Source organism: Streptomyces sp. NPDC018029, from assembly GCF_044327655.1.
Lineage (GTDB): Bacteria > Actinomycetota > Actinomycetes > Streptomycetales > Streptomycetaceae > Streptomyces.
The window spans coordinates 173,015-287,138 of record NZ_JBIRFV010000002.1; the positions used below are offsets into that span (position 1 = coordinate 173,015).

100 protein-coding genes (1 of these 100 only partly in view) are annotated in these 114,124 nt (G+C 72.1%); 32 read left to right on the forward strand and 68 right to left on the reverse strand.

What is annotated here, in order from left to right; translation table 11 throughout:
• Together ACH4D5_RS05200 and ACH4D5_RS05205 are read right to left on the reverse strand one after the other, a co-directional pair.
• Positions 1–141, reverse strand: partial view of a response regulator transcription factor gene (locus ACH4D5_RS05200; RefSeq protein WP_398298772.1) — the beginning only. It extends 513 nt beyond the left edge of the window; the window shows 141 of its 654 coding nt (coding positions 1–141); its start codon is at positions 139–141; the stop codon falls past the left edge of the window.
• A 262-nt stretch (positions 142–403) separates the two neighbouring features.
• Positions 404–3,292, reverse strand: coding sequence for an AAA family ATPase (locus ACH4D5_RS05205; RefSeq protein ID WP_398298774.1), 2,889 nt, complete (start codon positions 3,290–3,292; stop codon positions 404–406).
• A 459-nt stretch (positions 3,293–3,751) separates the two neighbouring features.
• Here ACH4D5_RS05205 and ACH4D5_RS05210 point away from each other — a divergent pair, with 459 nt between their 5' ends.
• Entirely contained in the window at positions 3,752–5,179 is a 1,428-nt protein-coding gene (locus ACH4D5_RS05210) for a lipase maturation factor family protein (protein ID WP_398298776.1), read from the forward strand.
• Here ACH4D5_RS05210 and ACH4D5_RS05215 read toward each other — a convergent pair.
• The 8 genes from ACH4D5_RS05215 to ACH4D5_RS05250 are packed head-to-tail and all read right to left on the reverse strand — an operon-like array spanning position 5,167 to position 13,294.
• Entirely contained in the window at positions 5,167–6,024 is an 858-nt protein-coding gene (locus tag ACH4D5_RS05215) for an amidohydrolase family protein (protein WP_398298778.1), read from the reverse strand. The genes ACH4D5_RS05210 and ACH4D5_RS05215 overlap by 13 nt on opposite strands.
• Positions 6,021–6,335: an L-rhamnose mutarotase gene (locus tag ACH4D5_RS05220; protein WP_398298780.1), complete on the reverse strand. Its 315-nt coding sequence runs from the start codon at positions 6,333–6,335 to the stop codon at positions 6,021–6,023. Before ACH4D5_RS05220 ends, ACH4D5_RS05215 begins: the two co-directional genes overlap by 4 nt.
• A complete protein-coding gene (locus ACH4D5_RS05225; protein ID WP_398298782.1) occupies positions 6,332–7,390 on the reverse strand; it encodes an aldo/keto reductase in 1,059 nt (352 codons plus the stop codon). The genes ACH4D5_RS05220 and ACH4D5_RS05225 overlap by 4 nt, the downstream gene beginning before the upstream one ends.
• Positions 7,387–8,142, reverse strand: a complete 756-nt coding sequence (locus ACH4D5_RS05230; RefSeq protein ID WP_398298784.1) for an SDR family NAD(P)-dependent oxidoreductase — start codon at positions 8,140–8,142, stop codon at positions 7,387–7,389. The genes ACH4D5_RS05225 and ACH4D5_RS05230 overlap by 4 nt, the downstream gene beginning before the upstream one ends.
• The gene (locus ACH4D5_RS05235) at positions 8,139–9,524 is read right to left on the reverse strand and encodes an L-fuconate dehydratase (protein WP_398298786.1); all 1,386 of its coding nucleotides are present in this window, start codon (positions 9,522–9,524) and stop codon (positions 8,139–8,141) included. The genes ACH4D5_RS05230 and ACH4D5_RS05235 overlap by 4 nt, the downstream gene beginning before the upstream one ends.
• Positions 9,525–9,583: 59 nt before the next feature.
• Positions 9,584–10,621 carry an ABC transporter permease gene (locus tag ACH4D5_RS05240; RefSeq protein ID WP_398298788.1) on the reverse strand — a complete coding sequence of 346 codons (1,038 nt, stop codon included), beginning with the start codon at positions 10,619–10,621 and terminating at the stop codon, positions 9,584–9,586.
• A complete protein-coding gene (locus ACH4D5_RS05245; protein ID WP_398298790.1) occupies positions 10,614–12,215 on the reverse strand; it encodes a sugar ABC transporter ATP-binding protein in 1,602 nt (533 codons plus the stop codon). Before ACH4D5_RS05245 ends, ACH4D5_RS05240 begins: the two co-directional genes overlap by 8 nt.
• Positions 12,212–13,294, reverse strand: a complete 1,083-nt coding sequence (locus ACH4D5_RS05250) for a sugar ABC transporter substrate-binding protein (RefSeq protein ID WP_398298792.1) — start codon at positions 13,292–13,294, stop codon at positions 12,212–12,214. Before ACH4D5_RS05250 ends, ACH4D5_RS05245 begins: the two co-directional genes overlap by 4 nt.
• Positions 13,295–13,506: 212 nt before the next feature.
• On the opposite strand from ACH4D5_RS05250, the gene ACH4D5_RS05255 reads away from it, so the two are divergent.
• Positions 13,507–14,217, forward strand: a complete 711-nt coding sequence (locus tag ACH4D5_RS05255; RefSeq protein ID WP_398298794.1) for a FadR/GntR family transcriptional regulator — start codon at positions 13,507–13,509, stop codon at positions 14,215–14,217.
• Positions 14,218–14,261: 44 nt separating this feature from the next.
• Here ACH4D5_RS05255 and ACH4D5_RS05260 read toward each other — a convergent pair whose 3' ends face one another.
• Complete coding sequence (locus tag ACH4D5_RS05260) at positions 14,262–15,359, reverse strand: hypothetical protein (protein WP_398298796.1); 1,098 nt, start codon at positions 15,357–15,359, stop codon at positions 14,262–14,264.
• A 97-nt stretch (positions 15,360–15,456) separates the two neighbouring features.
• Here ACH4D5_RS05260 and ACH4D5_RS05265 point away from each other — a divergent pair, with 97 nt between their 5' ends.
• Positions 15,457–16,167, forward strand: coding sequence for a hypothetical protein (locus ACH4D5_RS05265; RefSeq protein WP_398299953.1), 711 nt, complete (start codon positions 15,457–15,459; stop codon positions 16,165–16,167).
• An 18-nt stretch (positions 16,168–16,185) separates the two neighbouring features.
• On the opposite strand, the gene ACH4D5_RS05270 is transcribed toward ACH4D5_RS05265, so the two are convergent.
• The 5 genes from ACH4D5_RS05270 to ACH4D5_RS05290 all read right to left on the reverse strand — a co-directional run bounded on the left by ACH4D5_RS05270 (position 16,186) and on the right by ACH4D5_RS05290 (position 23,879).
• Positions 16,186–19,203 carry an alpha-mannosidase gene (locus ACH4D5_RS05270; RefSeq protein WP_398298798.1) on the reverse strand — a complete coding sequence of 1,006 codons (3,018 nt, stop codon included), beginning with the start codon at positions 19,201–19,203 and terminating at the stop codon, positions 16,186–16,188.
• A 136-nt stretch (positions 19,204–19,339) separates the two neighbouring features.
• A complete protein-coding gene (locus ACH4D5_RS05275) occupies positions 19,340–20,593 on the reverse strand; it encodes a glycosyl hydrolase (RefSeq protein WP_398298800.1) in 1,254 nt (417 codons plus the stop codon).
• Between the two features lie 75 nt (positions 20,594–20,668).
• On the reverse strand, positions 20,669–21,490 hold the full coding sequence (locus ACH4D5_RS05280) for a carbohydrate ABC transporter permease (protein ID WP_398299955.1): 822 nt from the start codon (positions 21,488–21,490) through the stop codon (positions 20,669–20,671).
• A gap of 92 nt (positions 21,491–21,582) precedes the next feature.
• Positions 21,583–22,560, reverse strand: coding sequence for a carbohydrate ABC transporter permease (locus ACH4D5_RS05285; protein WP_398298802.1), 978 nt, complete (start codon positions 22,558–22,560; stop codon positions 21,583–21,585).
• A gap of 20 nt (positions 22,561–22,580) precedes the next feature.
• Positions 22,581–23,879 (reverse strand): extracellular solute-binding protein, encoded by a 1,299-nt coding sequence (locus ACH4D5_RS05290; protein ID WP_398298804.1) that lies wholly within the window; start codon positions 23,877–23,879, stop codon positions 22,581–22,583.
• Positions 23,880–24,147: 268 nt separating this feature from the next.
• On the opposite strand from ACH4D5_RS05290, the gene ACH4D5_RS05295 reads away from it, so the two are divergent.
• Positions 24,148–25,197, forward strand: coding sequence for a LacI family DNA-binding transcriptional regulator (locus ACH4D5_RS05295; protein WP_398298806.1), 1,050 nt, complete (start codon positions 24,148–24,150; stop codon positions 25,195–25,197).
• An 18-nt stretch (positions 25,198–25,215) separates the two neighbouring features.
• On the opposite strand, the gene ACH4D5_RS05300 is transcribed toward ACH4D5_RS05295, so the two are convergent.
• From ACH4D5_RS05300 to ACH4D5_RS05320, 5 genes are all read right to left on the reverse strand, one after another.
• A complete protein-coding gene (locus tag ACH4D5_RS05300) occupies positions 25,216–26,127 on the reverse strand; it encodes a nitroreductase/quinone reductase family protein (RefSeq protein WP_398298808.1) in 912 nt (303 codons plus the stop codon).
• A gap of 297 nt (positions 26,128–26,424) precedes the next feature.
• Entirely contained in the window at positions 26,425–27,531 is a 1,107-nt protein-coding gene (locus ACH4D5_RS05305; RefSeq protein WP_398298810.1) for a hypothetical protein, read from the reverse strand.
• 352 nt (positions 27,532–27,883) lie between these two features.
• Positions 27,884–28,057 (reverse strand): hypothetical protein, encoded by a 174-nt coding sequence (locus ACH4D5_RS05310; RefSeq protein ID WP_398298812.1) that lies wholly within the window; start codon positions 28,055–28,057, stop codon positions 27,884–27,886.
• 367 nt (positions 28,058–28,424) lie between these two features.
• A complete protein-coding gene (locus ACH4D5_RS05315) occupies positions 28,425–29,912 on the reverse strand; it encodes an SDR family NAD(P)-dependent oxidoreductase (RefSeq protein WP_398298814.1) in 1,488 nt (495 codons plus the stop codon).
• A 70-nt stretch (positions 29,913–29,982) separates the two neighbouring features.
• Positions 29,983–31,353, reverse strand: coding sequence for a wax ester/triacylglycerol synthase family O-acyltransferase (locus tag ACH4D5_RS05320; protein WP_398298815.1), 1,371 nt, complete (start codon positions 31,351–31,353; stop codon positions 29,983–29,985).
• Positions 31,354–31,893: 540 nt separating this feature from the next.
• Between ACH4D5_RS05320 and ACH4D5_RS05325 the strand changes: the two genes are divergently transcribed.
• The 4 genes from ACH4D5_RS05325 to ACH4D5_RS05340 all read left to right on the forward strand — a co-directional run bounded on the left by ACH4D5_RS05325 (position 31,894) and on the right by ACH4D5_RS05340 (position 38,212).
• Positions 31,894–32,121, forward strand: a complete 228-nt coding sequence (locus ACH4D5_RS05325; RefSeq protein ID WP_398299957.1) for a type A2 lantipeptide — start codon at positions 31,894–31,896, stop codon at positions 32,119–32,121.
• A 151-nt stretch (positions 32,122–32,272) separates the two neighbouring features.
• A complete protein-coding gene (locus tag ACH4D5_RS05330; protein WP_398298817.1) occupies positions 32,273–33,079 on the forward strand; it encodes an HlyD family efflux transporter periplasmic adaptor subunit in 807 nt (268 codons plus the stop codon).
• Positions 33,076–35,361 carry an NHLP family bacteriocin export ABC transporter peptidase/permease/ATPase subunit gene (locus ACH4D5_RS05335; RefSeq protein ID WP_398298819.1) on the forward strand — a complete coding sequence of 762 codons (2,286 nt, stop codon included), beginning with the start codon at positions 33,076–33,078 and terminating at the stop codon, positions 35,359–35,361. Before ACH4D5_RS05330 ends, ACH4D5_RS05335 begins: the two co-directional genes overlap by 4 nt.
• Before the next feature lies 1 nt (position 35,362).
• Positions 35,363–38,212 carry an NHLP bacteriocin export ABC transporter permease/ATPase subunit gene (locus tag ACH4D5_RS05340; RefSeq protein ID WP_398298821.1) on the forward strand — a complete coding sequence of 950 codons (2,850 nt, stop codon included), beginning with the start codon at positions 35,363–35,365 and terminating at the stop codon, positions 38,210–38,212.
• A gap of 6 nt (positions 38,213–38,218) precedes the next feature.
• Here the strand turns inward: ACH4D5_RS05340 and ACH4D5_RS05345 are convergent, their stop codons facing one another.
• Positions 38,219–38,626 carry a peptidase inhibitor family I36 protein gene (locus ACH4D5_RS05345; protein WP_398298822.1) on the reverse strand — a complete coding sequence of 136 codons (408 nt, stop codon included), beginning with the start codon at positions 38,624–38,626 and terminating at the stop codon, positions 38,219–38,221.
• A gap of 140 nt (positions 38,627–38,766) precedes the next feature.
• Positions 38,767–41,343, reverse strand: a complete 2,577-nt coding sequence (locus tag ACH4D5_RS05350) for a PA14 domain-containing protein (protein ID WP_398298823.1) — start codon at positions 41,341–41,343, stop codon at positions 38,767–38,769.
• Between the two features lie 229 nt (positions 41,344–41,572).
• On the opposite strand from ACH4D5_RS05350, the gene ACH4D5_RS05355 reads away from it, so the two are divergent.
• The 5 genes from ACH4D5_RS05355 (at position 41,573) to ACH4D5_RS05375 (ending at position 47,357) form a co-directional block, all read left to right on the forward strand.
• Positions 41,573–42,586, forward strand: a complete 1,014-nt coding sequence (locus tag ACH4D5_RS05355; RefSeq protein WP_398298824.1) for a LacI family DNA-binding transcriptional regulator — start codon at positions 41,573–41,575, stop codon at positions 42,584–42,586.
• Positions 42,587–42,730: 144 nt separating this feature from the next.
• On the forward strand, positions 42,731–43,813 hold the full coding sequence (locus ACH4D5_RS05360; RefSeq protein WP_398298825.1) for an ABC transporter substrate-binding protein: 1,083 nt from the start codon (positions 42,731–42,733) through the stop codon (positions 43,811–43,813).
• 1 nt (position 43,814) lies between these two features.
• Positions 43,815–45,329, forward strand: a complete 1,515-nt coding sequence (locus ACH4D5_RS05365) for a sugar ABC transporter ATP-binding protein (RefSeq protein WP_398298826.1) — start codon at positions 43,815–43,817, stop codon at positions 45,327–45,329.
• A gap of 40 nt (positions 45,330–45,369) precedes the next feature.
• Positions 45,370–46,332 (forward strand): ABC transporter permease, encoded by a 963-nt coding sequence (locus ACH4D5_RS05370; protein WP_398298828.1) that lies wholly within the window; start codon positions 45,370–45,372, stop codon positions 46,330–46,332.
• Entirely contained in the window at positions 46,329–47,357 is a 1,029-nt protein-coding gene (locus tag ACH4D5_RS05375) for an ABC transporter permease (protein WP_398298830.1), read from the forward strand. Before ACH4D5_RS05370 ends, ACH4D5_RS05375 begins: the two co-directional genes overlap by 4 nt.
• Positions 47,358–47,366: 9 nt before the next feature.
• On the opposite strand, the gene glgC is transcribed toward ACH4D5_RS05375, so the two are convergent.
• From glgC to ACH4D5_RS05390, 3 genes are read right to left on the reverse strand one after another with little or no spacing between them, the layout of a single operon-like run.
• Positions 47,367–48,587: a glucose-1-phosphate adenylyltransferase gene (glgC, locus tag ACH4D5_RS05380; RefSeq protein ID WP_398298832.1), complete on the reverse strand. Its 1,221-nt coding sequence runs from the start codon at positions 48,585–48,587 to the stop codon at positions 47,367–47,369.
• Between the two features lie 28 nt (positions 48,588–48,615).
• On the reverse strand, positions 48,616–49,782 hold the full coding sequence (gene glgA, locus ACH4D5_RS05385) for a glycogen synthase (RefSeq protein WP_398298834.1): 1,167 nt from the start codon (positions 49,780–49,782) through the stop codon (positions 48,616–48,618).
• Between the two features lie 48 nt (positions 49,783–49,830).
• Complete coding sequence (locus ACH4D5_RS05390; RefSeq protein WP_398298836.1) at positions 49,831–50,586, reverse strand: (2Fe-2S)-binding protein; 756 nt, start codon at positions 50,584–50,586, stop codon at positions 49,831–49,833.
• A 247-nt stretch (positions 50,587–50,833) separates the two neighbouring features.
• Between ACH4D5_RS05390 and ACH4D5_RS05395 the strand changes: the two genes are divergently transcribed.
• Positions 50,834–51,883 (forward strand): DMT family transporter, encoded by a 1,050-nt coding sequence (locus ACH4D5_RS05395; RefSeq protein ID WP_398298838.1) that lies wholly within the window; start codon positions 50,834–50,836, stop codon positions 51,881–51,883.
• Between the two features lie 24 nt (positions 51,884–51,907).
• Here ACH4D5_RS05395 and ACH4D5_RS05400 read toward each other — a convergent pair whose 3' ends face one another.
• The 4 genes from ACH4D5_RS05400 to panD all read right to left on the reverse strand — a co-directional run bounded on the left by ACH4D5_RS05400 (position 51,908) and on the right by panD (position 55,964).
• Positions 51,908–53,191 (reverse strand): transglycosylase family protein, encoded by a 1,284-nt coding sequence (locus ACH4D5_RS05400; protein WP_398298840.1) that lies wholly within the window; start codon positions 53,189–53,191, stop codon positions 51,908–51,910.
• A 133-nt stretch (positions 53,192–53,324) separates the two neighbouring features.
• A complete protein-coding gene (locus tag ACH4D5_RS05405) occupies positions 53,325–54,305 on the reverse strand; it encodes an acetylxylan esterase (protein ID WP_398298842.1) in 981 nt (326 codons plus the stop codon).
• A gap of 571 nt (positions 54,306–54,876) precedes the next feature.
• Positions 54,877–55,539 (reverse strand): aspartate/glutamate racemase family protein, encoded by a 663-nt coding sequence (locus ACH4D5_RS05410; RefSeq protein WP_398298844.1) that lies wholly within the window; start codon positions 55,537–55,539, stop codon positions 54,877–54,879.
• Positions 55,536–55,964: an aspartate 1-decarboxylase gene (panD, locus tag ACH4D5_RS05415; protein ID WP_398298846.1), complete on the reverse strand. Its 429-nt coding sequence runs from the start codon at positions 55,962–55,964 to the stop codon at positions 55,536–55,538. Before panD ends, ACH4D5_RS05410 begins: the two co-directional genes overlap by 4 nt.
• Positions 55,965–56,146: 182 nt before the next feature.
• Here panD and ACH4D5_RS05420 point away from each other — a divergent pair, with 182 nt between their 5' ends.
• A complete protein-coding gene (locus tag ACH4D5_RS05420; RefSeq protein WP_398298848.1) occupies positions 56,147–56,752 on the forward strand; it encodes a dihydrofolate reductase family protein in 606 nt (201 codons plus the stop codon).
• A 111-nt stretch (positions 56,753–56,863) separates the two neighbouring features.
• Here the strand turns inward: ACH4D5_RS05420 and htpG are convergent, their stop codons facing one another.
• The 3 genes from htpG to ACH4D5_RS05435 form a co-directional block, all read right to left on the reverse strand.
• The gene (gene htpG, locus ACH4D5_RS05425; RefSeq protein WP_398298850.1) at positions 56,864–58,738 is read right to left on the reverse strand and encodes a molecular chaperone HtpG; all 1,875 of its coding nucleotides are present in this window, start codon (positions 58,736–58,738) and stop codon (positions 56,864–56,866) included.
• Positions 58,739–58,858: 120 nt separating this feature from the next.
• Positions 58,859–60,034, reverse strand: a complete 1,176-nt coding sequence (locus tag ACH4D5_RS05430; protein WP_398298852.1) for a spore photoproduct lyase family protein — start codon at positions 60,032–60,034, stop codon at positions 58,859–58,861.
• A gap of 187 nt (positions 60,035–60,221) precedes the next feature.
• Complete coding sequence (locus tag ACH4D5_RS05435; RefSeq protein WP_398298854.1) at positions 60,222–61,859, reverse strand: amidase family protein; 1,638 nt, start codon at positions 61,857–61,859, stop codon at positions 60,222–60,224.
• Positions 61,860–62,050: 191 nt separating this feature from the next.
• Here ACH4D5_RS05435 and ACH4D5_RS05440 point away from each other — a divergent pair, with 191 nt between their 5' ends.
• Complete coding sequence (locus ACH4D5_RS05440; RefSeq protein WP_398298856.1) at positions 62,051–62,872, forward strand: VOC family protein; 822 nt, start codon at positions 62,051–62,053, stop codon at positions 62,870–62,872.
• Between the two features lie 77 nt (positions 62,873–62,949).
• On the opposite strand, the gene ACH4D5_RS05445 is transcribed toward ACH4D5_RS05440, so the two are convergent.
• Complete coding sequence (locus tag ACH4D5_RS05445; RefSeq protein ID WP_398298858.1) at positions 62,950–63,147, reverse strand: hypothetical protein; 198 nt, start codon at positions 63,145–63,147, stop codon at positions 62,950–62,952.
• 547 nt (positions 63,148–63,694) lie between these two features.
• Here ACH4D5_RS05445 and ACH4D5_RS05450 point away from each other — a divergent pair.
• The gene (locus ACH4D5_RS05450) at positions 63,695–64,834 is read left to right on the forward strand and encodes a Vms1/Ankzf1 family peptidyl-tRNA hydrolase (RefSeq protein WP_398298860.1); all 1,140 of its coding nucleotides are present in this window, start codon (positions 63,695–63,697) and stop codon (positions 64,832–64,834) included.
• A 190-nt stretch (positions 64,835–65,024) separates the two neighbouring features.
• The gene (locus tag ACH4D5_RS05455; protein WP_398299959.1) at positions 65,025–65,507 is read left to right on the forward strand and encodes an SPW repeat protein; all 483 of its coding nucleotides are present in this window, start codon (positions 65,025–65,027) and stop codon (positions 65,505–65,507) included.
• Between the two features lie 103 nt (positions 65,508–65,610).
• Here ACH4D5_RS05455 and ACH4D5_RS05460 read toward each other — a convergent pair whose 3' ends face one another.
• Positions 65,611–66,072, reverse strand: coding sequence for a DUF6098 family protein (locus ACH4D5_RS05460; RefSeq protein WP_398298862.1), 462 nt, complete (start codon positions 66,070–66,072; stop codon positions 65,611–65,613).
• A 64-nt stretch (positions 66,073–66,136) separates the two neighbouring features.
• Entirely contained in the window at positions 66,137–67,162 is a 1,026-nt protein-coding gene (locus ACH4D5_RS05465) for a DNA topoisomerase IB (protein WP_398298864.1), read from the reverse strand.
• A gap of 207 nt (positions 67,163–67,369) precedes the next feature.
• Between ACH4D5_RS05465 and ACH4D5_RS05470 the strand changes: the two genes are divergently transcribed.
• Positions 67,370–69,901 (forward strand): ATP-dependent Clp protease ATP-binding subunit, encoded by a 2,532-nt coding sequence (locus ACH4D5_RS05470; protein WP_398298866.1) that lies wholly within the window; start codon positions 67,370–67,372, stop codon positions 69,899–69,901.
• Positions 69,902–69,986: 85 nt separating this feature from the next.
• Here ACH4D5_RS05470 and ACH4D5_RS05475 read toward each other — a convergent pair whose 3' ends face one another.
• The 6 genes from ACH4D5_RS05475 to ACH4D5_RS05500 all read right to left on the reverse strand — a co-directional run bounded on the left by ACH4D5_RS05475 (position 69,987) and on the right by ACH4D5_RS05500 (position 75,041).
• Complete coding sequence (locus ACH4D5_RS05475) at positions 69,987–70,256, reverse strand: DUF6480 family protein (RefSeq protein WP_398298868.1); 270 nt, start codon at positions 70,254–70,256, stop codon at positions 69,987–69,989.
• Positions 70,257–70,293: 37 nt separating this feature from the next.
• Positions 70,294–71,247, reverse strand: coding sequence for a glycosyltransferase family 2 protein (locus tag ACH4D5_RS05480; protein WP_398298870.1), 954 nt, complete (start codon positions 71,245–71,247; stop codon positions 70,294–70,296).
• Between the two features lie 74 nt (positions 71,248–71,321).
• Positions 71,322–72,197, reverse strand: coding sequence for a glycosyltransferase family 2 protein (locus ACH4D5_RS05485; RefSeq protein ID WP_398298872.1), 876 nt, complete (start codon positions 72,195–72,197; stop codon positions 71,322–71,324).
• The gene (locus ACH4D5_RS05490) at positions 72,194–73,213 is read right to left on the reverse strand and encodes a glycosyltransferase family 9 protein (protein ID WP_398298874.1); all 1,020 of its coding nucleotides are present in this window, start codon (positions 73,211–73,213) and stop codon (positions 72,194–72,196) included. The genes ACH4D5_RS05485 and ACH4D5_RS05490 overlap by 4 nt, the downstream gene beginning before the upstream one ends.
• A complete protein-coding gene (locus ACH4D5_RS05495; RefSeq protein WP_398298876.1) occupies positions 73,197–74,171 on the reverse strand; it encodes an NAD-dependent epimerase/dehydratase family protein in 975 nt (324 codons plus the stop codon). The genes ACH4D5_RS05490 and ACH4D5_RS05495 overlap by 17 nt, the downstream gene beginning before the upstream one ends.
• Positions 74,172–74,294: 123 nt before the next feature.
• A complete protein-coding gene (locus tag ACH4D5_RS05500) occupies positions 74,295–75,041 on the reverse strand; it encodes an SDR family oxidoreductase (RefSeq protein WP_398298878.1) in 747 nt (248 codons plus the stop codon).
• A gap of 580 nt (positions 75,042–75,621) precedes the next feature.
• Here ACH4D5_RS05500 and ACH4D5_RS05505 point away from each other — a divergent pair.
• Entirely contained in the window at positions 75,622–76,905 is a 1,284-nt protein-coding gene (locus ACH4D5_RS05505; protein WP_398298880.1) for an MFS transporter, read from the forward strand.
• A gap of 19 nt (positions 76,906–76,924) precedes the next feature.
• Here ACH4D5_RS05505 and ACH4D5_RS05510 read toward each other — a convergent pair whose 3' ends face one another.
• The 17 genes from ACH4D5_RS05510 to ACH4D5_RS05590 form a co-directional block, all read right to left on the reverse strand.
• Positions 76,925–78,007, reverse strand: coding sequence for a glycosyltransferase family 9 protein (locus ACH4D5_RS05510; RefSeq protein ID WP_398298882.1), 1,083 nt, complete (start codon positions 78,005–78,007; stop codon positions 76,925–76,927).
• A 2-nt stretch (positions 78,008–78,009) separates the two neighbouring features.
• The gene (gene rfaE2 / locus ACH4D5_RS05515; protein WP_398298884.1) at positions 78,010–79,407 is read right to left on the reverse strand and encodes a D-glycero-beta-D-manno-heptose 1-phosphate adenylyltransferase; all 1,398 of its coding nucleotides are present in this window, start codon (positions 79,405–79,407) and stop codon (positions 78,010–78,012) included.
• On the reverse strand, positions 79,404–80,054 hold the full coding sequence (locus ACH4D5_RS05520; RefSeq protein ID WP_398298886.1) for an SIS domain-containing protein: 651 nt from the start codon (positions 80,052–80,054) through the stop codon (positions 79,404–79,406). The genes rfaE2 and ACH4D5_RS05520 overlap by 4 nt, the downstream gene beginning before the upstream one ends.
• Positions 80,055–80,202: 148 nt before the next feature.
• Positions 80,203–81,486: a glycosyltransferase gene (locus ACH4D5_RS05525; RefSeq protein ID WP_398298888.1), complete on the reverse strand. Its 1,284-nt coding sequence runs from the start codon at positions 81,484–81,486 to the stop codon at positions 80,203–80,205.
• On the reverse strand, positions 81,483–82,448 hold the full coding sequence (locus ACH4D5_RS05530) for a glycosyltransferase (protein ID WP_398298890.1): 966 nt from the start codon (positions 82,446–82,448) through the stop codon (positions 81,483–81,485). The genes ACH4D5_RS05525 and ACH4D5_RS05530 overlap by 4 nt, the downstream gene beginning before the upstream one ends.
• Entirely contained in the window at positions 82,445–83,656 is a 1,212-nt protein-coding gene (locus ACH4D5_RS05535; protein ID WP_398298892.1) for a glycosyltransferase family 9 protein, read from the reverse strand. The genes ACH4D5_RS05530 and ACH4D5_RS05535 overlap by 4 nt, the downstream gene beginning before the upstream one ends.
• Entirely contained in the window at positions 83,653–84,360 is a 708-nt protein-coding gene (locus tag ACH4D5_RS05540; RefSeq protein WP_398298894.1) for an HAD-IIIA family hydrolase, read from the reverse strand. Before ACH4D5_RS05540 ends, ACH4D5_RS05535 begins: the two co-directional genes overlap by 4 nt.
• Positions 84,357–85,451, reverse strand: coding sequence for a glycosyltransferase family 2 protein (locus tag ACH4D5_RS05545; RefSeq protein ID WP_398298896.1), 1,095 nt, complete (start codon positions 85,449–85,451; stop codon positions 84,357–84,359). Before ACH4D5_RS05545 ends, ACH4D5_RS05540 begins: the two co-directional genes overlap by 4 nt.
• On the reverse strand, positions 85,451–87,112 hold the full coding sequence (locus ACH4D5_RS05550) for a carbamoyltransferase (protein ID WP_398298898.1): 1,662 nt from the start codon (positions 87,110–87,112) through the stop codon (positions 85,451–85,453). The genes ACH4D5_RS05545 and ACH4D5_RS05550 overlap by 1 nt, the downstream gene beginning before the upstream one ends.
• A 161-nt stretch (positions 87,113–87,273) precedes the next feature.
• On the reverse strand, positions 87,274–88,236 hold the full coding sequence (locus ACH4D5_RS05555) for an NAD-dependent epimerase/dehydratase family protein (protein ID WP_398298900.1): 963 nt from the start codon (positions 88,234–88,236) through the stop codon (positions 87,274–87,276).
• 237 nt (positions 88,237–88,473) lie between these two features.
• Positions 88,474–88,890 (reverse strand): CBS domain-containing protein, encoded by a 417-nt coding sequence (locus tag ACH4D5_RS05560; RefSeq protein WP_398298902.1) that lies wholly within the window; start codon positions 88,888–88,890, stop codon positions 88,474–88,476.
• A 91-nt stretch (positions 88,891–88,981) separates the two neighbouring features.
• The gene (locus ACH4D5_RS05565) at positions 88,982–89,335 is read right to left on the reverse strand and encodes a DUF6479 family protein (RefSeq protein ID WP_398298903.1); all 354 of its coding nucleotides are present in this window, start codon (positions 89,333–89,335) and stop codon (positions 88,982–88,984) included.
• A 93-nt stretch (positions 89,336–89,428) separates the two neighbouring features.
• Positions 89,429–90,628 (reverse strand): metallophosphoesterase, encoded by a 1,200-nt coding sequence (locus ACH4D5_RS05570; RefSeq protein WP_398298905.1) that lies wholly within the window; start codon positions 90,626–90,628, stop codon positions 89,429–89,431.
• A 132-nt stretch (positions 90,629–90,760) separates the two neighbouring features.
• Entirely contained in the window at positions 90,761–92,662 is a 1,902-nt protein-coding gene (locus ACH4D5_RS05575; protein ID WP_398298907.1) for an ABC transporter ATP-binding protein, read from the reverse strand.
• 57 nt (positions 92,663–92,719) lie between these two features.
• Positions 92,720–93,577 carry a GNAT family N-acetyltransferase gene (locus tag ACH4D5_RS05580; protein ID WP_398298909.1) on the reverse strand — a complete coding sequence of 286 codons (858 nt, stop codon included), beginning with the start codon at positions 93,575–93,577 and terminating at the stop codon, positions 92,720–92,722.
• 72 nt (positions 93,578–93,649) lie between these two features.
• Positions 93,650–94,924, reverse strand: coding sequence for a CynX/NimT family MFS transporter (locus tag ACH4D5_RS05585; protein WP_398298911.1), 1,275 nt, complete (start codon positions 94,922–94,924; stop codon positions 93,650–93,652).
• Entirely contained in the window at positions 94,917–95,735 is an 819-nt protein-coding gene (locus tag ACH4D5_RS05590; RefSeq protein ID WP_398298913.1) for a FadR/GntR family transcriptional regulator, read from the reverse strand. Before ACH4D5_RS05590 ends, ACH4D5_RS05585 begins: the two co-directional genes overlap by 8 nt.
• A 188-nt stretch (positions 95,736–95,923) precedes the next feature.
• Here ACH4D5_RS05590 and ACH4D5_RS05595 point away from each other — a divergent pair, with 188 nt between their 5' ends.
• The gene (locus tag ACH4D5_RS05595; protein WP_398298915.1) at positions 95,924–96,814 is read left to right on the forward strand and encodes a glycoside hydrolase family 19 protein; all 891 of its coding nucleotides are present in this window, start codon (positions 95,924–95,926) and stop codon (positions 96,812–96,814) included.
• A gap of 66 nt (positions 96,815–96,880) precedes the next feature.
• Here ACH4D5_RS05595 and ACH4D5_RS05600 read toward each other — a convergent pair whose 3' ends face one another.
• Positions 96,881–97,429, reverse strand: coding sequence for a TetR/AcrR family transcriptional regulator (locus ACH4D5_RS05600; protein ID WP_398298917.1), 549 nt, complete (start codon positions 97,427–97,429; stop codon positions 96,881–96,883).
• Between the two features lie 157 nt (positions 97,430–97,586).
• Between ACH4D5_RS05600 and ACH4D5_RS05605 the strand changes: the two genes are divergently transcribed.
• The 3 genes from ACH4D5_RS05605 to ACH4D5_RS05615 all read left to right on the forward strand — a co-directional run bounded on the left by ACH4D5_RS05605 (position 97,587) and on the right by ACH4D5_RS05615 (position 100,234).
• Positions 97,587–98,108, forward strand: coding sequence for a DUF1348 family protein (locus ACH4D5_RS05605; protein ID WP_398298919.1), 522 nt, complete (start codon positions 97,587–97,589; stop codon positions 98,106–98,108).
• Between the two features lie 128 nt (positions 98,109–98,236).
• On the forward strand, positions 98,237–98,653 hold the full coding sequence (locus ACH4D5_RS05610; RefSeq protein WP_398298921.1) for a CBS domain-containing protein: 417 nt from the start codon (positions 98,237–98,239) through the stop codon (positions 98,651–98,653).
• Positions 98,654–98,836: 183 nt separating this feature from the next.
• A complete protein-coding gene (locus ACH4D5_RS05615) occupies positions 98,837–100,234 on the forward strand; it encodes an NADP-dependent succinic semialdehyde dehydrogenase (protein ID WP_398298923.1) in 1,398 nt (465 codons plus the stop codon).
• A gap of 46 nt (positions 100,235–100,280) precedes the next feature.
• On the opposite strand, the gene ACH4D5_RS05620 is transcribed toward ACH4D5_RS05615, so the two are convergent.
• A complete protein-coding gene (locus ACH4D5_RS05620) occupies positions 100,281–100,508 on the reverse strand; it encodes a DUF5133 domain-containing protein (protein ID WP_398298925.1) in 228 nt (75 codons plus the stop codon).
• 126 nt (positions 100,509–100,634) lie between these two features.
• On the opposite strand from ACH4D5_RS05620, the gene ACH4D5_RS05625 reads away from it, so the two are divergent.
• From ACH4D5_RS05625 to ACH4D5_RS05650, 6 genes are all read left to right on the forward strand, one after another.
• A complete protein-coding gene (locus ACH4D5_RS05625; protein ID WP_398298927.1) occupies positions 100,635–101,156 on the forward strand; it encodes a DUF6328 family protein in 522 nt (173 codons plus the stop codon).
• 230 nt (positions 101,157–101,386) lie between these two features.
• Positions 101,387–102,091: a HemK2/MTQ2 family protein methyltransferase gene (locus ACH4D5_RS05630; protein WP_398298929.1), complete on the forward strand. Its 705-nt coding sequence runs from the start codon at positions 101,387–101,389 to the stop codon at positions 102,089–102,091.
• The gene (locus tag ACH4D5_RS05635) at positions 102,075–102,326 is read left to right on the forward strand and encodes a CDGSH iron-sulfur domain-containing protein (protein ID WP_398298931.1); all 252 of its coding nucleotides are present in this window, start codon (positions 102,075–102,077) and stop codon (positions 102,324–102,326) included. The genes ACH4D5_RS05630 and ACH4D5_RS05635 overlap by 17 nt, the downstream gene beginning before the upstream one ends.
• The gene (locus ACH4D5_RS05640; protein ID WP_398298933.1) at positions 102,323–103,399 is read left to right on the forward strand and encodes an iron-containing redox enzyme family protein; all 1,077 of its coding nucleotides are present in this window, start codon (positions 102,323–102,325) and stop codon (positions 103,397–103,399) included. The genes ACH4D5_RS05635 and ACH4D5_RS05640 overlap by 4 nt, the downstream gene beginning before the upstream one ends.
• Positions 103,400–103,419: 20 nt before the next feature.
• Positions 103,420–103,986, forward strand: a complete 567-nt coding sequence (locus ACH4D5_RS05645; RefSeq protein ID WP_398298935.1) for a nitroreductase family protein — start codon at positions 103,420–103,422, stop codon at positions 103,984–103,986.
• Positions 103,979–104,272: a DUF6092 family protein gene (locus tag ACH4D5_RS05650; protein WP_398298937.1), complete on the forward strand. Its 294-nt coding sequence runs from the start codon at positions 103,979–103,981 to the stop codon at positions 104,270–104,272. The genes ACH4D5_RS05645 and ACH4D5_RS05650 overlap by 8 nt, the downstream gene beginning before the upstream one ends.
• 10 nt (positions 104,273–104,282) lie before the next feature.
• Here the strand turns inward: ACH4D5_RS05650 and ACH4D5_RS05655 are convergent, their stop codons facing one another.
• A complete protein-coding gene (locus ACH4D5_RS05655) occupies positions 104,283–105,407 on the reverse strand; it encodes an agmatinase family protein (protein WP_398298939.1) in 1,125 nt (374 codons plus the stop codon).
• A 325-nt stretch (positions 105,408–105,732) separates the two neighbouring features.
• On the opposite strand from ACH4D5_RS05655, the gene ACH4D5_RS05660 reads away from it, so the two are divergent.
• Positions 105,733–107,145 (forward strand): NAD(P)/FAD-dependent oxidoreductase, encoded by a 1,413-nt coding sequence (locus tag ACH4D5_RS05660; protein WP_398298941.1) that lies wholly within the window; start codon positions 105,733–105,735, stop codon positions 107,143–107,145.
• 27 nt (positions 107,146–107,172) lie between these two features.
• Here the strand turns inward: ACH4D5_RS05660 and ACH4D5_RS05665 are convergent, their stop codons facing one another.
• The 6 genes from ACH4D5_RS05665 to ACH4D5_RS05690 all read right to left on the reverse strand — a co-directional run bounded on the left by ACH4D5_RS05665 (position 107,173) and on the right by ACH4D5_RS05690 (position 112,830).
• A complete protein-coding gene (locus ACH4D5_RS05665; RefSeq protein WP_398298943.1) occupies positions 107,173–108,525 on the reverse strand; it encodes a hypothetical protein in 1,353 nt (450 codons plus the stop codon).
• 111 nt (positions 108,526–108,636) lie between these two features.
• Positions 108,637–110,001, reverse strand: coding sequence for an MFS transporter (locus ACH4D5_RS05670; protein WP_398298945.1), 1,365 nt, complete (start codon positions 109,999–110,001; stop codon positions 108,637–108,639).
• A 74-nt stretch (positions 110,002–110,075) separates the two neighbouring features.
• Positions 110,076–110,777, reverse strand: a complete 702-nt coding sequence (locus ACH4D5_RS05675) for a DUF6766 family protein (protein ID WP_398298947.1) — start codon at positions 110,775–110,777, stop codon at positions 110,076–110,078.
• An 83-nt stretch (positions 110,778–110,860) separates the two neighbouring features.
• Positions 110,861–111,265, reverse strand: coding sequence for a hypothetical protein (locus tag ACH4D5_RS05680; RefSeq protein ID WP_398298949.1), 405 nt, complete (start codon positions 111,263–111,265; stop codon positions 110,861–110,863).
• Positions 111,266–111,449: 184 nt separating this feature from the next.
• Positions 111,450–111,863 (reverse strand): hypothetical protein, encoded by a 414-nt coding sequence (locus ACH4D5_RS05685; protein WP_398298951.1) that lies wholly within the window; start codon positions 111,861–111,863, stop codon positions 111,450–111,452.
• A gap of 1 nt (position 111,864) precedes the next feature.
• On the reverse strand, positions 111,865–112,830 hold the full coding sequence (locus ACH4D5_RS05690) for an LLM class F420-dependent oxidoreductase (RefSeq protein ID WP_398298952.1): 966 nt from the start codon (positions 112,828–112,830) through the stop codon (positions 111,865–111,867).
• Positions 112,831–112,964: 134 nt separating this feature from the next.
• Between ACH4D5_RS05690 and ACH4D5_RS05695 the strand changes: the two genes are divergently transcribed.
• A complete protein-coding gene (locus ACH4D5_RS05695) occupies positions 112,965–114,101 on the forward strand; it encodes a glutamate--cysteine ligase (protein ID WP_398298954.1) in 1,137 nt (378 codons plus the stop codon).
• Positions 114,102–114,124: the final 23 nt, after the last annotated feature.

The window sequence follows — 114,124 nt, forward strand, 5'->3', positions numbered from 1 at the left end:
CACGTCGTAGTCGGCCACGGAGGTGCGTTCGAGGGCGTCCGCGCCGTCGGGGGCGACATCGACCGCCATGCCCTCGCGGCGCAGCACCCGCGCCACCGACTGCGCGAGCTCGGCGTGGTCCTCGACCACCAGGACCCTCATCGCGGGGGCCTCCTCATCGGGGAACTGATCATGAAGTCCACGGTGCCGGAACCGTCGTCACGCACCGGTCACAGCCCGGGCACGCCCGACGCGCCCGGGCTTCCTGTGAGCCGGTCACAGATCTTCGGACCGCGGTGTGACCGACCGCCGCGTAGAAACGGAACCGCACCACCGCGACTGTGCCAGGGCCTCGCGACACCTCGACAAGGAGATGCCGGCCGTGCTCACCAACGGGGAGACGGACATGACCGACGTCCGGTCGTCAGCCCACGTGCAGCCGGTCACAGGCGTCGTGCGACGCGGCCCCCTCGCGGCCCTCCTCCCCCGGTCCCGCGAGGGGGTTCAGCTTGGCCGCGAGGTCCGCCCGCCGCTGGACGGCGAGCTTGCGGTACGCCCGCGTCAGATGCTGCTCGACGGTGCTGATCGTGATGCAGAGCTTGTCGGCGATCTGGCGGTTGGTGTGGCCACGGACGGCGAGCGTGGCCACACGCAGTTCCGCGTTGCTGAGCTCCTCGGGATGTCGGCGGTTCCCGGAGGACCACGGCTGCTCGGCGGGGTGCGGACTGCCGGCGTCGGCCGCGGCCGGCATGCTGGGCACGGGCACTCCGCACTCACCCGCGAGCCGCTGCGCCTTCCTGGCCAGGGCGCGCGCCTGGCCGACCTTGCCGAGCTCGCGCTGCGCGCGGGCCAACTCGTCGGTGGCGCGGACCAGTTCGAGGCGGTGCCCGCGGTCCCGCAGGATGTCGATGGCCTCGCCGAGCAGCGGCGGCCGGTGTGCGGCGTTCAGCGTGGTGGCGAGCATCCGCAGCGAGACGGCTCGCGCGCAGTCGTTCTTCCGGTCGCTCAGGGCCAGTTGCTCCTCGGCCAGGGCCCGGGCGCGGTCGCGGTCGCCCAGCGACAGGTGGGCTTCGGCCGCGTCGGTGCGCCAGGGCACAAGCGCGGGCAGGTCGAAGTCCCAGCGCCGCATGAGGTCCCCGCAGGTGAGGAAGTCGTCGAGTGCGGCGTAGGGGCGTCCGGCCGCGAGGTAGTAGTGGCCGCGGGCGCGCAGGTAGAGCAGGCCGTCGGCGGTCTGGAACGCGGCGTCCGGTACCGGAATGCTGAGATGGGCGGCGGCCTCGTCGAGCCGGCCCATGACGGTCCTGGTGAACACGGCGGTGGCCACGGGCGAGACGACGGCCACGCCCCAGCCGTCCGCGGGGACCAGGGCGAGCGCGGAGCGCGCCGACTCCCGCGCGGCGACGAGTGCGCCCGTCCTGAGCTCGATGCGCGCCTTGGCCGCGGCGAGCAGCGCCTGCCACATGGGAGCGCGCCGCTCGACGGCCTCCTTGAGGAGCGTCTCGCACCAGAAACCCGCCGCGTCCAGGCGGTCGGCGAGGAGCAAGGAGTTGAGCGCGACCAGGAGCGGCGTCAGCGTGCCGTCGTCGAGGCGGGTGCTCTGCAGGATCTGCTCGGCCCGGACCACCACGTCGTCGCCCGGCCCGTCGAGGAGGGCCTTCACCAGGGTGGCGGCCCGCTGATGGGGGCTTCGCGCGAGCGCCGCCGCGTGCTGCGGACTCGTGTCCTCCGCCGTCGTGTGCTCCGGTGTGCCGCCCAGGCAGGCCCCGGCGGAGGCGGGGAGTCCCGGATAGGCGTACGTCATCCAGCGGCGCGGGCAGTCGTGCCGGTACCGGACGCCGGGGCCGGACCGTCCCGGCGACGCGGTGCTCTGCCGCTCGACGGCACGGAGCACGTCGAGGGCGCGCTCCGCCCGGCCGAACCAGAGCAGGTGGCCGACGAGTTCGTCGGCGTCCCGGGTGCCGAGGCGCCCGTCGAGCGCCGCGGCGGTGAGCTCGGGCAGGTGCTGGGCGACACCGGCCGGGTTGACGCGCCAGCCCGCCCGGGTGAGCGCGGCCCGGATCTCCAGGGCCTGGTCCGGGTCGGTGCCGCTGTCGCGGGCGATGCGCAGGCAGGTGAGGGCGAGGTCGATCTCGTCGTCGGCGAGGGCGCGCTCGGCCGCCTCGATCAGGGTGCGCCGCGCCCAGGGCGCGTCGGCCGTCTCCGCCGCGATGAGGTGCCGCACGACGACGGCCGAGGCCGCCCCGTGCTCGTGCAGCACCTGGGCGCAGCGGGCCTCGACGCGGGCCCGGTCGGCGGGCTCCAGGCTCCTGAGCACCGCGGCGCGCCCGGCGTCGTGGCGGAACCAGCCCGCGTCGAGGAGACCCGCCTCGTTCAGTGCCCGCAGGCTGCGCAGGAGCGACTCCCTGCTGGTGCCGAGAACCTCCACCAGTTCGGCGAGGGACATGTCGGCGCCCGCCACCGCGAGGGCCCAGGCGGTGCGCCGCGTGGCGAGGTCGCTGCGGTACAGGCAGGTCGCGACGGCCCGTACGAACGACTCACCCGGCACCAGACCTGCGGACGGTGTGGTTCCGGCGCCCGCGGCGCGGTGGTCCTCGATGAGCGCGCGGGTCAGCAGCGGGCTGCCGCCGCCGATGTGGTGGATCTCCGAGACGAGCTTGCGCGTCCGCCACCCGGGCTCACCGAATAGGGAGATCATTTCTGCGACTCCGGAGCGCCTGAGCGGGCCGAGCCTGATATTTCGGCAGCCCGGCAGACGCAGCAAATCGACGCGCAATCTCGCGTGTCCCGCCAGGAAGCCGCTGTTCTCGCCCAGCACGACCAGAATGCGGCTGACGGCCAGCCTGCGGGCGAGGAAGAGGAGGCATTCCAGGGAGTGTTCGTCGGCATGCCGCGCGTCGTCGATACTGAGCACCAGGGGCCTTTCCCTGGCTTTTTCGAGTAGAATCCCGCAGAGCTCGGGAATCTCGTTCATGGCCACGGCGGGCAGTTCCCCCGCTGCCCGCCGCGACTGGGCCGAGCCGGCGATGAGCTCCACGAGCCGGGCCGCGCGCCGGGCGTCCGCGGCGGGCAGATCGGCGCCGAGGAGCAGTTGCCCCATCACTCCGAGGGGCAGGTCGCTCTCCGCATCCGACGCTGTGGCCTGCAAGTGCAGTGCACCCGAGGCGTGGACGCGCGCCTCGAAAGCGCGCAGCAGCGCGGTCTTGCCACTGGCGACCGCGCCGCTGACCAGAATGACTCCGCCATGCCCGCTCGCACACGAGTCGAGCATGTGTTCCATGATCGAGAGTTCTTCACCGCGTTCCACCAAGTTCATGAGCCGACTTCTCCCCCGCGGCTGACGGCTGATCCGTGAGCGGCCGTAAGACCAGCTGGATCAATTCCATCGACTGAACCGGCCACCCGACGGACGACTCTGCCATATCTGAAAATCAACTACCAGCGTTATTTGACTCAATGCGACGCCATTACCGTCACGAATGCGCCACATCCCCGGCAATCGGACGCAGCCACTCCATATCATTCGGAAACTCTTGCGTATTTGCCTGATGACGGAACTCGGCGAATTTCGGGAAGGCTGCTGCCGACCGGACGAAAAGACCACCGTGGCGAATGGGACGGCAGCGACGAGAGGGCCGGGGAACGATTGGCCCGTTCCGCATGGCTCTCCCACCCGCCGTCTGACCGGTTCGGGTCGCCCCCGGCGGACCCGCAGACCGAGGGGAGGCACCCGCGCGGGACGGCCGAACCGCCTGGCCGACGGCACAATGGGCACGTGGAGTGGTTCACCGCGGACGCGTACTGGTTGAGCCGGCTGATCTTCCAGCGGGCCCTGGCCGCGCTGTATCTCGTGGCCTTCCTGGGAGCCGCCCTGCAGTTCCGGGCGCTCATCGGTGAGCGCGGAATGCTGCCGGTGCCGCGGTACGTCGCACAGGTGCCGTTCCGGCGGGCGCCGAGCCTCTTCCAGCTCCACTACTCGGACCGCTTCTTCGCGCTCTGTGCCTGGGCGGGCTGCGCGGTGGCGGTGGCGCTGCTGGCCGGTGCGGACGGGCTGCTGCCGCTGTGGGGCGCGATGCTGCTGTGGCTGGTGCCCTGGGCGCTGTACCTCTCCATCGTGAACGTGGGCCAGACCTGGTACGGCTTCGGCTGGGAGTCACTGCTCCTGGAGGTGGGGTTCCTCGCGGTCTTCCTCGGCAACGACCGGGTGGCGCCGCCCGTTCTGGTGCTCCTGCTCCTGCGGTGGGTGCTCTTCCGCGTGGAGTTCGGCGCCGGGCTGATCAAGATGCGCGGTGACGCGTGCTGGCGCAAGCTCACGTGTCTGTACTTCCACCACGAGACGCAGCCGATGCCCGGCCCGCTGAGCTGGTTCTTCCACCACCTGCCGAGGCCCGTGCACCGGGTGGAGGTCGCGGCCAACCACGTCACCCAACTAGCCGTACCGGTCTTGCTGTTCACGCCGCAGCCGGTGGCGACGGGTGCGGCCTCCCTCATGATCGTGACCCAGCTGTGGCTGGTCCTCTCGGGCAACTTCGCCTGGCTGAACTGGCTCACCATCGTGCTCGCGGTCTCCGCACTCGACCTGTCCGCCTGGCACACGGCACCCCCTGTCGGTGAGGCACCCCTCTGGTACGTGGTGGTGGTGACCGCGGTCTCCGCGCTGCTCCTGGCGCTGAGCTACCGCCCGGTGCGCAACCTGCTGTCCCGGCGGCAGGTCATGAACCGCTCGTTCGACCCGTTGCACCTCGTCAACGCGTACGGCGCGTTCGGCAGCGTCAGCCGCGTCCGCCAGGAGGTCGTCATCGAGGGCACGGCGGACGAGGTGCCGCGCGAGGACGGCGACTGGCGGGCGTACGAGTTCAAGGGAAAACCCGGTGACGTGCGCCGCTGGCCGCGCCAGTTCGCCCCGTACCACCTGCGGCTCGACTGGATGATGTGGTTCGCCGGGCTCTCCCCCGCGTACGCCCGCTCGTGGTTCGGGCCGCTCGTGGAGCGCCTCCTGGACGGTGACCGGGACACGCTGCGGCTGCTGCGGAGTTCGCCGTTCCCGCCCGACGCCCCGCCCGCGTACATCCGCGCCCGGCTCTACCGCTACCGGTACACGACCCGGCGCGAGCTGCGCGAGACGGGCGCCTGCTGGGAGCGTACGTACGTCCGTGAGTTCCTGTCGCCGACGCGGCTCGCCCCGCCCGCTCAGAGGCCGTAGACGCGCCGGGCCGTGCCACCGAACACCTCGACGCGCTCAGCCGGGTCCAAGTAGCCCGTCAACAGCCGTGCGGCGTCCAGGACTTCGCCGTAACCGGCAGCGAGCGTGCTGACGGGCCAGTCGGAGCCGAACATCAGCCGCCGCGGCCCGAACGCCTCGACCACGGTGTCCGCGAAGGGCCGCAAATCGTCGATGGTCCACGTCGCGTGGTCCGCCTCGGTGACCATGCCGGAGAGCTTACACACGGTGTTGGGACGCGCGGCGAGCGCACGGACCGCGGACGCCCAGGGTTCGACGGCCCCCGACACGATGGGCGGCTTGCCCAAGTGGTCCAGTACGAAGGTGAGTTCGGGCAGGTCGGCCGCCGCCTTGGCGCAGGCGGGCAGCTGATGCGGCAGGACGACGAGGTCGTAGGCGAGGCCGGCGGCGGCGACTGCCGCCAAACCCCTGCGGACGTCGGGGCGCAGCAGCCACTCCGGCTCGGGCTCGCCCTGCACCTGGTGGCGGATGCCCACCAGGTGCTGCCCGCCCGGAAGTTCGCGGAGCGCGGCCAGCGTGTCGGCCACGTCCGGACGGGTGAGGTCCGTCCACCCGACGACCCCCGCGACGAGTTCGTGGTCCGCCGCGAGTGCGAGCAGCTCCGGGGTCTCGTCCGGGACGGTCACGGTCTGGACGAGGACCGTGGCGCCGACCCCCGCCGCGCGGGCCTCGGGCGCGAGGTCGGCCAGGGTGAAGTTCCTGCGGAGCGGCGCGAGGGCGTCGCCGGTGATCCACTCCTGGTCGCGCACGGAGAGGTCCCAGACGTGGTGGTGGGCGTCGACGAGGAGCGGCCCGGTCCCGGTCACGGCAGCTCCCACACGACGGGCAGTCCGGCGTCGGCGCCCTCGGCGGAGTAGTCGTGGGCCACGTCGAGCAGTTCGGCCATCCGGGCCTGCCAGGCGATGTTGACCGGAAGGCGCTCCAGTTCGGCGAGCACGCGCCCGTAGTCCTCGCACTCCAGGAGGTGGAAGAGGTCGGTGCCGCTGCGCCAGATCGTCCAGGACGACACACCCGCGGCACGGATCGCGGCGGTGAGTTCGGCGGGCACCTCGCGGTGCGCGGCGTCGTAGGCGTCGACGCGGTCGGCGCGGACCTTGGTGTGCAGGGCGACTCTCACAGCCGGTGCCTTCCCCGTACGTCCCCCCGTATGTCTTCCGGCCCGGCTTCCCGTGTCTCTCCGGGGACCGGCACCTCCGGCGGCAGCAGCCCGGTCTCCCTCGCCTCCTGCCAGAAACCGGCGGGCACCTCGGCGGCGAACTGTTCGGCGGCGTCGGTGACCTGCTCGGGCGCGCGGACGCCGACGAGCACGCTGGCGACGGCCGGGTGGCCGGAGGGGAAGGCAAGCGCGGCGGCCCGGAGCGTGGTGCCGTGCCGTTCGGCGACCGCCCGCAGGGCCCGGGCGCGCGCCAGCAGTCCGGGCGGCGCCTCGGTGTAGTCGAAGCGTGCCCCGGGCCTGGGGTCGGCGAGCAGGCCGGAGTTGAAGACGCCGCCGATGACGACCGAGGTGCCGCGCTCGCTCGCCGCGGGCAGCAGTTCGGTGAGGGCCCGGTGGTCGAGGAGTGTGTAGCGGCCGGCGCAGAGCACGGCGTCGACGTCGGTCTCGCGGACGAAGCGGGTGAGCATCTCCGCCTGGTTCATGCCCGCGCCGATCGCGCCGACCACGCCTTCGGAGCGAAGCTTCTCCAGCGCCGGATAGCCCTCGCGGAAGGCCTCTTCGGCGTGGTCGTCGGGGTCGTGCAGGAAGACGACGTCGACGCGGTCGACGCCGAGCCGGTCGAGGCTGGAGTCGAGGGAGCGGCGCACGCCGTCCGCGCTGAAGTCCCAGATCCTGCGGTGCGTGCGCGGCACCGCGAAGCCGCCGTCGGCGAGGTCGTCGCCGGTCACCACATCGGCGGGCGCCAGGAGCCTGCCGACCTTCGTCGAGATGACGTACGAGGAGCGGTCCCGGCCGCGCAGCGCCTCGCCCAGCCTGCGCTCGGACAGGCCGAGGCCGTAGTGCGGGGCGGTGTCGAAGTAGCGGATGCCCACGTGCCAGGCGCGGTCGAGGGCGGTGGCCGCCTGTTCGTCGGTGACCGGCGCGTACAGGTTGCCGATACCGGCGGCGCCGAAGGACAGCTCGGTCACCTCGACGCCACTGCGTCCGAGGGTGCGCCGCCGCACCGGGCCGCTCACCGGTTCACCGGCCGGAGCCGCAGGCCCTGCATGCCGCCGTCGACGGCGAGCGCGGTGCCCGTGGTGGCTCCGGAGAGGGGGCTCGCCAAGTAGGCGATGGCGCCCGCGACCTCCTCCGCGGTGACGAGGCGGCCGGTGGGCTGGCGGGCCGCGAGCGCCGCCCGTTCGGCGGCCGGGTCGGGGGCGGCGTCCAGGAGCCGGCCGATCCACGGCGTGTCGACGGTGCCGGGGTTGACGCAGTTGACGCGCACCCCTTCGCGCACGTGGTCGGCGGCCATGGCGAGGGTGAGGGAGAGGACCGCTCCCTTCGACGCCGCGTACAGGGCGCGTTGCGGAAGGCCGGCGGTCGCGGCGATGGAGCAGGTGTTGACGATGGCCGCGCTCGTCGAGACGCGCAGGTGGGGCAGGGCGGCGCGGCTGGTGCGGACGACGCCGAGGACGTTGACGTCGAGGACGGTGTGCCACTGGGCGTCGTCGTTGTCCTCGACGGTGCCCTGCGCGCCGATGCCCGCGTTGTTGACCAGGACGTCGAGGCCGCCGAGGTCGGCCGCGGCAGAGGCGACGGCCTCCCGTACGGACGCGTCGTCGCTGACATCGGCGACGTACGCGCGAAGGGGCTCGTGCACCCCGCTCGGGTCGAGGTCGAGGACGGCCACGTCCGCTCCGCGCGCGGTGAGGAGTTCGGCGGTGGCCCGGCCGATGCCGGACGCCCCGCCGGTGACCAGGGCCTTGAGCCCCTGGAAGTCGGTCATGCGGCTGCTCCCTTGTCCTGTGCGAGGTGGTCAGGTGCGGGGCCGTCCTCCACGGGGCCGTCCTGTGCGAGGTCGGCGGCCCAGAACGTGCCGTCCGGATAGGTGAACTCGGCGACGGACTCGGCCCGCATGGTCGCCGAGAAGCCCGGTGCGGTCGGGGCCGTGTAGTGGCCCGCGCCGATCACCACCGGGTCGGTGAAGTGCTCGTGGAGGTGGTCGACGTACTCGATGACGCGGTTCTCGGTGGTGCCCGCGAGCGCCACGTAGTCGAACATCGACAGGTGTTGGACGAGTTCGCACAGGCCGACGCCGCCCGCGTGCGGGCAGACGGGCACGCCGAACTTGGCGGCGAGCAGCAGGATGGCGAGGTTCTCGTTGACCCCGCCGACCCGTGCCGCGTCTATCTGGAGGATGTCGATGGCGCCGGCCTGGAGGAGCTGTTTGAAGACGATGCGGTTCTGCACGTGTTCGCCGGTGGCGACCTTGACGGGGGCGACGGCCGTGCGGATCGCGGCGTGGCCGAGGACGTCGTCGGGGCTGGTGGGCTCCTCGACCCAGTAGGGGTCGAACTCGGCGAGGGCGCGCGTCCACCGGACGGCCTCGTCGACGTTCCAGCGCTGGTTGGCGTCGACGGCCAGGCGGATGTCGGGGCCGATGGCCTCGCGGGCGGTGCGGCAGCGGCGGATGTCGTCGGCGAGATCCGCGCCGACCTTCAGCTTGATCTGGGTGAAGCCGTCGGTGACGGCCTGCCGGGCGAGCCGGGTGAGCTTCTCGTCGCTGTAGCCGAGCCAGCCGGGCGACGTGGTGTAGCCGGGGAAGCCGTGCTCCTTGAGCCGGGCCGTGCGGTCCGCAGCGCCCGCGCGGCCGGACCGCAGCAGCCCCAGGGCCTCGTCCGGGGTGAGGGCGTCGGCGATGTAGCGGAAGTCGACCTGGGAGACGAGCCATTCGGGCGTGGCGTCGGCGAGCAGCTGCCACAGCGGCTTGCGGGCCCGCTTGGCCGCCAGGTCCCAGACGGCGTTGACGACGGCGCCGATGGCCATGTGCATCACGCCCTTCTCGGGGCCGAGCCAGCGCAGCTGGCTGTCGCCGACGAGGTCGCGGTTGAGCGTGCCGGGGTCGGCGCAGAGCTCGTCGACGGGGCGGCCGATCACGTGGTGGCGCAGGGAGTGGATCGCGGCGACCTGGACGTCGTTGCCGCGGCCGATGGTGAAGGTGAAGCCGTGCCCCGCCAGGCCGTCGCCCGCGTCGGTGCGCAGCACCACGTAGGCGGCGGAGTAGTCGGGGTCCGGGTTCATCGCGTCGGACCCGTCCAGTTCCCGTGAGGTCGGGAACCGTATGTCGTAGGTGTCGACCGCGGTGATGCGGCAGGTGGTCGGGGACACAGGAGGCCTTTCCGGAAGGGGCGGGTCGCGCAGGCAGGGGGCGGCGGACCGTTGCGGGGTCAGTCCTGTGCGCGGCCCGTGGTGACGCGCGCGATCATCAGGGCGACCAGGATGATTCCGCCGTAGATGGCCTGGATCCAGAAGGACGGCACCTGGGCGAGGGTGAGCAGGTTCTGTACGACACCGAGGAGCAGGACGCCGGTGAGGGCGCCGGACATGGTGCCCTTGCCGCCGTCGAGGCTGATGCCTCCGATGACGGCGGCGGCGAACACCGTGAAGATCATGTTCTGGCCCTGGTTGGCGTTGATGGCGCCCACGTAGCCGGTCTGCATGAGCCCGCCGATCGCGGCGAGTGCTCCCGCGACGACGAACACGCCGAGCATGACGCGTTCGACGCGGATGCCGGCGGCCCGCGCCGCTTCCGGGTTGCCGCCGATCGCGTACAGGGCGCGGCCCACGCGGTGGTACTTGAGCACGAAGCCCGCGATGCCGAAGGCGGCCGCCGCGAGCCACACCGACAGGGGGACGTGCAGGAAGGTGGAGGTGGCGAGGGTGTAGAAGGCCTCGGGCATGCCGAAGAGGGTCTTGCCCTCGGTGGCGCCGACGAGCAGGCCGCGCAGCACGATGAGCATGGCGAGCGTCACGATGAACGCGTTGAGCTTGAGCTTGACGACGAGGACGCCGTTGAAGGCGCCGATGGCCGCGCCGACGAGCAGGATGGCGAGGATGCCGACGGCGGCGGGCAGGTCCGTGCCGAATCCGGCCTGGGCGGCGGGCAGCACGAGGAGCGCGCCGACGGCGGGCGCGATGCCGACGACCGACTCCAGGGACAGGTCGAACTTGCCGGTGATGAGGACGAGCGACTCGGCGAGGACGACCATCGCGAGCGCGGCGGACGCGCCGAGGACGGAGATGAGGTTCCGCTCGGTCAGGAACGTGTCGTTGAGCAGTGCGCCGAGCAGTACGAGCAGCAACAGGGCGGGAACCAGGGCAAGTTCGCGGGCACGGCGCAGGAGTACGGATCTGGCCGAGGGTGCGTCGCGGCCCGGCCGTCCGGGGGTGGCCGCCGTCGCGGCCGGGGCCTTGAGGTCAGCCATGGTGGTCTCCTTGTGGTTCGCCTGAGGGTGCGTTGTGGCTGGTCGCGCGGTTCCCCGCGCCCCTGACGGGGTTCGTCCGGTCCACGCCCTCGATGGACGCGATCAGGTCGTGTTCGTCGAAGCCCACCGCGTGCTCCGCGACGATCCGGCCGTGGAAGAGGACCAGCACGCGGTCGCAGCGGCGCAGGTCGTCGAGTTCGTCGGAGACGACGAGCACGGCGGTGCCGTCCTCGCGGGCGTGGTCCACGCGGGCGAGCAGGGACTCCTTGGATTTCACGTCGACGCCGGCGGTCGGGTTGATGAGGACGAGCAGACGCGGGTCGGAGGCGAGGGCGCGGGCCATCACGACCTTCTGGGCGTTGCCGCCGGAGAGGTCGGAGACGGGCTGGTCGGGGCCGTCGGCGTGGATGTCGAGGCGCTCGATGAGGTCGTCGGCGAAGCGGCGTCTGGCGTCGGTGCCGACGAAGCCGTGGCGGCCGAGCCGGTCGAGGACGCTCATCGTGGCGTTGTCCCCGACGGTCATGCCGTTGACGAGGCCCTGGACGTGGCGGTCGCGCGGGACGCAGCCCACTCCGGCGCGCAGGGCGGCGGTCACATCCCCGAACGGCAGTCGCTCGCCGCCCAGTCGGGCGGAGCCCGCGGTCGGGGTGTGGAGTCCGGCGAAGCTCTCCGCGAGGTGGATCTTGCCGCTGGCGCTGGATCCCGCGAGGCCGACGACCTCGCCCCGGCGCACGGTGAGGTCGATGTCGGCGTACGACTCGCCGGTCAGGCCCTTGACGTCGAGCATCACGGGGGCGTCGGCGGGGACCCCGGCGCGTGCGACGGCGTCCTCGGCGTCGGCCTGCCGCGCGATGACCTCGCCGGCCATGGCCTCCACCAGCGCGGCGCGCGGCAGCTCGGCGACGGGTGCGCTGGTGATCCAGCGGGCGTCGCGCAGCACGGTGACGGTCTGGCACACCTCGTACACCTCCTGGAGGTGGTGCGAGATGAACAGGAAGGTGACGCCGGAGTCCTGGAGGGCGCGCATGCGGGTGAAGAGGCGCTCGATCTCTCGGTTGTCGAGCTGCGCGGTCGGCTCGTCGAGGACGATGAACCGCGCGCCGAAGCTCAACGCGCGGGCTATCTCGACCATTTGGCGGTCCTCGACCTTGAGGTCGGCGGTGCGGGCCTCGGGGTCGACGCGGACGTCCCAGGTGTCGAGGACCCGGGCCGCCTCGGTGCGCAGCCGCCGCCAGCTGATGAAGCCGCCGCGGCCCGTCGGCTGCCGGTTGATGAAGAGGTTCTCGGCGACCGTCAGGTCCGGTACGACGGTGGGCTTCTGGTAGACGCAGGCCACCTTGCGGCGCCAGGCGTCGCGGTCGGTCAGCGGCGGCGCGGGCTCCCCGTCGAAGCGGACGGTGCCCGCGTCGGGTGCCTGGAGGCCGGTGAGGACGGTGACGAGGGTGGACTTGCCCGCGCCGTTGCGGCCGACGAGGGCGTGCGACTCGCCCGGCAGGACGGTGAGGCGGCCGTCCCGCAGCGCGACGGTGGGCCCGTACCGTTTGACGATGCCGGACGCCTCGACGAGCGGGACGTTCCTCGGGTGCGCGCTCATTCGACCGTGTTGCCCCACAGCTCGGCGTCGTCGACGTTCTCCTCGGTGACGAGCGGGGCGGGCAGTTGGTCCTCGAGGATGCCGCTGGGCAGCTTGACGATGGTCGAGCCGTGGTCGGTCGGGCCCGGCTTGAACTTCTCGCCCTTCATCGCCGCCTTGATGTAGTGCATGCCGTACTTGGCGTAGGCGTCGGCGGGCTGCGAGACGGTGGCGTCGATGTGCCCCTTGCGGATGGCGTCGAACTCCTGCGGGATGCCGTCGTTCGAGACGACGGTGATGTGCCCCTTCTCGCCCGCCTTCTTCAGCATTCCCTTGGACTTGAGGGTCTGCAGGGTGGGCGCGAGGTAGACACCGCCCGCCTGGAGGTAGATGCCCTTGATGTCGGGGTGGGAGTTCAGCAGCGTGTCCAGCTTGGCGGCGGCCGTGTCGGACTCCCACTTGGCGGGGATCTCCAGGACCTTCAGCTTCGGGTGCTTCTTCTGCACGCAGTCGCGGAAGGCCTTGGACCGCTCTCGGCCGTTGACGGACGCGAGGTCCCCCATGACCTGCACGACCTTGCCGGTCTTGACCCGGCCGCCGAGGTAGTCACAGGCCTTCTCGCCGTACGCGACGTTGTTCGCCCGCACCACCATCGCGACCTTGCCCTTCTCGGGCGCGACGTCCACGGCGACGACGGGCACGCCCTTGCGCTCGGCCTGGTCGAGGCCCGCGGCGATCGCGGCGCTGTCGAGCGGCGCGACGACGAGGCCCCGCACGCCCTGGTTCAGCTGGTTGTTGATGTCGGTGATCTGCTGCGAGGGGTCGCTGTTGGAGTTGACCGTCTTCATCGCGTCGACGTCCTCGGACTTCGCCATCTTCGGGACGTAGTCGTTGTACGACTGCCAGAAGGGTGAGGTCAGCAGGGGCAGGATCACCCCGACCTTGCCTTCCCCGCCGCCTCCGCCGCCGGGCGACGCGGCGTCCTTCGTACTGCCGCACGCGGCGAGGACGAGGGACGCGCAGGCGGCCGCGGCGGCGGCGCGCACCGCCCGCGACGTCCGCGTGCTGCTGGGCCTGTTGCGCACTTTCCTGCCGGCCATCTGACGGCTCCTCACCGAAGGTGAACGAAGAAGGGTGGAGCGTGATCGAGAGTGATCGAGCGGGTTTCCGGGGCCTGATGACGCGAATATTTATCAGACCACTTGCCGCCCACAACACCCCTCGACGCCGACTTTTCGCGGTTTCCGGCCGTAGTGGTCGGATCACATCTCTGGCTAGACTGCGGCGCACTCGGCCAGCAGAGGAGCGTTACGTGGACCAGCCAGAGCAGTCCGCCCCGCAGAAGGGCACCGTGACGCAGCGGGCCATCGAGCAGATCAAGGCGATGATCGGCGAGGGCCGTCTCGAACCGGGCCAACGCCTCCCCACCGAACGGGACTTGGCCGTCCAGCTGGGCATCTCCCGCAGCTCCATGCGGGAGGCGATCCGCGCGCTCACGGTGCTCGGCGTCCTCGAAGCACGGCACGGCTCCGGCATCTACGTCACGCAGCTGGAGGCCGGGGACCTCCTGGAGACCTTCGGCGTGGTGGCGGACCTGTCCCGCGGACCCCAACTCGTCGAGCTCCTGGAAGTACGCCGCGTCCTGGAGTCCACGGCGACCGCACTGGCCGCGGCCCGGATCACGGAGACCCAACTGGCCGACGTGGAGAAGCATTTGGAGGCCATGAACGCCACCGACGACCCGGAGGAGATCCTCTCCCACGATCTGGCGTTCCACCGCACGATCGCCTTCGCGGCGGGCAACGACACGATGGCCGCGATACTGGAGGGCCTCTCCTCGCGCACGTTCCGCGCACGGGTGTGGCGCGGCTACCAGGAGGAAGGCGCCTTCGAACGCACCCGCCGCGAACACGCCCGCATCCACCGGGCACTCGTGGCACGCGACCCGGAGGCGGCCCGGGCCGCGGCGGCGGCGCATGTGGGCGAGGTGGAGGACTGGCTGCGGGCGCAGTGGGAGGGGTGAACTGTGGGCGCAGTGGGAGGGGTGAACCCAGCTGGTCGGCGCGGTCAGTCGTCGGCCAGGGTCCGCTCGATCCGCCCGACGAAGGCCCGGGCCAGCTCTTCGAGCTGCGCCTCGTATCCCGGCAGGTCGCCCACCTCTCCGAGCCGCAGCCAGGCCACGGTGCTGCCCACCCGGACGACGGCCATGGCGTTCGTGCTGTCCTCGGGCTCCTTGTAGTACGTGAAGGTCGAGCTCTTGTCGCCGAGGGGCGGCAGCGAGAGCGGTGTCGTCCTGTCGTAGCCGGACTGATCCTCGACGAGCTGCTGGTGCGCGCGTCCCGCCTGGGCGGGCGAGGTGCAGGCGAAGATCCGGAACTCGGCGCGGACGTAGCCGGACTCCGGCGACGCCAACGCGTACAGCACGCCTCCCTCGTGACAGCCGCCGGACCGCTCGGCCTCCTTGGCGCCGGCCCTGCCCTGCGGGACCCAGCCGGGCCGCAGGTCCTGCCGGGCGGGCAGGGCGCCGCGCGTCTGCGCCACGGTCAGCGCGCGGGTGCGGTCGGCCGCGCCGCTGCCGGTGTCCGCGCCGGCAGTCCCCTTCCCCTCCGACGCGCCCTTGCCGTCTCCCTCAGCGCTCCGCTGCGCCGTGGTGTCCCGGGGGCCGTCGTCGGTGAGGAGCCGCGTCCCCCCGTACACGCCGAGCGCCACCAGGGCGAGCAGCAGTACGCCGGTCAGCGCGAGGACCGCGAGGGGACCCGGGGACTTCGTGACGGTCAGGGGCCCGAACGAGATCTGGCTGCGCGAGATCGTGCTGCGGTCGATGACCATGGAGTCGCGGTAGTACGTCGTGGGCGCGTGGAGGTGGAAGGCCAGCTGACGCTCCAGCTCCGGGTCGCCGTCGATCTCCTCCCGCAGGACCGCCTGCGCCGCCGCGCGTGCGGAGTCGCCCGCCTCCGCGTCGTCGAGTCCGGCCAGCGCCGCCCGCCCCGCTCGGTTCCGGCGAGCCGGGCCCGCACCAGCTCGGTGACGGCGACCCCCGCCCCCTCCCCGACGCCGCTCGCCGCCCCCGTCGCCACGGCGGTGACCACACCCACCGCCATGGCCGCGAGCTCCGTCGACCCCATGCCGTACCCCCGCTGCTCGACAGCCCCAGGGGCTCATCATGTGCCACCTGCCCACCGCCCGGGCACCCCTCGGCGGCAAGGCGGCCGAAAGAAAAGCGCGCGACGGTCGCGAGGTGTTCTGGCACCATCCCCCCGTGATCACCGACTCGCGCGCCACCCCGCTCCTGACCGCGGCCGTCCGCAACAACGCCGCCTGGTGCGACGCCGTCTGCCGGTCCCACGGCGTGCCCGGTGCCGTCGAAGGCGGTGTCTGGGCCAGTCCCCGGCGTACTCCCCCGCTGTACCCCGACGCCGTGACGCTCTCGCCCGACGTGACGCCCGACGCCGTACTCCCCCGCATTGATCTCGCCTCCCCCGGCGCCTCCGTCAAGGACAGTTTCGGCACGCTGGACCTGTCCGGGGCCGGTTTCGAGGTGCTGTTCGAGGCGCGGTGGATTCACCGGCCCGCGGTGGAACTCGTGCCCGGGCCGGAAGGCTGGCGACCCGTCGAAGACGCCGCCGGGCTCGCCGCGTGGGAAGCCGCGTGGAGCGGCGACGGGCAGAGCGGCGATCTGTTCCGGCCGTCGCTGATCGAGGACGGAGCGGTGTTCCTGGCGGGCACGGGCGAGGGACGCATCCATGCGGGTGCCGTCGCCTACCCCGGCGCCGGAGTCGTCGGCATCTCCAATCTCTTCGCCGCCGACGACGGTCTCGACACCGCATGGCGCTCCTGTCTGGCCGCCACGGCCCGGCTCTGGCCCGGTGTGCCGGTCGTCGGCTATGAGCACGGGGACGACCTGACCGCCGCACTCCGCCACGGCTTCGAACCCGTCGGCCCGCTGCGCGTGTGGCTGCGGGCCGACGGGTGAGGGACTGCTCGGAGGGCGTCAGGCCCGCGTGAAGCGCAGCGTCACCAGCTCGAACGGCCGGAGCTTCACCGACACCGCGCCAGCTGCGAGGTCCGGTGCCGGCACCCCGTCGAGCGGCCGCTCCAGCAGGTCGGTCACCGTGACCGAGCCGACCGGGAAGCCCGCCGTCAGGGTGGGGCGGGCCCGGCCGCCGTGTGCCTCGTGGAAGCGGACGACCACGTCACCGCTCCCGTCGTCGGCGAGCTTGACCGCCGTGACGACCACCGCGTCGTCGTCGACCGTCACCAGCGGCGCCACCTCGGAGCCACCGGTGAGCCGGCGCTCGGGCAGGTTGACGCGGTAGCCCTCGCGCACCGCGTCGCCGATCCCCGCGCCCGGCACCAGCGCGTGCCGGAAGCGGTGCACGCCCTGGTCCGTCTCGGGGTCGGGGAAGCGCGGGGCGCGCAGCAGCGAGACGCGGACCGTCGTGGTCGTGCCGGAGTCCTCGGCGCGGACGGCACGGGTCACATCGTGGCCGTACGTCGAGTCGTTGACCAGGGCGACGCCCCAGCCCGGCTCCTCGATGTGCACGAAGCGGTGGTTGCACGCCTCGAACTTGGCGGCCTCCCAGCTCGTGTTGGTGTGCGTGGCGCGGTAGAAGTGGCCGAACTGGGTCTCCGACGCGTACCGCTCCGCGTGGATGTCCAGCGGGAAGGCGAGCTTGAGGAACTTCTCCGTCTCGTGCCAGTCGACCTCGGTGTCGATGTCGAGGCGCCGACTGCCGGGGGTGAGCGAGAGCACCTGCGTGAGGCGCGAGTCGCCGAAGGTGCGCACGACCCGGACCGACGCGCCCTCGCCCGCCACGACCTCGTCGGCGTCCGTGAGGTCGCTGACGGTGTTGCGGTAGAACTCGTCGACGTCCCACGCGTCCCACATGTTCGGGAAGTCGGCGTGGAGCTGCGGCAGGTTCGCCGCCTGCCCGGGCGGGACGGTCTCCCGGCCGCCCACGAGGTCGTACGCGGAGACGACCAGGCCGCGCCCGTCGATCTCGACCCGCAGCAGGCCGTTGTCGAGGACGAAGCCGCCCTCCGCGCGCGGGGTGACCGTCGCCTCGCCGTCGGTCTCGGCGGTCCCGGCACCGCCCGCGGGGACGCCGTCGCGGGTGTGGGGCGTGGAGTTGAAGACCAGGGTGCCGGTCCCTTCACCGGCGAGTGCGCGCTGCGCCTTGTCGATGATGCCGTCGAGTTCCTGGGCGAGCGCCGCGTAGGTCGCGCGGGCCTCGCGGTGCACCCAGGCGATGGACGAGCCGGGCAGGATGTCGTGGAACTGGTGGAGCAGCACCGTCTTCCAGATGCGGTCCAACTGCTCGTAGGGGTAAGCGAATTCCTCGCACCGGACGGCGGCCGTCGCGGCCCACAGCTCCGCCTCGCGCAGCAGGTGCTCGCTGCGGCGGTTGCCCTGCTTGGTGCCCGCCTGACTGGTGAGAGTCGCGCGGTGCAGTTCGAGGTACAGCTCGCCGACCCAGACGGGGGCGTTCGGGTACTCGGCCTCGGCCTTCTCGAAGAACTCCTGCGGCGTCTCCCACTGAACCGTCGCCGAGCCCTCCAGGTCCCGCATCCGCGCGGCCTTCGCGATCATCTCGCGGGTGGTGCCGCCGCCTCCGTCGCCCCAGCCGGTGGGTGCGAGGGAGTGCCGGGCGACACCCTTGTCCTTGAAGTTCTTCGCCGCGTGGGCGATCTCGCTGCCCTTCATCGAGCAGTTGTAGGTGTCGACGGGCGGGAAGTGCGTGAAGATGCGGGTGCCGTCGATGCCTTCCCAGTTGAAGGTGTGGTGCGGGAAGCGGTTGGTCTGCGACCAGGAGATCTTCTGCGTGAGCAGCCACTTGGAGCCCGCCGCCTTGATGATCTGCGGGAGCCCGGCGGCGAAGCCGAAGGTGTCGGGCAGCCACGCCTCGTCGTTCTCGACGCCGAACTCGTCGAGGAAGAACCGCTTGCCGTGCACGAACTGACGGGCCATCGCCTCCGAGCCCGGCATGTTCGTGTCCGACTCGACCCACATGCCGCCCGCCGGCACGAAGCGGCCGTCCGCGACCGCCTTCTTGACCTTCGCCCACACCTCGGGCCGGTGCTCCTTGATCCACGCCCACTGCTGCGCCTGCGACATGGCGAAGACGAAGTCGGGCTCGTCCTCGATGAGCGCGGTCATGTTCGACGTCGTCCGCGCCACCTTGCGCACCGTCTCGCGCAGCGGCCACAGCCAGGCGGAGTCGATGTGGGCGTGGCCGACGGCGCTGATGCGGTGGGCGGAGGGCTCGGCGGGGGTGGTGAGCACGCCGTGGAGCTCGGCCCGCGCGGCGGCGGCCGAGCCGTTCACGTCCTGGAGGTCGACGGCGTCGAGCGCACGGCCCACCGCCCGCACGATGGCGTAACGCCGCCCGGAGTCCTCGGGCAGCTCCTGCATCAGCTCACCGAGGACCTCCAGATCGATGACGAGCTGCCACACCGTCTCGTCGAAGACGGCGAGGTCCATGCGCTCCAGCTTGTACTGGGGTTCGCTGCCCGCGGTCTCCTTGTCGCCCAACTGGGTGGGCAGGAAGGGGTGGTAGTCGAGGATGACGGGGTTGGACGCGGCCTCGATGTGCAGCCGCACGTCTTCGCCGCCCTCGGCGGGCGCGGCGATCCGCACCCACTGGTTGCGCGGGTTGAGGCCCTTCACAGGGGTGCCGTCGGGGCGGTAGACGAGGCCCTCGCACTGGAACCCGGGCATGTTCTCGTCGAAGCCGAGGTCGAGAATCGCCTCGACGGTCTTCCCCGCCCACTCCTTCGGCACGGTCCCGGTCACCCGGAACCAGCTGGTCCCCCAGGGCGCGCCCCACTTCTCGCCGACCGCCGTCGGCGACGGCTCGGCGGCGAGCCCCTCGGCCACCGGCACCGGCTCGCCTGGCGCGTTCCACACCGCGACGTCCAGCGGTACGGAGGCGGGATATACGGCGGGCCGGATGCGCTCGTCCAGTACGCGCTTGAGTCGGGCTTCGACCAGGGTGCGGTCGTCATGCATGAGGGTTCTCCAAGGAGGGTCGGTCGGTGAGGGGGGGCAAATTCAGCCCCTCCGGCGTTTGAGGAGCGGGGTCCGGGGCGGAGCCCCGTGGCGAGGAGGCGAGGGCCCAGGGCGGAGCCCCGTGCGCGACGGGGCGCTACCCGACGTCGGCCGGCAGCACCACATCGCTGATGCCTCGCGCAGCGAGGTACTCGGCGTCCCCCACCCGTCCGGCAAGGACCACCGCGGGTCGCACCCCGTCCGCGACGAGGCGGGCGAACGCCTCGAAGACCGCGCCTCCGGGGGCGCACTCGGAACGCCGCCCCACGGCGTCGTCGACGACGAGCGCGGTCGTCCGGGCCGCCGGAGCGTACTCCCGCCCCCGCCACTCCTTCGCCACGCGGGCGATCGCGGCCCCCGCCGGCTTGACCTCGCCCGCGTTGGTCAACAGACCGAGGCTGTACTCCAGTTCGGGAAAGTCCGCGAGATCGCGCGAGACGTCGTGGGAGCACCACCACGTCACGCCCCACACGTCCTGGCAGTCGAGCGCGGCGGCGACGGTCTCCTCGGTGAACTCAGCGGCGTGCTCCGCCGGAATCAGCGGTGCGGGCGCGCCGACCTCCTGGAGCCAGACGGGCCTGCGCGGGTCGTCCGCCCAGGCCTTGGACAGCTCGATCATGTACGCCGCATGGGCCCGGGTGGCCGTACCGGTGCGGCCGTGACGCTGGGCTGTGCCGTTGAACACCCAGGAGTGCACAGCGGTGACGGCGCCGAGCCGGGCGGCCTGCGCCGGGGTGAAGGGCTGGTCGTCCTGGTACCAGGCGGCGTCGTACTCGGCGTGCAGGTGCAGCTTGCCGGGCGCACCCTCCTCGCAGGCGGCGAGGACGGTGCGCAACCAGCTCTCCGCCTGCTCCGGGGTGATGCGGTCGGGGTCGGGGTGCGGGCCCGCAGCGAACTGGTTGATCTCGTTGCCGATGGTCATGCCGATGAAGTTGGGCCGGTCGGCGAGGGCGGCGGCGAGCGTGCGCAGGTACGCGGTCTGCCCGGATACCACGTCGGGGTCGGTGAAGATGTTCCGCCGGTGCCAGGTCTGCGTCCAGGCGGGCAGGAAGTCGAAGCTGGACAGGTGTCCCTGGAGGCCGTCGACGTTGACGTCGAGTCCGCGTTCTGCGGCGGCGTCGGCGAGCTGGACCAGCTGGTCGACGGCGCGCGGCCGGATCAGGGTGCGGTTGGGCTGGAAGTACGGCCAGATCGGGAAGACCCGGATGTGGTCGAGGCCCAGCGAGGCGATCGCGTCGAGGTCGGCGCGTACGGCGTCGATGTCGAAGTCGAGCCAGTGGTGGAACCACCCCTGGGCGGGCGTGTAGTTGGCGCCGAAGCGCGGCGTGCCCGAAGGCGATGCGGAAGGCAAATGCGGATCCTGGTTCTGGTGAGGCCGTCGAAGAGGAGCGCCGTCGAGGAGGAGCGAGGTCGAGGAGGAGCGGGGTCAGCCCTTGACCGCGCCTTCGCCGACGCCGCGGAAGAAGTACCGCTGGAGGCAGGCGAAGAGGACGATCAGCGGGAGCACGGCGATGACCGTGCCCGCGGCGACGAGACGCTCGTCGTTGGCGAAGGTGCCGTGCAGGTAGTTCAGGCCGATGGTGAGGGTGAACCGCTCCGGGTCGCTGAGCACGATGAGCGGCCACAGGAAGTCGTCCCAGGCCCCCATGAAGGCGAAGATCGCGACGACCGCGAGGGTGCCCTTGACGGCGGGCAGCGCGATGCGCAGGAACCGCTGCCAGACGTTGGCGCCGTCCACGAACGCGGCTTCCTCGATCTCGTAGGGCACGTTCAGGAAGGCGTTGCGCATCAGCAGGACGTTGAGCGCGGAGACGCAGCCGGGCAGCAGCACGCCGACGAGGGTGTTGTTCAGGCCGAGCTCACGCATGGTGGTGAACTGGGCGATGATGATGCCTTCGACGGGGACCAGCATGGCCAGGATGAAGACGACGGTCGCCGCTTTGCGGCCGCGGTAGCGCAGCCGCGCGAGCGCGTATCCGGCGAGCGTCGCGCCCACGCAGTTGGTGACGACGTTTGCGGCGGCCACCTTCAGGGAGTTGAGGGCGTAGTCCCAGACGGGGATGGTGTCGGCGACCCGCTCGTAGTTGTGGAAGGTGGGGTCGGAGGGCAGGAACTTCGGCGGGGAGCTGAAGATGTCCTCGTGCGGTCCCTTCAGGGACGTGGAGAGCTGCCAGAGGAACGGGCCGATCATCAGCGCCAGTACGGCGAGGAGGAGTCCGTAGCGCAGGACGATCTCCCACACGGGCATCCGGCGGCCGTTCTCGTCGGTGATCCGGCGGCGGCGGGGCTTTGGGGCCGCGGCGCGCTCGGCGGCCGTCGGGGGGATCTTGTCGACGGTGGTCACGCGTCCTCCTTCCGGTCCGCCCGCAGCACGAGCAGCATGAGCGCGACGGTGACGACGAAGACGACGACCGAGATGGCCGAGGCGTAGCCGACCCGTCCGGTCAGGCCGGTGCCGACGCGCTGCACCAGCATCACGAGCGTGGTGTCCTCGCCGGCCGGGCCGCCGGTGGGCCCGGCCATCAGATAGACCTCGGAGAACACCTTGAAGGCGGCGACCGAGGAGAGCGCGCCGACCAGGACCATGGTGGAGCGCACGGCGGGCACGGTGACGGTGAGGAAGCGGCGGAACGCCCCGGCGCCGTCGACCGCCGCCGCCTCGTGGAGCTCGCGCGGCACGTTGGCGAGCGCCGCGAGATAGATGATCATGTAGTAGCCGAGGCCCTTCCAGACCGTGACGGCCATGGCGCTGAACAGCAGCAGCCACTGGTCGCTGAGGAAGCCGACCTTCCCGACGCCGACCGCTTCGAGGACGGCGTTGACCAGGCCGCGCTCGTCCAGCATCCACACCCAGATCAGGCCCACGACGACGATCGAGGCGACCACCGGGGTGTAGAAGGCGGACCGGAAGAAGGTGATGCCGGGGATGTGCTTCTGGACGAGCATCGCGAGGAGCAGGGGCAGCAGGACGAGGGCCGGGACGACCACGAGGACGTAGATCGTGCTGTTGCGCAGGCCGATCCAGAACATGTCGTCGTGCAGCAGTTCACGGAAATTGGCGAGGCCGACGTACTCCCCCGGCATCAGCGTCCGCTTGTCCGTGAAGGCGTTGTTGAGGGTGCTGACGAACGGATAGAGGATGAAGACCGCGACGATCACGAGCCCCGGGGCGGCGAACAGCCAGGGGCTGGTGGGCAGTTGGCGGCGGATGCGGCGGCGGCCGCCGCGCCCGTGGGGGCCGGGCCCCTTGAGCGCGAGCGCGGGGTCGGCGGCGCCGGTGTCGGATGAGGCCGCCTTGGCGGCGGTGGGGCTCTTCATGGTCGTACGGGTCCCTGGCCTCAGCTGGTCTTCAGCAGCCGGTCACAGTTCTTGACAGCGTTGTCAAGCGCTTCCTTCGGGCTCTCCTTGCCCTGCAGCGCCCTGGCGACGGCGTTGCGCAGCTCGACCTTCATCTGCTCGCTGAACAGCACGGGCGTGTAGTTCACCGCGGTCTTGATGGACTTCGCGGCGGCGACGCGGACCCGGGTCTCCTCCTTGCCGTCCTGCTTCGTGAAGTACGGGTCGTCGAGGGAGCCCTTGGTGCTGGGGAAGATCGCGACCTTCTTGGCGAACTCCATCTGGTGCTTGGCGTCGGTGACGAAGTGCGCGAAGGCGACGGCGGCCGGCGTCTGCTTGGTGCGGGCGTTCACCATCACGCCCATCACGTACATGTTGTCCTTGCCGGTGCTGCTGATCTGCGGGGTGATGCCGATGTTCTTGTAGAGCTTCGGCGCGTCCTTCTTGAACTTCTCCAGGTCGAGTGCGCTGCCGGGGTTCATGGCGACGGCCTCGGTGAGGAACTTCTTGCCCGTCGACTCGGGCGTGGCGGTCAGCGCCTGCCCGTCGAGCGCCTTGGCGTCGTACAACTTCTTGTACTTCGTGAGGAGTTCGACGCCCTTGGCGTCGTTGAAGGTGAAGCCGGTGCCTTCCTTGTTCATGAGCGGCACGCCGTAGCGGCCGAAGTCCTCGATGGTGGGGACGTTGGCGAGGGTGGCGACCTTGCCGTCGCTCTTCTCGGCGAGCTCCAGGGCGTTGTCGAAGAGCTGGTCATACGTCTTCGGGGGCTTGTTCTCGTCGAGACCCGCGTCCCTGAAGAGGCGCTTGTTGTAGAAGAGCGGCCCGGTGTTGAGGTACCAGGGGAAGGCGTACGTCCCGTCCACGCCCGGTATCTGGTGGCTCTTCCAGGCGCCCGGGAGGTACTCCTTCTCGTACTTCCCGGCGGCCTTGCCGAGGTCCAGGGCGAGGCCGGCCTTGGCGAGCGGGGCGACCAGGTCGGGCGAGACGTTGACGACGTCGGGGAGCGTGCCCGCGGCGGCGTCGGCGCTGATCTTGTCGGCGTAGCCCTCGCCGGGCTGGTCGACCCACTTCACCTCGGTGCCGGGGTACTTCTTCTCGAACTCGTCGACGAGCCCCTCGAAGTAGGGCTTGAAGTTGGCCTTCAGGTTCCAGGTCTGGAAGGTGATCTTGCCTTCGATCTTCCCCGACGCGTCCGTGGAACCGCTGTCGTCACCTCCGTCGCCACAGGCGCTCAGCGGCAGCAGGACGGCGAGGACGGCGCCTGCGGCGACCGCTCTGCGGGGGATACGGGAGATACGCACGGTGAAACGGCTCCTTTGCTCGGCCCAGCGTGAGGCGGCGGTGACTGCGACCGTCCGAGCCGGGCAATCCACGCCGAGGCAGACCCTGCACGGAACGGTGGCGCAAAGTCAATGGATTCGGGGAACCGAATTCGAAGATCGGGCGACCTGTGGGACAACTCCCCAGGTCAGATGGGTGTGTTGAAAGCCTTGCAGTCGCTGACTAATGCGCTTTAGAGTCTCACCGCTCAAGCGCATTAGTATCCGGCAGCCAGGAAAGGGGCAACGGGTGCAAGGCAAGCGGTCACCGGCGCGCCGGCCGACCATGAAGGACATCGCGCGCCGGGCCGGGGTCTCCGAGAGCGCCGTCTCCTTCGCGCTCAACGGCCGGCCCGGCGTCTCCGACATCACCCGTGACCGGGTGCGCCGGGTCGCGGAGCAGCTGGGCTGGCGGCCCAGCACGGCGGCGCGCGCCCTGTCCGGCGAGGGCTCGGCGACGGTGGGCCTCGTCGTGGCGCGTCCGGCGGCGACGCTGGGCGTCGACTCGTTCTTCCTGCAGCTGATCTCGGGCATCCAGCAGGTGCTCGCCGAGCGGCACTTGGGGCTGCTCTTCCAGGTGGTGGAGGACGTGGCCGCCGAGTGCGCGGTCTACCGCCGCTGGTGGGCCGAGCACCGGGTGGACGGCGTCCTGGTGGTGGACCCGCGCACGGACGACCCGCGCCCCGCGCTCCTCGACGAGCTGGGGCTGCCCGCGGTGGTGACGGGCGGCGTGCCGGACCCGGAGGCCGGGCCGCCGGGTCTGTCCACGGTGTGGGCGGACGACGCGGGCGCGATGGCCTCGGTGGTGGGCCATCTGTACGCGCTCGGGCACCGCCGCATCGTGCACATCGCGGGCCTGGAGGGGCTGGCGCACACCGAGCGGCGGATCAGGACGCTGCGCGTCGAGGCGGCGGGCCGCGGCCTGTCGGGCGTGCGTTCGGTGACGACGGACTACTCCGACGCCGAGGGCGCCGCGGCCACCCGGCGGGTGCTGGAGTCCGCGGAGCCGCCGACCGCGCTCGTGTACGACAACGACGTGATGGCCGTCGCCGGTGTCGCCGCCGCGAGCTCCCTGGGTTTCGCGGTCCCGGAGGACGTCTCGGTCGTCGCCTGGGAGGACTCGGCGCTGTGCCGCATGGTGCATCCGTGGCTGACGGCCCTGTCCCGGGACACGCTGTCGTTCGGCCGGACGGCGGCCCGCGAGCTCCTCGCCCTCCTCGACGGCGGCCCCGCGGCGACGGTTCAGGTGCCGTTGCCGCGGCTCATCGAACGGGAGAGCACGGGTCCTGCGCGGGCCTGAGCCCGCTCCGGCGTGGGCTCACTCCCCGCCCGGCGGCACGGGAGGCCACGGGAGCCCGGCCAGGACCGGCAGTAGAGCCTCCTCCTCGTAATCGAGGTGAGCGGTCAACTGCTCACTCATCCGGGCGAGTTCGGCACGGAACCGCTCGGGTTCCGCGCCCCCGACGGCCGCGAGGAGTGCGGCCAGCTCTCCCTGGACGCGGCCGATGACCCGATGCTCCTCGGCGAGCCGGTCGAAGGTCTCGCGCAGTTCGGGGTGGTGGCCCGCCATGACGGGGAAGAGGTGGGCGTCCTCGCCGGTGTGGTGGAACTCCAGGGCGTCGCAGAACGCCAGGCAGTGCTGGCGGATCTGCAGCCCGAGGCTCGGTGACGGCGGCGCCCCCGGCCCCCGGTGTGCGGCGAGCGCGGCGAAGTACGCGTCGGTCTCGTCGCGTACGTGCCGCAGCTGGCCGCGGAGCCAGCGGTGGACCTGGACCATCTTGTCCGCGAAGGTGGCCGCCTCTTCGGGAATGTCGGCCGCGTGCGCGGGCCGTTCCAGGACGACGACCGGCAGGATCCGGCTGGTGCGTGTCTGGTAGTCGCCGTATCCGGGTTCGGCGGCGACCACGCGCTCGAAGAGCCGGTCGCGCCGCTCCCCTTCGGCCGGGACGGCGATCGCCTCGAACGCGTCGGTGCCGAGCTCGACGGTCACCGTGGGGTGGGCGAGGACGTTGTGGTACCAGTCGGGGTGCCTCGGCCCGCCGAGGTTCGACCCGATGACCAGGAGCGTTTCGCCGTCCCGGACGAAGCCGAGCGGGGTGGTGTGCTTCTTGCCGGACTTCGCGCCGGTGGTGGTGAGCAGCAGGAGGTCGCCGCCTTCGAAGGGGCCGCCGACCTTGCCGCCGTTGGCGCGGAACTCGTCGATGACGGACTGGTTGAAGGGTGTGGGCATGACGGTGTCAGGTCTCCGTACGGATGTTCAAGTCCGCGTCAGGCGCGGTGAAGTGAGGGAGGGCCAGGCGACTGAAGCATGGCCGGGGCGCGCGGATCGGGCGGAAGCCCTGGGGCGCGAAGATCGCGCACGGCATGGGCCGTTACGCGCGGTGTGAACTCACGACGTGGTCATCGGCGTCGTCCTTGAGTGATGGTGCTCGCCCGATCGCCGGCCTGCCCACTGCTCTTTGGTCGGCGCCACGCGGCACGAGCACCATTACAGACACTCACTCCCTCACATGTCAACGCGGAACGATCAGTCGAAGTGGCGGACGAAGACGTCCGACTTGCCGTTGGTGTCGCCTGGCACGATGTCGTCGGCCGCGGACTGGAAGACCACGTCGCGTCCGTCGGCGCTGACCGCGTCGGGTACGGCCGAGGCGGGCCGGTCGGAGACGATTCTGTCGGTGCCGGTGGTCAGGTCGCGCAGCACGAGCGACGGTCCGGTCGTGTCGTGCGGGGCGTACAGCAGGTGGCGGCCGGTGGGGTCGATGGCGACGCCCCGGACGTCGGGCACCTGTTGCGCGGTGCCGGAGGCCAGGTCGTGGACGTAGGTGTCGGAGCCCGAAAGGTAGAGGACCGTGCCGCCGTCCTCGCTGAGCTGGACGAGTGTCGCGTCCTTGGCCGGGCCCTCGATCGGTCCCGAGGTGGTGCCGCCGGTCCGGTCCCGCACGAAGACGTCCTGCGCCTTGCCGTCCTGGTAGGCGATGTGGCGGCCGTCGCCGCTGAGGGAGGGCCGGGAGGGGACGGTGTGGTCGAAGGTGGCGACGGTCTCGACGGTGTTGGTGTCCCAGTTCTCGACCTGGACACGCTGTCCGTACGTCGCTTGCCGGTAGGAGATGCTCGCATACGAGGTGATGCGGCCGTTCGCGTTCATCGACGGCTGGTTGCAGGTGAAGAGCGCGCAGTTGCCGGAGGCCGTCCTTCCGGTGCTGACCTCGTAGTGGCGGATCCGTACGTTGTTCATCCACTGCAGCGGATAGGCGACGTACTCTCCGTTGCCGCTGATCACCGGGGGCTGGACCGGGGTCAGGTGCCCCATGCGGTGGGTCTGCCCCGCCTGCCGGTCGCGGACGTACACCTTGTCGCCTTCGGACGGGGTGTCGGTGGTGAGGTTCTTCGCCGCCGACGAGAAGACGACGCGGCGGCCGTCGGGGGTGATCGAGGCGCCGGCGGAGTCGCCGTCGGCCTGGGTGCCGTCGCCCGCGACACTGATCCTCTCGACGCCCGCCGTGGTCGTGGGCTCGGCCGCGGCACTCATGGGCTCGGCCGCGGCGGCTCCGGGCAGGACCGCTGTGACCGCGCAGACCACGATCGCCGCGCTCAGCGCGGTCCGCACACGTCTGATGGCGCTCCGGTTCACATTTCCACTCATTTTCCCCCCAGCCAGGACATGGTCTCCCCTCCGGCTCCCCACCGGAGGACCACAAGCATGCAATCGTGCTGACACTGTGGGGGTCAATGCGTCACATGACGTATCGAGATGTGCAGTTCTGGTCATGTGAGAGCAGACCGCTGCGACCGGCAGCGTCGAAGCGGTTCGAGAAGGCGCTGCGGGTGACCCTCAACTCCACCGGTCCTCCCCGGACTCGGTGCCCTCGCGCTCCGCGGACGCAGCGAGCGATGACGAGGCCGGACGCACCTGTGCCCCCGGCCGTCGAAGACAGGGGGCACGTGGCGAAGTGCACCGGTGCGGTACCGGGGCCGGCGGCGGCTCAGTCGATGCCGGGGAGGATGTGCGGCTCGGCGAGGTCGTCCTCGTAGCCGGCCAGACGGATGGGGGCCGCCTTGGACCATGCCTCCAGGTTGCGGAGCTTCTTGGGCCTGCCGGCCCGTTCGCCGCCGCGTTCCGCCGGTCGCTTTTCGTGCTTCGTCAGATCTGGTGTCACCGCGCACTCCTTTGTGTCGCGTAACGGAAGGACAAGGGCAGTTCGGTCGCGGTGGCGCCGTTCTCTGGCGGGACCGCGGCCGTGGTGCCGGCCTGTCCCCGGAGCGGCCGAGGGATGCTTGTGGATCTCTCGTTGGCCGCCCGTTCGCCCTACATTAACCAAATGAGCGGCGCGGCGCTCGATGGGGAGCTGAGTCGGGGTGGATTCCGGACAATGGAGCCCACGCGGCGGCCTGCGGCGGCGGGGGCCACGGGTGCGGGACGGGCCACGACTGGCGAGAAACAGACAGCCGGTCCGGGGCGCGCACCGCGCGACACCCGGACCGGCTGTCCAAAAGCTGAGACGACTCTCGGCTACGACGTGCTGACTACCACTTGCCCTGCGCGTAGTCCTTCAGGAAGACGCCGTACAGGTCCTCCCCCGCCTCGCCGCGCACGACCGGGTCGTACACGCGGGCGGCTCCGTCGATCAGGTCGAGCGGGGCGTGGAAGCCCTCCTCCGCGAGGCGCAGCTTGTCGTAGTGCGGGCGCTCGTCGGTGATCCAGCCGGTGTCCACCGAGGTCATGAGAATGCCGTCGGTCTGGAACATCTCCTGGGCGCTGGTCCGCGTCACCATGTTCATCGCGGCCTTCGCGGCGTTGGTGTTCGGGTGGCCCGCACCCTTGTAGCCGCGGCCGAAGACGCCCTCCATCGCGGAGACGTTGACCACGTAGGCGCGGCCGCTCGGCGCCTTCTTCGCGGCGTCGGCCATGGCCTGCCGCAGCGCGCTGATCAGGATGAACGGTGAGGTGTAGTTGCACAGTTGGGTCTCGAGGAGCTCCACCGGGGAGATCTGCTCGATGGTCTGCACCCAGGTGTTGCTGTCGACGACGTCCGGGACCAGGCCGCCCGCGTCGATGGCGGTGCCGTCGAGGTGCCGGGCGACGCTGGCGTTGCCGGCGACGAGAGCGAGGTCGGCGACCTGCTGCGCGTCCAGGCTGCTGGTGCCGACGGGCAGCGCGGCCAGGCCGTCCACCGCTCCGGAGTTGAAGGCGCCGATCACGGAGTGGGCGGGCAGCTCCCCGGCGGGCAGCGGCGCGCTCTCGCCGTCCACCAGCGCGGCGTACGCGGAGGGCAGGCGGCGCACGGTCTGCGTCGCGTTGTTGATCAGGATGTCGAGCGGGCCCGCCGCGGCGACCTGCTCGGCGAGGGCCACGGACTGCGCCGGGTCGCGCAGGTCGATGCCGACGACCTCCAGGCGGTGGAGCCAGTCGGCCGAGTCGTCCATCGCCTTGAAGCGGCGGATGGCGTCCTTGGGGAACCGCGTCGTGATGGTGGTGTGAGCACCGTCACGCAACAGCCGCAGCGCGATGTACATGCCGATCTTGGCGCGGCCGCCGGTGAGCAAAGCGCGCTTGCCGGTGAGGTCGGCGCGGGCGTCGCGCTTGGTGCGGTTCAGGTGGGCGCACTCCGGACAGAGCTGGTGGTAGAAGTAGTCGACTTCCACGTACCGGGTCTTGCAGGTGTAGCAGGAGCGCGGGCGCTGGAGTATCCCCGCGATCCTGCCCTCCTCGGTCCGCGAGGAGGGCAGCAGGCCCTCGGTCTCGTCGTCGATGCGCTGCGCGGAACCGGTGGCGGTGGCCTCGGTGACGGCCTTGTCGTGGGCGGTCTTGGCGGCGCGGCGCTCCTGGCGGCGGCGCTGCTTCACCGTCCGGTAGATCCCGGCCGTGGCCCGGCGCACGGCGATCGCGTCCGGGTGGTCGACGTCCAGCTTGTCGAGTTCGTCGAGCACGCTGAGGCAGACGGCGAGACGGTCCGGGTCGATGCCCGGGCCGTAGGAAACGGTCTCCTCCTGGCTTTCGTCTGTCACCGTCATCGCCGCTGTCCTCATGTCATTCCGTGCCGCGGTGCGTCGGGTCGTCCGCGGAAGCTCCAAAAGCGGAACTTTACGTAGCGGCGGGCCCTGTCACCAAACCCGCCTGCTCGGCGCAGGCCGCGACGAGGCCGTCGATCTCGTCCCGCACGCTCTGCGCGAGCAGCTCCAGATCGGGTACGGCGGCGGCGTCCGCGACCAGTCCGTAGTGGACCCGGCCCCGGTAGGTGGAGACGGCGACGGCGAGGGACTGCCCCCGGGCGAGGGGCGCGAAGGGGTAGACCTCGGTGAGCCGGCAGCCGCCGAGCCGCAGGCCGGTGCCGGGCAGCGGGACGCTGGTGACGAGGATGTCGAAGAGCAGCCGCGCGGCCTGCGCGACGACGGGCCCGCCGATCCGGTGTCCGAGCGGCGGCACGTGCTCGGCGAGCAGCGCCACGGCTCCGGCGCCCCGCTCCGGGCCCGCCTCCTTGTTCCGGTCCATGGCGGCGCGTACGGCGCGCAGCCGGTCCAGGGGGTCCTCGTGGCCGACGGGGAGCCGGACCAGATAGCCGGAGAGCCGGTTGCCCTGGGGCTGCGCGGAGCGCGGGCGGCGCCGCGAGACCGGTATGAGGGCGCGCGGCTCGACACCCTCGCTGCAGTCGCCGCGCTCGTCGAGCCAGCGGCGCAGGGCACCGGCGACCACCGCGATCAGTACGTCGTTGACGGTGCCGCCCACGGCCTTGCGCACCAGGTGGACGTCGTCCAGGTCGAGGACGACCCCGGCGGTGCGGCGGGTGCCGGAGGCGGCCGCGGTGAGCGCGGCGCAGGAGCGTACGCCCAAGGTGGCGCGTGCGACGGACGTGCCGATGCCGATGGCCCGGCCCGCCTCCGCGACCGTGCCGCGGACGCGGTCGGGCAGGGTGCGCGGGTCCAGGACCGACCAGCGGGAGGCCGCGGGGGCCGGTGGCCGCTCCCGGGGCGCGGGGAGGTCGACGGGGTCGAGGAGGGCCGCGCCGAGCGTCAGCGCGCGCAGCCCGTCGGCGAGCGCGTGGTGGAACTTGAAGAGGACCGCGAAGGACGTGCCGTCCGCACCCGGCAGCACATGCGCCTCCCACGGTGGCCGCCCGCGCTCGACCGGCCGCCGCATCAGCTCCCCCGCGGCGGCGTGGAAGTCCGCCACGGGTGCCGCGAGGCGTATGTGCTCCAGGGGGTCGAAGGCGGGCGCCGGTACGCGTACCGCCCCGCCGACGGGCACCAGGACGGGGCGTATGCGCATGCGGAGTCCGGGGACGGCCGCCGCGCGGGTCGCGAGGAGGTCGGTGGCGCGGTCGGCCGCGCCGGGCCCGTCGGCCTCGAAGACGCCGAGCGCGCCCAGATGCATGGGGTGTTCGGCGGTCTCGATGTTCCAGAAAGCCAGATCGAGAGGTACGAGCAGGTCGGAGCTCTGCACAGACGATGAAGTCACGGACTCGCTCTCGCGTCGAGGACGGGGCGGGGCAGTGCGATGCGGTGCGGTGCGGTGCGGTGCGGTGCCGGCGAACGAGAAGTCAACCTTCCCGAGCAACTACGGTCAAGTACGGTCGAGTTACGCAGAGTTAACAACGGATTAAGGCCCCGCCCCGGGAGCACCCGACGCACGCCTTCAAAAAACCTGCACATCGAATGCGCAGTCCGGTCACGCAATTCGGACCGCGCCCCGCCTGAATTTCCCTGCATGGACCACCGAGCCGACTTTCCGGAGCGCGCATGTCCGTTTTGTTGAAGGGAGTCCCGCCGTGCCCTCGATTTCCTTCTGTGAATCTTGTGAAGGAGCTGCCGTCACGCGGTGAAACCGCCTGCACGCAGCGGTGATTCGGCGCCGCAACCGTGCCCGACGGCCGCTCCGTCGATTGGATGTACGAGCTGCGAACGTGCTTTGATCCTGGCTCGCCGCGGAATTCGAATCCCCAGGTTCCGCGGAGTTGGAAACACCTATGCACCATTCATGAGAAGGGCAGCTCACACCATGAACAACGTCCCCCAGGTCGAGACCCTCGAGATTTCCGACGCCGACCTCGACAACGTCTCCGGTGGCCTCGTCGCCGGTGTCGCGGGCAACGTCACCAGCACCGTTGACTCCATCGCCCCCGTCTCGGGCGTCGTCGCCGGCGTCGTCGGCACGGTCGAGGGTGCCACCGGCATCAACACCGGTGCCGTCACCGGCCTGGCCTCCGGCCTGACCGCCGGTCTCTGAGCCTCTCGCTCACTGAGACGCCATGATTCGTGAGCCCCGGAGCCTCTGGTTCCGGGGCTCACGGACGCCACAGGCACCGTCGCCACAGGTTCCGGCACAGGCACAGTCGCCACCGGCACAGTCGCCACAGGCACAGTAAGGGAAGCGTTCCGTGCAGTTCCGCCAGCAGGCCCTGTCCAAGCTGCAGTCGCCCGAGGAACTCGACCTTCCGGTGCGCTACGCCCGCCCCCAGGGCGTGCTCGTCCTCGCCGTCACCCTCGTCGTCATGGCCGCCGCGAGCGTCTGGGCCGTGACCGGCTCGGTCTCCTCCACGCTCCGCGCGCCGGGCATCCTCACGCACGGCCAGGGCAGTTACGTCCTGCAGAGCCCCGTCACCGGTCAGGTGACCCGCGTCCTGGCCGAGGAGGGCAAGCGCCTCGCCGCAGGCGCTCCCGTGCTCGAGGTCCGCACGGACCAGGGCGACAAGGTCGTACGCGCGATCGCCGCGGGCCGCGTGACCTCACTCGTCGCCAGGATCGGCACCGTCGTCACCACCGGCGCCGATGTCGCGACCCTGGAGCGGGTGGCGGGCAGCGACGACCCGCTGCTCGCGACGGTCTACGTACCCGCCGACAGCGCGGCCACCGTCCCCGTCGGCGCGTCGGTGGACCTCTCCGTCCAGTCCGTGCCCACCCAGGAGTACGGGACACTGCGCGGCAAGGTGAAGGCGGTCGGGCGTGCCGCGCAGACCCGGCAGAAGATCGCCGGGTTCCTCGGCGACAAGGAGCTGGCCGGGCAGTTCACGAAGGACGGGCCGCCCGTCGCCGTCCTCGTACGGCTCGACGAGTCCGCCGGCACCACGTCCGGCTACGCCTGGTCCACCGCCGACGGGCCGCCCTTCGCGCTCGACTCCATGACCCTGGCCACCGGCGCCTTCCACCTCGCCGAGCAGCGCCCGATCGATTGGCTGCTTCCGTGACCGCAGCACCGCACCCCTCCCCCGCGCACCAGCAGCAACTGCCGCCCCCCGGCGGCCGCCGCAGGCACCGCCCCGAGCCCCCGCGGCGCGGCCGCCGCGCGGCCCCGCGCCCCGCGTCGAAGGGCAGGCGCCCGCGGACCGTCCGCACGCCCACCGTCCTGCAGATGGAGGCCGTGGAGTGCGGCGCCGCCGCCCTCGCCATGGTCCTCGCCCACCACGGGCGGCACGTCCCCCTGGAGGAGCTGCGCATCGCGTGCGGCGTCTCCCGCGACGGCTCACGGGCCAGCAACGTCCTGAAGGCGGCGCGCGGTTACGGCCTGACGGCCAAGGGCATGCAGATGGAGCCGGCCGCGCTCGCCGAGGTCCAGGCGCCCGCGATCCTCTTCTGGGAGTTCAACCACTACGTCGTGTACGACGGCATGGGGCGCCGCCTCGGCCGCCGGGGCGTGTACATCAACGACCCGGACAAGGGCCGCCGCTTCGTGCCGTCGGAGGACTTCGACACCAGCTTCACCGGAGTCGTCCTCGTCCTCGAACCCGGTGACGGCTTCCGTCCCGGAGGCCGCAGGCCCGGCGTGCTGAAGGCCCTCCCCGCCCGGCTGCGCGGCACCACCGGCACGATGCTCGCCGCGCTCCTGGCCAGCCTGCTGCTCGTCGCGGTCGGCGCGGCGCTGCCCGCGCTCAGCCGGACGTACATCGATCTGTTTCTGATCGGCCATCAGACCTCTTTGCTGGGCGCGCTGTTCGCCTCGATGGGCGCCATGGTCGCGCTCACCGTCGTCCTGACCTGGCTGCAACAGGCCAACCTGCTGCGCGGCCGCATCATCTCCTCCACCCTCGGCAGCGCCCGCTTCTTCCGGCATCTGCTGCGCCTGCCCGTCACGTTCTACGCCCAGCGCAGCCCCGCCGACCTCGTGCAGCGCCTCGCCTCCAACGACGCGGTCGCCGAGACCCTGGCCCGCGACCTCACGGCCGCCGGGGTCGACGGCGTCGTCGTACTCCTCTACGCGGCCCTGCTGTGGACGTACGACCCGCAGCTCACCCTCGTCGGTGTCGGCATCGCCCTGCTGAACATCGTGGCGATGCGCGTCGTCATCCGGCTGCGCGCCACCGGCACCCAGAAGCTGCGTGCCGACAGCGCCAAGCTCACCAACACCTCGTACACCGGCCTGCAGTTGATCGAGACCATGAAGGCCACCGGAGGTGAGAACGGCTACTTCCGGCGCTGGGCAGGCCAGCACGCCACCACCCTGGAGGAGCAGCAGCGCCTCGGCGTGCCGAGCGCCTGGCTCGGTGTCGTCGCGCCGACGCTGGCGACCCTCAACAGCGCGCTGATCCTGTGGATCGGCGGTCTGCGCGCGGTCGAGGGGCATCTGTCGATCGGGCTGCTCGTCGCCTTCCAGGCCCTCGTCACCCGCTTCACCGCGCCGATCACCCGCCTGAACGGTGTCGCGGGCCGCATCCAGGACTTCGCCGCCGACGTCTCCCGCCTCAAGGACGTCGAGAACTTCCCCGTCGACCCGCTCTACTCCCGCCCCGAACCGGCCGCGAGCACCCGCCGCCTCAAGGGCCACGTCACCCTCGACGACATCACCTTCGGCTACAGCCCGCTCGACAAGCCGCTCCTCACCGGCTTCTCGCTGTCGGTCGGGCCGGGGCAGCAGGTGGCGCTCGTCGGCGGTTCCGGGAGCGGCAAGTCGACCGTGTCCCGACTGATATCGGGGCTCTACAGCCCCTGGGAAGGCACGATCCGCATCGACGGACAGCGTCTGGAGGACATCCCCCGGGGCGCGCTCGCCGCCTCCGTCTCCTTCGTCGACCAAGACGTCTTCCTCTTCGAGGGCACCATCCGCGACAACGTGGCCCTGTGGGACCCGTCGATCCCCGACGAGGACGTCGTCGCCGCCCTCAAGGACGCCTGCCTGTACGAGGTCGTGGCCCGCAGGCCAGGCGGCATCCACGGCCGCGTGGAGCAGGACGGGCGCAACTTCTCCGGCGGGCAGCGCCAGCGCCTGGAGATCGCGCGGGCCCTGGTCCGCCGCCCGAGCATCCTCGTGCTCGACGAGGTCACCAGCGCCCTGGACGCCGAGACCGAACAGGTCATCATCGACAACCTGCGCCGCCGCGGCTGCGCCTGCGTGGTCATCGCCCACCGGCTGAGCACCGTGCGCGACAGCGACGAGATCGTGGTGCTCGACCACGGCCGGATCGTGGAGCGCGGCCGTCACGAACACCTCGTCGCCGCCGGCGGCCCCTACGCCGACCTGGTCAAGGAGCACTGAGGTGACCTCACCACCCGAGCAGCACGCGTACGACGCGGTGGGTGCGGCCTTCGGGGCGCTCGGCACCCCGGCCGACTGCGCCGGGCTGCGCAGCGTGCACCTGGAGGGTCCGCAGGTGCTGTGGTTCGTCGTCGCCGGAGCGCTCGACCTGTTCGCGGTCGACGCCGTGCAGCAGGGCCACTGGCACTACCTCGGCCGCCTCGAACCGGGAGCGCTGCTCCTCGGCCCGGTCGAAGGACCCCAGCACACCCTCGTCGGCCGCCCCCTCCAGGGCTGCGAGCTGCGCCGCATCCCGCTGCGCGAGCTCTACCGCCCCGACTACGGCGACACCTGGTCGTACGAGCAGCAGTACCCCTCCCAGTACGACACGCAGGACGCGGCCCTGAGCCTGTTGGAGCACGCCTTCGCGCTCGGCATCGGACGCGGCCACCGGGTCCTGTTCGAGGCGCCGCTGGACGGCCGCACGGTGGGCGACGACGTGGTGGCCGACGACGACATCCTCTGGATGCCGGTCGCGCCGGGCAGCGTGCAGTACGGCTCCGCCTACAGCGCGGAAGCGGCGGGCGACCTGCTCGTGGACGCCGCGATGTGGCAGCGCATGGTCAACCAGCAGTACCGGCTGCTCGCCACTCTCGACCGCTGGATCGAACGCCTGGAGCGGGCCCACGAGGACCGCACGGCGGCCGGCATCAAGGCGGGTGAGAGCATCCGCGAGCAGGCCGACCGCACGCTGATCGCCTCCATCGGCCGCTCGGGCGCGCGCGGTGTGCGCCGTACGGACTCCGGGGGCGGTCACGACGCGACGTATGCCGCCTGCCGGCTGGTCGCCGACGCGGCGGGCATCACGCTGTCCGGCGCCGCCGAGGGCGGTGCGGTGAGCGACCGGATCGATCCGGTGGAGCAGGTCGCGGTGGCCTCGGGCATCCGCACCCGTGCCGTCCGGCTCGATGGCCGCTGGTGGCGCGAGAACGCGGGTCCGCTGGTGGGGCACCGGGCCGCGAGCGGCACACCGGTCGCGCTGCTGTGGCGGCGCGGCGGATACGAGGCGGTGCACCCCACGTCCGGGCGGCGCACCCGCGTCGACGCCGCCAACGCCGATGAGTTCGAGCCGCAGGGCGTCATGTTCTACCGGCCGCTGCCCGAGCGGCCGTTGACGCCCTGGCGGCTGTTCCGCTTCAGCCTGCGCGGCACCGGCGGCGACGTGCGCAACCTCGCGCTCGCCGGTCTGGTGACGGTCGTGATCGGCGCGCTGGTGCCGATCGCGACGGGGCAGGTGCTCGGCGTGTTCGTGCCGAACGGCGAGAAGAGCCTCATCGTCCAGGTCTCCCTGGCCGTGATGATCACCAGCATCGTGTCGGCGGCGTTCATGCTGCTCCAGAACCTCACGGTCCTGCGGATGGAGGGCCGCATGGAGAGCACGCTCCAGCCTGCGGTGTGGGACCGGCTGCTGCGGCTGCCCACGCGCTTCTTCGCGTCCCGCTCCACCGGTGAGCTGGCGAGCGCGGCGATGGGGGTCAGCGCGATCCGCCGGGTCCTTTCGGGGATCGGTCCCGTCGCCCTGCAGGCCGGTTCGGTCGGCGCGATGAACCTCGTCCTGCTGCTGCTCTACAGCGTCCCTCTCGCCCTGGCCGCCCTCGCGATGCTGGCCGTCATCGCCGGCGTCTTCCTCACGATCGGCCTGTGGGAGCTGCGCTGGCAGCGGCGCCTGGTGGAGCTCGCCAACAAGCTGAACAACCAGGCGTTCCAGAGCCTGCGCGGGCTGCCCAAGCTCCGGGTGGCGGGCGCGGAGAGCTTCGCGTACGCGGCGTGGGCGGGCGAGTTCGCGCGCAGCCGGGAGCTGCAGCGGCGGGCCGGCCGCATCAAGAACATCACGACGGTCCTGAACGCGGTGTATCTGCCGCTCTGCACGCTCGTCATGTTCGTCCTGCTCGCGGGCCCGGCCCGGGGCAGCCTGACCGCGGGCGAGTTCCTCACCTTCAGCACCGCCGTGACGATGCTCCTGACGTCCGTCACGCAGCTCACCGGCGCGCTGATCTCGGCGGCCGCCGTGCTCCCGATGTTCGAGCAGATCAAGCCGGTGCTCGACGCGACGCCCGAGGTGCGCGCCGGGAGCACGCAGCCCGGCGAGCTGCGAGGCGGCATCGAGGCACGCGGCGTCTCCTTCCGCTACACCGACGACGGGCCGCTGGTCCTGGACGACGTGTCACTGACGGTCCGGCCCGGCGAATTCGTCGCCGTCGTCGGCCCGAGCGGCTGCGGCAAGTCGACGCTGCTGCGCCTCCTGATCGGCTTCGACGAACCGGTCTCGGGCAGCGTGCTCTACGACGGGCAGGACCTGTCGGCGCTCGACCAGTCGGCGGTCCGCCGGCAGTGCGGTGTGGTCCTGCAGAACGCGCAGCCGCTCACCGGCTCGATCCTCGACTGCATCTGCGGCGCCGAGTCGTTCACGCAGGAGGAGGCGTGGGAGGCCGCCGCGATGGCGGGGCTCGCCGAGGACATCAAGCGCATGCCGATGGGGCTGCACACGATGATCTCCGGCGGCGGTGCGGTCTCCGGCGGCCAGCGCCAGCGCCTGATGATCGCCCAGGCCCTGATCCGGCGCCCCCGTGTCCTCTTCTTCGACGAGGCGACGAGCGCCCTGGACAACGAGACGCAGCGCACGGTCATCGACAGCACCCGCGCCCTGAACGCCACCCGCGTCGTCATCGCCCACCGCCTCTCCACCGTCCTCGACGCCGACCGGGTCGTCGTCATGTCGGAGGGCCGCATCGTGCAGGAGGGCCCGCCCGCCCAGCTGTTGGCCGACGCGGGCGGGCGGCTGCACGAACTGGTGCGGCGGCAGCTGCGGTGAGCGTGCTCAGCGGCCCTCGCCCGGCGGTGTGCCGCAGCTCGGGCCGCCCGGCCCGTCGAACTGCACCGAACTGAAGAAGTTCTGGTACGTGGGGAAGAAGTTGCCCTTGCCCGTCGGCCCCGCGGAGGTCACGGCCGTACAGCCGCTGTAGTGCGCGTCGGACCAGAGGTAGATGGTCGAGGCCGTGCGGTTCCAGTCCGACCTGGCCCGGTCGTCCATGCCCAGTGCCGCGAGGTCCGGGGTGTTCCCCCTGAGCTTGATCATGTCGCCGGTGCCGTCGAGCCCCGAGAACATGCAGTAATAGCCGTCGGGGCACCGGTCGTACCCATCGGCCGCGTGCGCCGTGGAGACCGGCACGACGGTGGCGGCCGCGGCGGCCACCGCCACGAGCGCCATAGAGAGCTTCTTCTTCATCACAGTCGCCTTCCACCTGCAGATCAACCTTTGTGACCCAAAGCTTGTTGATCTGTTCGGTGAGCCGCCATCCCCCACACGAGGGACACCCGCAGGAGTCCCCGGTCCGCAGCCCGGGCGGCGGACCGGAGACCTTCGGATCAGGAGCCGCCGCAGCCCGGCACCGTGGCCTGTGAAGCGTCGCGGATCAGCGCCTCGTGTGCCGCCTTCACCCGCTTCACGTCGGGTTTGACGACCTTGCGGTCATAGGTGAGCAGACCGTTCAACTCGCCTTCGACGTCGGTGATCTGCGTGTAGACCGCGCCGTTGCTTCCCTTGCACGCGAGCGCGCGGACCTCGGCGAGCTTGGTGATGTAGTCGTCCGTGTACGTCGCCGGGTCCACGTCGACGTAACTCTGCTGGACGGCCCAGGCGTGGCCGGGCACCGCGAGGCCGAGGCCGCCGTACTCGCCGCTCACCAGGGCCCGTTCGCCGTCGGGGCGCGGCGGGAGCGCCGGGCTCGGGTAGCCGTGCTCGTCCATGATGTCGCCGGCGCCTCCGTCGGCCCCGAGGTTGAGCCCCGACTGGTTGTTGACCAGCCGGGTGGGGTCCCAGGCCTTCGCCTGCCGTGCGACGCGGCCCACGTCGTACTGGCCCCAGCCCTCGTTGAAGGTGACCCACATGACGATCGAGGGGCTGCTCGCGTGCTCGTCGATCATCTCCTTCATCTCGTGCTCGTACTGGGCGCGGGCGGCCGCGTCGGGGGTGCGCCCCGCCTCCATCGACGGCATGTCCTGCCAGACGAGCAGCCCGAGCTTGTCCGCCCAGTAGAACCAGCGGTCGGGCTCGACCTTGATGTGCTTGCGGACCGAGTTGAAGCCCATCTCCTTGTGCGCCTTCAGGTCGTACGCGAGCGCTTCGTCGCTCGGCGCGGTGTGCAGGCCGTCCGGCCAGAAGCCCTGGTCGAGGGTGGCCATCAGGAAGACGGGCTTGCCGTTGAGGAGGGTGCGGGGGGTGCCGTTCACCTTGTCGACGGCGATGGACCGCATGCCGAAGTAGCTGGTGACGCGGTCGTCGCCGACGCGCACCTTGAGGTCGTAGAGGAAGGGGTCGTCGGGTGACCAGAGGCGCGGGTCGGTGATCTTGATCTTCAGCGGCTTTCCGGTGCGTCCGCTGAGTTCGGCGACCTTCTTGCGGCCTTCGTACGCGGCGGCCGTGACCGGCACTCCGTCGCGCACGCCCCGGGTCTCGACGGTGACCTGCTCGTTCCGCACGTCTGGGGTGATCTTGAGGGAGTCAGCGTGGTCGGCGGCCACCGGCTCCATCCACACGGTCTGCCAGATGCCGGAGGAAGGGGTGTACCAGATGCCGCTGGGGTCCAGGCGCTGCTTGCCGACGGGCGGGTTCGCGCCGTTGTCGGCGTCGGTCGGGTCGTGGACGCCGACGATGAGCTCCTGGGTGCGTCCTGGCTTCAGCGCGTCGGTCACGTCGGCGCTGAACTTGTCGTAGCCGCCCTTGTGCTCGGTGATCTTGCGGCCGTTGACGTACACCTGGGAGTGCCAGTCGACGGCGCCGAAGTTCAGGTTGAGCCGCTTGCCGTGGCCGATGCGCCAGTTCTCGGGGACGGTGAAGGTACGGCGGTACCACATGCGGTCCTCGTGCCGTTCGATGCCGGAGAGCTGGGACTCCACGGGGTAGGGGACGAGGATCTTCTCCTTGAGCTTCTCGCCGACCGGGGGCTTCTCGCCCGCTTCGGCGGCGGCGAACTGCCACGAGCCGTTCAGGTTCCGCCAGTTGTCGCGCTTGAGCTGCGGGCGGGGGTACTCGCGGTGGGCGTTGCCCGGTGTGACGTCGTCGGCCCACTTGGTGCGCAGCTGGTACTCGGAGTGGTTGGGCCCGCTGGTCCAGAACCGGCCGACGGCGTCGCCGTCCGTGCCGGTGAGACCGCCCTCGCCGTCGTAGCGGATGTCGGCGAGGCCCGGGGCGTTGCCCGCCTTGTTGCCGACGACGGGTTCCTTCAGGCCGACGAGGAGGCTGCGGTCGTCGGAGGGGTCGGCCTTGACCGTGCCGAGCGGCCACTTGGCTCCGCCGATGACGGCGTCGAGGTGGTCGGTGAGGCCGGCCGGCGGGGCGGCGAGCTTCTGGGCGAAGTCGAGTTTGAGGCTGCGGCCGTCCTTGAGGACGGTGGCGGCGATGGCGCCGTCGTAGTCGAAGTCCTCGGGGATGCGGAGGGCGGAGCGCGGGACCGGCTTCTTCTCACCGCCCGGCGGGGTCCACCTCAGGCGCAGGTTGGAGCCGCCGTAGTGCTCGAAGTACTCGACCTTGATGTCGTGGGCCTTGCCCGCCGTCAACTCGACGGGGGCGGAGGTCTGTTCCTTGTCCCAGTCGTCCTGCCAGTGGTCGATGGCGATCTTGCCGTCCACCCAGAGGCGGAAGCCGTTGTCGCCGATCATCGAGAAGGTGGTCGCGCCGGTCTTCTCGGGGACGATGCGGCCGGTCCAGCGGACGCTGACGTCGTCGACCTGTCCGGTGGTGGCCTTGAGCCGTGGTTCGAGGTTGCCGAAGTCGATGTTCGGGTCGAGTCCGGTGGCCTTGAGCTCGCCGAAGTCGAAGGCTCCGGGGGCGGATTGGGTGTAGTACTCCCCCTTGAGGCCGTGGATCTCGACGGGCTCGTCGGCCGCGGTGGCGGCGGGGACCGCGGTGATTCCCGCGATGCCGAGGGCCCCTGCGAGCAGCACGGCGAGGTGTCTGCCGAATCGTCCGGGGTTTCTTCCGGGATGTCGTCTGATGCGCACGGATCCTCCTTGGTGAGGAAGGGTGGCGGCTCGTCGCTGCAGTCGGTACAACGAATCTGTACAACGTTGGAAGGAACGGCAGTTGGCATGACAGCACGCCCTCCGGCGCGCTGTCCAGGGTCACGACATCCGCCCCGGGCGTCCGGTGCGGCCACCGACGCAGGGAGAAGCAGTGCGGGTAAGCCTCAAGGACGTCGCGGAACGCGCGGGCGTCTCGATCAAGACCGTCTCGAACGTGGTGAACAAGTACCAGCACGTCACCCCGGCGATGCGGGCCCGCGTCCAGGAAGCCATCGACGAGCTCGGCTACCGCCCGAACCTGACGGCACGCCACCTGCGCAAGGGCCGCACCGGCATCATCGCGCTCGCCGTCCCCGAGCTGGGCAACCCCTACTTCGCCGAGCTCGCGGGCGCCGTCATCGACGCGGCGGCCGAGCACGACTTCACGGTGCTCCTCGACCACACCCGCGGCGACCGCGAGCAGGAGGTCCTGGTCAGCCAGGGCTTCCGGGCCCGGGTGATCGACGGCCTCATCCTCAGCCCGCTGGAGCTGGAGGCGGAGGACCTGCGCGAGCGCGAGGACGACGTGCCGCTCGTGCTGCTCGGCGAGCGCCAGTACGACCTGCCCCACGACCACATCGCGATCGACAACATCGCCGCGAGCCGCACGGCGGTACGGCACCTCATCGGGCGCGGCCGCACCACCATCGCCTATCTGGGCGCCCGCACGGACTCCGCGAACCGCCCCGCCCACCTCCGACTCCAGGGCTGGCGCGAGGAGTTGACGGCGGCCGGAATCCCCGCGCCGGACAGCCTGGTGGGGCCGGTCGGCGGCTGGGACCGGTGGGACGGCGCGAAGGCGATGGCGCGGATGCTGGACGCGGGGGTGCGGCCCGACGCGGTGTTCGCGTACAACGACCTGGTGGCGATCGGTGCGATGCGGGTGCTGCACGAGCGCGGACTGCGGGTGCCGTGGGACGTGGCGGTGGTCGGCTTCGACGACATCGCGGAGGGGCAGTTCGGGGCGGTCACCCTCACCACGGTGGCGCCGGACAAGCAGGCCATCGCGCGTCTCGCGGTCGAGTCGCTCCTCGGCAGCCTGGCCCATCCGGAGCGGCTCGGCGGACGTGAACTCACCGCGGACTTCCGGCTGGTGGAGCGGGAGAGCACGCTCGGCCGGCGCTGACCCGGGGAGCCATCGGCCGCTGCGCGGAGGGTTTACAGCCCACTTTCAACGATGTAAAAAGCTCCCCGTAACGCGAGTTGACCGCAAGTGCCGATCCTGCCGTGAGCGCTCTCAGCGCCGGGGCCGTGCCGTTTTGGGGACTCCATGAAGCCGATCACCCTCCGCACCTCCGTCAGGACCCTGCTCGCCGTCGGCCTCGGTGCGAGCCTCGCCCTCACCGCCGGGTGCGCCAAGTCGGAGGACGACGCGTCCGACGGCAAGAACGGCGACGGCGGCGGCGCGGGCCAGGCCGTCTCGGAGTCGAAGGGCGGCAAGACCTGCGCGATCGACACCTACGGCGGAAAGAAGCTGGACCTCAAGACGGCCACCGTGGGCTTCTCGCAGTCCGAGAAGGAGGCCAACCCCTTCCGGATCGCCGAGACGGCCTCCATCAAGGCCGAGGCCGAGAAGCGCGGCGTGAAGCTCCTCACCGCCAACGCCCAGTCGCAGTTCTCCAAGCAGATCAGCGACGTCCAGGACCTCATCGCCAAGGGCGCCGACCTGCTCGTCATCGCGCCGCTCAACTCCGACGGCTGGGAGCCGGTGCTGCGCGCCGCGGGCGCCAAGCACATCCCGATCGTCACCGTCGACCGCAAGATCAACGCGACCGCCTGCAAGGACTACGTGAGCTTCATCGGCTCCGACTTCGTCGCCCAGGGCAGACGCGCGGCGGACCGGATGATCGAGACGACCGGCGGCAAGGGCAAGATCGCGATCCTGCTCGGCGCCGCGGGCAACAACGTCACCACCGAGCGCACCAAGGGCTTCGAGGAGCGCCTCAAGGAGAAGGCCCCGGGCCTCCGGGTCGTCTTCAAGCAGACCGGCGAGTTCGCCCGCGAGAAGGGCCAGCAGGTCACCGAGCAGCTGATCCAGTCCAAGCCCGACATCACCGGGATCTACGCCGAGAACGACGAGATGGGCCTCGGCGCCGTGAACGCGCTCAAGGGCGCGGGCAAGAAGGCCGGCGACGTGAAGATCGTGACGATCGACGGCACGAAGGGCGCCGTCCGGGGCATCGTCGACGGCTGGATCGACGGCGTCATCGAGTCCAACCCCCGCTTCGGCCCGCTCGCCTTCAAGACGCTGGACGCGTTCACCAAGGGCGAGCAGGTCGCCCAGGACATCGTCATCAAGGACAGCGCGTACACGAAGGACAACGCCAAGGCCGACCTCGGCAAGGCCTACTGACATGCTGTCGGTGACCGGCCTGACCAAGACCTTCCCGGGCGTGCGCGCCCTGGACGCGGTCGACTTCACCGCACGCGCGGGCGAGGTGCACGCGTTGATCGGCGAGAACGGCGCGGGCAAGTCCACCCTCATCAAGGTCCTGACGGGCGTGTACGAGCCGGATGCGGGCGAGGTGACGTACGACGGCCGCCCGGTCCGCTTCGCCACCCCCCTCGAAGCACAGCACGCGGGCATCTCCACCATCTATCAGGAGGTCAACCTCGTCCCCCTGATGAGCGTGGCCCGCAATCTCTTCCTCGGCCGTGAGCCCCGCGGCCGGCTCGGGCTGATCGACTTCACTCGGATGCACCGCGAGGCCGACGACGCGCTGCGCGGGCTCGGCGTCCGCGTCGACGTCCGCCGCCCGCTGCGCGAACTCGGCCTCGGCGCGCAGCAGATGGTGGCGCTGGCCCGCGCGGTCGCGGTCGACGCGCGCGTCGTCGTGATGGATGAGCCGACATCATCCCTGGAACCACGGGAGGTGCGGACCCTGTTCGGGGTGATCCGCATGCTGCGGGAGCGCGGCATCGCGGTCGTCTACGTCAGCCACCGCCTGGACGAGCTGTACGAGATCTGCGACGCCGTCACCGTGCTGCGGGACGGCAAGGTAGTCCATGCGGGCGCCCTCGCCGACCTCGACCGGCTGCGCCTGGTCGCGCTGATGCTGGGCCGCGAGACCGACGACGTGCAGGACGAGGGCCTCACCCGCTTCACGGGAGCGCACGAGGCGACGAGCGAACCCGTGCTGAGCGCCGAGGAGTTGACGGTACGGCATCGGATTCAGGGGGTGTCGGTCACCATCCGGCCCGGGGAAGTGGTGGGTCTGGGCGGGCTGCTCGGCTCGGGTCGCAGCGAGACGGCGAAGGCCATCGCCGGGGCCCTGCCGACGGACTCCGGGACCGTCGCGATCGGCGGCACCCGCGTTCGTACGGGCTCCACGCCCGCCGCCATCCGGGCCGGCATCAGCCTCCTCCCCGAGGACCGGAAGGCGGAGGGCATCGTCCCCGGCCTCTCGGTCCGCGACAACATCGCGCTGGCCGCACTCCCCCGTCTCTCGCGCCTCGGCCTGGTGAACGAACGCGGCATCGACGCGATCGTGGACACCTTCGTCCGGCGCCTGCGCATCAAGGCGTCGAGCCCCCACCAGAAGGTGGGCGAGCTGTCCGGCGGCAATCAGCAGAAGGTGCTCCTCGCCCGCTGGCTCGCGATGCACCCGAAGGTGCTGCTGCTCGACGAGCCCACGCGCGGCATCGACATCGGCGCGAAGGCCGAAGTCCAGTCGCTCGTCGACGAGTTGGCGGCCGACGGGCTCGGTGTCCTCCTCATCTCCTCGGACATGGAGGAACTCGTCGAGGGCTCGGACCGGGTGATCGTCCTCAAGGACGGCACGGCCGTCGCGGAACTCACCGGCGCCTCGGTGACGGAGGAGAACCTGCTGCGCGCCATGGCGGCGGCCCCCGCGAAGCCGGGCCCATGACCCACCACGAACGGCAGGCCCCGCACCCACGGAGCTCCCCATGACCGACCTCGCCCTCGGCCGCACGGCCACCGACCGCGACCGTCTGCTGCGCCTCCTCCAGAATTACGGCGTCTACGCGGGCGTCGCCGTCCTCCTCCTGGTCAACATCCTCTTCACCCCGCACTTCCTGTCCGGCGAGAACTTCCGCACCCAGGCCGTCCAGGTCGCCCCCGTCCTCGTCGTGGCGCTCGGCATGGCGCTGGCCATCGGCAGCGAGGGCGTCGACCTGTCCGTCGGCTCGGTGATGGCGCTCTCCACGTCCCTCGTCTCGCTCTACCTCGGGTACGGCATGTGGATCGCCCTTGCCGTGGCGCTGCTCGGCGGGATGGCGGTCGGCGCGGCCAACGGCTCACTCGTCGCGTTCATCGGCGTCCAGCCCATCGTCGCGACACTCGCGCTGATGGTCGCGGGCCGGGGCCTCGCCCTGGTCCTCCTCCCGCAGCTCAAGGACGTCCGCGACCCGGCGATGGCGTCGCTCGGCTCCGGTGCCGTGCTCGGCGTCCCGTACCTGGTCCTGATCGCGGCGGCCCTCGCGCTGCTGATCGCCTTCGTCGTGCGGCGCACCACGTTCGGCCGGCAGCTCCTCGCCATCGGCGACAGCCGCCCGGCCGCGCTCCTCGCGGGCCTGCCGGTGCGCCGCGTGCTCATCGTCGTGTACGTGGTCTGCGGCGCTCTCGCCGCACTCGCCGGAGTCCTCGCGACCGCCCGCCTGTCCGCAAGCGACCCGACGTCGCTCGGCAGTCTGATGGAGCTCTCCGCGATCACCGCGGTGGTCGTCGGCGGCACCCCGCTCAGCGGCGGCCGCATCAGGATCGGCGGCACCGTGGCGGGCGCGGTCCTCATCCAGCTGCTCACGGCCACGCTCATCAAGCACGACCTGCCGCCGTCGTGGACACAGATCGCCCAGGCCGTGGTGATCGTCCTGGCGGTCTGCGCGGCACGCGAGAGGGGCAAGCGATGACCATCGACACGAAGAGTCCGGCGGATCCCATGGGGCAGGCCGTCCGGGAGGAGCGGACCACGGGCCCTGCCCGCTCCGATCGGCTCGGCGCGCTGGCCCAGCAGCACGGCGCGCTCGTCACGCTGACCGTCGCGGTGCTCGCCGCGTCGCTGAGCTTCGACACGTTCCTGACCGGCGACAATCTGCAGAACATGGCGGTGTCCTCCGCGTTCCTCGCGGTGGTCGCGCTCGGCATGACGTTCGTCATCGTCACCGGCGGCATCGATCTGTCGGTCGGCTCGCTCTTCGCCCTCGGCGGGGTGCTCGCCGCCTGGGGGTCGCAGTACGGCACGGCCGTGGCGCTGCTCCTGCCGCTCGCGGTCTGCGGTCTCATCGGCCTCGTCAACGGCCTGCTGATCGCCCGCGCGCGGCTCGCGCCGTTCATCGTGACGCTCGCGGCGATGCTGGCGGCCCGCGGCGTCCTCCTGTCGGTCACCGACGAGGGTTCCAGGACGTACCTCGTCGACAAGGACTCCTTCTTCGCCACGCTCGGGCAGGGCAAGGTGCTCGGCATCGGCGCCCCGGTGTGGATCACGGTCGCGCTCTTCGTGGCGGGCGCGGTCGTGCTGCGCCGCACCCGGTTCGGCCAGTACGTGTACGCGGTCGGCGGGAACGAGGACGCGGCGGCGCTGATGGGCGCCCCCGTGGCCCGTACGAAGATCGCCGTCTACACGGTCTCCGGGCTCTGCGCGGGGCTCGCCGGGGCCCTCAACGCGGCCTGGCTGGTCTCCGGGGTGACGATCCTCGGCTCCGGCATGGAGCTGGAGGCGATCTCCGCGGTCGTCATCGGCGGCACGCTGCTCTCCGGCGGGTTCGGCTTCATCAGCGGGTCGTTGGTGGGCGTGCTGCTCCTCAAGGTCATCCAGAACGTCATCAACCAGATCGGCTCGCTCGACTCCGCCTACCAGCAGGTGGTCAGCGGCGCCTTCCTGGCGGTGGTGGTGATCGCGCAGACCTGGCTGGGCCGCAGGCGCCGCGTGCTGTGAGCGCGGGCCTCACATCGGTACGACCTGCCCCTTCCCGAGGGCGATCACCCCGCCCGCGGACACCGTGTACAGCTCCTCGTCCCGCTCCGGATTGACCCCGATCGTGGCGCCGGGCGGTACGTCGACGTTCTTGTCGAGGACGGCGCCGCGCACCACCGCGCCCCGCCCGATCCGTACGTTGTCGTGCAGCACGGAGCCCTGGACGACCGCGCCCTCCTCGACGGTCACGCCGGGCGAGAGGACGGAGCGGGTGACCTGGCCGCGGATGACGCAGCCGGGGCTGACGATCGACTCGCCCGCGATGCCGCCCGCGCAGAACTTGGCGGGCGGCAGGCCGCCGGAGTGGGTGTAGATGGGCCAGCGCCGGTTGTCCAGGTTGAAGACGGGCTGGTCCGAGATGAGGTCCATGTGGGCTTCGTAGTACGAGTCGAGCGTGCCGACGTCGCGCCAGTAGCCGTGGTCGCGGGGGGTCTCGCCGGGTACGTGGTTGTCGTCGAAGTCGTACACCTGTGCCATGCCGCGCTCGGTGAGCAGGGGCAGGATGGAGCCGCCCATGTCGTGTGCGGACTCCTCGTCCTCGGCGTCCTGCTGGAGGGCGTCGACGAGGGTCTTGGTGGTGAAGAGGTAGTTGCCCATCGAGGCGAAGACCTGGTCCGGGTCGTCGGGTAACCCGGGCGGGTCGGTCGGCTTCTCCAGGAAGCGCTCCACCTTCGTGCCGTCGCGCCCGGGCGTGATGATGCCGAACGACGGCGCCTCGGCGCGCGGCACCCTGATACCGGCGACGGTCACCGCCGCGCCGTTCTCGATGTGCTGCTGGAGCATCTGCCGCGGGTCCATGCGGTAGACGTGGTCGGCGCCGAACACGGCGATGTAGTCGGGCTGTTCGTCGTGGACGAGGTTGAGGGACTGCAGGATGGCGTCGGCGCTGCCCAAGTACCAGCGGGGGCCGAGGCGTTGCTGGGCGGGCACGGGGGTGACGTAGTTGCCGAGGAGGCTCGACATGCGCCAGGTCGTCGTCACGTGCCGGTCGAGGGAGTGCGACTTGTACTGGGTGAGGACGCAGACGCGCAGGATGTCGGCGTTGACGAGGTTGGAGAGCACGAAGTCGACGAGGCGGTAGGTGCCGCCGAACGTGACCGCTGGTTTGGCCCGGTCGGCGGTGAGCGGCTGCAGCCGTTTCCCCTCCCCGCCGGCGAGCACGATTCCGAGCACCGAAGGTCCACCGCGCATCCCAGCCCCCTGTTTGGTCGGCTATCGGCTATCTGTCGGCGTGCAGGATCTTCTCGTACACCTCGACCGTGCGCCGGGCCACCGCGTCCCAGCCGAATTCACCGAGTGCGCGGTCGCGTCCGGCCGCGCCCATCGCCGCGGCCCGTTCCGGGTCGGTCGCCACTTCGTTCAGGAGCAGTCCGAGTTCGCGTTCGAAGCCTTCGGGGTCGCTTTCGTCGTACGGGACGAGTACCCCCGTCGTGCCGTCCCGAACGACTTCCGGGATGCCGCCGACCCTGGAGGCGACGACGGCCGTGCCGCACGCCATCGCCTCCAGGTTGACGATGCCCAGCGGTTCGTACACGGAAGGGCAGACGAACACGGCGGCGTGCGTGAGGAGTTGGACGACCTGGGGGCGCGGAAGCATCTCGGGGATCCACCGGACACCCGCCCGGGTGCTGCTCAGCTCCTCGAAGAGGGTGCGGAATTCGAGGTCGATGCCGGGGGTGTCGGGCGCTCCGGCACACAGGACGAGCTGGACGTCGGAGTCCAGCTTCCGTGCGGCCCGCAGCAGATGGGGCACGCCCTTCTGACGGGTGATGCGGCCGACGAACAGGACGTACGGCCGCCCCGGGTCGACGCCGAGCCGCTCGAGGACGTCGGTGCCGGGGTCGGGGCGGTACAGCTCGGTGTCGATGCCGTTGTGCACGACGTGGACCTTCGCCGGGTCGACGGCCGGATAGCAGGCGAGGATGTCCTCGCGCATCGCGCCGGACACCGCGATCACGGCGTCGGCGGCCTCGGCCGCGGTGCGCTCGGCCCAGCTCGACAGGGTGTATCCGCCGCCCAGTTGCTCGGCCTTCCAGGGGCGCAGCGGCTCCAGGGAGTGCGAGGTCATGACGTGCGGGATGCCGTGCAGGAGCTTGCCGACGTGGCCGGCGAGGCTCGTGTACCAGGTGTGGGAGTGGATGAGCTCGCGGTCGGCGAGCGCAGCGGCCATGGCGAGGTCCACGGAGAAGGTGCGCAGCGCGTCGTTGGCCCCGTCGAGCGCGGGCCACGCGCCGTGCCGCACGAGCCCGTCGGCCGTGCCCTCGCCCCAGCAGTGCACTTCGAGGTCCGTGAGGGACCGCAGCTCCCGTGCCAGGAACTCGACATGCACGCCGGCGCCTCCATAGACGTCGGGCGGATACTCCCGGGTGAGCAGGCCCACCTTCACGTAGCACCCTCCGTCGTCCGTCCGATGCCGGCCGCGCCACCTTCATGGTCACCCAGACGCGGCCCCGGGGGAAGACCGCTGCGGCGGGCGGTCGAAGCAGCAGTCGCCGCACAGCCCGCCACCGGGGCACCGGTAGTAGAGGCAGCAGCTGCGGCGCCGGAACGCCGTGCCCCGCAGGGTGCCTGTGCCGCGCAGGTCGGGGTGGTCGAAGAGCTCGGCGGCCAGGCTCAGGGCCCGCTCCCCCACATCCGCGCGCCCCGATCGCGCCGCCCAGCCGTGCAGTTCGCGCGCCGCGCCCGCGAGCGCGGACCCCGCGTTGCCCCACAGCAGCCCCGCGGAGATCCGGTACCGCGCCCGCAACGCCTCGGACAGCGGCGCCAGATGACCGTACTGCACGACGTCCCGGATGGTCCCGGCATCGCCCGGCAGCGGGCGTACGCCGGTCAGCCACAGGTCGTCGGGCGAGGTGCCGTCGGCGTCCCAGCCGAGCAGCTCGGGGTCGAGGTCGGGCACCCGGCCGTACAGTGCGGCGGAGCCGAGCGCCACGGACCAGAGGCGGGCCGCGAGCCCCAGCTGCGCCACGGACACCGCGACGCGGTCCTCCGGGGCGCCGAGCCGCCGCGCGACCTTGTCGACCCGGAAACCGATCGGATCACCGGATTCCGAACCGGTCGGATCACCGGGTTCCGGAAGTCTGTACACCGCTGCCAGCGGCCGGACGCCGCGGTCGTGCGCCGGGCTCACGCGCAGGGCGAAGAATCCGCCGACGGAGCCGAGTTCTGCCAGGTCAATGTGGGTGGTCACGGGAGAAGTACAGCAAGCCGCGCGGCGCCGCCCTCCCCTGGGGTGCCCATGAGGGTCACTCTCCGCGCCCAGGAGGTAACCCCTCCTGGGGAGGACACGGCAAAGGCAGTACTCCATCGGCAGTAGGACCAATTGCCTGCTCAGGTACGACGACTTAAAGGGATTCCCGCGTCATCGTTGTCAGTATGGAAGCAGACCGTTCGCCCGACCGGGATCACCGGGAGCACCGCACCCCGCGGAGCACGTCATGAGTGCTCTGGCGCTTTCCGTGGTGCTGTCCCTCGTCTCAGCCGTGGCGTACGCCGGCGGGGCGATCCTGCAGGAGCGCGTGGCGGCGACGACGCCGGACCAGTACGCGCCGCTGCGCCGCGGCGCCTGGTGGACCGCGATCGCCCTGAACGGTCTCGGCGCGCTGCTGCACGTGGTGGCGCTCGCCTACGGCCCGCTCAGCCTGGTCCAGCCGCTGGGCGCGCTGACCATCGTGTTCGCCCTGCCGATGGCGGCCCTGTTCGTACGGCGCAGGGCCGGGGCCACCGCCTGGCGGGGCGCGCTCATGGCGACGGTGGGGCTCGCCGGGCTCCTGTCTCTCACCTCGACGTCCGACTCGCAGACGCTCGCCGACGCGGAGCGCGTCATGCTCGGCCTCGTCACGGGCGGCGGCGTGGCCGTGCTGACGCTGGCGGCGCACGCGGTGCACCGGCACCCGGTGGTGCGCAGCGTGCTGCTGGCCTGCGCGGCCGGTGCGGCGTTCGGCATCGCGTCGGTGTTCACGAAGACGGTGGCGGTGGACTGGGACCACCGCGTCGGGCTCGTCGAGCAGCTCCCCACCCTCGGGGCGATCGCGGTGCTCGCGGCGGCCGGCCTGCTGCTGTCGCAGGCCTCGTACCGGGGTGCGGGGCTCGCGGCACCGCTGTCGACGGTGACCGTGGTGAACCCGGTGGTCGCGGCCGCGGTCGGCCTGACCCTCTTCGGAGAATCCTTCCGGCACGGCGCCACGGGCACCGTCCTCGCGCTCGGCAGCGGCGTCGTGGCCGCCTGCGGTCTGATCCTGCTGACGACCGAACGGATCGCCCGGGAGGCGGCGACCCTCACCACCGCGGCCGAGGCCGGTCCGGTGGCGCGAGGCGGCCCGTCCACGCCGCAGCCGGACGCCGCCGAGACCGCTGCGGAGGCGGGGGGCGCCCCTTGCCCGTGCCCCACAGACGCGCTGCCCGCGGTGCCCTCGCAGCAGCCGGCGCCGCCCCACCGCCGGACGCGCCCGCGGCAGCCGAGGCGCCGCGAGCGCATGGTGTCCTGACGGCTTTGATCCGTACGGGGCGTGTCAGATCCGTACGCCGCGTGCCCGCAGGTAGGCGAGCGGGTCGATGTCGGAACCGAAGCCGGGCCCCGTCCGCACCTCGAAGTGCAGATGCGGGCCCGTGCTGTTCCCGGTGGATCCGGACCGGGCGATGCGCTGCCCGGCGCCGACCTGCTGCCCCGCCTTCACGGAGAGCGCCGACAGGTGCCCGTACTGGCTGTACTTCCCGTCGGTGTGGCGGATGACCACCTGGTAGCCGTAGCTGCCGCCCCAGCCCGCGGAGACGACCCGGCCCGCCGCGACGGACTTCACGGCCGTCCCGGTCGGCACGGCGAAGTCGACGCCCGTGTGATAGCCCTTCGACCAGGAGCTGCCTGCGGCACGGTACGGCGTGCTGGGCGAGGCGGCGACGGGGGCGGAGGCACCGGAGGTGGCCCGCTCCGCCTGCGGGGCCGCGGCCCGCTGCTTCTCGCGCTTCTTCTGGGCGGCCGCTTTCTCGGCCGCCTGCTTTTCGGCGGCCCTCTTCTCGGCGGCTTTTCTCTCGGCGGCTTTCCTGTCGGCGGCTTTCCTGTCGGCCGCCCTGCTCTCGGTGGCCTTCCGGTCCGCCGCCTTCTGTGGGGCCCGCCCCTTGGTGCCGCCGCCCTGGCCATGGACGGAGAGGCGCTGCCCCGGTGTGATCAGGTCGGGGTCGCCGCCGATGACGCGCCGGTTGGTTTCGTACAGGCGCTGCCAGCCGCCCCGGACCCGGCGTTCGTCGGCGATGCCGGAGAGGGTGTCGCCGTGGACCACGGTGTACATCTCGGCGCTGCCCGCGGCGGACTGCGGGGTCGTCTCGGGCTTGACGTCCCTGACGTCGCGTCCGGGCCGCTCGGGCTTGCTCGGGGCCTTGGCCGGTGCCGCCTTGCCGGGGCCTGCGTCGGGCGTGCCGCCGCCCCGGGTGAGACCGGCCTTCGCCGAGCAGACGGGCCAGGCGCCGGGGCCCTGCGCGTCGAGGACCTTCTCGGCGACGGCTATCTGCTGGGCCTTGGTGGCGCGGTCGGCCCGCGAGGCGTAGGCCGTGCCGCCGTACGCCTCCCAGGTGGACTGCTTGAACTGGAGACCGCCGTAGTAGCCGTTGCCGGTGTTGATGCTCCAGTTGTTGCCGGACTCGCAGGCCGCCACCTTGTTCCAGGTGTCGACGTCGGCGGCGCCCGCGGTGCCCGCGACGGTCAGCGGGAGCGCCATGCCCGCGCCGCCCGCCGTGACGGTCAGCGACGCACGGTTGATGCGGTTCGGCTGATACCGGCGGTGCCGGCCCCGTACGGCCATTGGGAGCCCCCTCGGACACACGTCATCACGGATTGCACACAGCGGACACACGACAAGCCCGCAAGTTAGCCGGTTGACCAATCCGTGACAAGGGCGTGGAGCCGAGGGGGAGTTGAACAGACGGTGATACCCGTCAGCCCCTCAAGTGTTCCTGAACCCACCGGAGTTGCACGCCCTGCTGGTAGGGGCCACCACCCTCGTGATCGTTGAAGGCGTACACCTCCATCGAACGCTCGCTCCCCGCGTACGCGTTGAAGGCGGCGAACACCGTGGACGGCGGGCAGGTCAGATCCTCCAGGGCCGCGGAGAAGAGCGCGGGCGCACGCCCCCGGGCGGCGAAGTGCACGCCGTCGAAGTACGACAGGGTCTGGAAGACACGTTCCCGGCCGTCCCTGCGGGCCTTCAGGTAGGACGCGATCTCGCTGTAGGGCAGCCGGTCCGTGAGGGTCGTCGCGCGCGGGAAGTCGCAGAGGAAGGGGACGTCGGACAGCACGGCGGCCAGGTCCGGCACGAGTCCGCCGACGGCGAGGGCGAGTCCGCCGCCCTGGCTGACGCCGAGCACGGCGACCCGTGCGGCGTCCACGAGCGGATGGGCGCGGGCGGCCTCGACGGCGCGCACGGCGTCGACGTACAGGCGCCGGTAGTAGTAGTCGTGCGGGTCCTCGATGCCGCGGGTCATGAACCCGGGGTGCGCCGGTCCACTCCCCACCGGGTCCGGGGTGTCGCCCTGCGCCCACCCCGCGCTGCCCTGCCCGCGGGTGTCCATCACGAAGTGCGCGTACCCGGCCGCGGCCCACAGCAGGTGCATGTGGGGCAGGCCCCGGCCGCCGCCGTACCCGATGTACTCCACGACGACGGGCAGCGGCTCGCCGTCCTCGGCGCCGGCGGGCAGAACCAGCCACCCCTTGACGGGATGGCCCCCGAATCCGGCGTACGTCACATCGAGGACCCGCACGCCGGTCAATGGCAGCTCCACCGCCTCGAACCGCGCGTCCAGCTCGTGCTCCCGCGCCTCCAGCAACGTCTTCTCCCAGAAGGCGTCGAAGTCGTCGGGCTCGGGCAAGTCGGGGCGGTATCGGCGCAGTTCATCAAGGGGCAGGTCGAACTGAGGCACGGGCGACTCCTCCTGGGGTCATGTCCTGGGAGGGTTCACGCTATGCCAGCTGATCTCGGCCCGACAGGGTGTATTCCCGGCCAGGGCCTGTGGCCGCCGGGGGGGCGGCAACACATCCACGGGCCGGGACCCGCCCCCCGGGGGGAAACGCGGGTGGGCGTGGCCCCACCGGCCCACGCCCACCCTCTCCACTCAGCGCATCGGCCCCGGCTGGGGCTCTGGCGCCGGGTCGGGGCCCGGCGGCTGCGGGATCGGGGACGGCGGTGGCTCCGGACTGGGCCGGGGCTCGGGATTCGGTACGGGGTCCGGGTTCGGGAAGGGCCTCCCCGGCTCCGTCGGCGGCACCGGGTCAGGGTCCGGGAAGGGCCTGACCGGCCCCGGCTTCGGTGCGGGATCGGGGAACGGTTGAGTCATTGCACTCCTCCAGCCAGTGGTACGCCAACGGCTCCTCCCCGCGTACCCGACACCCCCGGACCCAAGCCTTCCACGGTTCCTCACACAGTGCCCGTGGCGGACGGCCACCTGGGTCGGCCCCAGGCACGCCCCGGCCGTGTCCAGCCGCCCCCGGTGCCTAGCCGAGGGCCAGCGCCGCCGCCGACGCGAGGCCGAGCCGGGGGCTGGACAGCACCGGCACCCGCTCCCGGACGTCCGGGACAAGACTCTCCGCGCCCGCCATGGAAGCCTGTGCCAGCACGATCGCGTCGGCGTTCCGCACCCCGCGCACCGCTCGGGCCACGCCCTCCGCGTACCCCTCGGAGTCGCCGGCCTCGAACCGCTCCCACGCCCCGTCGACCACCTCGGCCCGCACCGACACGTCCCGCCCGGCGCGCCGGGCCTCGTCCTCGATGAGCGCCGAGGTCGGCCCGACCGTGGAGGCGACCGTGGCGAGCACGACGACCCGGGGTCCCGCGGCGACGGCCGCGGCCGCCATGGGCCGGTCGACCCGCACCACGGGCACGCCGATGTCGGCGCCCACGGTCTCGGCGACACCCCCGATGGTGGAGCAGGTGCACAGCACGGCGGCGGCCCCGCCCTCCGCGGCCCGCACGAGAGCGGCACGCACGTCGATGGCGACCGCGTCCGGTCCTTCCTGCCGTGCCCGCGCCAGGAGGTCCTCCACCACGTGGTGACGCAGCCCGAGCTCCGGGTGTCCGGCGTCCCGCAGCTCCTCGAAGACGGGCACGTGCACGGACGACGTGTGGAGGAGCCCCAGCGTGACCGGCCGGCCGGTCACGCGGAGACCGCGCGGCTCAGCGGATTGCGCACCATGTCGGTCCCGCCGGGCACCGGCTCCGCCGTGTCGTCGCCGAGAGCCACCACGCGGTTGCCCTCGTCGACGTGCACGACGCGCGGTCGCAGTGCCCTGGCCTCGGCATCCTCCACCTGGGCGTAGCTGATGATGATCACCTTGTCGCCGGGGTGCACGAGGTGGGCGGCCGCGCCATTGATCCCGATGACACCGCTGCCCCGCTCACCCTCGATCGTGTACGTCTCCAGACGCGCGCCGTTGGTGACATCGACGATGTGGACGAGCTCACCGGGCAGCAGATCGGCGGCGTCGAGCAACTCCGCGTCGATGGTGACGGACCCCACGTAGTGCAGGTCGGCCTGGGTCACCGTGGCGCGGTGAATCTTGGACTTGAACATGGTACGCAGCATCGGACACTCCCAAGAGTAGGCTCCCTGCCTGCGTTTATGCAGGTCAAGGGCTGTTTCGACACTCTACAACGAGTCGCATGAGCCTATCCGGTACGGCGACCCGCCCCTCCGGCGGCGCCAGCCGATGAGTTTGTGGCTTCCGGGCGGTCAAAGCTCATGACACCTCAGGAAAGGACAGTGCCATGTCGGAGCTTCTCGTCGACTTCATCACCTCCCTCGACGGCTACGCATCGGGAGAGGGATGGCCCGGGTTCTGGGGCCTCGAGGGCCCGGAATACCTCGCGTGGCTCGGCGAACAGCCCGAGGCCACCTACCTGATGGGAGCGAAGACCTACCGTCTGATGTCGGGTTTCGCCGCAGGTGAGGTCCCGGACGGCCAGGACGAGTTCAGGCCCGAGGAAGAGGCGTCCGTCGACGAGCTCACGCGGGCGTCCAAGGTGGTGTTCTCCTCCTCCCTGGAGGAGCCGCTGACGTGGGCCAACTCCACGCTCGTCCGCGACGACGCCGTCGAGGCGGTCCGAGCCATGAAGTCGAGCGGCTCGGGGCTCCTCAGCACGATCGGCAGCCTCAGCCTGTGCCGGTCCCTGCTGCGAGCCGGACTCGTCGACCGCTTCCGGGTCGTCATGTTCCCGGTGATCACCGGCGCCACGGGCGACGAGCGCATCTACGACGGCTATCCGGACGTCGCCCTCGAGATGATCGACCACCGCACCTTCGACGGCCGCACCCAACTGGTCGAGTACAAGCCCCGCGTGCTCGAGCACCCACCGCTCGTCGTCCCTGCCTGACGCCATCCCATCCGCAGCCCAAACCCATATACACAGGGCGTTTACGGCATGACTGCTGCGCGTACGTCCGTACGCGCAGCAGTCATCGTCACAAGACGCCGGGCGACGGGCTCAGATCGTCTTGCTGAGGCGGTCGGCCAGCAGGGCGGCGAAGCGTGCCGGGTCGGCCAGATCGCCGCCCTCGGCGAGCAGCGCGGTGCCGTACAGCAGCTCGGCCGTCCCGCTCAGCTCCGGGTCGTCGGGCCGCTTGTCGTGCGCCGCCTTGACCGCGCCGACCAGCGGGTGCTTCGGGTTCAGCTCCAGGATGCGCTTGACCGGCGGGAGCTCCTGGCCCATCGCCTTGTACATCTTCTCCAGGGCCGGCGTGAGGCCGTCCGTGTCGCTGACCAGGCACGCCGGTGAGCTGGTGAGCCGGGTCGTCAGGCGCACCTCCTTGACGTCGTCGAGCGTCTCGTTGAGCCAGGCGAGGACGGCCGCGTACTCCCCGGCCTCCTCCTCCGACGGCTCCTCCTCGGAGGGCAGGTCCACCGCGCCGCGGGCGATGGACTGGAACTCCTTGCCCTCGTGGTCGCGGACCGCCTCGACCCAGATCTCGTCCACCGGATCGGTGAGCAGCAGGACCTCGTACCCCTTGGCCCGGAACGCCTCCATGTGCGGAGAGTTCTCGATCTGTGCGCGGCTGTCGCCGGTCATGAAGTAGATCTTGTCCTGGCCCTCCGGCATCCGGTCGAGGTAGTCGGCCAGGGTGGTGGGCTCCTCACCCGCGGTGGAGGCGAAGGACGCGATGTCGAGGATCGCCTTGTGGTCCTCCGTCCGGTCGAGGAGGCCCTCCTTGACTGCGGGCCCGAACTCGCGCCAGAAGGTGCGGTACTTCTCGGCGTCCTTGCTCATCAGCTCCTTGATGGACGCCAGGATCTTCTTCGCCAGGCGGCGGCGGATGAGCTGGATGTGCCGGTCCTGCTGGAGGATCTCGCGGGAGATGTTCAGCGACAGGTCGGCGGCGTCCACGACGCCCTTGACGAAGCGCAGGTGATCGGGGAGCAGCTCGCGGCTGTCGTCCAGGATGAACACCCGCTTGACGTACAGCTGGAGGCCGTGGCGGGCGTCGCGCTGGTAGAGGTCGTGCGGGGCCCTCGAGGGCAGGAACAGCAGGGCCTCGTACTCGAAGGTGCCCTCGGCCCGCATCTGGATGATGTCGAGCGGGTCCGTCCAGTCATGGCTGATGTGCCGGTAGAACTCCCGGTACTCCTCCTCGCTCACCTCGGAGCGCGGGCGGGCCCAGAGCGCCTTCATCGAGTTGAGGGTCGACTCCCCCATCCGGACGGGGAAGGAGATGAAGTCCGAGTACCGCTTGACGATCTCCCGGATCTTGCCTTCATCGGTGTAGTCGTAGAGCGCGTCCTCCTCGTCGGCGGGCCGCAGGTGCACGTGGACCGACGTGCCCTCCGGGGCGTCCTCGACGGTCTCGATCGTGTACGTGCCGTCGCCGTCCGACTCCCAGCGCACCCCGGTCGGCGTACCGGCCTTGCGGGTGACCAGGGTGACCTTGTCGGCGACCATGAACACGGAGTAGAAGCCGACGCCGAACTGACCGATCAGCTCGGCCGAATCCGCGCTCTCCTTGCTCCCCTCCTTCCCGTCCTTCCCGCCCTTCCCCTTGTTCTCCTTGAGCCGGCGCAGCGTCTCTGCCGTGCCGGACTTGGCGATGGTGCCGATCAGCCCCACGACCTCGTCGCGCGTCATGCCGATGCCGTTGTCCCGCACGGTCAGCGTGCGGGCCTCCTTGTCGGCCTCGATCTCGATGTGCGGGTCGTCCGTCTTGAGGCTGTCGTCCTGCAGGCCGGCCAGGCGCCGCTTGTCCAGGGCATCAGAGGCGTTGGAGATGAGTTCGCGAAGGAAGATGTCCTTGTTCGAGTAGATCGAGTGGACCATCAGCTCCAGCAGCTGCCGCGCCTCGGCCTGGAACTCCAGCGTCTCGGTGCTCATGACTTCCCTTCTGGTCGGTTGGTCGGTCGTTCTGTGCGACGCCCATATTTTCCGCCACCATTTTCGGTGGTGGTGCGCGGGTCTCGGCAGAGGGCGTATCGGATCAGAAGGCGTACCGGATCAGAAGGCGTACCGGACGCGCAGCCACGGGGCGTGCGTCGCCAGCAGCTCACGGAGACGCGTCAGGGAACGCTGCTTGACGTCCAGGGCGTAGCGCACGTTCAGAGCGCCGTTCTCCGAACGCTTGGTCTCCTGGATGTCCGGCTGCCACAGCATCTCCTCGGCGCGGGGGTGCCACCCCAGGTTGACCTCGTGGAGCGCCTGGTTGTGCGTCAGCATGATGACTTCGGCCGCCGCCTGCTCCTTCACGCGGGCGGATAGTACGTCGTCGAGGTGGATGAGCAGATCCGCCCAGTCCCGCTCCCACCCCGGGCGCAGGACGACGGGCGACAGGTTGAAGTGGATCTCGTAACCGGCGTCGAGGAAGTCGGCGGCCGCGGCGATCCGCTCGGCCACCGGGCTGGTGCGGATGTCCAGCAGCCGGGCGTCCTCGGGCGGCATGAGCGAGAAGCGCACCCGGGTCCGCCCCTGAGGGTCGAGCGCGAGCAGGTCGGGATTGACGAACTTGGTCGCGAAGGAGGCCTTCGCCGTCGGCATGCCCCGGAACGCCGCGATGAGGTCGGCGGTGTTGTCGCAGACCAGGGCGTCGACGGAGCAGTCACCGTTCTCGCCGATGTCGTAGACCCACGCCTGCGGGTCGCACTGGTTGGGCGTCGTCTTGGGCCCTTGAGCCCGTACGTGGCGCCGGACGTGCGCCACGATCGCCTCGATGTTGGTGAAGAGGGTGATGGGGTTGGCGTAACCCTTGCGGCGGGGGACGTAGCAGTAGGCGCAGGCCATCGCGCAGCCGTTGGAGGGCCCCGGTGCGATCCAGTCGGCCGATCTGCCGTTGGGGCGGGTCACGAGCTGACGCTTGACCCCGAGGACGAGCGTCTCGGTCTTGACGCGGACCCAGCGGGCTACGTTGCCGTCGTTCCCGTGCAGGGAGGGGATGCGCCAGTGGCTGTCGACCTCGGTCACCCGCACCCCCGGCAGCCGGGCCATGATCTGCCGGCCGCGCGGCGAGTCGAGGGCTGCCGGCTCCGCGTAGACCTCGCGCACATCGAGCAGCCGGCGCGCCTCCGGGCTGTCCCGGAACGCCGAGTGCGCCGCCCGGGCCGGAGGTTCGTCCGGCCAGCCGAACAGCGCCGGCTGCTCTGGCTCTCCCGAGGCGGGTCCTGACACCGGCTGGTCCATGGGTGTTCCTCTCCGCGCGCAGGCGCCGCACGGCCGATCGGTGTGCGCGAAGCCGGCCGGAGTGCACGGGGCCGGCCGATGTTCGCAGGGTCGGCCGCTGTTCGCAGGGTCCGCCGGTCTTCGCAGGGGCTGACCCACAGATCAAAGCGCACGCCGACGCGGCCGTGCCGCCCACACGCCGGACGCCCTAGCGGCGGGGCTGTGCACCACCCGGCGGCGCGCCGCCCTCCACCGTCGGCAGGTAGCGCGGCGCCCGCCAGGCGTTCAGGCGGTGCTCCACCGCGGCACCCAGTGCCAGCAGCTTGGCGTCCTGGCGGTGGCCTGCCATCAGGAGCACGCCCACCGGCAGCTCGCCGACGGAGCCCGCGGGTACCGAGAGGGACGGGTATCCGGCGACGGCCGCGGGGGTGGAGGACGGGATGACGTCGTTGTCGCCGCGCGCGCAGTCGGTCGTCCAGGCGGGCGGGTTCGTGGGGGCGGCGATGGCGTCCAGACGGTGGCCGGCCATGGTCTCGTCGAGGGAACGCCGGGAGAGGTCCTTCAACTCGGCCCGCATCGCCCGGTACCCCGGGTCGGTGGTGGGGGGCGCGGCGAGGGCCTGCTCGAACAGTTCCTGGCCGGCGAAGCAGGTCTGCTCCGCGGGGTGGGAGCGGTTGAACTCGATCAGCTCGGCGAGGTTCCCGGGGCCTTCGCGCGTGCCGAGGTAGGCGTCGATGTCCCGGTGGAACTCGCTGAGCAGGGCCGGGAACTCGAGTTCGGCGAGCCGCGCCTGGTAGGGAGGTGTCACCTCGACGACCACGGCGCCGGCGTCGCGCAGCTTCTTCGCCGTACGGGTCATCACCGCGTCCACGTCGGGGCCGAGCGACGGCAGACGCCACAGACCGATGCGCTTGCCGCGCAGGCCGACAACGTGCGGTTCGGCTGCGTGGTCGTCCCCGCCACGCCGGCCCTCGCCGCCGCTCAGTACCGAGAACGTGAGCGCGGTGTCGATCACGTTGCGCGCCATCGGCCCGGCCGTGTCCTGCTCGGCGGAGATCGGCACCACGCCCGACTGGCTGACCAGGCCGAGGCTGGGCTTGTGGCCGACGACGCCGTTCATCCCGGCCGGGCACACGATGGAGCCGTCCGTCTCGGTGCCGATCGCCACCTGGGACAACGACGCGGCGAGTGCGGCGGCGGAACCCGATGAGGAACCGCACGGGTTCCGGTCGAGGACGTACGGGTTGTTGGTCTGCCCGCCCACCGCCGACCACCCCGACGTCGGCTTGGCCGCACGGAAGTTGGCCCACTCCGACAGGTTGGTCTTGCCGAGGATCACCGCCCCCGCCTTGCGCAATCGCGTCACCAGCACCGCGTCCGTCTTCGGCGGGCTTCCGGCGAGGGCGAGCGACCCGGCCGTCGTCGGCATGTCACGGGTGTTCACGTTGTCCTTGAGCAGGACGGGTATGCCGTCCAGCGGCCCGAGGGTCTCGCCCCGCCGGTGCCTGGCATCGCTGGCGGCCGCCTGGCGCAGGGCCGTCGGGCTGGTGCGCAGCACCGAGTGGATCTTCGGGTCGACCTTCTCGATCCGCCGCAGATAGGCCCGGGTCAGCGCCGACGAGGTCAGCGAGCCGCGCCCCATGCGCGTCTGTAACTCCGGGATGGTCACGGTGTCGAGGTCGAACCCGAGCGCGGAAGGCGATCCGGGGGCGGCAGGCGACCCGGGTGACGGTGCCGAACCGTCGGTGCCGGACTCGGCTGCTTGCGCGCCCGCATGCGGTACGCCGGTCAGAAGGGACCCCGCGACGAGGGCGGCGGTCATTGCGGCAACACTTCTCTTCCCCATGCGGCCCAGCCGACTACACGGGCAGCATCCGGCGCAAGGGTGCGGGGTCCGGCGACGGGGCCCCGCACGGGGCAGGCGACCCGGGTCGTCGTTTGCCATGCCGAGTAGCATGGCAAACGCCGGGATTCCGGGCATATGCACCGGTTCTGCGGCTCGGCACGACAAGCCTCCCCACCTGGACGTTGAGTGCGATGACCCACCACAGATCAGCCACCCCCGCCGCACACGCGACGACGAGCCGAGAGGTCGTCGGAGCGCCCTGCTGGGCGACCCTGCTGACGCACGACCTGGCCGCCGCCGAGTCCTTCTACGGCGCGGTCTTCGGCTGGACGTTCCGTCCCGCACCGCTCGGCGAGGACTTCCGCGTCGCCGTGCACGAGGGCAAACCCGTCGCGGGCATCGGCTCTCTCGCCTCCGCGCTGCGGGTTCCTGTCGCGTGGACGCCCTACTTCGCGGTCGAGGACGCCGATGAGACGGCCGCGCGCATCCGTGAGCGCTGCGCCACCGTCGCCGTGGGACCGCTCCGCTTCCCTGTGGGCCGCGGGGCACTCGCGGCGGACCGCGACGGGGCCGTCTTCGGCATCTGGGAGGGCCGGCTCGTCTCCGACTGGCACTCCTGGCGGGCGCAGGCGCCCGTCTGGCTGCGGCTGCGCTCACCGGACGCCTTCGAGGCGGCCATCTTCTACGGCCAGGTCCTCGACTGGGCCTGCGGGCGGCCCGGTTGCTGCGACGTCGACTACGAGAACGACGAAGTCGTCCTGAGCCAGGAGGGCACGGTGCTCGCCCGGCTCCGCTCCGGCGCCGTCGAGGCGGCCCGCAACCCGGTCGACCTGCCCCGCTGGGAAGTCCACTTCACGGTCGCCGATCCCGAGGCCACGGTGCGTACGGCGCTCCGCCACGGCGGGTCCGTGGTGCGCCGCGACGAGGGCGGGGAGAGCCCGGCCATCACCCTCTGCGATCCCGAGGGCGGCATCTTCACCGTGACGGAACGCGTGGCACCTCGGCAGGGCTGAGTCCGGTTCCGGGGCTCCGCGGCCACACCGTTCCGGGGATCCGCGGTCACACCGGAGTCACGGGTGGTTCGGGCGAGTCAAGGGTGGTTCGGGCGCTCCTCGGGCGGGGTCCCGCCACCTCGGCCGCCGCCCTTGCCGCCCTTGTCCGTTCCGTGGGCGTGCGCGCCGGCCCCGCGGGAGGTGCCCGGCTGTCGTGCTTTGAGTTCGGCGCTGTCCTGGGGGGTCGCCCCGCCCTTGTCGCTACGCCGTTGTTCGGGCTGCTGCGGGTTCGACATCGCTTTCGCTCCCTCGCCTCGCGTGGTGCGGCTGCCGCGGCCGGTGCCGCGGGTGCGCCTGGTGCGGTTCGTCCGCTCGCACGGCCGGTTGTTCCATGCTGCCACGGCACTGCGCTGCGGTCCCATCGAGCAGTCGCGTGGCCCGTCCGGGCCCGTGGCACAAGGGAAATGAGTCCTGAAGCGGCGCACGGGTTCGACGCGTATTCTGGTGGGCAAGAACGCACGGTTCCGCCGCCGACCGCGGCGACAAGCCCCACCTTGCGGCCCGTCTCTCTTCCCAGGGCCCGTCTCTCTTCCGAGAGCCACCACCACGCCTGCCTCCCCATACGCATTCGGACTCCGAGCTCCGACTTCGTAGCAAGAGGGAAGTTTGCTCCCTTTTGCGCCAGGGGACCCGCAGAGCCGAGAGGTGATCGCCATGCCTGAACCCGACAGCAGGAAATACGACATCTGGCGTGCGCGAAGCTCGGGAAACGAGCCCACCGACTGAACCGACGAACCCGAACGTGGGCCGCACGGAAACACGGTCCACAAGGAGCGAGTCACCATGCGTCTTTCTTTTCTGCAACCACTCCTTGACCGGCCGGGCCCCTGGGCCACGGTGTACTTCGACCCCGGTCAGGCGGACGAGTCGGGCGCCAAGCGCCGTGAACTGTCCGTACGGGAGGTGTGCAGGACCCTGGCACAGGAGGGCGCGGACGAGGCCACCGTCGCGGCGGTCCGCGACAACCTGACCGCGCTCTCACCCGCCGAGGATCCGGCGGGACGCGTCGTCTTCGCCACCGGCGGCGAGGTCGTGCTCAGCCACCGGCTGTCCCGGCGCCCCCAGGGCGAGTTCGCCTGCTGGGCCCCGCTGCCGCGGCTCACGCCCCTGCTGGAGCTGTGCGGCCAGGACCCGGTGAGCCTCGTCGCCTACATCGACCGCACCGGTGCCGACTTCGAACTACGGGCCGCGGCGGGACCGCAGGACTCCGGGCACGTGGAAGGTCAGCAGTGGCCGGTGCACCGCACCGCCACATCCGACTGGTCCGAGCGGCACTTCCAGCTCAAGGTGGAGAACACCTGGGAGCGCAACGCCGCGGAGATCGCGGAGGCGCTGGCCGAGGCCTACGAGGAGTCCGGCGCCGACCTCGTGGTGCTGGTCGGCGACCCCCGTGAGCGTCCGGCCGTGCGCGACAAGCTGCCGGAGGCCCTGCGCGCCGTGACGGTCGAGACGGAGCACGGTGGCCGCGCCGCCGGTTCCGGCTCCGCGGCACTGGAAGAGGCCATCGGGAACGCCTGCCAGGAGCATCTGCACCGGCGCGTCGACGACGCGCTCGACCGCTTCCGGGCGGGCCGCATCGGCACCGACCGGCCCACCGACGCCGTGGAGGGCGTGCCCGCCGTGGTGGACGCCGCGCGCGAGCACCGCATCGGCACTCTCCTGGTCCGGCCGGACGGCCCCGACCTGCACCGCGAGATGTGGGCGGGCGCCGAACCCGGCCAGGTGGCGGTGCGGCGTACGGACGCCGAGGCCCTCGGCGACGGCGCCCCCGTCCCCGTACGCGCCGACGACGCGCTGCTGCGTTCGGCGGCGGCCACGTCCGCCGACGTCCTGATCATCCCGTTCGAGGAGGTGAGCGACGACATCCCGGCAGGAGGACTCGGCGCCCTGCTGCGCTGGACGTACGAACCGAGTGCGACCTGACAGCCGAGTCCGCCCGCGTGCCCCCGGTACACGTGGCCCCATCGGTACACGCGGCCCCGTCCGCACCAAGAACACCTAGTTGGAGGTGGACGCAGTGACAACGTCCCCCAGGTCCCCGTCCGGAATGCCGTCCGGAGCCCCGTCTTCGATGTCCGGAGCCCACGCCCCCATGTCCGGGGCGCCGTCCTCCATGGACACGCACCCCGACATCGTCGACATGCGCGCCCGCCACGAGAGTGCCGAGCGCGCGGCGAGTACACCCAAGGTGCAGGCCATCGACGCGCTGGCCTTCCTCACCGGTCTCTACCTGGCCGCCTCTCCCTGGATCGCGGGCTTCAACCAGTTCACGCGGCTGTCGATCGTCAACCTGATCGTCGGCATCGCGTACGCGCTCCTGATGAGCGGCGGCTTCGGCCGGGCCTACGAGCGCACCCACGGCATGGCGTGGGCCGCGTGCGCGCTGGGCGTCTGGACGATCGTCGCGCCGTGGGTCATCGCGGGTGACGCCACCACCACGAGGACCGTGGTGAGCAACGTCATCACCGGTGCCGTGGCCGCCCTCCTCGCCCTGGCCGCCAGCGCGGCCGCCCGGGCGGGAGAGAAGTCCGAGGCGTCGCACGGAAGGAACAGCGGGAAAGGCAGGAGGGGCATGAGCCGCGCCGGTCACGACTGACCGGCCGGCCGTGACCGGCCGGTCGGTCCTCCACCGCCGACCGGTCGCCCCCTCCACGACCGCGCCCCGTGGCACACCCGCCGCGGGGCGCGGTCGTGCCGGTTCAGCCGTCGACCCCGTTCGTACGCCGCAGAGGCCCCCAGCCGCCCGCCTCGCGGGCCACCTTCTCGCGGGCCGCGTCGATCATCTTCGTGTCGATCCAGGCCATCGGCTCGACCTCGTCGACCAGTGGCTCGTTGTCGGGGCCGCGGGCGGCCTCGTGCCCGAGCAGCACCCAGGGGCGGACCCCCGGGCCCTTGTCGCGCGGCAGGTGCGAGTAGTCGTGCAGCCGCCGGGCCACCCACAGCTCGACGGGGCGGTCCTCCCACCACGGCTCGACACCGAGCGGGTTGGCCGACAGGCCCGGCATGCGGACGCCCGTCAGGTCGTCCCTGCTCATCACCCTGCCGAGGTCCTTCGCCGGGCCGCGGGACCAGCGCACGTACAGACCGTCGTGGCGTTCCACAAGACGGGCCAGCTCCTGCAGCGTGTGCAGGACCGGCAGGTCGTCGTCCGAACCGCTCATGCGTGTGGTCACTCTCCTTGTCGCCGCTGTTTTCCTTGTCGGGCGTTCCGCCCGCGCGCCCATCTCACGTCAGCAGCCGCAGTACCGCCTCCTCGATGGCCCCTTGCGTCGCCGGACGGCCGAACGTGGCGCCGTCGCCGAGGCGGTCCAGGGCGTCGGCGATCGTGCGGCCCTCCTCGAAGAGCTCGATGACGCGCGGGTTGATGTACGAGGCACGGCAGACGGCAGGGGTGTTGCCGAGGTATTCGCTGACCTCGCGGACCGCCCGCGTGACGGCGCGTTTGCGTGCCGTCCGGGACTCGTCGGCGACCTGCACCGACACCGCGAGGGCGACCGCCGCGAGGACGGTGGCGTGCCAGACGCGGAAGTCCTTCGCGGTGATGTCGGTACCCGCGCGGTCCCGCAGGTAGTCGTTGAGTTCGGCGGCGTGCAGCTCGTGCCAGGTTCCGCCCTGCCGGTAGGCGAACAGCCGCGGGCCCGCCGTGTCGCGGCGCAGCAGGGCGCGCAGGACCTTGCAGGCGGGCGGGTCGACGAACGCGCGCGTCTGCGTCTTGGAGTACTTCGCCGGATACGTGACGCAGACCTCGCCGCTCCGGCAGGACACGTGCTCCTTGAGCAGGGTCGTGAGGCCGTAGGTGCCGTTGTCCCGCCGGTAGGACTCGTTGCCGATGCGGAAGAAGCCGAGGTCGAGGAGGCGGGCGGCGCAGGCGAGGACCCGTTCACGGCTGAGGCCGCGGCCCGCGAGGTCCTCCGCCACATGCGCGCGGACGTCGGGGAGGGCGGCGGCGACCTCCAGGACGTGTTCGTGCTTCGCCGCCTCCTGCCGCTCACGGAACCGCGGGTGGTACAGGTACTGGCGCCTGCCCGCGGCGTCAGTGCCCACGGCCTGGAGATGCCCGTTGGGCCACGGGCAGATCCAGACGTCCCGCCAGGCCGGCGGGATGACGAGCCGCCGCAGGCGCTCCTTCTCCGCGGGGTCGGTGACGGGACGGCCCGAGGCATCCGTATAGCGGAACCCGCGTCCCGAACGGACGCGGGTGATCCCGGGTCCGTCGATGTGGCTCGTTCTCAGTCGCCGCTTCTCACCCATGTCCCAGGAGTGCCCCCAAAGCGTGGCGACAGACTTCGGAGCAGCCCGTTCGGCGGAGCGTGCCGCGGGCACGCCGGGCCGCCACGGGCGACGATCGGGGAGCGGGACGCCAGGAGTGACGAGGGTGACGACTGGGAACCCGAAGCGGGCACGACACGATCAGGCACGAGGCTGTCCCGGCGGGCCGGGACACCGGAACGGACGGCTATGAGCAGCGGTTTCATCGGGCCCGAGGGATTCGGGCAGGACCCCTTCGGGGAGCTCTTCGCGCGGTTCCTCGGCAGCGGGCGACGGCAGATCGACATCGGCAGGCTGATGAGCGGTCCCGCGCGGGAGCTGGTGGCCGCGGCGGCCGCGTACGCGGCGGAGCACGGCAAGAGCAACCTCGACACGGAGCATCTGCTGCGGGCGGCGCTGACCATCGAGCCGACCCGCGGTCTTGTCGCGCGCTCCGGGGCCGATCCCGAGCAGATCGCCGAGGAGATCGACCGGCACTCCGCGGAGACCGAGGGTGCCGTGCCCACCCAGGCGGTTGCGCTCACCCCGGCCGTGAAGCGGGCGCTGCTCGACGCGCACGAGGTGGCCCGGGCGGTCGGCGCCGGATACATCGGGCCCGAGCACATCGTCATGGCGCTGGCCGCCAACCCGGACTCGGCGGCGGGCCACATCCTCAACGCGGCGCGCTTCGACCCCGGTCCTGCCCCGCAGCCGCCGCAGGGCCGGCCGGGCCCGGCCGAGCAGCGGCAGAGCGGTGGCGGTGCCACGGCCACGCCCACGCTGGACCGGTTCGGCCGGGATCTGACCGCGCGGGCCGCGGAGGGCGGCGTGGATCCGGTCATCGGCCGTGAGGAGGAGATCGAGCAGACCATCGAGGTGCTCTCCCGGCGCGGCAAGAACAACCCGGTGCTCATCGGTGACGCGGGCGTCGGCAAGACCGCCGTCGTGGAGGGCCTGGCCCAGCGGATCGCCGACGGTGACGTGCCGGACACCCTCGCGGAGCGGCGCGTCATCGCGCTGGACCTGTCGGGAGTGGTGGCGGGCACTCGGTACCGCGGTGACTTCGAGGAGCGGCTGAACGGCATCATCGAGGAGGTGCGCGCCCACTCGGACGAGCTGATCGTCTTCATCGACGAGCTGCACACCGTGGTCGGGGCCGGCGGCGGCGGTTCCGAGGGCGGGTCGATGGACGCGGGCAACATGCTCAAGCCCGCCCTTGCCCGGGGCGAACTGCACGTCATCGGGGCGACCACCCTGGAGGAGTACCGGCGGTACATCGAGAAGGACGCGGCGCTCGCCCGCCGCTTCCAGCCGATCCTCGTGGCGGAGCCGACGGCCGCGGACGCGGTGGAGATCCTGCGCGGCCTGCGCGACCGGTACGAGGCCCACCATCAGGTGCGTTACTCCGACGAGGCGCTGCTCGCCGCCGTGGAGCTGTCCGACCGCTATCTGACCGAGCGTTTCCTGCCGGACAAGGCGATCGACCTGATGGACCAGGCCGGGGCCCGGGTGCGGCTGCGGGCCAGCACGAAGGGCACGGACGTGCGGGCGCTGGAACGAGAGGCGGAGCAGCTGGCCCGGGACAAGGACCAGGCGGTGGCGGCGGAGCAGTACGAGCGGGCCACCGAGCTGCGGGACCGCATCAACGACCTGGTCAGGAAGATCGGGGCGGGCCGGGACCGCGAGCCGGGTGACGGGCAGATCGTCGAGGTGACCTCCGAGGACATCGCCGAGGTGGTCTCCCGGCAGACGGGCATCCCGGTCAGCACCCTCACGCAGGAGGAGCGGGACCGGCTGCTCGGCCTGGAGGAGCACCTGCACGAGCGGGTCGTCGGGCAGGAGGAGGCGGTCAGCGCCGTGGCGGAGGCGGTCCTGCGCTCACGCTCCGGTCTGGCGAGCCCCGACCGGCCCATCGGGAGCTTCCTCTTCCTCGGCCCCACGGGCGTCGGCAAGACGGAACTGGCGCGGGCCCTGGCCGAGGCGCTGTTCGGCAGTGAGGAGCGGATGGTCCGCCTCGACATGAGCGAGTTCCAGGAGCGACACACCGTCAGCAGGCTCGTCGGAGCGCCGCCCGGCTACGTGGGCCACGAGGAGGCGGGCCAGCTCACCGAGGCCGTACGCCGTCACCCGTACTCGCTGCTGCTGCTCGACGAGGTGGAAAAGGCCCACCCCGACGTCTTCAACACCCTGCTCCAGGTCCTCGACGACGGGCGGCTGACCGACGCTCAGGGCCGGACGGTGAACTTCACCAACACCGTCATCGTGATGACGAGCAACCTCGGTTCCGAGGCGCTGACGGGGCGCGGCGCGACCCTGGGGTTCCGGGCCGACGGGTCGGAGGCCGACGAGGAGGCGCGGCGCGAGCAGGTGCTGCGGCCGTTGCGCGAGCACTTCAGGCCCGAGTTCCTCAACCGCGTCGACGAGATCGTCATCTTCCGGCGGCTGACGGGCGAGCAACTGCGGCAGGTCACGGATCTGCTGCTCGAGGAGACCAGGCGCAGGCTGCACGCGCAGGACGTCGCCATCGAGTTCACCACGGAGGCGGTGGACTGGCTCGCGCGGCGGGGTCACCAGCCGGAGTACGGTGCGCGTCCGCTGCGCCGCACGATCCAGCGCGAGGTGGACAACCGGCTCTCCAGGCTGCTCCTGGACGGCAAGCTCACCGCGGGCAGCCGGGTCCTGGTGGAGGTCGCGGACGACGCGCTGAACATGCGGGTCACGGCGGGTGCGGGGGTGGGGTGACGACGGGCGGGGTGACGACGGGTGGGGTGACGGCCCTGCCGCCGCCCCTGTCACCCTTGCCTGACCGCCCTCGACCGCGCCCGCGTCACAGCAGCAGCACGATCGCGTAGACGAGGAAGAACGCGGCGATCAGCAACCCCAGGCCGATGATCAGGGCCAGCGGCCCCTTCCCCCAGCCCTTGGGAGGGTTGTACGTCTCCTCGGGCCCCGCCCCCGACATGCTGCTCTCGGCGGGCGGGGTCTCCCCCGGCGGCACGCTTCCGCCGGGTTCCAGTCCTGTGGCGTTCCGCGGGTCGGGGTCCGGATCCGGGTCTCGGGGGTCGGAGCCCGGGTCCGGTTTCTGGGAAGGAGTCATGTGATCCAAGTTCCCACGACTTCCCGGGGCGCACCTCTCAGCCGACGTACCGGCGGGCCGTGGAGTGCCGGCGCGCCTTCTCCAGGGCGACGAGGCGGTCCTCGATCGGCGCGGGCACGGGGGCCCGCTGCCGCAGGACCCAGGGCAGCCCGGCCACAGCCCGGGCGACGGCGCGCAGGGACGGCCGGTCGCGCGGCACGGTGCGCAGCAGCCGGCCGGTGCGGCGCAGCGCCGAGGGCCAGGGGCGGCGCAGCCAGGTGAACCACAGGGTGTTGCGCAGGCCGAGGACGCGCCGGTCGGTGCTGTCCCGGACCGTCGACGCCGCGTGATGGATGGTCAGTTCCGGCACGTAGCTCAGCCAGTGCCCTTGTGTCAGGAGGTCGGTGGCGAGGAGTTCCTCCTCCCCGCCGAGCCACAGCCCGGGGTGGAAGCCGCCCGCGTCCCGGAAGGCGTCGGCCCTGATGACCGTCGCGGCGGCGAGGAACGAGCCGAGGGCGGGTCCCGGCAGCCAGTCGGGCCCCGAGAGCGGGGAGTCGCGCAACTCGGCGACGACGGGGTCCTCCTCCCCCGACGGTTCGACCACGATGCGGGCCGTCACGGCGGCGAGCGCCGGGTGCGCGTCGAGGTGGTCCGCGGCGCACCGCAGCGAGCCCGGGTCCCACCAGGTGTCGTCGTCGCAGAACGCCACGTACGGCGTGCGGACGTGGCGGACCGCGAGGTTGCGCCCGACGGCCCCCAGATTCCGTCCGGGCCGCAGCAGTTGGACCTCGGGGAAGTACCGGGCGACCGCCTCCGCCGTGCTGTCGCTCGACGCGTTGTCGGTGACGATCACGTGGGGCCGTTCGGGGAGGTCCCGCAGGGTGCGCAGGGTCCGCAGCAGCTCGCGGCGGCGGTCCTTGGTGATCACGACGACGGTCGTACGGGGGTCGGGCCCTGCGTCCCGCCCGTCCTGTGTGGGCGTGCCGGGTATGAGGGCGGTCTCGTGCGTCATCTGCGCTGATCCTCTTGGCGAAAGGTGGTGGTCATGAAGGGATGCGTGAAGGGATTGGGGATTCACGTACGGATCTATGAAGGGACCCGGTCCAGCAGGCGGGCCGCTGACTCGATGCGGGCAGGGAGCGGTTCCCGGGCGCTGAGGGCGGCGGGGAGGCGGACGAGGACGCCTTTGAGGGCGCTCGCGGCGTCCCGTTCCCCGCGGGCGGCCGCCGCGGCGAGGTGTGCCGTGCCGCGCAGGGCGACGTGGACCGGCCGCCGGAGCCAGGCGGTGAGGAGGGCGTTGCGCCGCTGCACCGCGGAGCGGCCCGGCCGGGTGGCGGGGTCGGGGTGGTGGTGGGCCGTCACGGAGGGCGCGTAGGTGACGCCCCAGCCGCGGGCCGCCAGGTCGTAGGCGAGCAGGGTCTCCTCGCCGCCGAAGAACAGCACCCGGTGGTAGCCGCCCGCCTCCAGGAAGGCCGCGCGCCGGGCCACCGCCGCGCAGGCGAGGAAGCCGAGGACGGGGCGGCCGGGGAGGTCGTGGACGGGCGGCAGCGGCGAGTCGGCGAGCACGCGGTTGAGCGGGTCCTCGTGGGTCTCGGGGCCGACGAGGGTGCGGGCGGCCAGGAGGCCGAGGCGTGGATGCGCATCGAGGAGGTCGGCGGCCGTGTCGAGGGCGCCCGGGGCCCACCAGGAGTCGTCGTCGCTGAAGGCCACGTACGGCGTGGTGGCATGCCGCACAGCGAGGTTGCGGCCGAGGGCTCCGGTGTTGCGCCCGGCCTCCACGACGTGGGCGCCGACGGCGTGGGCGCGCACCGCGTCGGCCGTCGCGTCGGTGGAGCCGTTGTCCACGACGACGACGGGCGGCCGCTCCGGCAGCGCGGCGAGCCGGTCGAGGGTGCGCAGCACGCTCTCGCGGCGGTTGCGGGTGATCACGGCGACGGTGGTGCGCGGGGGACCTGCGCTCACGTGCTCTCCTTCAGAAGTTTCCGGACCGCGCGCACCACGTCGTCCGGCGGTGCCGCCGTCGTGCCCGGGCGGCCGGTGTCCGCGCCCGGGTCGTCCTGGTCCCCCAGGAGCACGGCGGGCACGCCGTAGGGGCTCCGCCGTTCCGCGGGCACGTCCTGGGGGCCGACGGAGACGACCGGGGTGCCGGTCGCGGCGGCGAGGTGGGCCGGGCCTGTGTCGCCCGCGATCACGACGTCGGCCGCGCGCAGGACGCCGGCCAGGGTCCGCAGGTCCGTGCGGCCGCCGAGGTCGACGGCCGTGTCGCCGCTGACCCGGCGGGTCAGGGCGGTCTCCTCGGGGCCGCCGGTGACGACGACGCGGTGGCCCGCGTCGGCGAGCAGGGCGACCGTCTCGGCCGCGCGTCCGGCGTCCCAGGCGTGGGCGGGTGCAGCGGTGCCCGGGTGCAGCACGACGTACGGGCCGTTGCCGGTGAGGCCCGTCGTGTCGGGGGCCGGGAGGACGCGGAGCCGGCCGTCGTCGCCGGTCCGGGGCGAGAAGCCGAGGGCCGCGGCCGTGTCGAGCGCCGCTTCGGCGTCGTGCCGGCCGGGCAGCCGCCGGTGGTGCACGTCGATGAGACTGCCCGCGTGGTCGGCGCTGTCGGCCCCGATGCGGGGAACCTGCGCCATGCGCAGCAACAGCGCGATGGGCAGCGGGCTCTGCTCGAAGGATGTGACGACGAGGGCGACGTCGTACGCCGCGTCCCTCATCCGCGCCAGCAGGCCCTCGACGTCCGCCTCGTCCACCGACGGCGGCCGGTCGCCCTCCCAGGGCGCCTCCCAGACGAGGATGTCATCGACGTGGGGCAGCAGTCCGGCGGCGGGCGCGCCGCGCGGCCCGCACAGCATCGCCACGTGGTCGGCCCTGGTCGCGACGGCGCGGACGGCGGGTCCCGCCAGGAGGACACCGCTCATGCCGTCCAGGCAGACGACGAGCGCCTTCGCCACGTTCCCCCGCAGGTCGTCACCAGGAGCACGCATGGCGTGCGCCTCCCTCGGCGCTCGGCGCGCCCTGTCCGCCGTTCTGGAAGTGGGCGATGGTGCGCTTGAGCCCGTCGTCCAGGGAGACCTTGGGCGTCCAGCCGAAGAGTTCGTGGGCGAAGCCGGTGGCGGGTGCGGGGGGCTCGGGGGCGTCGGCGCGCGGCCCGGTGAACTCCAGGCGCGCGTCGGAGCCGGTCAGGTCCAGCACCCGGCGGGCGATCTCCGCGAGGGTCGGCCCGGGGTCGCCACCGATGTCGACGGGCCGCACGGAGCGGCTCGCGGCGACCAGGAGCACTCCGTCGACCGTGTCGTCGACGTAGCACAGCGAGGGCGTACCGCTGCCGTCTCCGGGCACGGTCACCGGCCCCCCGCTCAGCGCCTGCCGGATCAGGGTGGGAATCGGCCGGCCGTCATCGGCGTCCATGCGCGGCCCGTACGCGGGGAAGACGCGCACGATGCCCGCGTCCGCCTCCTTGGCGCTGACGTACGCGGTGGTCAGCGCCTCCGAGAAGCGCTGGGTCTCGTCGGCGGTCCCTGACGGGTCGCCGTGGACCGGGCAGGTGGATGCCAGGAGGAACCGGGCCCCGTCGCGCTCGGCGACGGCCAGGGCGTTGCGGGCGCCGAGGCTGCCGGCGTCCAGCGTCTCCAGGGGGCGTGCGGCGGCCGCCGAGGCGGGACACGCGAAGTGCACGACCAGGTCGTAGGGGCCGGGGAGAGCGTCGGCGCAGCCCGGCCGCGCGAGGTCCAGCCGGACGGTCCGGAACCCGGGCCGGTCCGCGAGGTGCTCCACGTTCCCGGACGAGCCGCTCGGCATGTCGTCCACGCAGTCGACCGCCACGCCCGCGTCGAGCAGCCGTTCGCACACGTGCGAGCCGAGGAAGCCGGCTCCCGCGGTGACCATGGCCCTCTCCCACGGAGGCGGTGGCTGCGGCGCCATGGAGAACATCGTCGGCGTCATGGGCTGAACCTTCCTTCCGCTTCCGGGTGGGCAGCGCCTCGGGTGGGCAGCGCCTCAGGTGCCCACCCGGGCGGCTTTCAGACACGGACGTCCGTCACTCCCCCGCGGCCGCGAGCGGGCCCCTCAGGGCCAGGAGGGCTCCCTGCGCGGTACGACGACCAGTTCGCCCACCACGCTGCCTGCCGGGACCGACAGGGCGTACAGGACCGTGTCGGCGACGATGTCCGGGCTCTGCAGCATGGTCACGTCGGCGTCCGGGAAGCGCTCCATGATGAACGGCGTCTCCATGCCGCCCGCGATGATCCCGGTGACGCCGATCCCCACGCAGTCGCGCTGGGCCTCCTTGAACAGCGTGTGGGTGAAGGCGCGCAGCCCCGACTTGCCCGCCGCGTAGGGCCCCGCCTCGGTCCAGGTGCGGTTCGCGGCGGTGGACAGGATGTTCACGATGTGGCCGCCGCCGCGGGCGATCATGCGCCGGTACGTCTCCAGGCACAGGTACATCGGCCCGAGCAGGTTGGTCTCGACGACGCGCGTCACCTCGTCGGCCGTCAGGTGCTCGATCGGCTTGGACACGTCCACGGCGGCGTTGTTCACCAGGATGTCGAGGGGCCGGCCCGCCTCGTCGAGGTCGCGGAAGGCCGCGGCGACTCCCGGGGCGTCCCGCACGTCCATCTCCAGGAACCGGGCGTCGAGGCCTTCGGCGGTGAGCTCGTCGCACAGCTCCACGGCCATCTCCTTGCGGACGTCGGCGACCAGGACCGTCGCGCCCGCCGCCGCCAGTCTCCTGGCGATCGAGGCGCCGAGGCCCCTGGCCGAACCGGTCACGAGAGCCTGCTTGCCGTGCAGGTCGACCTGCGGTGCGCCGCCCATGCGTGTGCCTTCCGTCGTTCCGGTTGACGGCGGTGCGCTCCGCGACCGCCCCGCTTCCCACTGTGACGGCCGGAGGGGAGTCCGGCACCTCGGGCCGGGCGCCGGGCGGACGGCGCGCGGCTGTGTCGCCCGTCACGCGCGAAGGGCCCGGAGGCGGGGTCACGGGGGCGCCGGAAGACCGTGTGAGCAAGCACACCAGAAGCGCCAAATCCCTTGCGCGGGATCGGGGTTGGTGCCGCCCGGCGTCACGTACGACAGAACCGTCCCGGAGCGCGGTGAACCGGTCTGCCACCATGGTCATCGCCGTACTTCCGGAGCGTCCACGCGCCACTTCGCGCACCCCGCCGACGCACCTCCCGCAGCGCGGCGCCCCCAGACAGATCCGGTGGAGTGACCGCGCAGTGCTGCCGGTGTTCCGAGCTCCCGCCGAGACCTCCGCCTGAGTCCGTCCCGCCGGACCCACCCCGAGTCTTCGAGTGCCCCTGTGTCTTCCTCCCCTTCCTCTCCTGCCCCGTCGGTGTCCGCTCATGCCTCCGCGTCCGGCTCCCGGTCGCCGTGGCGGTCCCTGCGGTACCGGAGCATGCGCTGGTGGTCCGTCGCCAACTTCGTGTCGAACGCCGGCACCTGGATGCAGCTCACCGTGCAGAACCTGCTGGTCCTGCAGATCACCGGCTCCGCTGCAGCCACCGGTCTCTCCATGTCCGTGCAGGCCGCGCCCGCGCTGTTGATGAGCCTGGTCGGCGGTGCCGCCGTCGACCGGTGGCCGCGCAAGCTCACCGCCTCCGTCAGCCAGGCCCTGCTCGGCGCCGTCGCCTTCACGACGGCCGTCCTCGTGGCGACCGGCGGGCTCGATCTCACGATCCTCATGGGGCTCGCGGCCGTCACCGGCATCATCGCCACGGTCGACGGGCCCGCGTGCGCCCTGCTGGGCAACGACCTCGTGCCGCCGGAGGACGTGCCCTCCGCCATCGGCGTGGGCTCGCTGGTCCACAGCTCGGGCCGGCTCGCCGGTGCCGCGCTCGGCGGTGTCACGGTCGGCTTCCTCGGTACGGCCGCCGCGTACGCCGCCAACGGAGTGTCGTTCCTCTTCGTCGCCTCCGTCATCCCCTTCCTCCGTCCCGCCTACGGGGCGGTGCGCCAGGCCGGGGCCGACCGGGCCGTCGTTCCGGTGCCGACAGGACCGGCGCCGACCGGGCCCGCACCGGTGGGCGAGCACATGACCGTCCGGCAGGGCCTCGCGTACTTCATGCGGCGGCCCCGGCTCGTGGCCCTGGCGGGTGTGACCGGCGTCAGCGCGGTCTTCGGCCGCAACTACAACCTCACGCTGGCCGTGCTCGTCACCGGGCCGCTGGCCGGCGGCGCCGGGTCGTTCGGCACGGTCTCCACCGTCCTCGCCGTCGGCGGCATCATCGGCGCGGTCCTCGGCGCCCGGCTGCGGAAGCCGTCCGTGCGGCTCGTGGGCACGCTGGCCGCCGCGGGCGCGCTGCTCCAGGTCGTGGCGGGCTTCTCCCCGTCCTTCGCCGTTCTGCTGATCCTCGTCCTGCCGATGGCCGTCGTCGAGACCGTCTCCGACACCGCGGGGACGACGGTCCTCCAGACCGATCCACCCGCCCATCTGCGGGGCCGCGTGCTCGGCGTGTGGGGCAGCATCAGCACCGCCTGGGGCCTCGGCGGGCCGCCCGCGCTCGGCCTCCTCATGGAACTGGCCGGCGCCCGCGGTGCCCTGGTCTCTGGCGGCCTGATCATCGCCGGTTCCATCGGGGCGGGTTTCCTGCTGCGCAGGCGCAGGGCCGCCGAGCCCGTACTCCTGCGCAAGAGCGCGCGCGACATCACGGCCCGGCCCGCCCTGGAAACGGCGGCCTGACCCACCAGGGGGCGCCCCGTCAGGGGCGCGGGGAACTGCGCGAGGACGGACCACTGCCCGCAGTCGGGAACGACGGGAACCAGGACTGACCCGGCTCCGGCAAGGACCCCACCGCGCCGAGCACCTCCTCCGGAGTGATCCGGAGGAGGCGTTCGTCCGGCTGCGTGCCGTGGGCGTCGCCCGGGCGGGCGGCGTCGTCCGCGTCCGGGTGCCACAGCGCCCGGTGTAGGGGGGACGCGGGTGGGCCCCACAGGCGGGGGGCCACGGGGCCGAAGAGGACGACCGAGGGGGTGCCGAGGGCCGTTGCCAGGTGAGCCAGGCCGGTGTCGCCGACGATGACGCAGCGTGCGTGGGCCACGAGCGCCGTCAGCTGGTCGAAGGGCACATCCGCAGCACCGCCCAGCACAGCGTCCGCCGGCAGCCCCGCGTGGGTCGCCACGTACCGTGCCATCGTCTCCTCCCCCGCCCCGGCCGTCACCACGACCCGGTGCCCGCGGGCGGCGAGCTCGCGGGCCACGGCGGCGAAGCGCTCCGGGGGCCAGCAGCGGGCGCCGGCGTCGGCGCCCGGGTGGACGACCACCGCGCCGGGTGCCGGTGACGGCGCCGCGGGCGACGGGATCCGTACCTCCGTGGGGTCCGCGTCGATGCCGTACCAGGACAGCAGCCGGCACCACCGGTCCCGCTCGTGCTCGTCGTCCCGCCACACGGGCCCCTCGATGCCGGGCGTGTCCGGGTGCGCGTACGCCATGAGCCGCCGGGGCCGCAGCCGTTGGAGCAGCAGGTGGCTCGGGGGGCCGTTGCCGTGCAGATCGACGGCGAGGTCGGGGGCCGGGTCCGGCCACGGCAGGTCGGACGGCACCGCCCGGCCCGGGGCCGACGCGGGCAGCAGCCGGTCCACCAGGCCGGTGGCCAGGGCAGGTCCGGTCAGCCGCTCGGGCGCGGCCAGCACGATCTCGTGGGTCGGCAGCCGCCGCCGCAGGGCGCGCAGCGCCGGTACGACGGTCAGCAGGTCCCCGAGGCCCAGCGCGCGCAGCACCAGCACTCGGGGGCGGTCCGGCACCGGGGATGCGGACAACTGCGGTCGCGTGGTCTCTTCGGTCACGTTCAGGGGCGCCTCTCGGCTGGGGGCGCGGCCGCGGCGGCCCTGCGGGCCAGCAGGGTGGTGGAGCGGCCGTCGAGGTACGGCAGGACGACGGCCTGTCCGCCCCACGCGCGAAGAGTGGCGGCCTCGGGCAGGTCCTGGACGGAGTAGTCGCCTCCCTTGACCCACACGTCGGGCCGCAGCCTGCCGAGCAGTTCCTGCGGGGTGTCCTCCTCGAAGACGGCCACGGCGTCGACACTGCCGAGCGCTTCGAGGACACGGACGCGGTCCGCCTCCTTGTTGAGGGGGCGCCCCGGGCCTTTGCGGCGGGTGAGCGACGCGTCGGAGTTGAGGCAGACGATCAGGCAGTCGCCGATGCGCCGGGCGCTCTCCAGCAGACCGACGTGCCCCGCGTGCAGGAGGTCGAAGCAGCCACCGGTCGCCACGACCGTGCCGCCGCGCGCCCGCACCTGTTCCGCGAGGGCGAACGCGTCGGTGCGGGGCTCTTCCTCGGCACGGTCGGCGGGCGTCGTCCGCCACAGGGCCGGGTTCGTGGCGCCGCCCGCGGAGACGAAGGCGGCGGCCTCCGCGACGGCCCGCTGCAGGGCCTCTTCCGGGAGTGCCCCGTCGGCGAGGGCGGCGGCCGTGGCGGCGGCGAAGCAGTCACCGGCGCCGCACGGGTCACCGCTCGCGCGGTAGGGCGCGGGGATGAGCATCGGCGTACCGGAACCGGGCCGGGTGAGGAGGACGCCGCGCTCGCCGAGGGTGACGGCGACTCCGGCGACCTGCCAGCGGTCCGCCAGTTCCAGGCCCCGCCCGGCGTACGCGCGGAGCGTCTCGTCGCCGCCGGGGCACAGTGCGCGGGTCTCCGTGGCGTTCGGGGTGACGAGCCGCGCGCCCGGTACGGGTGTGTCGCCCTTGGGGTGGGGGTCCCACACCAGCGGAGTGCGGGGGGCGACGGCCGCCAGGTGTTCGCGTACGGCGCTCGCGGTGTGCCGGCCGTAGTCGGCGACCAGGACCGCGTGGGCCCCGGCCAGCGCGTCACGTACCGCCGCGTCGGGCTCTCCGGGTGTGCCGCCGCCCCGGTCGAAGCGCACCAGCGGACGGCCGGACGCGAGGACGCGGGTCTTCACCGGAAGGGTGCCGTTCAGCGGCAGCTCCACCAGCCGCACCCGGCCGCTGAGCTCGCGGCGCACCGCCTCGCTCGCGGGGTCGTCGCCGAGCGCGGTCACCAGGGTCACGGCACGGCCGCCGCGTGCCGCGAGCGCGGCGGCGAGACCCGCGCCGCCGGGGTGGCGCCGGTCGACGGTGACGTCGACGACGGGCGCGGGGGCGTCCGGGGAGAGCCGGGTGGCGACTCCTTCGATGTCCTCGTCGAGCAGCACGTCCCCGACGACCACGAGCGGCTTCGGCGCGGTCACGAGAGGTTCCCGTTGACGGGGACCGCGTTGCGGGGCGCGATGCGTCCCGCGCCGGCCACAACGGGTTCGGAGAGTGCCGCGTCGAAGGCTTCGCACAGCAGGTGGACGGCGACGAGGTGGGCTTCCTGCACGGTCGCCGTGGTGTCGCCGTCGATGTAAAGGAACTCGTCGGCGGCCTCGCCCACCGGGTTCGGGCCCGGCCCGGTGAGCGCCCAGACGCGCAGTCCGGCGGCCCGGCCCGCGACCGCCGCCGTGATCAGGTTGGCGCTGCGGCCGGACGTGGACAGCAGGACGAGGATGTCGCCGGGCCGGCCGTGGGCGGAGACCTGGCGGGCGAACACGTGGTCGAAGCCGTAGTCGTTGCCGATGGCGGTCACGCTGGACGTCTCTGCGTGCAGGGAGATGGCGGAGTACGCCGGCCGTTCGTGCCGGTAGCGGCCCACGAGTTCGGCGGTCAGGTGCTGGGCCTGGGCGGCGCTTCCGCCGTTGCCCGCGGCGAGGAGCCGGCTCCCCGCGGGCAGTGCGGCGGCGAGCCTGCCGCCCCAGTCCGCGATGCGGCCGAGGCCGTCCCGGCGCAGCCGGCCGAGCGCTTGCTCCAGTGACCGGCAGTGCAGCTGCGCGGCGTCGAGTGCGGGGGATTCGCTCATGCTGGTCGGGCGTGCGGCGTCGCTGAGGACGCCGGGGGCCCGCACCTCCTTCGGGTGTCGGTGCTGCGCGATCGGCCGGCGGAGGCCGGCGGCGGTCGGGAGCGCCCGCGGTGACCGGCACCGGTCACCGGGCTGTCCGGTGCGTGCCTCACACCGCTCCGACCCCCGTCACGAGGGACTTGGCGTCGAGGACTTCGCAGTAGGCCGCCTCGGTGGCCGCCGCGACCTGGCCCCAGCCGTACCGGCGCAGGACCCTGCGCCGCCCCGCCTCGCCGCTCGCCTCGCGCAGCGCGGGGTCGGCGAGGAGTTCGGCGACGGCGCGGGCCAGGGCCTCGGGGTCCCGGGGCGGCACGAGGCGGCCGGTGGCCGGGTCGGCGACCGTGTCCAGCTGCCCGCCGACGGCGCTGGCGACGACCGGTCTGCCGCATGCCATCGCCTCCAGCGGCACGATGCCGAACGGTTCGTAGTCCGCGGGGCACAGCACGACGTCGGCCGCGCGCAGCAGCGCGGGCACGTCGCCGCTCGGCACGCCGCCGGTGAAGCGGACCCGGTCGGCGACGCCCGCCTCGCGGGCGAGCCCGCGCAGCCTGCGGACCTCGGGGTCGTCGGCGAGCCGGTCGGCGGGCGGGCCGCCCACCACGACGAGTTCGGTCTCGGGCAGCCGGGCCAGCGCGGCGACGGAGACCGCCGCGCCCTTGCGCGGCACGAGGCGGCCCAGCTGGAGCAGCTGGTGCCGCTGGGCGCCGCGTTCGGCGACCGGTCCCCGTGGGGTGAACAGTTCGGTGTCGACGCCGCAGGGCACGATGCCGACCCTGGCGGCGGGGACGCCCATCCTGCCCAGTTCGGCGACCTCGTCGCGGCAGGTGGCGATGATCCTGTCGCAGCCGAGGCCCACCTCCGTCTCCAGCGCGATCCGCTGGGGCGGGCTGGGGTCGGCGAGCTGCTGGTGGCGCCGCTTCACGGTGCCGAGGGCGTGGTACGTGTGCAGCAGGGGCAGGCCGACCTCGCGCGTGGCCCGCAGCGAGGCGAGCCCGGACATCCAGAAGTGCGAGTGCACCACGTCGGGCGGCCGGCCGCGCCAGACCCGTGCCAGGTAGCGGCCGAACTCGCCCATGTGGGGCAGGAGTTCGTCCTTGGGTATCTGCTCGGGCGGGCCCGCGGGCACGTGGTGCACCTGTACGCCGGCGCGCAGCGCGACGCGTTCGGGCAGGTCGGGTGCGTCCCTGCGGGTGTACACGGTCACCCGGTGGCCGCGGTCGGCGAGCGCGCCGGCGAGGCAGGCCACGTGCACGTTCTGGCCACCCGCGTCGACGCCGCCGAGCGCGGCGAGCGGACTCGCGTGTTCCGAGACGAGGGCGATCGACAGCACGCCGGGGCCGACGGGTTCGGCGCCGAGGACGCCGGAGTCGAGGGGGCCGAGGGTCGAGGTCATGAGATCGCCTCCGTCAGCACGCGCTCCCAGTCGTCGAGGAAGCGCTTGAGTCCGTACCTTTCGAGAGCGGCCTGGCGGGCGCGTGCGCCGTCCTCGGCCGCGGCCTCCGGTTCGTGCAGGTAGTGCCGGGCGGCCTGCGCCAGGACCTCGGGGCGGGTGGAGAGGGTGCCCGTGCCGCGCGGCACGGCCTCGACCGCCTCCGTGGTGGCGAGCGCCACGACCGGCATGCCCAGGTGCATGGCCTCCAGCAGGGAGAGGCCGAGGGACGTCCAGCGCACCGGGTGCAGATACAGGCGGCGCTCGGCGAGTGCCGCGTGCAGCTCGCTCTGCGGGAGGTCGGCGGTGCGGCAACGGTCCTCGGGGAGGCCCAGGTGCTCGGCCAGGCCCTCGGTCCGCATGCCGAAGACATCGAGAGGGGCCGCTTCGCTCAGGTCGGCGAGGAGGTCCGTGCCGGTGTAGCGGCCGCGGCGCACCGGTTCGTTGACGACCACGGCGGCCCGGGCGAGGCGGCCGGTGTACTGGTGGCCCGGGTCGACGATGCCGTGCTCGATCACCTCGGTGCGGGTGGTGCCGTTGTCCCAGAACAGCCGGTTGAAGTGCGTGACGTGGACGAGCGTGAGGTCGTCGCGGTCTGCGCACGGGTGCCGGGTGTCGGGCACGTCACCGTCCGGTGCGTTGTGCTCCAGGTACACGGCGGGCACGTCGCGCCCGGGGCGCCGGCCGCCGAGCCAGCGCTCGGCCAGCTCGGGTTCGTGCGGCCGCTGGAAGAGGACGAGGTCCACCTCGGCATCGCGCAGCTCTTCAGGTGTGACCTCGCGCACCGAGTCGGGCCAAGCGAAGGTACGGGCCCGGCCGAGGCCGTCGGGGCCGCGGTCCGGTGTGACGGGAACGAGGTAGGTGTGGGGCCCCTGCACGAACGAGGTCGTCCAAGAGCCGTGCACGTGCCACAGCAGGATGTTCATACGGTCGCTCCTCGTTCGGTTCCGGGCGTGCGGCCCTTTCCGGCCGGCGGGCGGGTCAGGGCGGCCACCGGGCGCGGACGCGTCCGGCGGCCGCTCGTGCCGTCGGTGTCGGTATCGGTATCGGTATCGGGGGCAACAAAGGCATCGGAAGTACCGGCGCCGTCCGAACCACCGGCGGTGCCGGCGGCGTCGGAGGTGAGTGCCGCCACGGCCGCGAGCACCTCGGCGTCGCCGACACCGTCGAGGCAGGGGTGGCCGGGCACCGGGCAGGTCCGCGCCCTGCTGTCCGCGCACCGCTCGCGCTGGTCGCCGAGCAGCACGTGGCGTACGCCGTAGGGGCCCCAGCGCTCGGCCGGCACCACCGGCGCGAACAAGCTGGCGACAGGGGTGCCCACGGCGGCGGCGAGGTGCCCGGGTCCGGTGTTGCCGACCACCGCCGCCCGGGCCGCCGCGAGCACGCCCGCCAGCTGGCGCAGGTCGGTGGCGCCGCCGAGGTCGAGGCCGTGCCGCCCGGCGACCCGCGCGGTCAGTTCCCGCTCCCCCGGCCCGCCGGTGACCACGACCCGGTGCCCTGCGGAGGCGAGGGCCGCCACGGCACGCCGCGCCCGGTCGGGGCTCCAGGCGCGGGCCGGTACGGCGGCCCCGGGGTGGAGCACCACATAGGGTTCGCTGCCGGTGAGGGACGTGGTGTCGGGCGGTGTCGTCACCCGCAGGGCCCCGTCGTCGCCGGGCGGCAGCGCGAAGCCGGCGGCTTCGGCGAGGTCAAGGGCGGCTCTGGCCTCGTGGCGGTGGGGCAGCCGGTGGTGGCGCAGGTCGAGGAGGGCGCCCGGGTAGTCCTCGCTGTCGGCGGCGGTCCAGGTGACCCCGGCGAGCTTCAGGAGCAGCGCGACGGGCAGCGGGCTCTGGTGGTAGGAGACGAGGATCAGGGCCCGGTCGAAACGCCCTGCCGTCACCGTGTTGAGCACCTGGCGCGTCGCCTCGCGCGACACCTGCGGGGGTTCCAGGCCCACCCACGGCGCGTCGTGGACCAGCACGTCGTCCACGCCGGGCAGCAGCTCGCCCGCGCGGACGCCCTGCGGCCCGCAGAGCAGCGCGGTGTACGAGGAGCCGGCCGCCACGGCACGCACGGCGGGCCCGGCGAGCAGCACGTCACCCGCGCTGTCGAGACGTACGACGAGAGTGCGCGGAAGGGTCGGGGTGCCGGTCATCGCCGCTCCCCCTCCCCCGCACCTGGGCCCGTCCCGGGCACGCAGACGGTCGCCGCCGCGCGGTCCCTGCCCCGCGGGCCGAGGACGAGGCGGACCGCGGTGAGCAGGTCGGGGGCCACGGTGTCGGCCGCCTCGATCTCCTCGGCACGGGTGACCGGGGTGGGGACCAGGACGCCGCGGGCCCCGGCGGCGCGGGCGGCGTCCGTGTCGGCTCCGATGTCGCCGATGACGGTGGTGTGTGCGGCCGGGACGCCGAGCCGCGCGCACGCGGCGAGCACCAGGCCGGGCGCCGGTTTGCGGCAGTCGCAGCCGTCGCCGGGGCCGTGCGGACAGATGGCCCAGACGGCGAACGGGCCGAGGAGGTCCTCCACGCGCCGCCGCACCGCGTCGACCTGGGCGCGGGTCAGCAGACCGCGGGCCACGCCGGACTGGTTGCTCACGACGCCGACCGGGATGCCCGCCGCCCGGACGGCCCGGACGGCGGCGCGCGCGGTCGGCGCGAGCCGTACCAGCGCGGGGTCGCCGTTGTAGGGCACGTCCTCGACGAGGGTGCCGTCGCGGTCGAAGAGGATCGCCGCGGGCAGGTCCGGGTGATCGCCGCGCGGGGTCGTCACCGCCCCTCGGGGGCCGTCGATCAGCCAGGGGCCTTCGCGGCCGTAAGCGATGGTGTCCGTACGCGGGGTTTCCGGAGGGCGCCGACTCATCGGCGCACCCTTTCCTCGTGAGCCGGCCGGACCGGCGGGGGCGAGCCGTGGCCGGGCGGGGCCGGGTGCGGGCCGAGCTGTTCGACCCGTCGGTGCACGGCCTGGCCGCGCAGCCAGTGCCAGACCGCGGCGGGCGGGATGAGCACGCTGGTCAGGGCCATGGCGGTCACTTCCTCCCGGTTCCGCGGCCCGGGCAGGATCCGGGCGAGGGCGAACTCGGCGGTGCCGGCCAGCCAGGCGGCGGCGCAGACGGTGGCGGCCCCCGGCCTGCGGAGCGCGGCGCAGGCGAGGGTGCCCGCGGCCGCCGCGGTCACGGCGATGTGGCGGTGCAGCCGGCCGCGCGGCGCGGCGGCGCGGGCCCACCAGTCGGGTCCGTGCAGCCGTGTCATGAGTACGTCGTCCGCGTTGCCTGCCTGCACGCGCACGGAGACCCAGCGGTCGGCGGGGCGTACCGGGTGTGCCGTGGTGCGTGTTCCCGCGTCCACCGTCCAGCCCGCGGCGAGCACCCGCAGCGCGAGGTCGGCGTCTTCCCTGAAGGCGCGCCGGAACCGCTCGTCGAAGCCGCCGACGGCCTCCAGCGCCTCGCGGCGGTACGCCATGTCCGCGGTGATCCACCGGGCGGTGGCGAGCCCCGCGGTGTTGCGTTCCCAGTCCGTGGGCCTGCGGTCCTCGGGGAGCGGCACGTCGATGTGGGCGGTGACCGCCGCGTCGCGCGGGGCCGCCGCCGCGAGGTCGAGTGCGAGGTCGTCGCGCCAGGTGGGGCCGGGGACGACGTCGTCGTCGAGGAAGACGATCCACGGCACGCGTCCGGCCGCCCGCCACCCCGTGTTGCGTGCCGCGGCGGGCCCGCGGGCCTTGCCCTTCACGACGGTGGTGACGCGGCGCAGGGAGGCCGGGACCTCGACCGGCAGCGGGGTCGTGCCGTCCGCGTCGGACCGGTCGTCGACGAGGATCACCCGTTCCGGTGCGGGTCCCACGGCATCGGCCAGCGCGCGCAGGGTCACGTCCAGACTCGGCCGGCCGAGGGTCGGGACGACCACGGCGTACGTGCCTTCGGGGGTGTTTCCGTTCCGCTTCCTGTCCGCGGCCATCAGGCACCGCCGCCTTCGGAGCCGCGGAAGAGGTCCTGGCGGCGGATCGCGTACGGGCCGATGGCCAGCAGGTCGACGGGCGATGAGCCGAAGCACTCCAGCGCGTCGCGCGGGTCGTCCACCATGGGGCGGCCCGCCGTGTTGAGGCTGGTGTTGACCACGACCGGCAGCCCGGTGAGCTTCTCGAACTCGCCGAGCATGCGGGCGACCAGGGGCTCCTGCGCCGGGTCCACGGTCTGGATGCGGGCCGTCCCGTCGACGTGGACGACCGCGGGGATCCGGTCCCGCCAGGGCTGTGCCACGTCGTGCACGAAGAGCATGTACGGGCTGGGCATCGGCCCGTCGAAGATCTCCGGGGCGCGGTCGGCGAGGACCATGGGGGCGACGGGCCTGAACTGTTCGCGGCCCTTGACGTCGTTGAGGCGTTCCAGGTTGCCCGCGTGCCCGGGGTGGGCCATGAGCGAGCGGTGGCCGAGCGCCCGGGGGCCGTACTCGGACCGGCCCTGGAACCAGGCGACGATCCGGTTCTCCGCCAGCGCCCGCGCGACCGTAGCGGCGATGTCCGCTGGCCGCTCGAAGGTGACGGCTGCGGTCTTCAGCCAGGCGCCGAGTTCGGCGTCCGACCAGTCGCGGCCCAGGTCGGCGCCGGTCATGGGCTCCGTCGTGACGCCCTCGCCCGCGGTGAGGAGCAGCGCGCCGCCCAGTGCCGTGCCCGCGTCGCCGGCCGCGGGCTGCACCCACACCCGGGAGAAGGGGCCTTCGCGGGCGATCCTGGAATTGGCGACGCAGTTCAGCGCGACGCCGCCGGCGAGGGTGAGCACGCGGTGGTGCGTCTTGCCGTGCAGCCAGCGCGCCAGGTCGAGCAGGGTCTCTTCGAGGACGGCCTGCGCGCTGGCGGCCACGTCCGCGTGGTCCTGGGTCCACGGTTCGTCCGCGCCGCGCGGCGGGCACAGCTCGTGCCACGGCACGGCGGTCGCGCGGAACCCTCCGTCGCCCGTCGGGTACACGTGTCGGCGCAGCTCCGGGAGCATGCGCGGGGTGCCGTGGGAGGCGAGGGCCATCACCTTGAACTCGTCGGAGGAGCGCAGGAATCCGAGGTGCTCGGTGAGCTCTTCGTAGACGAGGCCGAGGGAGTGCGGCAGGTCCTGGGCGTACAGCGGTTCCAGCTTGTCGCGGACGCGTTGTGCGGCGAGGTGCGAGGCGCGCTCGCCGCGGCCGTCGAGCACCAGGACCGAGGAGTCCTCCGCGTCCGGCGCGGCGAAGGCGCTCGACGCGGCGTGGGCCATGTGGTGCGGGACGAAGCGGACGATGCCGGGATCGAGGCCGGGCAGCGCGGCCTTGAGGAAGTTCGGGGCCTCGCGGGCGTAGGTCTGGCGCAGGTGGTCCCAGGGGTCGTCGAGGCCCATGGGCTCGGCGGGCCTGGCGAGTTCGGGGTCGTAGGAGTAGGCGACCGCGTCGAGGTCCTCGGGCCGTAGGCCGGCCCTGCTCAGGCACCAGGCGGCGGCCTGTTCGGGCAGTTCCCAGGCCGAGAACGGCAGGGGCCGTTTGCCGTGTTTGCGCCGGGAGAACCGCTCCTCCTCGGCGGCGGCGACGGTCCTGCCGTCGATCACGAGGGCGGCGGCGGGGTCGTGGAAGAGGGCGTTGATTCCGAGGACGCGCATGGAGTGTCCGAGATTCTGTCGGCGGTCCTTGGCCCGTGTCCGGTGCCGCGGTCGTGGGCGCGTGGGCGCACGGGTGACGGCGGTACGGGGAACATGACCAAGCTGGTCTGGGCAGGCGGGTCTCCCGCGAGGGGCGGCGCCGTGGGCGCGCCGCGCGGTGCTCAGTGGTCCGCTGTGGCGCGGAACCAGTCGATGGTGCGCCGCAGACCTTCCTCGGCGGCGACCTCCGGTTCCCAGCCGAGCTTGTCGCGGGCCAGGGTGATGTCCGGGCAGCGCACGGCCGGGTCGTCCGTCGGCCGGTCGATGAAGCGGATCTCCGAGCGGGAGCCGGTGAGTTCGATGACCAGGCGCGCCAGTTCGAGCATCGTGATCTCGGTGGGGTTGCCGATGTTGACCGGGCCGCGCATGCCGTGGGCGGCCGCCGCGAGGATGCCGCGCACGGTGTCGTCGACGTAGCACAGCGAGCGGGTCTGGTTGCCGTCGCCGGTGACGGTGAGCGGCTCGCCGTCGAGCGCCTGCCGGACGAAGGTCGGCACGGCCCGGCCGTCGTGGCCGCGCATGCGGGGGCCGTAGGTGTTGAAGAGGCGCACGATGCCGGTGTCGGTGCCTTCGGCGTCGGCGTGTGCGGTGGTCAGGGCCTCGCCGAACCGCTTCGCCTCGTCGTACACACTGCGCGGCCCGACCGGGTTGACATGGCCCCAGTACCGCTCGTCCTGGGGGTTCTGCTCCGGGTCTCCGTAGACCTCCGAGGTCGAGGCGAGCACGAAGCGGGCGTCGGACCTGTGGGCGAGTTCCAGGGCGTGGCGGGTGCCGAGGCTGCCCGTGTCCAGGGTGTGCAGGGGGAGCCGCAGGTAGTCGGCGGGCGACGCCGGGGAGGCGAAGTGGAGGACGAGGTCGACGGGCCGCTCCACGGGGAGTCCCTCGGCGACGTTCGCCTGTATCAACCGGAAGCCGGGCCGGTCGAGCAGCGGCGTCAGGTTCTCGGGCCGCCCGGTGCTGAAGTCGTCGACGCAGGTCACGGCGGTGCCTGCGGCCAGCAGGGCGGTGCAGAGGTGCGAACCGACGAAGCCTCCGCCGCCGGTGACGACGGCGTGCTCCCACTTTCCTGCCAGAGCTGTGGTCATCCAGGACTCCTCCGTACGCGGGACGGCGTACCCGATCCGGTGCCGACCGCCGGTCGCCGGCGGCTTTCGGGGCCGCCGAGTTCCCGATCAGCCTCTGTCAGGTGAGCGCGGACGGCTCGGTGGTGTACGGCATACGGGTGACGCGTGCACGCCGTTCGACCACGCGAAATGCCCGCCCGCGACGCCGGTGGGGGCGTCGCGGGCGGGCATCTGGAACGCGGGGCCCGCCTCCCGTGGTCAGTCGGAGGAGAGGGCTTCGAGGAGCTGTCCCACGGAGGGGTCGGGGAGGCTGCGGGCCACGTCGGCCTGGGCGACGACGCCGACGAGGTCGTGGCCGTCGATCACCGGGAGTCGGCGGACCTTGTGGGACGTCATGGTGCGCATGATCTCGTCGGCGTCGTCGTCCGCGCCGATGGTGACGGCCTCGCCCTGGGCGAGCTCACCGGCCTTGGTCTCCGCCGGGTCCTTGCCCTGGCCGAGGACCTTCACGACGATGTCGCGGTCCGTCAGCATGCCCTTGAGCCGGTTGTCGGTGCCGCAGATGGGCAGCGCCCCGACGCCGAGCTCGGTCATCTTCCGGGCGGCGAGCAGCACGCTTTCTTCGGCGCCGATGCACTCCGCGCCGCCGGTCATGATGTCTCTGGCGGTGGTCATGTCACTCCGTGGGTCGGTCCGCTGGGGCAGCCCTATGGGTTCCCGGGAGCGGCACGGGGTGTATCGCCGCCGTACGGGTCTTTCTGCCGAGTCAGCCGAGGCCGCCGCTGCCGAAGCTGCCGCTGTTGCCCTTCCTGTGGTCGTCCGGGTCCTGGGAGGGGCTGGGGTGCGTGCCGGGCTTGCCGTATCCGCCGTTGAGCTCGTGCGGCAGGAGACGCCCGCCGTCGTGCGGCATCTCGTCCGACTCGCGGTACTCCCGCTCCTCCCGCACCGGTCCGTCGTACGGCCGCTTCGGCTGCTCTTCGGGGGCCGGCGTCCGCGTCTCACGCGCTTGGGCACGCCGGCCCCAGAAGAATGCGGCCAGGAGCACGCCGGCCACGACGATGCCGGCGACCCACATCAGCAGGGCCACGGTGTGCGGGACAGCCAGTTCCATTGGTTCCATATAGGGGATGTACCCGCTTGGCCCGAAAAATAGCTTAAATCGCCCTTTTCGCGGACCCTGTCCAGGTTTATCCCCGCTGCCCCTCCGCGCCTGCTACTCCACGGGTGTGGCCGTACGCATGCGGTGGGCGAGGCGGGCCCTGCGCCTGGCGACGTCGACCGTGTACGCCTCGACGGTCATCGCCCGCTCGGACACCTTCAGCACCATGAAGCCGTGCTCGGAGAAGTTCTGCCAGGTCGACGGATGGTTGAAATGGGCCTTTCCGTCGCCGGCCTTTCCGGCGGCGCCGCAGACGATCTGCCGGGTGCCGCCCGTGCGGGCGGTGGGCTCCAGGATCTGGAGCGTGTGGTCGTGCCCGGACAGGATCAGGTCGGCGCGCCCGCACACCACCTCCTCGTACAGCTCCTTGAGGTGGATGCCGCTGGTGTAGTGGCCGATCACGAAACCGTCGTACGAACCTGCGCTGCCGTGCTTGCCGTTGTTCAGGTACGGGTGGTGGCCGAGCACGATCTTCCAGCGTGCCCGCGACGCCTTGAGTGCGCTGTCCAGCCACTCGCGCTGCGCCCGCATGTAGGGGCCGTTCCACCGGTAGTGCGGGTCGAGCTGGGCGACGTACGACGAGACGGGGTTGGTGTCGAGGGCGAAGAACTCCACCACCGGGTCGCTGCCGGCCGTCGCGGGCAGCGCGACGTTGTAGTAGCGGCTCGGCATGTACCAGCGGGGCGAGCCCTGGGCGTAGGCGACCTCCCGGTCGCCGCGGGACGGGTCGCCGCCGCTGCCCGGTATCAGGCCGGAGCAGTCGTGGTTGCCGAGGACCATCAGCCACGGCATGTCCACACCGGAGTTGGGGTCCTCGAACTTGGTGCGGAACTCCGAGTCGTCGGCGGACTCGGGGCCGTTCTCGTAGATGTTGTCGCCGAGGCCGACCGCGAGGCCGATGCCTTCGGCGCGGCACACCTCGCGGGCGGCGGCGGCCACCGCGTGCTGGGCCTCCTCGCCGGTGCCGGCGTCACCGGTGAGGAGCACCGCGTACTCCCCCGACCTGTTCGGGGCGGTGGGGAAGGGGAACTTGCCGGGGCGGGAGGCCGCCGCCGCGGGGGTCTGCGCCCCGCCCGGCAGCACGGTCAGCGCGGCCGCGCCCGCCACCACACCGCCGAGCACGGTCCGGCGGCGCGGCGCCCGCATCTCCCTGACCCGCTCCCCCACCGGCCCCTCGGCGAGGGCCGGGTCGGCCCGCAGCCACTGGTCCTCCGTCAGGTCCGCGCCCGGTGGTATCAACTCGTCGTCGCACATGGAGGGTTTCTCTCACGGGAGCGCGTGCGGTTGGTGGGGAACCAATGAACTCCAGGTGGACGAATGGACACGGGCTCGTGGCCCGCGACGCGGCGGCCCGACCCCGGGCCGCCGCCACGACTGACCCGGCGCTCAGGCCGCCGTCACGACCTCCGGCGGGTCCACCGGCTCGGTGCCCTTGGCGAACTGCGTCCGGTACAGCTCCGCGTACCGCCCGTCCAAGGCCAGCAGCTCGTCATGCGTGCCGCGTTCGACGATCCGGCCCGCCTCGACGACGAGGATCTGGTCGGCGGAGCGGACCGTGGACAGCCGGTGCGCGATCACCACGGCGGTACGGCCTTCGAGCGCCTCGGCCAGCGCCTCCTGCACGGCGGCCTCGGAGGTGTTGTCCAGGTGGGCCGTCGCCTCGTCGAGGATGACGACGCGCTGCCCGGCGAGGAGCAGCCGCGCGATGGTCATGCGCTGCCGCTCACCGCCGGAGAGGCGGTATCCGCGCTCGCCGACCACGGTGTCCAGGCCGTCGGGCAGCGAGCGTACGAGGTCTTCGAGGCGGGCTCGCCGCAGCACGTCCCACAGCTCGTCCTCGCTCGCGCCGGGCCGCGCGAGGAGCAGGTTGTCGCGGACGGACTCGTGGAAGAGGTGGCCGTCCTGCGTCACCATGCCGAGGGTGGCCCGCATCGATTCGGCGGACAGGTCCCGCACGTCGACGCCGCCGATCCGCACGGCGCCCTCGTCGGTGTCGTACAGGCGCGGCAGCAGCTGCGCGATGGTCGACTTGCCCGCTCCGGAGGAGCCGACGAGCGCGATGGTCTGGCCGGGCTCGGCGCGGAAGGACAGTCCGTGCAGGACTTCGTCGCCGCCGCGGGTGTCGAGCGAGGCGACCTCCTCGAGGGAGGCGAGGGAGACCTTGTCGGCGGACGGATAGCCGAACCGGACGTTGTCGAACTCGATGGCCACGGGCCCGTCGGGCACCGGCACCGGCTCGGCCTTCTCCTCGATGAGCGGCTTCAGGTCGAGCACCTCGAAGACCCGCTCGAAGCTGACGAGCGCGCTCATCACCTCGACGCGCGCCCCGGCCAGCGAGGTCAGCGGCGCGTAGAGCCGGGTGAGCAGCAGGGCCAGCGCGACGACGTCGCCCGCGGCCAGCGTCCCTTCCAGCGCGAAGTACCCGCCGAGGCCGTAGACGAGCGCCAGCGCGAGGGCCGACACCAGGGTGAGCGCGGTGATGAACGCGGACTGCGCCATGGCTGTCCGTACGCCGATGTCCCGCACCCGGCGGGCCCGCGCGGCGAACTCGGCGGACTCGTCGGCGGGCCGGCCGAAGAGCTTGATGAGGGTGGCGCCGGGCGCCGAGAAGCGCTCGGTCATGCGGGTGCCCATGGCCGCGTTGTGGTGGGCGGCCTCGCGCTGGAGTCCCGCCATGCGGGAGCCCATGCGGCGTGCGGGCACGACGAAGACGGGCAGCAGCACCAGCGCGAGGAGGGTGATCTGCCAGGAGAGCGTCAGCATGACGACGAGGGTCAGCAGCAGCGTGACGATGTTCCCGACGACGCCGGACAGGGTGTTGCTGAACGCCCGCTGCGCGCCGACCACGTCGTTGTTGAGGCGGCTGACCAGCGCGCCCGTGCGGGTGCGGGTGAAGAAGGCGACGGGCATCCGCTGCACGTGGTCGAAGACGGCGGTCCGCAGATCGAGGATGAGCCCTTCGCCGAGGTTCGCCGACAGCCAGCGGCTCAGCAGTCCGAGGCCGGCCTCGGCGAGGGCGATCACGGCGATGAGCACGGCGTACCGCACGACGGTCGAGGAGTCGGAGCCCTTGACGATGGCTGTGACAACATGCCCCGCGAGGACGGGAGTTGCCACGGCGAGCAGTGCGGTGAGGACGCTCAGCAGCACGAACTGCCAGATGCGTCGGCGGTGGGGACGGGCGAAGGCGCCGATGCGGCGCAGCGTGGCCCGGGCGAAGGGGCGGCGGTCCTGCTGCGCGGTCATGACGCTGTACATCTGCGTCCACGCGGTCGTTTCCATGCTCATACCGGAAGGTTAGAACCTCAACTAAACTTGAGGTCAAGCCTCGACCGCCGCTTTCACCTAGCCGAGTTCGAGCGAGGTGACGCCGAAGACCCGCCGTTCCGCGTACTCCCTGATCGGTCCCGTGTACATGCGGGCGGTGTCGAAGGTGGGTTTCATGCCGCGCGTCTCGGCGAGCGCCACCGCCTCCGGGTTGGTCTCGGGCACGTCCATCGCGACGGGCGCGCCGTCCGCCTCCGCGGCCAGCGCGTCCAGGAGCGCCTCGGCGTCGGCGCGGGTGTCGGCGAACAGCGGGCCGACGCGCAGGGCGTCGCGGCCGGGGCGGAGCACTCCGTACCCGGTCAGTCTGCCGTCGACGATGCGGGCGAGGGCGCGGTGGCCGGGGGCGGCGAGCCAGGACTCCAGGAAGCGCGGCCGGTCGGCGGGCAGGCATGCGCTGTCGTACGCCAGGAGCGCCCGCAGGCCCGCGGCCTCGACGGGGCGCACGTGCCGGTCGGGCGCGTCGCCGGCGGGCAGCGGGCCGATGTAGCGCAGCGTGCCGTGCCGCCACTCGAAGCCGGAGCGGCGGTAGTTGTCCTGCTGGGCGGGGACGCCGTCCAGGCCGACGGTCCTGCCCCCGGCGTGCGCGAGCCCCGCCCGCCAGGTGGCGAGCCCGAGGCCGCGGCCGCGCCGGTCGGGGCGGACCAGGTAGAAGCCCAGGAAGGCATAGCTGTCGCCGTAGTTGACCACGGAGACCGCGGAGACCGGTTCGCCGTCGAGGCGCCCCAGGAAGAAGCCGTCGGGGTCCTGCGCGAAGAACGAGGGGGTGTCGGCGAGGCCGGGGTTCCAGCCCTCGTCCGCCGCCCAGCCCGTCACCACGCGCCAGTCGTCGGGCGTCGCCCGTGAGACCGCGAGCCGCCCGGGGGCCGAATCCGTCATCGCTGCACCCTTCTCGATCCGACACGGCGGGCCGTGGAGGACCGCACCGGATGCATCCTGCCCGACTCGGTGTCAGCCGATGCCCGCCACGTGCCGGTCGCGTGCGGCGCCGAGCCCGGCCACGACCTGGGGCACCAGCAGGACGAGCAGGAGGACGAGCGGCACGGTCCAGCTGTGCGAGACGTCGTGGACGGCGCCCAGGAGGGTCGGCCCGGTGGCGGCGAGGATGTACCCGAAACACTGCGACATGCTGGAGAGTTGTGCCGCGTGCCGGGCGTCGGGCGCCCGCTGCACGATGAAGAGCAGCGCCAGGCTGATGGCCGCGCCCTGGCCGAGGCCGAGCAGCGTCATCCACAGATAGGCGCCGCCGACCGGCGCGGCGAGCAGTCCGGCGAAGCCGAGCGCGCACAGGACGGCACCGAGCACGGCGAGGGTGCCGGAGCGCAGCCTGCGGCCGACGATCACCGGCGCCAGGAAGGAGCCCGCGATGCCGAGCAGCGAGGAGAAGGAGAGCATCCAGCCCGCGTCGCCCGCGCCCATCCCCGCGTCCTGGAAGACGGTCGGCAGCCAGGCGGCGGCCGCGTAGTAGTTGAGGGACTGCAGGCCCATGTACGCGGTGACCTGCCAGGCCAGCGGGGAGCGCCACAGGCCGCGCACGGGATGTGCGGCCTGCCGTGCCGCCGCGGCGCTCACCCGCGTACGCGACCGGATCTGCGGCAGCCACACGAACAGCGCGACGACCGCGAGCGCGCCCCAACAGGCGAGCGTGGTCCGCCAGTTCATGCCGCTCGCCTGCTGCACGGGCAGCGTCACACCGGCGGCGAGCGCCGCGCCGCCGAACAGCGACATCGAGTACAGGCCGGTCATCAGGCCCGCCCTCGCGGGGAAGTCACGCTTGATGAGACCGGGCAGCAGGACGTTGGCGACGGCGATGCCCGCGCCGATGACGACGGTGCCCGCGAAGAGCGCGACGACCGAGTCGAGCATGCGCAGGGCCGTGCCCGCGCAGATCAGCACCATCGTGCCGAGCAGCGACCGCTCCATGCCGAGCCCGCGGCCGAGCCGGGGCGCGACGGGCGCGAGCAGCCCGAAACAGAGCAGCGGCAACGCGGTGAGCAGGCTGGTCGCGGCGGCCGACATGCCGCTGTCGTCGCGGATGGTGTCGGCGAGCGGGGAGACGGCGACGAGGGCGGGGCGCAGGTTGAGCGCCAGGAGCACGACACCGAGGGCCAGGTAGAGGGCGCCGCGCCGGGTCACCGGGGAGGCCGCGGGACCCGGCGGGGCCACGGTCGCCGTGGTCGTGCCGACGTGCGCGGCCTCCGCGGGCGCCGGTGCCGGCTCATTCATGTGCTGCTCCTGATTCGTGCTTGCCGGCCTTGCCGGCCTTGTCTGCCTCGTCTGCCTCGTCTGCCTTGTCGGCGCCGAACGCGGTGTCGGGGGTGGCGTCCGGCGCGGGGTCGGCGGCGGGCGGGTGTTCCCGCAGTGCGGCCATGCCCTCGTCGAGATGGGCGAGCACCGCGGCCTCCGCGGCCTCGGGGTCCCGCGCCTCGATGGCGTCGACGATCGCCTCGTGGCCCGCCAGCTGGTGGCGCACCGAGTCCGGGACGGGTGCGCCGATGACGGACTGCACCGTGGAGCGCAGGGCGTCACTGAGGTGTCCGTACAGCTCGGCGAGGACACTGTTGTGCGCCGCGTCGGCGACCGTCCGGTGGAAGGCCATGTCCGCGTCGACGAACGCGGCCGTGTTCCCGCTCTCCCACGCCAGGTTGCGCTCGGCGAGAGCGGCCCGCAGCGTCGCGAGGTCCTCGTCCGTGCGGCGCTCCGCCGCGTACCGGGCGGCGTCCCGCTCCAGACTGGCGCGGACCTCGTACGCCTCCAGGACGCCGGCCCTGCGCACCCTGCGCTGCACGGCCGCGCCGAAGTCGCTGCTCGCCCGGACATAGGTGCCGTCGCCCTGCCGGGGCTCCAGCATGCCGGTGTGCACGAGCGCGCGGAGCGCCTCCCGGACGGTGTTGCGCCCGACGGCGAGCTGCTCCACGAGCAGCGGCTCGGCCGGGATCTTCTCGCCGACCCGCCACTCGCCGTCGGCGATGAGGCTCTCCATCTGGGCGATGACGAGGTCGACGAGGCTGGTCCGGGCGGCACTGCGCAACGGCATCGGTCGGCACCTTCTCTTCTCTCGGGCGTGGAGACATGGGAACATCCCATGTTTTCGGCTGTCAAACGAGGCTTTACCTTCCAGCTCTGGTCTAGACCTTGACAGGTTCAGACCATTTTCGCTTGGGTTCGTGGGACCCCTGGAGGCGCGGCCCCCCGCAAACCGCGCCGCCCATAAGGAGAGTTGGCATGATCCGACGCTTCACCGGCTTCGCGGCCGCGCTCGCCGCGCTCGGCGCGCTGATCGTCCTCGGCCCGGCCGCCACCACGGCGTCCGCCGCCGAGTGCGCCGCGCCCTGGAGCTCCTCGTCCGTCTACACCGGCGGCAAGTCGGCCTCGTACAACGGACACAACTGGACCGCCAAGTGGTGGACCCAGAACGAGACCCCGGGCCGCTCAGACGTCTGGGCCGACCAGGGCACCTGCGGCGGCGGGACGGACCCGGGCAACCCCGACCCGTCCGGCTTCGTCGTCAGCGAGTCCCAGTTCAACCAGATGTTCCCGAGCCGGAACTCGTTCTACACGTACAAGGGCCTCACCGACGCGCTCAAGTCCTACCCGGGCTTCGCGAACACCGGCAGCGACACCGTCAAGCGCCAGGAGGCGGCGGCGTTCCTCGCGAACGTCAGCCACGAGACGGGCGGCCTGAAGTACGTGGTCGAGCAGAACCAGAACAACTACCCCCACTACTGCGACAAGACCCAGCCCTACGGCTGCCCGGCGGGACAGGCCGCGTACTACGGCCGCGGTCCGATCCAGCTGAGCTGGAACTTCAACTACAAGGCGGCGGGTGACGCACTCGGCATCGACCTGCTCAACAACCCCTACCTGGTCGAGCAGAACCCGGCCATCGCCTGGCAGACGGGCCTCTGGTACTGGAACACCCAGAGCGGCCCTGGCACCATGACCCCGCACAACGCCATGGTCAACGGCGCCGGGTTCGGCGAGACCATCCGCGCCATCAACGGCACCCTGGAGTGCAACGGCGGCAACCCCGCCCAGGTCCAGAGCCGCATCGACCGCTACAAGGCCTTCACGCAGATCCTGGGCACCACCCCGGGCTCCAACCTGAGCTGCTGACCCACGACCGACCTCGATTTGCCGGTACGGCCCGGGCGGGTCCCCTTCCTTGGGGCCCGCCCGGCGCTACGCCGCCAGCAACCGGGCCGCGCCGTCCCTGGCTCGGCGTGCCGGTTCGGGTGAGCCGGAGATCGCGGCGGCCGTCATGGCTCCTTCCGCGAGCAGGACCAGAGGACCCACGGCCGACTCCGGCTCCCCCGCGTCCGCCACCAGACCGGCCACGTACTCCGCGAACGCCTCCTTGTGCGCTCGGACGGTGTCGGTCACCGCGGGGTCGACGGCCCCCAGCTCCCCGTACGCGTTGATGAAGGCGCAGCCGCGGAAGTCCGGTTCGGTGAACCAGTCGTACAGCCAGTCGTAGACCGCGAGGACGCGCTCCCGGCCCTCGGGGCGGCTCTCCACATGGGCGGCGAGGCGGGCCCGCCAGCGGCGGTCGCGGCGGTCCAGGTAGGCACGGACCAGCTGCGACTTGGAGGGGAAGACCCGGTAGAGCCGCTTGAGCGAGACACCCGATGCGGTGCGGACCTCGTCCATGCCGACCGCCTGGATACCGCGCTCGTAGAAGAGCCGTTCGGCGGCGTCGAGGAGTCTGACTTCCGCTTCCGCGTGATCCATGGAGGCTTCCCACCGGTCGAGAACGTGCGTTCTCCAACCGTACTACGCGCCAAGGAAGCCTCGCACCATTGCGCGAGAACGACCGTTCTCCTATCGTGGCGAGCCCGATGGAGAACGCCCGTTCTCCCCACCGGCTTCAGCGAGGAGCACACCCTTCATGAACGCGATCCCAGCCACGACAGCCACGGAAGCCACGGAGGTCACAGAAGCCACGACCACCCGTCCTCCTGTCCCGCCCTTCACCCGGGAGACCGCGATCGAGAAGGTGCGCCTCGCCGAGGACGGCTGGAACAGCCGCGACCCCGAGAAGGTGGCCCTCGCCTACAGCGAGAACTCCCGCTGGCGCAACCGCGCGGAGTTCGTCACGGGACGCGAGGCCATCGTCGGCCTCCTGTCCCGCAAGTGGGCCCGCGAGCTCGACTACCGGCTCATCAAGGAACTGTGGGCGCACGACGGCCACCGCATCGCGGTGCGCTTCGCCTACGAATGGCGGGACGACTCCGGCCACTGGTTCCGCTCGTACGGCAACGAGAACTGGGAGTTCGACGACAGCGGCCTGATGCACACCCGTCACGCCTCCATCAACGACCTGCCCATCCGGGAGTCCGACCGCCTGTACCACTGGCCGCTCGGCCGCCGCCCCGACGACCACCCCGGCCTCACCGACCTCGGTCTCTGAGCGGCCGAAAGCTCTACCGCGACAGGGTGTTACCCCCTCGCACACTGGGCACCCGGTCGGCGACAACGGCCCGGTCCACCGCATGGACGACGAGGCCGAACAGTACGCCGACCGCCAAGGAGATCCACATGACCACCGCACGCGAGATCATGACGCCGGGCGCGGAGTGCGCCGGAGCCGAGGAGACCGTGCTCCAGGCGGCCACCAAGATCACCGAGCTGGGCGTCGGTGCCCTGCCCATCTGCGGGACCGACAACCGGCTCAAGGGCGTCATCACCGACCGGGACATCGTGGTGAAGGTCCTGGGCAAGGGCAAGGACCCCTCGAAGGTCCTCGTGGGGGAGCTCGCGCAGGCCGAGGCCGTCACCATCGGCGCGGACGACAGCGTCGACGAGGTCTTCGCGACCATGACCTCGCACAAGGTGCGCCGGCTCCCCGTGATCGACGGGCGCTCCCTGGTGGGCATGGTCGCGCTCGCCGACGCCGCCCGCGCGCTGACCGACCCCAAGGCGGGCCAGCTCCTGGAGGCGCTCTCCACGGACTGACCACCCCGCCGTACCGATCGATCACCTCGCCGTGGGGCGGGCAGCCGCCCCACGGCACCGGGCGGCCCCCTCCGGCATGCCCCCGCACGCGGGTCGCCCTACGGTGAACATTCCGGGGCCCCGTCGCTCGGAGCCGCTCCGCCCCGGTCCCGCCGGGCCCCGGGCACCCCGAGGAGGAACCGCATGCCCATCGCCACGGTCGACCCGGCCACCGGTGAGACCCTCGAAACCTTCGAGCCGCTGTCCGCCGCCGAGATCCAGCAACGCCTCGCGGCAGCGGAATCCGCGTACGCCCACCACCGCACCACCGGCTTCGCCGAGCGCGCGCGGCTGCTCAACCGCGCCGCCGACCTCCTGGAGGAGGACGCCGCGGACATCGCCCGCACCATGACGACCGAGATGGGCAAGCCGGTGAAGGCCGCCAGGGCGGAGGCCGCGAAGTGCGTCAAGGCCATGCGCTGGTACGCGGAGCGCGCCGAGGGGCTGCTCGCCGACGAGCAGCCCGCGCAGGACGACGTGTCCGACTCCGGCGCGTCCCGGGCGGTCGTCCACTACCGTCCGCTGGGCGTCGTCCTGGCCGTGATGCCGTGGAACTTCCCGCTCTGGCAGGTCGTCCGCTTCGCCGCCCCCGCCCTCATGGCGGGCAACGTCGCCCTGCTCAAACACGCCTCGAACGTGCCGAGGACCGCCCTCTACCTCCAGGACCTCTTCCGCCGCGCCGGCTACCCGGAAGGCTGCTTCCAGACGCTGCTGATCGGCTCGGGCGAGGTCGAGGACATCCTGCGCGACCGGCGGGTGGCCGCGGCGACCCTCACCGGCAGCGAGCCCGCGGGACGCTCGGTGGCGTCCGTCGCGGGCGACGAGATCAAGAAGACGGTGCTGGAACTGGGCGGCAGCGACCCGTATCTGGTGCTGCCCAGCGCCGATGTCGAGCGGGCTGCCGCGACCGCGGTGACCGCCCGGGTCCAGAACAACGGCCAGTCCTGCATCGCCGCCAAGCGCTTCATCGTGCACGCCGACGTCTACGACGCCTTCCGCGACCGATTCGTCGCCGGCATGCGGGAGTTGACCGTGGGCGACCCGATGGACGAGGACACCGACGTGGGCCCGCTGTCGAGCGAGCAGGGCCGGGCGGATCTGGAGGAGCTCGTCGAGGACGCGCTGAACCGGGGCGCCACGGCGCTGTGCGGCGGCGAGCGCCCCAAGGAGCTGGAGCGGGGCTGGTTCTACTCCCCGACGGTCCTTGCGGACGTCACTCCCGAGATGCGGATCCACCGCGAGGAGACGTTCGGGCCTGTCGCCACGCTCTACCGCGTCGCGGACCTCGACGAGGCGGTGGAACTCGCCAACGACACGCCGTTCGGCCTGAGTTCGAACGTGTGGACCCGCGACGACGCCGACATCGCGCGGTGCGTACGCGACCTCCAGGCGGGCGGCGTCTTCTTCAACGGCATGACCGCCTCGCACCCGGGCCTGCCCTTCGGCGGCATCAAGCGCTCCGGTTACGGCCGTGAGCTGTCGGGCCACGGCATCCGCGAGTTCTGCAACGCCACGACGGTCTGGTACGGCGCCGCGGAGTGAACCACTGAGTCCCGGGGTGCCCGCGGGCACCCCGGGGCGGTGACCCTCACGCCGAAAGCACCGAGTCGTCCAGGGTCCTGGCACCCGGCAGCCGGTGGCCCGCCGCGACGACCGCGGCGTCGATGTCGCTGGTGCCGGTGGCCAGGCACAGGCTGTACGCGATGTCCTCGTACGCCTGCCGGCTCTCGGCACTTCCCTGGTCGGCGCGGAGCACGGCCAGCGCCTTGTAGCGCTCCAGCAGGTCTTCCAGTACGACGGGGTGCGCCAGCAGCACGGGGGTGCCTCCCTCGGGGTCGGGTACAACGGTTGCTCAACGTCCCGCCTGCCCCCGCGCGTCGACTCGAATCACCATGACTGCTTCCGTTTGTCGATCCGCCGGTTCGTGGTCAGACTCTGTGATGTGGACGCGTCGAACAGCAAGACCGCGGGACGGCCCGAACCGGAGACCCGGGACGACGACCGCCGCGAGACCGAGAGTGAACGCGCCGACCGCCGCTGGACCGAGCTCATCCAGGAAGTGCGGGTGGCGCAGACCGGCGTGCAGATCCTCTTCGGCTTCCTGCTGACGGTCGTCTTCACGCCGCGGTTCACGGAGTTGAGCGACACCGACCGGACGATCTACATCGTGACGGTGCTGCTCGGCTCGGCGACGACGGGCGCCCTCATCGGGCCGGTCTCGTTCCACCGCGTCGTCTCGGGCCGGAAGATCAAACCGCAGGCGGTGGTGTGGGCGTCCCGGCTGACCTTCGTCGGCCTGATCCTCCTCCTCGGCACCCTGACGACCGCCCTCCTCCTCATCCTGCGGGTCGCCACCGACGACTCCGTGGTGCCCTGGCTGGTGACCGGCGTCGTCGCCTGGTACCTGCTGTGCTGGTTCGTGCTGCCCGCGTGGGCGCGACACAGGTACACGACGGCGGACTGAGCCCGTACGGCCCGACAGCGGGCGGCCAGGTGCGTTCGGACAGGCAGCAGGTGTGGATCACCGCGCCGGGGGCACCCAGTGTCAGGACCAAGCAGGCAGCAAATCCACACTGTTCGCAATAAGTCACCGTAAATCACTACCTGTCACGCTCTGGGTGGTGACAGGTGACGAACGGGCGGAGTGTGGGAGGAGGAGCCTCTAGTGCAGTTCCCACAGACGGGAGATGCCACATGACCACGCACACGCGGTCGCCCATGCCGACTCCGGCGCGTCCGGCACGTCCGGCGCGTCTGGTCGCTCTGCCCGGCGTATACGCACCGCAGTACGACACCGAGATGCTGGCCCGCGCCCTGTACCGCGAGCGCATCGGTGACGGCACTTCCGTACTGGACCTGGGAACCGGCTCCGGGGCACTCGCCGTGACGGCGGCCCGGCAGGGCGCGCGGGTGACGGCCCTCGACATCTCCTGGCGCGCGGTGCTGTCCACCTGGCTGAACGCGCGGCTGTCCAGGCAGTCGGTCACCGTGCGCCGCGGCGACATGACCACCGGGGTGCCGGCAGGACCGTACGACGTCGTGGTCAGCAACCCGCCCTACGTTCCCTCTCCTTCACCGCTTCTCCCCCGGCGCGGCCCGGCGCGCGCGTGGGACGGCGGACCCGTCGGCCGCGCCGTCGTGGACCGCGTCTGTGACGCCGCTCCCGACGCCCTGCGGGTCGGCGGTGTCCTGCTGATGGTGCACTCCGCGCTGTGCGACGTGGACGCCTCACTGGAGCGGCTCGCGAGCCGGGGCATGGAACCCGCCGTCGTGGAAAGGGAGTTCATCCCCTTCGGCCCGGTGATGCGCTCCCGCGAGACGTGGCTGCGCCGGCGCAACCTCATCGGCGAGGACGAGACCTGCGAGGAGTTGGTGGTGATCCGTGCCGAACGCCGCTGACCGACCTCGCCGCGTCACGGTCGACCGCGACGGGCCGCTCCTGGTGGAGGGCCCGGTCGAGGTGGTGGGTGACGACGGGACCGTCTCCGTCTCACGGCGGTTCGCGGTCGCGATCTGCACCTGCCGCCGCAGCCGTACGTACCCGTGGTGCGACACGAGCCACCGCCGACGGGTGAAGCAGCACGCGGACAAGCCGTCCGCGCCCGAGACCGAGGAGCCGGAGGCCTCGTCATGACCGCCCCCGCCGAACTGCGCCCCACCGTCCCGCCCCACGCCGAATCGCGGTACCGCAGCCCCGAACTGCCGTCCCCCCGCGGCGAGCTGTCCGGCGGCGTGCTCGCCGCCCTGCGGAACGGCGGCCCGGCCCCCTCCCCGCGGGACGCCGAGCACGCGGACCCGTACGGCGACGATCTCCAGCTCGCCCTCTACATCCTCTACGAACTCCACTACCAAGGCTTCGCGGAGGTCACCGACGAGTGGGAGTGGGACCCGGGCCTGCTGGCCCTGCGACGCGCGATGGAGCGCCGCTTCCTGGACGCCCTGCGCGCCGACGTACCCCCGTGCGAAGACGCGGAGCAGGCCCTGTCCGAGCTCTTGGTGGAACCGGTCGGGCACGACGACGCGAGCGTCAGCCACCACCTCCAGCGCGACGGCGAGCTCTGGCAGCTCAGGGAGTACGCGGCGCTGCGCTCCCTGTACCACCTGAAGGAAGCCGACCCGCACGCCTGGGTCATCCCCCGGCTGCACGGCCGGGCGAAGGCGGCGATGGTCGCCATCGAGTACGACGAGTTCGGCGCGGGCCGCGCCGACGACATCCACGCCAGGCTCTTCGCGGAGCTCATGGCCGACCTCGACCTGGACACGTCCTACGGCCACTATGTGGACGCCGCCCCCGCCGACGTCCTCGCGACCGTGAACCTCATGTCCCTGTTCGGCCTGCACCGCGCCCATCGCGGGGCGCTCGTCGGGCATTTCGCCTGGGTCGAGGTGACGTCCTCGCCCGGCTCGCGACGGCTGGCGGCGGCGCTGCGCCGGGCGGGCGCGGGGCCGGCCGCCCAGCGGTTCTACGACGAACACGTGGAGGCGGACGCCGTGCACGAGCAGGTGGTGCGCCGCGACGTCGTCGGCGGCCTCTTGGCCGCGGAGCCCGCACTCGAGGCCGACGTCGCCTTCGGGGTCCGCGCCACCGGCTTCCTGGAGGACCGCCTCGGCGCCCGGCTCCTCGACGCGTGGCGGCGCGGGAGCAGCGCGCTGCGCGTCCCCCTGCCCGACTCCCCCGGCGGATCTCCCGGGTGGCCGCGGGACTGAGGGAAAGCTATATCTGAGATGTGACTGATGGTCGAGATGGTGACGCCCTGTCGCCGGAGTCCTTCGCGCAGATCGTGCGTACCCGCAGTGCCGTGCGCAGTTACACCAGTGATCCCATCGAGGACCGAGTCCTTGAGGAACTGCTGGACGCCATGCTGTCGGCCCCCACCGGGAGCAACGCGCAGGCGTGGTCCTTCGTCGTGGTGCGCGACGCGGTGGCCCTGCGGCGGTTGAGGGCGTTCTCTCCCGGGCTGGTGGGAAAGCCCCGGGTCGTGGTGGTCGCCTGCGTGGACGGCGGCCGCCTCGATCTGGCCTCGCACGACGGCGCGCCGGAGCTGTGCGTGACCATGGCCGTCAACACTCTCCTGCTGACGGCCCACGCGTACGGGCTCGGCGCCTGCCCCGTCACCAGTTTCCGGGCCGGTGTCCTGCGGGTCCTGCTGGGCATTCCCGCCGACATCGAGCCGGTGTTCATGGTGCCGATGGGCCACCCGGCAGGCGAACGTCAGATGTCCAAGCGTCGACCCCGGAGCGAAGTGATCAGCTATGAAGTCTTCGGACAGCACACTCCCGCCGTCGGTGCGTGAGGATCTCGTCCTGCTCGCCGCGAACCTGTTGAGCAGCGCCCGCGGGCTGCTGGAGGAGCCGAAGAACTACGGGCCGATGCGCTGCCTGGGTGCGGCCGGCCGGGTACTGGAGCTCCTCGAAGAGGCGGACGCGAGCGAGCCGCGGCTGGTCGCCGTCCGCACCAGGATCGACGACGTGCTCACCGGGCCGCAGAACCACGAGCACACCAGCGATCTCCTGGAGAACCTGTGCGAGCAGGTGGCCGTGGCCGTGACACAGCCCGCCGGGGCCGGCGCGGGCGACTGATTCCCCCCGCTCACCCGCCCGGTCCCTGCCGGTCGGGCGCCGGTCCGGAGACGCGCGGGTCCACGTAGTCCGGGCCGGGCAGACCCTTGCGTCGCATGGCGATTCCGGACACCGCCTCGAAGATGGCCCGGCGGGCGTTCATCGTGGTGGTGCAGCCGGGGTCCAGGTGGGGCGCCACCTCGACGATGTCCATGCCGACGACCGGCAGCTCGTGGCAGATGCGGCGGATGGCGGGCAGCAGTTCGCGGTTGGTCAGCCCCGGCGGTTCGGGGGTGCCGGTGCCGGGCGCGAAGGCCGGGTCCAACACGTCGATGTCCAAGGACACGAAGAGGTACTCGGGACCGTCGAGCGCCTCTTCGAGGGCCTGCTGGAGGACCGCGTCGAAGCCGCGCCGGTCGATCTCGGCCATGAAGTGCGCGCGCAGCTGGTTGTCGCGCATCCAGTCGAGCAGGTCCTCGTCGGGTGCGATCGCGCTGCGCAGACCGATCTGGATGAAGTTGCGCCCGGGGACGTGTTCGTCCTCGATCAACCGGCGGATCGGCGTGGCGTGCGAGGCGAGATGGCCCGCCAGGTGGGGCGCGCAGTCCGGGTGCGCGTCGAAGTGGATGACTCCGACCTTGCCCGGTCCGTAGACATCGGCCATGGCGGCGGCGTCGGGCCACAGGATCGAGTGGTCGCCGCCGAGCACGATCGGAATGGCGCCCGTCTCGGCGATCTCGCGGACCAGGGCACGGATCGGTTCCATGGAGTTGTCGATGCTGAACAGGTCCACCGCCGCGTCTCCGTAGTCGACGACCGTCAGCTCCTCGAAGGGCTTGATGCGCGTGGTGGGGTTGACGAGCAGGTTCGGGGTGTTCGGCAGGCACCGCTCGTCCGCCCGGATGGCGCGCGGGCCGAAAGCGGCACCCCGGTGCCCGGTGGACATGTCGACCGGTGCCCCCAGCACCGCCACGTCGACGTTGCCCGCGCGCAGGTCGTCCTGGTTGAGGCAGAGCGGCAGCCCGAACAGCGTGGCGATACCGGCGTACGGGGGTGCGAACGCGTACCGCTGAAGGTTGATCGGGCCGGGCTCGCGTCCCGGGTCGCCCGTGCGGTCGATCCGCTGTCTCCAGGCGTCCGCCGGTACGTCTTCCACAGGGGGCTCCTTCTGTCGCGCCTGGGCGGTGACCGGCGCCGGTGCGTCCGGCCGGCTGCCGCGGTGCCCACACAACCCGAGGGGGCGCGTCCGCTGTCGGCACCCCGCCACCGCGGACCGTGACAGTCAGCCGTGCGGACCATTTCCGGCGGCTCGCCGGACACCGGCGTGCGGGCCTCGGACGGCGCAACCGGGCGTGCGTGCGGCCGGGCCCGTGCGGATGGTGGGTGGCGGAGCGTGCGCGTTCCCTGTGCGCGGCAGCCGCCTGAAACCGGTGCGCTGCCCGCTCCGTCTCCCGCGTACCACCCGAAAGGACAGCCGGCTGATGCTACGCAGTGACATGGACGTCGCGGTCGTCGGCACCGGTGTCATCGGCCTGGCGACGGCCTGGGAGGCGGCCCGCCGAGGGCTGCGGGTGCGTCTGATCGGGCCGCGCTCGGGAGAGCACCGGGGGCAGGCGTCCCGGGCGGCGGGCGCGATGCTGGCGCCGTTCAGTGAGGTGGCGGCCTCCGACAGTCCCGAACGCGTCGCCCTGGAGGTCGGCGAACGCGTCGCCGCCCGGGAGCTGTACGACTCCTGGCTGCCGCCGCTGCGGCAGGCGAGCGGCCGGCCCCTCACCCTCACGCCGGGACTGTGGGTGGTGGCCACCACCGGCGGCCGCGGGGACGCGACGGAACTGAGCGCCATCGCCGACGCGGCCGTCGCCCACGGCCACCGTGCGGAGCGCCACGACCCCGGCGATGTGCCGGGCCTGTCTCCGGCCCGGTCCTGCACCGCCCATGGCGCGCTGTGGCTGCCCGGCGAGGCGACCATCGACTCGGGCGAGCTGATGAGCGCCCTGACCGAGGCGCTCCTCGCCCACGCGGACGTGACGTGGACCGAATCGGAAGCCACCGGCCTGCATCCGTCGGCCGGTGATGAGGTGACGATCACCTGTGCCGATGCGCCCCGGATCAGTGCGCCGCGCGTCGTCCTGGCCGTCGGCGTCGGCCTGAACGACCTGCTGGCGAACAGTCCGGACCTGGAACTGTCGTTGCCGCCGATACTGGCCGGCAAGGGGGTCAGCGCGGTGGTGCGCCACGTTCCCATGTCGCTGCCGACCGCGATCCGCACGCCCATGCGCGACTTCGCCTGTGGAATGCACCTGGTGCCCCGCACCGACGGCATGGTCTACGTGGGAGCCACCAACCGCCTCTCCCCCTCGGGGGCCGTCCCCTACCCGCTGGTCATGGAACTCAACGACCTGCTGCGGGAGTCGGGCGAGGAGCTCAGCACCAAGCTGTACGAAGGGGAGCTCGTCGGCGCCCGCGTCGGGTACCGCCCTTTCACACTGGACCACCTTCCGCTGGTCGGCCCCACCGCCGATCCGCGGGTCCTCATCGCTTCGGGCACCTACCGCAATGGCATGCTGCTGGCTCCCCGCCTCGCCGGGATGATCGCCGATCACCTCACCAGTGACACCGTGGCCGAGCACCCCTTCGACCCCACTCGCACGATCACGCCGAGCGCCCTGCCGGAGACCCTCGAGCGTTGGCTGCCCGAACTGGTGGACCTCTTCCTTCCGCCGCAGGGAACGCCGACCGCCATGCAGGGCGTACTGGCCGATCTGTTGCACCAGAGCCTGCGCGGCCTGGCCACCGACGGCGGTGACCCGCGCGGTGCGGCGGTCCGGCGTACGTGGCAGCAGGCTCCCGTTCCCGAAGCCTTGTGGTCCCTGCTCGTCGCCTATCTCAAATGACGCCGGCTCACATGGTTCTGCCTCACATCACGCCGGGGGCGGCTGTGCGTACAGAGCGTCGATCAGGCGGAAGAGGTCCACGCGCGTGCCGTCCTCGTCCACGGCGTACCGGCCGGGGTCGGTCAGGTACAGGGAGGCCGCGTGGCCGTCGGGGCGCAGCGTCTGTACGGTCTCGGCGGCGTAGATGCCCAGGGACGGCGGGTCGTCCTCCGGGGCGCCGAGGCGCTGCCGCAACTGCCGTGCCTGGTCGAACAGCAGCGCTTCGCCGAAGCTGTCCACGTTGATGCTCAGGGCGCCCTTGCCGTCGTCGGAGAGCCCGGCCGCGCGCAGGAGTTCCACGAGGTAGCTGGTGTAACCGAGGCAGTGGCGGTCGCGCGGGACGTCGAGTTCCCGCAGTTCCTTCCACATCGGGTCGCCGCCGACGATCATCATGGCGAGGAGGTCGTCGTCGCGGGGTATGTCCCCGGTGGTCACCGCGTCCCACAGGCACTCGGCGAGCGGGTCGAGGCCGGGTGCGGTGCGTACGGGGACGTCCGGACGGCCCGCGGCGTCCAGTGCCCGGCGGATGTGCCGGCGGAACAGGTCGAGCACACGGGTGTAGCGGCTATCGACCAGGCGGAAATAGCGCTGCGCCAGTTCGGCGGCGACGAGGCCGCTCTGGAAGGCGTCGAGGAGGTAGAGGTAGTACTGCACTCGCGGCACGTCGACGGTGACCGTCAGGGCCAGGGAGGAGGGCAGCAGGGCGGCGACGTCGCCGATCACGCGTGACTGGCGCAGGACGGTCTCGTACTCGTAGAGCGACAGTTCGCCCTCCGTGACGATGGACCGCAGCCGAGCGGCCGACGGAGCGGCGTCGGCGCGCAGCAGCTCCGTACCGCGGCCGTGCTCGTCGATGAAGCGCAGGTTCTGGTGACTGAACAGGCAGACACCGCTGACCAGTTCGGCACGGACGGCGTCGTCGGCGCTGCCGGTGAGTTTCCGCGCCCCCTTGATGTGCAGGCGGTGGCGGCTGCCGCAGAGCTCGGCCCCGGCGAAGACCGCCTTGTGCGCCCGGTCCCTGCGGCTCTGCACGATCAGCGCGTCGGCACCGGTGCCGAACTCGCCTTCGCCGAAGTACTCGCCGAGCGTGCGCACGCGCTCGAACGCGCGCCTGACCGCCTTCTCCTGGTCCGGCGTGCCGGTGGCCGCCGTCTGCCACATGCCCTCGCTTCCGGGGACGGGGCGGGGGTGGGGGCCCGCGGGGGTGTCGTACCGGTGCAGGACCGCGGGCTCTCCCGGGTGTTCCGTCTGTTTGATGACGAGTAGTTCATCGGTGCCGGCGAGAGAGCGGCGCCCGACAGGGGGCGCCTCTCCACCGGCTGGAACCTCGTGAGCACGCACGCATCCTCCCGGAGCTCCGCGCCCGGCGCCGCACGGCTGCGCACCGCACTCACACACCCGGGCATACGCGAACGAATCGGGCGTGAATGGACCATTCCATTATCGGAGCCGTCAGGCGTCGGGCAACCCGGCTCCGGGTGTGCGGCGCAGGCCGGTGGCCAGTACGGCGAGACAGCCGAGGAAGCCGATGGCCAGCAGGCCGCCGATGCCGGCCAGCGCGAGGTGGAAGGCGGCGGTGGGGGTGCCGTCGCCGGTGAGGCCGACGGCGTACACGGAGCCCACCACGGCGGGGCTGAGGGCGCCGCCGAACTGGCGCAGTGCGGTGCTGGTGGCGGAGGCCATGCCGGCGAGGTTCCGGGGGACGGCGTTGACGGAGACGACGGTGACGGAGGTGAGCATCAGGGAGATGGAGACACCGAAGAGGGCCAGCCGCCAGGCGAGGTCCAGGAAACTGGTGTCGGGGCCGACCTGGAGGAACAGAAGGGCGACGGCGGCGCCGAGCCCGAGGCCGGCGGTGAGCAGTGCCAACGGCGGTACGCGGCTCATCAGCAGCCCGACCGGCACATTGGCGACCGCGCTGACCCCGGCGAAGAGGAAGAGCCGGGTGCCGATCTCCAGGGCGGAGAAGTCGTGGACCTCGCCCAGGTAGAGGCTGATCAGGAAGGTGAAGCCGACGGTCGCGAAGAGGGCGATCACGGACGCGAAGGCGGCGGTGGCGAAGCCGGGCGAGGTGAACAGCCGCAGATCCATCAGCGGGGCGGCGGCGCGGCGCTCGACGGCGAGGAAGGCGGCCAGGGCGAGAACGCCGACGGCGAGGCCGGTCACCGTAAGGGCGGAGGTCCAGCCCCGGGAGCCGCCTTCGATCACGCCGAAGATGAGGCCGGCCATGGCCACGGCGGCGGTGATCTGACCGGGCCAGTCCAGGTGGCGGCCCTCTGGGCTCTTCGACTCCGGCAGCCACCAGTGGCCGCACACGAGCGTGCCGAAGGACAGGGCGGCGGCGGGAACGAAGATCCAACCCCAGGCGCCGGATTCGAGGATGCCGCCGGACAGCAGGGGGCCGAGCGCGAGTCCGGCGGCCACCCCGGCGGCCCACAGGCCGATGGAGCGGCCACGGTCGTGCGCGTCGGGGACGGCATGGGCGATCAGGGCAAGGGTGGTGGGGAGCAGGAGCCCGGCGCCGAGGCCCGAAACGGCCTGACCGGCCCAGAGGACCGGCATCGTCGCACCGTTCCCCAGCAGGCCGGCCAGGGCTGCCACGAGGCCTCCCGCGCCGGTCAGGGCCAGGCCCAGGGAGAAGATCCGACGGCGGCCGTAGAGATCGCCGAACACCCCGGCCGACAGGACGGAGGCCGCCATCGGCAGGACGTAGGCGTCGGAGACCCACTGCAGCTGAGAGGTGTCGGCGCCGGTGGACGCGGCGATGTCGTGCAGCGCTCCCGCGACGCCGTTGATGGGGAGGTAGACGGCGAACACGCCCAGGACCGCCAGGGCGACCGTGGCGGTGACGTGGCGTTCGGCCGCGGCTCCTCCGGTCCCGCGCTTCAGGGTCAGCCGCCTTCGACGCCGGTCGCGCCGTGCGGGGAACCGACCGGCTTCGACTCCGGGGAGCCGCGCTGGCGCAGATAGACGGAGAAGACGGCCATCGACCCCACGGCGAGGAGCTCGGACTGCCAGTTCTGCAGGGTCCTGCTCCAGAAGTCGGCGGCGCCGAGGTACTCGAACCAGCCGATGGGAGCCTGGAGTTCGCGCAGGTGCTCTTCGTTGTACGCGGCTGTGCCGGCGACGGACTGGGCCAGCCAGGAGAGCAGGAACAGGGCGCACATGAGGATGCCGAGCGAGCGGGAGTACCAGGCCTGACGCGCGCCGCCGACGGAGGCCCAGCGCGGCGAGTCGTGCTGCGCGTGTTCGCCGATCTTCTGGTCCTCGTCGGACTCGGTGCCCGCCTTGTGGAGCTCCTTGGACTCGGGCGAGCCGCGCTGGAGCAGCCAGACTGTGCCAAAGATGTAGAGGAAGAACTGCAGGTATTCGGACTGCCAGTTCTCCATCACGTCCACGGCGAAGTCGGAGCTCAGGAGATAGCCGCCGAAACTCATCGGGGCCAGGTCCTCGGCGGCGAGGTGGTTGTTGAAGTCGGCGTGCCCGGCGACCGCCTGCCCGGCCAGGGTGAGGAGGAAGCCCGCGCCGAAGGCGAGGGTCAGGCTGTTGTCGTGCAGGAAGCCACGAGCGCCCTTCGCGCGCCCCGGCCTCATCGCTGCATCAGCCCCAGCACCGTGCAGTAGGCCAGTCCCGCGGCCACCATCAGGAGATACACCGTGAACATGGTCCGCACCGGTCAACCACCCTTGATCAGACACTGATACGGCTTCTCGGGGCGCTCGGTGCAGCCGGCGGCCGTGACCTTCCAGCCGTCCGGGAAGGACGACAGGAAGAGCGTGTCGCGGTCGGTCACGACGCGTGCCTGGCGCCCGTACACGTCGACGTGCCGCACTTCGGACGCCGTGGGCAGCCCCGCGTCGGGCAGGGCCCGCGCGCAGGGCAGTTCGGCGGACTGCTCCAGCTCGTCGCGGGTGCCGGGGGCGAGCGCCACGCAGCCGCGCGCGGCGTCCGAGGCGCGCAGGCCGGCCTCGAACCGGGTGACCGCCCGGGCGGCGCCGTCCTCCCGCGCCCCGACGTCGCCGCAACCGCTGAGGGTGCAGCACAACAGTGCCGCGGCCACGCCCCACCTCGTTCCGCGCACCAGTTCTACTCTCCTTCGCGGTCCCGTCGGCTCGTGACTGCCGCACCGCGACGGTGGTCCGTCAGGGTGCAGGCCCTCCGACGATGCCGCGACTCCGTCCCGGGACGGAGAACCCGCGCGCCGGACACGCCGACGTGCACCCGAACGGACGGCACCCGTCCGGCCGCCCCGTCAGCCGTCCGCTTCAGCCGTCCCCGGGCGGCGCCCCGTGCTCGGGTCCTGTCAGCCTGAGCTGCACCTCGATCTCCTGGTCGCCCGAGACGCTGCCGACGGTCGACACGACGAAGGCCGATTCGAGCGTCCTGCGCAGGCGAGCGACCGCGACCGGGCCGCCCTGCAGGTCGGCGGTCACCGAGCCCGCGAGCAGGACGCCCGGTACGGAGTCGGGGCTGTGGGCGGCGCGGAACTCGCCGGTCCACACGGCGGGACACTCCTCTCCGGTCTGGCGTGGCGCGTCACTTCCGCGGTCGGACGCGAAGTGGGTGCGCAGGACGTCGAAGACGGTGTCCGCGTCGGCCGGTGAGCACTCGCCGAGGGCCACTTGCACGAGGTCGGCGGTCGGGGCGTGCGGTGTACGGGATTCTCCGGCCTCCGGCACGTCACAGCTCCCGCAGCGCGGGCAGGAGCTTCTTCTCGGCCCACTCGATGAAGGGGCGCTGCTGGTCGCCGCCCACCTGTACGAGGGCGACCTCCGTGAAGCCCGCGTCGACGAAGGGGCGTACCGCTTCGACGAAGTCGTCGACGCTGTCTCCGCACGGGATCTGCTGGGCGATGTCCTCCGGAGTGACGAACTGCGTGGCACCGGCGAACCCGGAGGGGCCCGGCAGTTCGGAGTTGACCGGCCAGCCGCCGACGGACCAGCGGAACTGGTCGTGGGCGCGGGCCACCGCCGCGTCCTTGTCGGTGTCGTAGCAGACGGGCAGCTGGCCGACCCGGGGCTTGCCGCGGCCGCCGTGCTCCTCGAAGGACGTGAGCAGGTCGGCCTTGGGCTCGGTGGCGATGACGAGGTCGGCGAGCCGCCCGGCCAGCGCGCAGGACCGGCCGCCGGACACGGCGATGCCGATGGGCGGCAGCTCGTCGGGCAGGTCCCACAGGCGGGCGTTCGCCACGTCGAAGTGGTCGCCCTGGTGATTGACGTTGTCGCCGGTGAAGAGCGCGCGGATGATGCCGACCGCTTCTTCGAGCATGTCGAGGCGGACGCGCGGGGAGGGCCAGCCGGCACCGACGACGTGCTCGTTGAGGTTCTCGCCCGAGCCTAGCCCCAGCCGGAAGCGGCCCTCCGAGAGCAGCTGCATCGTCGCGGCCTTCTGGGCCACCACGGCGGGGTGGTAGCGGACCGTCGGGCAGGTCACGTACGTCATCAGCGGGATGCGCGAGGTCGCCTGCGCCGCCGCGCCGAGCACGCTCCACGCGTACGGGGAGTGCCCCTGCGTGTCGAGCCACGGAAAATAGTGGTCGGAGGTGACGGAGAAGTCGAACCCGGCCCGCTCCGCCGCGACCACGTCGTCGACGAGGGCGCGCGGTCCCGCCTGCTCGGTCATCATTGTGTAGCCGAATTGCACCATAATGGATCGGTTTGCCGAACTGCTCCCGCTGAAACATCCGACGAACCACTGCTCCACCGTACGGATGCGGACGGCGAGCGGGGGTACCGGGGCAACCACAGCCCGAACGGTCACGGACAGAGAGGCAGGCTCCTTTGCGCACTGTAGGAGTGGAGGAGGAACTCCTCCTGGTCGACCGCGAGAGCGGGGAACCCCGAGCCCTGTCCTCCGCGGTTCTGGCGCGAGCGGCCAGGGACACGGAGGAGCGCCCCGGCACGGAGAAGCACGCCGACGACTACCGCGAGCCCGAGGACGAGGCGTTCGAGAAGGAGCTCCAGAGCCAGCAGCTCGAGTTCGCGACGCAGCCGCGGACGAGCATGGACAGCCTCGCGGACGAAATCGTCCGGTGGCGCGGGGAAGCGGCACGGCACGCGGGCGACGTGGGCGCCGCGATCGCCGCCCTCGCCACCTCTCCCCTGCCGGTGAGCCCGTCGATCAACACGGGCAGCCGCTACCAGTGGATGGAGGCACAGTTCGGCCTGACCACACAGGAGCAGCTGACGTGCGGCTGCCACGTCCATGTGTCGGTCGACTCGGACGAAGAGGGCGTGGCCGTCATCGACCGCATCCGCCCCTGGCTCCCCGTCCTGGTGGCGCTCAGCGCCAACTCGCCCTTCTGGCAGGGGAACGACAGCCTGTACAGCAGCTACCGCAGCAGGGTGTGGGGCCGCTGGCCGATGGCGGGCCCCACCGAGCTCTTCGGCTCCGCCGCCCGGTACGAGGAACAGGTCACCCAGATGGTCGCCACCGGGGTGCTGCGCGACCGGGGCATGGTCTACTTCGACGCCCGGCTCTCCCACCGCTACCCCACGGTCGAGATCCGGGTCGCGGACGTCTGCCTGGAAGCCTCGTCGACCGTCCTGGTCGCGACGCTGGCGCGGGCGCTGGTCGAGACGGCCGCACGGGAGTGGCGGGCCGGCCGGCCGCCACTGGCGCACGGCATCGACCTGCTGCGGCTCGCCGCGTGGCGGGCCGCGCGCTCCGGCCTCGACGACACGCTGCTGCACCCCGTGACCATGCGGCCTGCCACCAGCGCCGAGGTGGTGCGCGTGCTCGTCGACCACGTGCGGGACGCCCTGGAGGACACCGGCGACCTCGACCTGGTGCGCAGGGCCACGGCGGACCTCCTGAAGAACGGCAATGGAGCCCAGATCCAGCGCGACCTGCTGCACCGGACGGGCAGCCTGCGGGACGTGGTCACGGAGTGCGTCCGCCGCACACAGCTGACGTGATGGGCCTCCCCCACTCTTGACTC

Bases quoted from the DNA above. Each gene is read 5' to 3' on its own strand.
- ACH4D5_RS05205 (WP_398298774.1), bottom strand. From the start codon at position 3,292: ATGAACTTGGTGGAACGCGGTGAAGAACTCTCGATCATGGAACACATG.
- ACH4D5_RS05550 (WP_398298898.1), bottom strand. From the start codon at position 87,112: ATGCGCGTCCTCGGAATCAACGCCCTCTTCCACGACCCCGCCGCCGCC.
- ACH4D5_RS05240 (WP_398298788.1), bottom strand. From the start codon at position 10,621: ATGGCTGACCTCAAGGCCCCGGCCGCGACGGCGGCCACCCCCGGACGG.
- ACH4D5_RS05285 (WP_398298802.1), bottom strand. From the start codon at position 22,560: ATGAAGAGCCCCACCGCCGCCAAGGCGGCCTCATCCGACACCGGCGCC.
- ACH4D5_RS05660 (WP_398298941.1), top strand. From the start codon at position 105,733: ATGCTACGCAGTGACATGGACGTCGCGGTCGTCGGCACCGGTGTCATC.
- ACH4D5_RS05465 (WP_398298864.1), bottom strand. From the start codon at position 67,162: ATGGGTGAGAAGCGGCGACTGAGAACGAGCCACATCGACGGACCCGGG.
- ACH4D5_RS05460 (WP_398298862.1), bottom strand. From the start codon at position 66,072: ATGAGCGGTTCGGACGACGACCTGCCGGTCCTGCACACGCTGCAGGAG.
- ACH4D5_RS05585 (WP_398298911.1), bottom strand. From the start codon at position 94,924: ATGAATGAGCCGGCACCGGCGCCCGCGGAGGCCGCGCACGTCGGCACG.
- ACH4D5_RS05580 (WP_398298909.1), bottom strand. From the start codon at position 93,577: ATGACGGATTCGGCCCCCGGGCGGCTCGCGGTCTCACGGGCGACGCCC.
- ACH4D5_RS05575 (WP_398298907.1), bottom strand. From the start codon at position 92,662: ATGAGCATGGAAACGACCGCGTGGACGCAGATGTACAGCGTCATGACC.
- ACH4D5_RS05445 (WP_398298858.1), bottom strand. From the start codon at position 63,147: ATGTCGAACCCGCAGCAGCCCGAACAACGGCGTAGCGACAAGGGCGGG.
- ACH4D5_RS05300 (WP_398298808.1), bottom strand. From the start codon at position 26,127: ATGCCCACACCCTTCAACCAGTCCGTCATCGACGAGTTCCGCGCCAAC.
- ACH4D5_RS05615 (WP_398298923.1), top strand. From the start codon at position 98,837: ATGCCCATCGCCACGGTCGACCCGGCCACCGGTGAGACCCTCGAAACC.
- panD (WP_398298846.1), bottom strand. From the start codon at position 55,964: ATGCTGCGTACCATGTTCAAGTCCAAGATTCACCGCGCCACGGTGACC.
- ACH4D5_RS05490 (WP_398298874.1), bottom strand. From the start codon at position 73,213: ATGCGTGCTCCTGGTGACGACCTGCGGGGGAACGTGGCGAAGGCGCTC.
- ACH4D5_RS05435 (WP_398298854.1), bottom strand. From the start codon at position 61,859: ATGGGGAAGAGAAGTGTTGCCGCAATGACCGCCGCCCTCGTCGCGGGG.
- ACH4D5_RS05230 (WP_398298784.1), bottom strand. From the start codon at position 8,142: ATGACCGACTTCCAGGGGCTCAAGGCCCTGGTCACCGGCGGGGCGTCC.
- ACH4D5_RS05495 (WP_398298876.1), bottom strand. From the start codon at position 74,171: ATGACGCCGACGATGTTCTCCATGGCGCCGCAGCCACCGCCTCCGTGG.
- ACH4D5_RS05480 (WP_398298870.1), bottom strand. From the start codon at position 71,247: ATGACGCACGAGACCGCCCTCATACCCGGCACGCCCACACAGGACGGG.
- ACH4D5_RS05450 (WP_398298860.1), top strand. From the start codon at position 63,695: ATGCGTCTTTCTTTTCTGCAACCACTCCTTGACCGGCCGGGCCCCTGG.
- ACH4D5_RS05395 (WP_398298838.1), top strand. From the start codon at position 50,834: ATGAGTGCTCTGGCGCTTTCCGTGGTGCTGTCCCTCGTCTCAGCCGTG.
- ACH4D5_RS05570 (WP_398298905.1), bottom strand. From the start codon at position 90,628: ATGTGCGACGACGAGTTGATACCACCGGGCGCGGACCTGACGGAGGAC.
- ACH4D5_RS05600 (WP_398298917.1), bottom strand. From the start codon at position 97,429: ATGGATCACGCGGAAGCGGAAGTCAGACTCCTCGACGCCGCCGAACGG.
- ACH4D5_RS05260 (WP_398298796.1), bottom strand. From the start codon at position 15,359: ATGATGAGCCCCTGGGGCTGTCGAGCAGCGGGGGTACGGCATGGGGTC.
- ACH4D5_RS05555 (WP_398298900.1), bottom strand. From the start codon at position 88,236: ATGACCACAGCTCTGGCAGGAAAGTGGGAGCACGCCGTCGTCACCGGC.
- htpG (WP_398298850.1), bottom strand. From the start codon at position 58,738: ATGAGCACCGAGACGCTGGAGTTCCAGGCCGAGGCGCGGCAGCTGCTG.
- ACH4D5_RS05270 (WP_398298798.1), bottom strand. From the start codon at position 19,203: ATGCATGACGACCGCACCCTGGTCGAAGCCCGACTCAAGCGCGTACTG.
- ACH4D5_RS05565 (WP_398298903.1), bottom strand. From the start codon at position 89,335: ATGGAACCAATGGAACTGGCTGTCCCGCACACCGTGGCCCTGCTGATG.
- ACH4D5_RS05325 (WP_398299957.1), top strand. From the start codon at position 31,894: ATGAACAACGTCCCCCAGGTCGAGACCCTCGAGATTTCCGACGCCGAC.
- ACH4D5_RS05245 (WP_398298790.1), bottom strand. From the start codon at position 12,215: ATGAGCGCGCACCCGAGGAACGTCCCGCTCGTCGAGGCGTCCGGCATC.
- ACH4D5_RS05430 (WP_398298852.1), bottom strand. From the start codon at position 60,034: ATGGACCAGCCGGTGTCAGGACCCGCCTCGGGAGAGCCAGAGCAGCCG.
- ACH4D5_RS05470 (WP_398298866.1), top strand. From the start codon at position 67,370: ATGAGCAGCGGTTTCATCGGGCCCGAGGGATTCGGGCAGGACCCCTTC.
- ACH4D5_RS05365 (WP_398298826.1), top strand. From the start codon at position 43,815: ATGCTGTCGGTGACCGGCCTGACCAAGACCTTCCCGGGCGTGCGCGCC.
- ACH4D5_RS05545 (WP_398298896.1), bottom strand. From the start codon at position 85,451: ATGGCCGCGGACAGGAAGCGGAACGGAAACACCCCCGAAGGCACGTAC.
- ACH4D5_RS05375 (WP_398298830.1), top strand. From the start codon at position 46,329: ATGACCATCGACACGAAGAGTCCGGCGGATCCCATGGGGCAGGCCGTC.
- ACH4D5_RS05525 (WP_398298888.1), bottom strand. From the start codon at position 81,486: ATGACCTCGACCCTCGGCCCCCTCGACTCCGGCGTCCTCGGCGCCGAA.
- ACH4D5_RS05605 (WP_398298919.1), top strand. From the start codon at position 97,587: ATGAACGCGATCCCAGCCACGACAGCCACGGAAGCCACGGAGGTCACA.
- ACH4D5_RS05595 (WP_398298915.1), top strand. From the start codon at position 95,924: ATGATCCGACGCTTCACCGGCTTCGCGGCCGCGCTCGCCGCGCTCGGC.
- ACH4D5_RS05345 (WP_398298822.1), bottom strand. From the start codon at position 38,626: ATGAAGAAGAAGCTCTCTATGGCGCTCGTGGCGGTGGCCGCCGCGGCC.
- ACH4D5_RS05520 (WP_398298886.1), bottom strand. From the start codon at position 80,054: ATGAGCGAATCCCCCGCACTCGACGCCGCGCAGCTGCACTGCCGGTCA.
- ACH4D5_RS05560 (WP_398298902.1), bottom strand. From the start codon at position 88,890: ATGACCACCGCCAGAGACATCATGACCGGCGGCGCGGAGTGCATCGGC.
- ACH4D5_RS05315 (WP_398298814.1), bottom strand. From the start codon at position 29,912: ATGACGGTGACAGACGAAAGCCAGGAGGAGACCGTTTCCTACGGCCCG.
- ACH4D5_RS05250 (WP_398298792.1), bottom strand. From the start codon at position 13,294: ATGGCCGGCAGGAAAGTGCGCAACAGGCCCAGCAGCACGCGGACGTCG.
- ACH4D5_RS05400 (WP_398298840.1), bottom strand. From the start codon at position 53,191: ATGGCCGTACGGGGCCGGCACCGCCGGTATCAGCCGAACCGCATCAAC.
- ACH4D5_RS05500 (WP_398298878.1), bottom strand. From the start codon at position 75,041: ATGGGCGGCGCACCGCAGGTCGACCTGCACGGCAAGCAGGCTCTCGTG.
- ACH4D5_RS05280 (WP_398299955.1), bottom strand. From the start codon at position 21,490: ATGCCCGTGTGGGAGATCGTCCTGCGCTACGGACTCCTCCTCGCCGTA.
- ACH4D5_RS05475 (WP_398298868.1), bottom strand. From the start codon at position 70,256: ATGACTCCTTCCCAGAAACCGGACCCGGGCTCCGACCCCCGAGACCCG.
- ACH4D5_RS05530 (WP_398298890.1), bottom strand. From the start codon at position 82,448: ATGAACATCCTGCTGTGGCACGTGCACGGCTCTTGGACGACCTCGTTC.
- ACH4D5_RS05675 (WP_398298947.1), bottom strand. From the start codon at position 110,777: ATGAGGCCGGGGCGCGCGAAGGGCGCTCGTGGCTTCCTGCACGACAAC.
- ACH4D5_RS05455 (WP_398299959.1), top strand. From the start codon at position 65,025: ATGGACACGCACCCCGACATCGTCGACATGCGCGCCCGCCACGAGAGT.
- ACH4D5_RS05640 (WP_398298933.1), top strand. From the start codon at position 102,323: ATGACCGCCCCCGCCGAACTGCGCCCCACCGTCCCGCCCCACGCCGAA.
- ACH4D5_RS05505 (WP_398298880.1), top strand. From the start codon at position 75,622: ATGCGCTGGTGGTCCGTCGCCAACTTCGTGTCGAACGCCGGCACCTGG.
- ACH4D5_RS05590 (WP_398298913.1), bottom strand. From the start codon at position 95,735: ATGCCGTTGCGCAGTGCCGCCCGGACCAGCCTCGTCGACCTCGTCATC.
- ACH4D5_RS05540 (WP_398298894.1), bottom strand. From the start codon at position 84,360: ATGAGTCGGCGCCCTCCGGAAACCCCGCGTACGGACACCATCGCTTAC.
- ACH4D5_RS05370 (WP_398298828.1), top strand. From the start codon at position 45,370: ATGACCGACCTCGCCCTCGGCCGCACGGCCACCGACCGCGACCGTCTG.
- ACH4D5_RS05440 (WP_398298856.1), top strand. From the start codon at position 62,051: ATGACCCACCACAGATCAGCCACCCCCGCCGCACACGCGACGACGAGC.
- ACH4D5_RS05690 (WP_398298952.1), bottom strand. From the start codon at position 112,830: ATGGTGCAATTCGGCTACACAATGATGACCGAGCAGGCGGGACCGCGC.
- ACH4D5_RS05535 (WP_398298892.1), bottom strand. From the start codon at position 83,656: ATGACCGGCACCCCGACCCTTCCGCGCACTCTCGTCGTACGTCTCGAC.
- ACH4D5_RS05420 (WP_398298848.1), top strand. From the start codon at position 56,147: ATGTCGGAGCTTCTCGTCGACTTCATCACCTCCCTCGACGGCTACGCA.
- ACH4D5_RS05630 (WP_398298929.1), top strand. From the start codon at position 101,387: ATGACCACGCACACGCGGTCGCCCATGCCGACTCCGGCGCGTCCGGCA.
- ACH4D5_RS05360 (WP_398298825.1), top strand. From the start codon at position 42,731: ATGAAGCCGATCACCCTCCGCACCTCCGTCAGGACCCTGCTCGCCGTC.
- ACH4D5_RS05610 (WP_398298921.1), top strand. From the start codon at position 98,237: ATGACCACCGCACGCGAGATCATGACGCCGGGCGCGGAGTGCGCCGGA.
- glgC (WP_398298832.1), bottom strand. From the start codon at position 48,587: ATGCGCGGTGGACCTTCGGTGCTCGGAATCGTGCTCGCCGGCGGGGAG.